Source organism: Mycobacterium kyorinense (assembly GCF_002101735.1).
GTDB lineage: Bacteria > Actinomycetota > Actinomycetes > Mycobacteriales > Mycobacteriaceae > Mycobacterium > Mycobacterium kyorinense.
Map to the genome: position 1 here is coordinate 1 of NZ_LQPE01000153.1, position 105310 is coordinate 105310.

General features: G+C 67.4%; 108 protein-coding genes, 2 tRNA genes, 1 other RNA gene and 2 pseudogenes. 52 read left to right on the forward strand and 61 right to left on the reverse strand.

Features of this window, described 5'->3' with window-relative positions; all coding sequences use genetic code 11:
• From AWC14_RS21055 to AWC14_RS21090, 8 genes are all read right to left on the reverse strand, one after another.
• The coding region (locus tag AWC14_RS21055; RefSeq protein ID WP_085241446.1) for a 13E12 repeat family protein at positions 1-1300 on the reverse strand (1300 nt) is incomplete at its 3' end.
• 182 nt (positions 1301-1482) lie between these two features.
• The gene (locus AWC14_RS21060) at positions 1483-2343 is read right to left on the reverse strand and encodes a TIGR03619 family F420-dependent LLM class oxidoreductase (RefSeq protein WP_045378131.1); all 861 of its coding nucleotides are present in this window, start codon (positions 2341-2343) and stop codon (positions 1483-1485) included.
• The gene (locus AWC14_RS21065; RefSeq protein WP_045378134.1) at positions 2340-2945 is read right to left on the reverse strand and encodes a PaaI family thioesterase; all 606 of its coding nucleotides are present in this window, start codon (positions 2943-2945) and stop codon (positions 2340-2342) included. The genes AWC14_RS21060 and AWC14_RS21065 overlap by 4 nt, the downstream gene beginning before the upstream one ends.
• Positions 2946-2979: 34 nt before the next feature.
• On the reverse strand, positions 2980-5946 hold the full coding sequence (locus AWC14_RS21070) for a bifunctional [glutamine synthetase] adenylyltransferase/[glutamine synthetase]-adenylyl-L-tyrosine phosphorylase (protein ID WP_045378138.1): 2967 nt from the start codon (positions 5944-5946) through the stop codon (positions 2980-2982).
• A 69-nt stretch (positions 5947-6015) separates the two neighbouring features.
• Positions 6016-7356, reverse strand: a complete 1341-nt coding sequence (gene glnA / locus AWC14_RS21075; protein ID WP_045378141.1) for a type I glutamate--ammonia ligase — start codon at positions 7354-7356, stop codon at positions 6016-6018.
• A gap of 20 nt (positions 7357-7376) precedes the next feature.
• On the reverse strand, positions 7377-8915 hold the full coding sequence (locus tag AWC14_RS21080) for an alpha/beta hydrolase (protein WP_235215889.1): 1539 nt from the start codon (positions 8913-8915) through the stop codon (positions 7377-7379).
• A 62-nt stretch (positions 8916-8977) separates the two neighbouring features.
• Positions 8978-10543: an alpha/beta hydrolase gene (locus tag AWC14_RS21085; protein ID WP_142281785.1), complete on the reverse strand. Its 1566-nt coding sequence runs from the start codon at positions 10541-10543 to the stop codon at positions 8978-8980.
• 32 nt (positions 10544-10575) lie between these two features.
• Positions 10576-11967 (reverse strand): WS/DGAT/MGAT family O-acyltransferase, encoded by a 1392-nt coding sequence (locus AWC14_RS21090; RefSeq protein ID WP_045378149.1) that lies wholly within the window; start codon positions 11965-11967, stop codon positions 10576-10578.
• A gap of 182 nt (positions 11968-12149) precedes the next feature.
• On the opposite strand from AWC14_RS21090, the gene panB reads away from it, so the two are divergent.
• Together panB and AWC14_RS21100 are read left to right on the forward strand one after the other, a co-directional pair.
• Positions 12150-12989 carry a 3-methyl-2-oxobutanoate hydroxymethyltransferase gene (panB, locus tag AWC14_RS21095; RefSeq protein WP_045378152.1) on the forward strand — a complete coding sequence of 280 codons (840 nt, stop codon included), beginning with the start codon at positions 12150-12152 and terminating at the stop codon, positions 12987-12989.
• Between the two features lie 31 nt (positions 12990-13020).
• Positions 13021-14490 carry a CYTH and CHAD domain-containing protein gene (locus tag AWC14_RS21100; RefSeq protein WP_045378155.1) on the forward strand — a complete coding sequence of 490 codons (1470 nt, stop codon included), beginning with the start codon at positions 13021-13023 and terminating at the stop codon, positions 14488-14490.
• Positions 14491-14496: 6 nt separating this feature from the next.
• Here AWC14_RS21100 and rnpB read toward each other — a convergent pair.
• Together rnpB and AWC14_RS21110 are read right to left on the reverse strand one after the other, a co-directional pair.
• Positions 14497-14895: RNase P RNA component class A (gene rnpB / locus AWC14_RS21105), an RNA gene on the reverse strand.
• Between the two features lie 48 nt (positions 14896-14943).
• Positions 14944-16229: pseudogene (locus AWC14_RS21110) on the reverse strand (HNH endonuclease).
• A gap of 47 nt (positions 16230-16276) precedes the next feature.
• Here AWC14_RS21110 and AWC14_RS21115 point away from each other — a divergent pair.
• A complete protein-coding gene (locus AWC14_RS21115) occupies positions 16277-16996 on the forward strand; it encodes a 2OG-Fe(II) oxygenase (protein WP_045378158.1) in 720 nt (239 codons plus the stop codon).
• Positions 16997-17002: 6 nt separating this feature from the next.
• On the opposite strand, the gene AWC14_RS21120 is transcribed toward AWC14_RS21115, so the two are convergent.
• From AWC14_RS21120 to cobC, 4 genes are read right to left on the reverse strand one after another with little or no spacing between them, the layout of a single operon-like run.
• Positions 17003-18085 carry a bifunctional RNase H/acid phosphatase gene (locus AWC14_RS21120; protein WP_045378161.1) on the reverse strand — a complete coding sequence of 361 codons (1083 nt, stop codon included), beginning with the start codon at positions 18083-18085 and terminating at the stop codon, positions 17003-17005.
• Positions 18082-18816, reverse strand: coding sequence for a zinc ribbon domain-containing protein (locus tag AWC14_RS21125; protein WP_045378166.1), 735 nt, complete (start codon positions 18814-18816; stop codon positions 18082-18084). Before AWC14_RS21125 ends, AWC14_RS21120 begins: the two co-directional genes overlap by 4 nt.
• Entirely contained in the window at positions 18813-19952 is a 1140-nt protein-coding gene (locus AWC14_RS21130; protein ID WP_045378169.1) for a Nif3-like dinuclear metal center hexameric protein, read from the reverse strand. Before AWC14_RS21130 ends, AWC14_RS21125 begins: the two co-directional genes overlap by 4 nt.
• Positions 19949-20980, reverse strand: coding sequence for an Rv2231c family histidinol phosphate aminotransferase CobC (gene cobC, locus AWC14_RS21135; RefSeq protein ID WP_045378172.1), 1032 nt, complete (start codon positions 20978-20980; stop codon positions 19949-19951). The genes AWC14_RS21130 and cobC overlap by 4 nt, the downstream gene beginning before the upstream one ends.
• Before the next feature lie 81 nt (positions 20981-21061).
• Between cobC and AWC14_RS21140 the strand changes: the two genes are divergently transcribed.
• The 3 genes from AWC14_RS21140 to AWC14_RS21150 are packed head-to-tail and all read left to right on the forward strand — an operon-like array spanning position 21062 to position 22984.
• Positions 21062-21688, forward strand: coding sequence for an HAD-IA family hydrolase (locus tag AWC14_RS21140; RefSeq protein ID WP_045378175.1), 627 nt, complete (start codon positions 21062-21064; stop codon positions 21686-21688).
• Positions 21681-22175 carry a low molecular weight protein-tyrosine-phosphatase gene (locus tag AWC14_RS21145; RefSeq protein WP_045378178.1) on the forward strand — a complete coding sequence of 165 codons (495 nt, stop codon included), beginning with the start codon at positions 21681-21683 and terminating at the stop codon, positions 22173-22175. The genes AWC14_RS21140 and AWC14_RS21145 overlap by 8 nt, the downstream gene beginning before the upstream one ends.
• A complete protein-coding gene (locus AWC14_RS21150; protein WP_045378181.1) occupies positions 22175-22984 on the forward strand; it encodes an SURF1 family cytochrome oxidase biogenesis protein in 810 nt (269 codons plus the stop codon). The genes AWC14_RS21145 and AWC14_RS21150 overlap by 1 nt, the downstream gene beginning before the upstream one ends.
• Here the strand turns inward: AWC14_RS21150 and AWC14_RS21155 are convergent.
• Positions 22956-23894 carry a cobalamin biosynthesis protein gene (locus tag AWC14_RS21155; RefSeq protein ID WP_045378183.1) on the reverse strand — a complete coding sequence of 313 codons (939 nt, stop codon included), beginning with the start codon at positions 23892-23894 and terminating at the stop codon, positions 22956-22958. The two genes, AWC14_RS21150 and AWC14_RS21155, sit on opposite strands and share 29 nt — an antisense overlap.
• A gap of 35 nt (positions 23895-23929) precedes the next feature.
• Here AWC14_RS21155 and AWC14_RS21160 point away from each other — a divergent pair, with 35 nt between their 5' ends.
• On the forward strand, positions 23930-24736 hold the full coding sequence (locus tag AWC14_RS21160; protein WP_045378185.1) for an oxygenase MpaB family protein: 807 nt from the start codon (positions 23930-23932) through the stop codon (positions 24734-24736).
• 3 nt (positions 24737-24739) lie between these two features.
• Here AWC14_RS21160 and AWC14_RS28800 read toward each other — a convergent pair whose 3' ends face one another.
• Positions 24740-24883, reverse strand: coding sequence for a hypothetical protein (locus AWC14_RS28800; protein WP_156419168.1), 144 nt, complete (start codon positions 24881-24883; stop codon positions 24740-24742).
• 104 nt (positions 24884-24987) lie between these two features.
• On the opposite strand from AWC14_RS28800, the gene AWC14_RS21165 reads away from it, so the two are divergent.
• Positions 24988-25383, forward strand: a complete 396-nt coding sequence (locus tag AWC14_RS21165) for a VOC family protein (protein WP_045378403.1) — start codon at positions 24988-24990, stop codon at positions 25381-25383.
• A 10-nt stretch (positions 25384-25393) separates the two neighbouring features.
• Here AWC14_RS21165 and AWC14_RS21170 read toward each other — a convergent pair.
• The 4 genes from AWC14_RS21170 to AWC14_RS21185 all read right to left on the reverse strand — a co-directional run bounded on the left by AWC14_RS21170 (position 25394) and on the right by AWC14_RS21185 (position 27133).
• Positions 25394-25465: transfer RNA gene (locus AWC14_RS21170), tRNA-Val, on the reverse strand.
• Between the two features lie 127 nt (positions 25466-25592).
• A complete protein-coding gene (locus tag AWC14_RS21175; protein WP_045378188.1) occupies positions 25593-26054 on the reverse strand; it encodes a peroxiredoxin in 462 nt (153 codons plus the stop codon).
• On the reverse strand, positions 26054-26476 hold the full coding sequence (locus AWC14_RS21180) for a DUF3052 domain-containing protein (RefSeq protein WP_045378191.1): 423 nt from the start codon (positions 26474-26476) through the stop codon (positions 26054-26056). The genes AWC14_RS21175 and AWC14_RS21180 overlap by 1 nt, the downstream gene beginning before the upstream one ends.
• Positions 26477-26545: 69 nt before the next feature.
• Entirely contained in the window at positions 26546-27133 is a 588-nt protein-coding gene (locus AWC14_RS21185) for a hypothetical protein (protein ID WP_045378194.1), read from the reverse strand.
• 135 nt (positions 27134-27268) lie between these two features.
• Here AWC14_RS21185 and aceE point away from each other — a divergent pair, with 135 nt between their 5' ends.
• The 7 genes from aceE to AWC14_RS21220 all read left to right on the forward strand — a co-directional run bounded on the left by aceE (position 27269) and on the right by AWC14_RS21220 (position 36936).
• Positions 27269-30058, forward strand: a complete 2790-nt coding sequence (gene aceE / locus AWC14_RS21190) for a pyruvate dehydrogenase (acetyl-transferring), homodimeric type (protein ID WP_045378406.1) — start codon at positions 27269-27271, stop codon at positions 30056-30058.
• Positions 30059-30121: 63 nt separating this feature from the next.
• Positions 30122-31429 (forward strand): PucR family transcriptional regulator, encoded by a 1308-nt coding sequence (locus AWC14_RS21195; RefSeq protein ID WP_045378197.1) that lies wholly within the window; start codon positions 30122-30124, stop codon positions 31427-31429.
• A 129-nt stretch (positions 31430-31558) separates the two neighbouring features.
• Positions 31559-32467, forward strand: coding sequence for an ACP S-malonyltransferase (locus AWC14_RS21200; protein ID WP_045378200.1), 909 nt, complete (start codon positions 31559-31561; stop codon positions 32465-32467).
• A 78-nt stretch (positions 32468-32545) separates the two neighbouring features.
• Positions 32546-32893: a meromycolate extension acyl carrier protein AcpM gene (gene acpM / locus AWC14_RS21205; protein ID WP_045378203.1), complete on the forward strand. Its 348-nt coding sequence runs from the start codon at positions 32546-32548 to the stop codon at positions 32891-32893.
• Positions 32890-34140 carry a 3-oxoacyl-ACP synthase KasA gene (gene kasA, locus AWC14_RS21210; RefSeq protein WP_045378206.1) on the forward strand — a complete coding sequence of 417 codons (1251 nt, stop codon included), beginning with the start codon at positions 32890-32892 and terminating at the stop codon, positions 34138-34140. The genes acpM and kasA overlap by 4 nt, the downstream gene beginning before the upstream one ends.
• An 81-nt stretch (positions 34141-34221) precedes the next feature.
• Positions 34222-35481 carry a 3-oxoacyl-ACP synthase KasB gene (kasB, locus tag AWC14_RS21215; RefSeq protein ID WP_045378209.1) on the forward strand — a complete coding sequence of 420 codons (1260 nt, stop codon included), beginning with the start codon at positions 34222-34224 and terminating at the stop codon, positions 35479-35481.
• Between the two features lie 33 nt (positions 35482-35514).
• Positions 35515-36936: an acyl-CoA carboxylase subunit beta gene (locus AWC14_RS21220; RefSeq protein ID WP_045378212.1), complete on the forward strand. Its 1422-nt coding sequence runs from the start codon at positions 35515-35517 to the stop codon at positions 36934-36936.
• A gap of 85 nt (positions 36937-37021) precedes the next feature.
• On the opposite strand, the gene AWC14_RS21225 is transcribed toward AWC14_RS21220, so the two are convergent.
• Positions 37022-37771 carry an SDR family oxidoreductase gene (locus AWC14_RS21225; RefSeq protein WP_045378409.1) on the reverse strand — a complete coding sequence of 250 codons (750 nt, stop codon included), beginning with the start codon at positions 37769-37771 and terminating at the stop codon, positions 37022-37024.
• An 87-nt stretch (positions 37772-37858) separates the two neighbouring features.
• On the opposite strand from AWC14_RS21225, the gene AWC14_RS21230 reads away from it, so the two are divergent.
• On the forward strand, positions 37859-38743 hold the full coding sequence (locus tag AWC14_RS21230) for a LysR family transcriptional regulator (RefSeq protein ID WP_045378215.1): 885 nt from the start codon (positions 37859-37861) through the stop codon (positions 38741-38743).
• Here the strand turns inward: AWC14_RS21230 and AWC14_RS21235 are convergent.
• From AWC14_RS21235 to AWC14_RS21260, 6 genes are all read right to left on the reverse strand, one after another.
• Complete coding sequence (locus tag AWC14_RS21235) at positions 38736-39509, reverse strand: class I SAM-dependent methyltransferase (RefSeq protein WP_045378411.1); 774 nt, start codon at positions 39507-39509, stop codon at positions 38736-38738. The genes AWC14_RS21230 and AWC14_RS21235 overlap by 8 nt on opposite strands.
• Positions 39502-40218, reverse strand: coding sequence for a TetR/AcrR family transcriptional regulator (locus AWC14_RS21240; protein ID WP_045378218.1), 717 nt, complete (start codon positions 40216-40218; stop codon positions 39502-39504). The genes AWC14_RS21235 and AWC14_RS21240 overlap by 8 nt, the downstream gene beginning before the upstream one ends.
• A 39-nt stretch (positions 40219-40257) precedes the next feature.
• Positions 40258-41862 (reverse strand): FAD-dependent monooxygenase, encoded by a 1605-nt coding sequence (locus AWC14_RS21245; RefSeq protein ID WP_045378221.1) that lies wholly within the window; start codon positions 41860-41862, stop codon positions 40258-40260.
• 78 nt (positions 41863-41940) lie between these two features.
• A complete protein-coding gene (locus AWC14_RS21250) occupies positions 41941-42540 on the reverse strand; it encodes a TetR/AcrR family transcriptional regulator (RefSeq protein WP_045378224.1) in 600 nt (199 codons plus the stop codon).
• 46 nt (positions 42541-42586) lie between these two features.
• Positions 42587-44122, reverse strand: coding sequence for a glycerol-3-phosphate dehydrogenase/oxidase (locus tag AWC14_RS21255; RefSeq protein WP_045378226.1), 1536 nt, complete (start codon positions 44120-44122; stop codon positions 42587-42589).
• Positions 44119-44682: a TetR/AcrR family transcriptional regulator gene (locus AWC14_RS21260; RefSeq protein WP_045378229.1), complete on the reverse strand. Its 564-nt coding sequence runs from the start codon at positions 44680-44682 to the stop codon at positions 44119-44121. The genes AWC14_RS21255 and AWC14_RS21260 overlap by 4 nt, the downstream gene beginning before the upstream one ends.
• Before the next feature lie 41 nt (positions 44683-44723).
• Between AWC14_RS21260 and AWC14_RS21265 the strand changes: the two genes are divergently transcribed.
• Together AWC14_RS21265 and AWC14_RS21270 are read left to right on the forward strand one after the other, a co-directional pair.
• Positions 44724-46304 carry an FAD-binding oxidoreductase gene (locus AWC14_RS21265; protein WP_193393851.1) on the forward strand — a complete coding sequence of 527 codons (1581 nt, stop codon included), beginning with the start codon at positions 44724-44726 and terminating at the stop codon, positions 46302-46304.
• Entirely contained in the window at positions 46301-47212 is a 912-nt protein-coding gene (locus AWC14_RS21270; protein WP_045378234.1) for a diacylglycerol kinase, read from the forward strand. Before AWC14_RS21265 ends, AWC14_RS21270 begins: the two co-directional genes overlap by 4 nt.
• Here AWC14_RS21270 and AWC14_RS21275 read toward each other — a convergent pair.
• Together AWC14_RS21275 and AWC14_RS21280 are read right to left on the reverse strand one after the other, a co-directional pair.
• Positions 47193-47705, reverse strand: coding sequence for a DUF3145 domain-containing protein (locus AWC14_RS21275; protein WP_045378414.1), 513 nt, complete (start codon positions 47703-47705; stop codon positions 47193-47195). The genes AWC14_RS21270 and AWC14_RS21275 overlap by 20 nt on opposite strands.
• Before the next feature lie 112 nt (positions 47706-47817).
• Positions 47818-48642, reverse strand: a complete 825-nt coding sequence (locus tag AWC14_RS21280; protein ID WP_045378237.1) for a serine hydrolase domain-containing protein — start codon at positions 48640-48642, stop codon at positions 47818-47820.
• 92 nt (positions 48643-48734) lie between these two features.
• Between AWC14_RS21280 and AWC14_RS21285 the strand changes: the two genes are divergently transcribed.
• Positions 48735-49820 (forward strand): S-(hydroxymethyl)mycothiol dehydrogenase, encoded by a 1086-nt coding sequence (locus tag AWC14_RS21285; protein WP_045378240.1) that lies wholly within the window; start codon positions 48735-48737, stop codon positions 49818-49820.
• Positions 49769-50434 (forward strand): MBL fold metallo-hydrolase, encoded by a 666-nt coding sequence (locus AWC14_RS21290; RefSeq protein ID WP_428838993.1) that lies wholly within the window; start codon positions 49769-49771, stop codon positions 50432-50434. The genes AWC14_RS21285 and AWC14_RS21290 overlap by 52 nt, the downstream gene beginning before the upstream one ends.
• Here AWC14_RS21290 and AWC14_RS21295 read toward each other — a convergent pair.
• Positions 50431-51144: an SHOCT domain-containing protein gene (locus AWC14_RS21295; RefSeq protein ID WP_045378417.1), complete on the reverse strand. Its 714-nt coding sequence runs from the start codon at positions 51142-51144 to the stop codon at positions 50431-50433. The two genes, AWC14_RS21290 and AWC14_RS21295, sit on opposite strands and share 4 nt — an antisense overlap.
• A 173-nt stretch (positions 51145-51317) precedes the next feature.
• Between AWC14_RS21295 and AWC14_RS21300 the strand changes: the two genes are divergently transcribed.
• The 3 genes from AWC14_RS21300 to AWC14_RS21310 are packed head-to-tail and all read left to right on the forward strand — an operon-like array spanning position 51318 to position 53670.
• Positions 51318-52268 carry an SDR family oxidoreductase gene (locus AWC14_RS21300; protein ID WP_045378246.1) on the forward strand — a complete coding sequence of 317 codons (951 nt, stop codon included), beginning with the start codon at positions 51318-51320 and terminating at the stop codon, positions 52266-52268.
• Positions 52261-53349, forward strand: coding sequence for a class I SAM-dependent methyltransferase (locus AWC14_RS21305; protein ID WP_045378248.1), 1089 nt, complete (start codon positions 52261-52263; stop codon positions 53347-53349). The genes AWC14_RS21300 and AWC14_RS21305 overlap by 8 nt, the downstream gene beginning before the upstream one ends.
• Positions 53350-53394: 45 nt before the next feature.
• The gene (locus AWC14_RS21310) at positions 53395-53670 is read left to right on the forward strand and encodes a hypothetical protein (RefSeq protein WP_045378251.1); all 276 of its coding nucleotides are present in this window, start codon (positions 53395-53397) and stop codon (positions 53668-53670) included.
• On the opposite strand, the gene AWC14_RS21315 is transcribed toward AWC14_RS21310, so the two are convergent.
• On the reverse strand, positions 53667-55415 hold the full coding sequence (locus tag AWC14_RS21315; protein ID WP_045378253.1) for an Hsp70 family protein: 1749 nt from the start codon (positions 55413-55415) through the stop codon (positions 53667-53669). The two genes, AWC14_RS21310 and AWC14_RS21315, sit on opposite strands and share 4 nt — an antisense overlap.
• Positions 55416-55473: 58 nt before the next feature.
• On the reverse strand, positions 55474-56547 hold the full coding sequence (locus tag AWC14_RS21320; RefSeq protein ID WP_045378256.1) for an NAD(P)H-dependent amine dehydrogenase family protein: 1074 nt from the start codon (positions 56545-56547) through the stop codon (positions 55474-55476).
• 303 nt (positions 56548-56850) lie between these two features.
• Here AWC14_RS21320 and AWC14_RS21325 point away from each other — a divergent pair, with 303 nt between their 5' ends.
• From AWC14_RS21325 to AWC14_RS21335, 3 genes are all read left to right on the forward strand, one after another.
• Positions 56851-57174, forward strand: a complete 324-nt coding sequence (locus AWC14_RS21325; protein WP_045378259.1) for an MmpS family transport accessory protein — start codon at positions 56851-56853, stop codon at positions 57172-57174.
• A gap of 28 nt (positions 57175-57202) precedes the next feature.
• Entirely contained in the window at positions 57203-57424 is a 222-nt protein-coding gene (locus tag AWC14_RS21330; RefSeq protein ID WP_045378262.1) for a hypothetical protein, read from the forward strand.
• A gap of 109 nt (positions 57425-57533) precedes the next feature.
• Entirely contained in the window at positions 57534-57884 is a 351-nt protein-coding gene (locus AWC14_RS21335; RefSeq protein ID WP_045378419.1) for a hypothetical protein, read from the forward strand.
• On the opposite strand, the gene AWC14_RS21340 is transcribed toward AWC14_RS21335, so the two are convergent.
• Both AWC14_RS21340 and AWC14_RS21345 read right to left on the reverse strand, forming a co-directional pair.
• Complete coding sequence (locus AWC14_RS21340) at positions 57857-58198, reverse strand: hypothetical protein (RefSeq protein ID WP_045378265.1); 342 nt, start codon at positions 58196-58198, stop codon at positions 57857-57859. The genes AWC14_RS21335 and AWC14_RS21340 overlap by 28 nt on opposite strands.
• Before the next feature lie 49 nt (positions 58199-58247).
• Positions 58248-58973 carry a hypothetical protein gene (locus AWC14_RS21345; RefSeq protein WP_045378268.1) on the reverse strand — a complete coding sequence of 242 codons (726 nt, stop codon included), beginning with the start codon at positions 58971-58973 and terminating at the stop codon, positions 58248-58250.
• Positions 58974-59179: 206 nt separating this feature from the next.
• Here AWC14_RS21345 and AWC14_RS21350 point away from each other — a divergent pair, with 206 nt between their 5' ends.
• From AWC14_RS21350 to AWC14_RS21370, 6 genes are all read left to right on the forward strand, one after another.
• The gene (locus AWC14_RS21350; RefSeq protein ID WP_045378270.1) at positions 59180-59788 is read left to right on the forward strand and encodes a TetR/AcrR family transcriptional regulator; all 609 of its coding nucleotides are present in this window, start codon (positions 59180-59182) and stop codon (positions 59786-59788) included.
• A 126-nt stretch (positions 59789-59914) separates the two neighbouring features.
• A complete protein-coding gene (locus tag AWC14_RS21355; RefSeq protein WP_045378273.1) occupies positions 59915-61432 on the forward strand; it encodes a nitric oxide reductase activation protein NorD in 1518 nt (505 codons plus the stop codon).
• Positions 61429-62211 carry a CbbQ/NirQ/NorQ/GpvN family protein gene (locus AWC14_RS21360; protein WP_045378275.1) on the forward strand — a complete coding sequence of 261 codons (783 nt, stop codon included), beginning with the start codon at positions 61429-61431 and terminating at the stop codon, positions 62209-62211. Before AWC14_RS21355 ends, AWC14_RS21360 begins: the two co-directional genes overlap by 4 nt.
• Before the next feature lie 17 nt (positions 62212-62228).
• On the forward strand, positions 62229-62357 hold the full coding sequence (locus AWC14_RS30010; protein WP_045378278.1) for a hypothetical protein: 129 nt from the start codon (positions 62229-62231) through the stop codon (positions 62355-62357).
• On the forward strand, positions 62354-63052 hold the full coding sequence (locus AWC14_RS21365) for a hypothetical protein (protein ID WP_085241451.1): 699 nt from the start codon (positions 62354-62356) through the stop codon (positions 63050-63052). The genes AWC14_RS30010 and AWC14_RS21365 overlap by 4 nt, the downstream gene beginning before the upstream one ends.
• 67 nt (positions 63053-63119) lie before the next feature.
• Positions 63120-63464, forward strand: a complete 345-nt coding sequence (locus tag AWC14_RS21370) for a hypothetical protein (protein ID WP_045378281.1) — start codon at positions 63120-63122, stop codon at positions 63462-63464.
• Here the strand turns inward: AWC14_RS21370 and AWC14_RS21375 are convergent.
• The 5 genes from AWC14_RS21375 to AWC14_RS21395 are packed head-to-tail and all read right to left on the reverse strand — an operon-like array spanning position 63461 to position 66813.
• Positions 63461-64345: a formate/nitrite transporter family protein gene (locus tag AWC14_RS21375; RefSeq protein ID WP_081968111.1), complete on the reverse strand. Its 885-nt coding sequence runs from the start codon at positions 64343-64345 to the stop codon at positions 63461-63463. The two genes, AWC14_RS21370 and AWC14_RS21375, sit on opposite strands and share 4 nt — an antisense overlap.
• Positions 64345-64611 (reverse strand): anti-sigma factor, encoded by a 267-nt coding sequence (locus AWC14_RS21380; RefSeq protein ID WP_045378284.1) that lies wholly within the window; start codon positions 64609-64611, stop codon positions 64345-64347. Before AWC14_RS21380 ends, AWC14_RS21375 begins: the two co-directional genes overlap by 1 nt.
• A complete protein-coding gene (locus AWC14_RS21385) occupies positions 64602-65219 on the reverse strand; it encodes an RNA polymerase sigma factor (RefSeq protein ID WP_045378287.1) in 618 nt (205 codons plus the stop codon). Before AWC14_RS21385 ends, AWC14_RS21380 begins: the two co-directional genes overlap by 10 nt.
• The gene (locus AWC14_RS21390; RefSeq protein ID WP_045378290.1) at positions 65216-66283 is read right to left on the reverse strand and encodes an acyl-CoA dehydrogenase family protein; all 1068 of its coding nucleotides are present in this window, start codon (positions 66281-66283) and stop codon (positions 65216-65218) included. Before AWC14_RS21390 ends, AWC14_RS21385 begins: the two co-directional genes overlap by 4 nt.
• A gap of 5 nt (positions 66284-66288) precedes the next feature.
• Entirely contained in the window at positions 66289-66813 is a 525-nt protein-coding gene (locus AWC14_RS21395; protein WP_045378293.1) for an OsmC family protein, read from the reverse strand.
• Between the two features lie 283 nt (positions 66814-67096).
• Between AWC14_RS21395 and AWC14_RS21400 the strand changes: the two genes are divergently transcribed.
• The 4 genes from AWC14_RS21400 (at position 67097) to AWC14_RS21415 (ending at position 72032) form a co-directional block, all read left to right on the forward strand.
• The gene (locus AWC14_RS21400; RefSeq protein ID WP_045378423.1) at positions 67097-67861 is read left to right on the forward strand and encodes a cutinase family protein; all 765 of its coding nucleotides are present in this window, start codon (positions 67097-67099) and stop codon (positions 67859-67861) included.
• 137 nt (positions 67862-67998) lie between these two features.
• Positions 67999-69768, forward strand: coding sequence for a serine/threonine-protein kinase PknD (locus AWC14_RS21405; RefSeq protein WP_045378296.1), 1770 nt, complete (start codon positions 67999-68001; stop codon positions 69766-69768).
• 43 nt (positions 69769-69811) lie between these two features.
• Entirely contained in the window at positions 69812-71398 is a 1587-nt protein-coding gene (locus AWC14_RS21410) for a Na+/H+ antiporter (protein WP_045378299.1), read from the forward strand.
• A gap of 40 nt (positions 71399-71438) precedes the next feature.
• Positions 71439-72032, forward strand: a complete 594-nt coding sequence (locus tag AWC14_RS21415; RefSeq protein WP_045378302.1) for a hypothetical protein — start codon at positions 71439-71441, stop codon at positions 72030-72032.
• Positions 72033-72037: 5 nt separating this feature from the next.
• Here AWC14_RS21415 and AWC14_RS21420 read toward each other — a convergent pair whose 3' ends face one another.
• From AWC14_RS21420 to AWC14_RS21440, 5 genes are all read right to left on the reverse strand, one after another.
• Positions 72038-72727 (reverse strand): sensor domain-containing protein, encoded by a 690-nt coding sequence (locus AWC14_RS21420; RefSeq protein WP_045378305.1) that lies wholly within the window; start codon positions 72725-72727, stop codon positions 72038-72040.
• 168 nt (positions 72728-72895) lie between these two features.
• Entirely contained in the window at positions 72896-74683 is a 1788-nt protein-coding gene (gene ngg / locus AWC14_RS21425) for an N-acetylglutaminylglutamine synthetase (RefSeq protein ID WP_045378309.1), read from the reverse strand.
• A 22-nt stretch (positions 74684-74705) separates the two neighbouring features.
• Positions 74706-75257: an acyl-CoA dehydrogenase family protein gene (locus AWC14_RS21430; protein WP_045378312.1), complete on the reverse strand. Its 552-nt coding sequence runs from the start codon at positions 75255-75257 to the stop codon at positions 74706-74708.
• Positions 75258-75265: 8 nt separating this feature from the next.
• Positions 75266-75718 carry an SRPBCC family protein gene (locus AWC14_RS21435; protein WP_428838994.1) on the reverse strand — a complete coding sequence of 151 codons (453 nt, stop codon included), beginning with the start codon at positions 75716-75718 and terminating at the stop codon, positions 75266-75268.
• Between the two features lie 35 nt (positions 75719-75753).
• Complete coding sequence (locus AWC14_RS21440; RefSeq protein WP_081968112.1) at positions 75754-76506, reverse strand: SDR family oxidoreductase; 753 nt, start codon at positions 76504-76506, stop codon at positions 75754-75756.
• An 85-nt stretch (positions 76507-76591) separates the two neighbouring features.
• On the opposite strand from AWC14_RS21440, the gene AWC14_RS21445 reads away from it, so the two are divergent.
• From AWC14_RS21445 to AWC14_RS21460, 4 genes are all read left to right on the forward strand, one after another.
• The gene (locus tag AWC14_RS21445) at positions 76592-77563 is read left to right on the forward strand and encodes an aldo/keto reductase (protein WP_045378318.1); all 972 of its coding nucleotides are present in this window, start codon (positions 76592-76594) and stop codon (positions 77561-77563) included.
• Between the two features lie 2 nt (positions 77564-77565).
• On the forward strand, positions 77566-77952 hold the full coding sequence (locus tag AWC14_RS21450; RefSeq protein WP_045378321.1) for a DUF2237 family protein: 387 nt from the start codon (positions 77566-77568) through the stop codon (positions 77950-77952).
• Positions 77953-78329: 377 nt separating this feature from the next.
• Positions 78330-79019 (forward strand): Type 1 glutamine amidotransferase-like domain-containing protein, encoded by a 690-nt coding sequence (locus AWC14_RS21455; protein WP_045378324.1) that lies wholly within the window; start codon positions 78330-78332, stop codon positions 79017-79019.
• Between the two features lie 64 nt (positions 79020-79083).
• Entirely contained in the window at positions 79084-80559 is a 1476-nt protein-coding gene (locus AWC14_RS21460) for a biotin carboxylase (RefSeq protein ID WP_045378327.1), read from the forward strand.
• A 31-nt stretch (positions 80560-80590) separates the two neighbouring features.
• Here the strand turns inward: AWC14_RS21460 and AWC14_RS21465 are convergent, their stop codons facing one another.
• On the reverse strand, positions 80591-81553 hold the full coding sequence (locus AWC14_RS21465; RefSeq protein WP_081968116.1) for a DMT family transporter: 963 nt from the start codon (positions 81551-81553) through the stop codon (positions 80591-80593).
• 169 nt (positions 81554-81722) lie between these two features.
• Here AWC14_RS21465 and AWC14_RS21470 point away from each other — a divergent pair, with 169 nt between their 5' ends.
• Positions 81723-82574 carry a LysR family transcriptional regulator gene (locus AWC14_RS21470; protein ID WP_045378330.1) on the forward strand — a complete coding sequence of 284 codons (852 nt, stop codon included), beginning with the start codon at positions 81723-81725 and terminating at the stop codon, positions 82572-82574.
• 67 nt (positions 82575-82641) lie between these two features.
• Here the strand turns inward: AWC14_RS21470 and vapC are convergent, their stop codons facing one another.
• From vapC to AWC14_RS21500, 6 genes are read right to left on the reverse strand one after another with little or no spacing between them, the layout of a single operon-like run.
• Positions 82642-83052 (reverse strand): type II toxin-antitoxin system VapC family toxin, encoded by a 411-nt coding sequence (gene vapC / locus AWC14_RS21475; RefSeq protein WP_045378333.1) that lies wholly within the window; start codon positions 83050-83052, stop codon positions 82642-82644.
• A complete protein-coding gene (locus AWC14_RS21480) occupies positions 83049-83261 on the reverse strand; it encodes a type II toxin-antitoxin system VapB family antitoxin (protein ID WP_052425573.1) in 213 nt (70 codons plus the stop codon). Before AWC14_RS21480 ends, vapC begins: the two co-directional genes overlap by 4 nt.
• 47 nt (positions 83262-83308) lie before the next feature.
• Positions 83309-84577 carry an amidohydrolase family protein gene (locus AWC14_RS21485; RefSeq protein ID WP_045378339.1) on the reverse strand — a complete coding sequence of 423 codons (1269 nt, stop codon included), beginning with the start codon at positions 84575-84577 and terminating at the stop codon, positions 83309-83311.
• A gap of 13 nt (positions 84578-84590) precedes the next feature.
• On the reverse strand, positions 84591-85805 hold the full coding sequence (locus AWC14_RS21490) for an amidohydrolase family protein (RefSeq protein WP_045378342.1): 1215 nt from the start codon (positions 85803-85805) through the stop codon (positions 84591-84593).
• Between the two features lie 2 nt (positions 85806-85807).
• The gene (locus tag AWC14_RS21495) at positions 85808-86611 is read right to left on the reverse strand and encodes an acetoacetate decarboxylase family protein (RefSeq protein WP_045378345.1); all 804 of its coding nucleotides are present in this window, start codon (positions 86609-86611) and stop codon (positions 85808-85810) included.
• The gene (locus AWC14_RS21500; protein ID WP_045378428.1) at positions 86608-87531 is read right to left on the reverse strand and encodes an SDR family NAD(P)-dependent oxidoreductase; all 924 of its coding nucleotides are present in this window, start codon (positions 87529-87531) and stop codon (positions 86608-86610) included. Before AWC14_RS21500 ends, AWC14_RS21495 begins: the two co-directional genes overlap by 4 nt.
• Positions 87532-87595: 64 nt before the next feature.
• Between AWC14_RS21500 and AWC14_RS21505 the strand changes: the two genes are divergently transcribed.
• Positions 87596-88486 (forward strand): IclR family transcriptional regulator, encoded by an 891-nt coding sequence (locus AWC14_RS21505; protein WP_045378348.1) that lies wholly within the window; start codon positions 87596-87598, stop codon positions 88484-88486.
• A gap of 11 nt (positions 88487-88497) precedes the next feature.
• Here the strand turns inward: AWC14_RS21505 and AWC14_RS21510 are convergent, their stop codons facing one another.
• Entirely contained in the window at positions 88498-89274 is a 777-nt protein-coding gene (locus AWC14_RS21510; protein WP_045378350.1) for an RsiV family protein, read from the reverse strand.
• 148 nt (positions 89275-89422) lie between these two features.
• Between AWC14_RS21510 and AWC14_RS21515 the strand changes: the two genes are divergently transcribed.
• The 4 genes from AWC14_RS21515 to AWC14_RS21530 all read left to right on the forward strand — a co-directional run bounded on the left by AWC14_RS21515 (position 89423) and on the right by AWC14_RS21530 (position 90868).
• Positions 89423-89680, forward strand: coding sequence for a ribbon-helix-helix domain-containing protein (locus AWC14_RS21515; RefSeq protein WP_045378431.1), 258 nt, complete (start codon positions 89423-89425; stop codon positions 89678-89680).
• The gene (locus tag AWC14_RS21520) at positions 89677-90054 is read left to right on the forward strand and encodes a type II toxin-antitoxin system VapC family toxin (RefSeq protein ID WP_045378354.1); all 378 of its coding nucleotides are present in this window, start codon (positions 89677-89679) and stop codon (positions 90052-90054) included. Before AWC14_RS21515 ends, AWC14_RS21520 begins: the two co-directional genes overlap by 4 nt.
• A gap of 127 nt (positions 90055-90181) precedes the next feature.
• Positions 90182-90598, forward strand: a complete 417-nt coding sequence (locus AWC14_RS21525; RefSeq protein ID WP_045378357.1) for a ferritin-like domain-containing protein — start codon at positions 90182-90184, stop codon at positions 90596-90598.
• Between the two features lie 15 nt (positions 90599-90613).
• Positions 90614-90868 carry a hypothetical protein gene (locus AWC14_RS21530; RefSeq protein WP_045378360.1) on the forward strand — a complete coding sequence of 85 codons (255 nt, stop codon included), beginning with the start codon at positions 90614-90616 and terminating at the stop codon, positions 90866-90868.
• A 47-nt stretch (positions 90869-90915) separates the two neighbouring features.
• Here AWC14_RS21530 and AWC14_RS21535 read toward each other — a convergent pair whose 3' ends face one another.
• Positions 90916-91551, reverse strand: coding sequence for an ATPase (locus tag AWC14_RS21535; protein ID WP_045378364.1), 636 nt, complete (start codon positions 91549-91551; stop codon positions 90916-90918).
• 13 nt (positions 91552-91564) lie between these two features.
• Complete coding sequence (locus tag AWC14_RS21540) at positions 91565-91921, reverse strand: type II toxin-antitoxin system prevent-host-death family antitoxin (protein WP_045378366.1); 357 nt, start codon at positions 91919-91921, stop codon at positions 91565-91567.
• Positions 91922-92233: 312 nt separating this feature from the next.
• Between AWC14_RS21540 and AWC14_RS21545 the strand changes: the two genes are divergently transcribed.
• On the forward strand, positions 92234-92527 hold the full coding sequence (locus AWC14_RS21545; protein ID WP_081968118.1) for an excalibur calcium-binding domain-containing protein: 294 nt from the start codon (positions 92234-92236) through the stop codon (positions 92525-92527).
• 130 nt (positions 92528-92657) lie between these two features.
• Here AWC14_RS21545 and AWC14_RS21550 read toward each other — a convergent pair.
• The 5 genes and pseudogenes from AWC14_RS21550 to AWC14_RS21570 form a co-directional block, all read right to left on the reverse strand.
• Positions 92658-93692 (reverse strand): annotated as a pseudogene (locus AWC14_RS21550) (IS481 family transposase); the annotation flags it as partial.
• A gap of 113 nt (positions 93693-93805) precedes the next feature.
• A tRNA-Ile gene (locus tag AWC14_RS21555) sits at positions 93806-93882 on the reverse strand.
• Positions 93883-94340: 458 nt separating this feature from the next.
• Positions 94341-95150: a carboxymuconolactone decarboxylase family protein gene (locus tag AWC14_RS21560; protein WP_045378369.1), complete on the reverse strand. Its 810-nt coding sequence runs from the start codon at positions 95148-95150 to the stop codon at positions 94341-94343.
• 7 nt (positions 95151-95157) lie between these two features.
• Complete coding sequence (locus AWC14_RS21565; protein ID WP_045378372.1) at positions 95158-96522, reverse strand: TldD/PmbA family protein; 1365 nt, start codon at positions 96520-96522, stop codon at positions 95158-95160.
• Positions 96519-98036, reverse strand: coding sequence for a TldD/PmbA family protein (locus AWC14_RS21570; protein ID WP_045378375.1), 1518 nt, complete (start codon positions 98034-98036; stop codon positions 96519-96521). The genes AWC14_RS21565 and AWC14_RS21570 overlap by 4 nt, the downstream gene beginning before the upstream one ends.
• A 33-nt stretch (positions 98037-98069) precedes the next feature.
• Here AWC14_RS21570 and AWC14_RS21575 point away from each other — a divergent pair, with 33 nt between their 5' ends.
• From AWC14_RS21575 to AWC14_RS21585, 3 genes are all read left to right on the forward strand, one after another.
• Complete coding sequence (locus AWC14_RS21575; protein ID WP_045378378.1) at positions 98070-98933, forward strand: carbohydrate ABC transporter permease; 864 nt, start codon at positions 98070-98072, stop codon at positions 98931-98933.
• Positions 98920-99735, forward strand: a complete 816-nt coding sequence (locus tag AWC14_RS21580) for a carbohydrate ABC transporter permease (protein ID WP_045378381.1) — start codon at positions 98920-98922, stop codon at positions 99733-99735. Before AWC14_RS21575 ends, AWC14_RS21580 begins: the two co-directional genes overlap by 14 nt.
• Positions 99736-99796: 61 nt before the next feature.
• Positions 99797-101116, forward strand: coding sequence for an ABC transporter substrate-binding protein (locus AWC14_RS21585; protein ID WP_045378384.1), 1320 nt, complete (start codon positions 99797-99799; stop codon positions 101114-101116).
• Here the strand turns inward: AWC14_RS21585 and AWC14_RS21590 are convergent.
• Both AWC14_RS21590 and AWC14_RS21595 read right to left on the reverse strand, forming a co-directional pair.
• Positions 101113-101943: a CbiQ family ECF transporter T component gene (locus tag AWC14_RS21590; RefSeq protein WP_057003386.1), complete on the reverse strand. Its 831-nt coding sequence runs from the start codon at positions 101941-101943 to the stop codon at positions 101113-101115. The genes AWC14_RS21585 and AWC14_RS21590 overlap by 4 nt on opposite strands.
• Positions 101940-103976 (reverse strand): ABC transporter ATP-binding protein, encoded by a 2037-nt coding sequence (locus AWC14_RS21595; RefSeq protein ID WP_045385858.1) that lies wholly within the window; start codon positions 103974-103976, stop codon positions 101940-101942. Before AWC14_RS21595 ends, AWC14_RS21590 begins: the two co-directional genes overlap by 4 nt.
• A gap of 126 nt (positions 103977-104102) precedes the next feature.
• Here AWC14_RS21595 and AWC14_RS21600 point away from each other — a divergent pair, with 126 nt between their 5' ends.
• Positions 104103-104591 (forward strand): MarR family winged helix-turn-helix transcriptional regulator, encoded by a 489-nt coding sequence (locus AWC14_RS21600; protein ID WP_045385856.1) that lies wholly within the window; start codon positions 104103-104105, stop codon positions 104589-104591.
• A gap of 88 nt (positions 104592-104679) precedes the next feature.
• Positions 104680-105310, forward strand: a 631-nt coding sequence (locus tag AWC14_RS28805) for an FHA domain-containing protein (protein ID WP_158089922.1), incomplete at its 3' end; no start/stop codon positions are given.

A 105310-nucleotide genomic window follows, 5' to 3' on the forward strand; every position in this document is an offset into this window, starting at 1 on the left:
GGGGGTGGCCGTGGTCGAGGTGGGGTGGGGGTATCCATTCGGTCTGGCCCTTGGAGTTTTTGCGGGTGGTCCAGCCTTCTTCGGCGAGCGGGTGATGCCCGCCGCAGCCGAAGGTGAGGTCGTTGACGTCGGTGGTGCGGCAGGTGGCGTAGGGGGTGCAGTGGTGGGCTTCGCAGTGGTAGCCGGGCACCGGGCAATTGGGGAAGCTGCAGCCGCGGTCCTTGGCGTACAACACAATCCGCTGCGCGGGCGAGGCGAGGCGTTTGGTGTGGTAGAGCGCCAGCGCTTTGCCGTGGTCGAAAATGGCCAAGTAGTGGTGCGCGTGGGAGGCCAGCCGGATCACATCCGACATGGGCAGCAGCGTGCCGCCGCCGGTGAGCCCGTGTCCGGTGCCGGCTTCGAGCTCGGCCAGGGTGGTGGTGACGATGATGCTGGCCGGCAACCCGTTGTGCTGACCCAGCTTTCCCGACGCCAGCAGTGCGCGCAGCCCGGCCAGCAGCCCGTCGTGCTGGCGCTGATGGGTTCCACGAGAGTCCTGCTGGGCCGCCTCCTCGGGGGCCGGCCCGTCGAGGACCGCGGCCACATCCTCGGGGTTGCACATGCCCGGGGCAGCGAGTTTGGCCCACACCGCCTCGATGGTGGCGCGCAGCTCCGGGGTCACCCAGCCGCTCAGTGGTGACATGCCGTCGTGTTGCTGGCGGCCCAGCGTTAGCCCGCGCCGGCGGGCCCGCTCGTCGTCGGTGAAATCGCCGTCGGGGTTCAGGCAGTCAGTGAGCCGGGCGGCCAGCTTGGCCAGGTCGTCGGGGCGATGCTCGCCGGCCAGCCCGGCCAGATGCGCCTCGGCGTGCTCGCGGGTCTCGGCGTCAACAAAGCCCGGCAGGTGCGCAAAGAAGCTGCGGATCACCGCCACGTGACCCGCGCCGATCTGGCCGGCGCGTTGGGCGGCGGCGGTGGCGGGCAATACCGGCTCCAACGGTTCGCCGGTGATGGCGCGGCGTGGCCCGAGGTCTTCGGCGTCGTGGATGCGCCGGGAGGCCTCGGCCGGGGTGATGCGCAGCCGCTCGGCCAGCGCAAAGCGCAGCGTGCCGCCCAACTCGGCCTCGTCGGCTTGTTCAGTGAGCTGGTTGACCAGCGGATGCTCCACGGCCGGCAGCTGGCGGCGCAGCATCTCACAGCACTCCAACATGGCCAGGCATTCCGGCGTGGTCAACACATCGAACGACAGATCCAGAGCGTGCTTCATGGCAGCCATGAGCGCGTCGAACGCCTCGACGATCTCCTCCCGGCAACTCGACCACATGTTCGAATGTTATCACGTTTGTCGGACAAGCACCACCATTACCCACAAGCAAAACTAAAGTGACGCAGGTGATCACAGTGGCTGAAGGTGACGCAACGCCGCCCTCTGCTTGGCCCCGCTACAGTTCCATCTTGAGAGTCAGCAAACAGAACGTCGCCCGGCGCGACGCCAGCGCCACGCTGTCACCCGTCGAGCGCCAGGTCCTTGCGGAAGCGTCGCATGCCGTCGACCTTCTCGGCCAGAGTCGCGTCCGGGCCGGCGTAGAACATCCACGGCATCGTGAGGATGCCGGTGATGCCGGCATCCTCGGCCCGCTGATAATCGGCGACAGTAAGGGCATCCGTCAAAGGTGTCAGAATGGTGAAATCGTCCATGTCCAAACCCTTTTCGGCCCGCAGCGCACGGAGCCGACCGGCCACCTCGATCGCGCGGTCGGTGCGGATCAGGTCGCCGATCCAGCCGTCGTGGCGAGCGGCGCGGCGCAACGCCGTGTCGCTGAGCCCGCCGACGTAAACCGGTATCCGCGGCGGCGTCGGCTCCATCTCCAATCGCGGGGTCCGGTAGAACCGGCCGTCGAACTCGGTCCAGCCCGGGCGCCACAACGCAGCGAGAAGCTGGAGCATCTCGTCGGTGCGTTTACCCCGGTCCTCGAACCGTTGCTCCATCAGCGCGAATTCGTCGGCGCACCAGCCCACCCCCACACCGAGCTCCACCCGGCCATCGGCCAGGCAGGCCGCGGTTCCGATGGCCTTGGCCGCCGAATACGGATTGCGCATCGCCGGGACGTAGACGGTGGTGACGAACCGCAGCCGGGTGGTGACTTGAGTGAGCGCACCGACCAGCACCCATGGGTCCGGCCAGTCGGTGAACGGCGGCCAGCGCCGCTGCCCGTCCTTGGTGTACGGGTAGGGCGTGCTCAGCGTCTCCAGGTTGACGACGTGATCGGGAATCCCAATCCCGTCGTAGCCCAGTTCGTCGGCGGCCCTGGCGATTTCGACGATCTCGCGGGTCTTCAAAAACCCGCTGCTGATGTAGAACTTCATCCGGCATCACGCGCCCATGCCGGCTGCACGAAGATCCCCTCCGCCTCGGCGGTAATTCCCTCAGCATCCGAAATATAGCCGCGCACAAACGTTTTAACGCTTTCGGAGCGCTCGATCGCGGCTTCGGCGCGCAGCTGGCCCAGCGGAGTGCCGCGCAGGTACTTCACGGTGATGGTCCCGGTGAACAGCGGCTTGGTCAGGCCCTCGCTGGCCGCCTCCCCCAGGACATGGTCGAGCACCAGCGCGCAGACTCCGCCGTGCACCAGCCCCGGCGGACCCTCGTAGGCCGCGCCCAGGCTGAATTCGCTCCAGCAGCGCCCGCCCTCGTGGTGAATGCTCAGCGGCGGGGAGATCGGGTTGCGCAGACCGACCACGGCGTTACCCCACGCCAGCGGGCGCCCGTCCACGGCGTAGCGCACAGCGGGCGGCTCGTCGACCCGGCGGCTGCGCAGCTGCTCGGTCACCGCCCGGATCGCGGCATGCGCGGAACGGATGGTGTCCTCGTCGGCGTCGGTCCGGATGGTGGCGTCGATGAGCTCGCGCACGGCGTCGGTCAGCGGGCCGTACAGCGCGGCCAGCCGGTCATGCTCGTCGGCGCCCATGACCTCGTACGTGATATTCAACCGCGCCTGCTCCTCAATCTCCGAAAACCTTGCGCACCACTGCTTTTGCGCGACGCGTCACCCGCAGATAGTTGTCCAGGAACTCGCCGCCGTCGCCTTTGTCCCAACCAGCGGCGACCGCGACCGCGTTGAGCTGACGGCCTGGCCCCGGCAGCTGGTCGGTCGGCTTGCCGCGCACCAGCACCAGCGCGTTGCGGGCCCGGGTCGCGGTCAGCCAGGCCTGCCGGAGCAGCTCCACTTCGTCGGCAGGGATCAGTTCGGCCGCGGCGATCGCGTCCAAGCTTTCCAGCGTCGAGGTGTTGTGCAGCGCGGGAATCGCGTGGGCATGCCGCAGCTGCAGCAGCTGCACGGTCCATTCGATGTCGGCCAATCCGCCGCGTCCCAGCTTGGTGTGGGTGTTGGGATCGGCGCCGCGCGGCAGCCGCTCCGCGTCGACGCGGGCCTTCATCCGCCGGATTTCGCGCACCGCCTCGGCCGACACTCCCCCTTCCGGGTAACGGGTTTTGTCGGCCATCAGCAGGAAACGCTGGCCCAGTTCGGCGTCGCCGGCCACCGCGTGCGCACGCAGCAGCGCCTGCACCTCCCACGGCTGCGCCCACTGCTCGTAATAGGCGGCATACGACGCCAGCGTGCGGACCAGCGGGCCGTTGCGTCCTTCCGGGCGCAGATTGGCGTCGACCTCCAGCGGCGGGTCGGCGCTCGGGGTGCCCAGCAGCGCCCGGACCCCTTCGGCGACCGATACGGACCAGCGCACCGCGGTGGAGTCCTCGACGCCCGGGGCCGGATCGCAGACGAACATCACGTCGGCGTCGGAGCCGTAGCCCAGTTCGCGGCCGCCGAGCCGACCCATCCCGATCACCGCGATGATGGCCGGGGGCCGGCCATCCCCCGGAGTGTTCGCGCGGATCACCGCGTCCAGCGCGGCCTGCAGCACCGCCACCCACACCGAGGTGAGCGCAGCGCACACGTCGGTCACCTCGAGCATGCCGAGCAGGTCCGCGGAGGCGACGCGGGCCAGCTCACGCCGGCGCAGGCTGCGTGCGGCGGCGATGGCCCGGATCGGGTCGGCGTGCCGGCCCGCCGAGGCCACCAGCGCGCCGGCGACCGCGTCGGGATCGGTTTCCAGCAGTTTCGGTCCCGCCGGTCCGTCGCCGTAGGACTGAATGACCTCCGGCGCGCGCATCAGCAGATCCGGCACATAGGCGGACGTGCCCAGCACACGCATCAGCCGCTTGGCCACCGCGCTGCTATCCCGCAGCGTGGACAGATACCAGCGCTGCGGGGCCATCGCCTCCGACAGCCGGCGGTAGGACAGCAGCCCCCCGTCGGGGTCCGGTGCGTCCGACAGCCAGTCCAGCAACTTGGGCAGCAGCACCGACTGCACCCGGCCGCGACGCCCGCTCTGGTTGATCAACGCGGACAAATGGGTCAGCGCGTTCTGCGGCGCGTCATAGCCGAGCGCGGCCAGCTGACGTTCGGCGGCTTCGGGTGTCATGCCGTGGGCGAACTCCAGGCCCGCCGGGCTGACCGATTCCAGTAGCGGCTGATAGAACAGCTTGGCGTGCAGCCGTGACACTCGCACGTTGTGGCGCTTGAGTTCTTCGCGCAGCACGCCCAGCGCGTCGCGGCGCCCGTCGGGCAGGATGTGGGCCGCGCGGGCCAGCCAGCGCAGCGCCTCGTCGTCGTCGAGGGCCGGCAGCATGTGGGTGCGCTTGAGCCGCTGCAGCTGCAGCCGGTGTTCCAGCAGCCGAAGAAACTCGTACGAGGCGGTCAGATTCGCCGCGTCGTCGCGACCGACATAACCGCCCCGTCCCAGCGCGGCCAGCGCATCCACCGTCGAGGCAACGTGCAGCGACTCGTCGTTGCGGCCGTGCACCAGCTGCAGCAGCTGCACGGCGAACTCCACGTCGCGCAGGCCGCCGCTGCCGAGTTTGATCTCGCGGCTGCGCACGTCGGCCGGTACCAGCTGCTCGACCCGCCGCCGCATCGCCTGCACCTCGTCGACGAAATCCTCACGCTCGCAAGCGGTCCACACCATCGGCGTCAACGCGGCGACGTAGCGCTGCCCCAATTCCGGGTCACCGGCGGCGGGCCGGGCCTTGAGCAGGGCCTGGAACTCCCACGTCTTGGCCCAACGCTGGTAGTAGGCGACGTGCGAGTCGAGCGTGCGGACCAGCTCGCCGTGCCGGCCCTCCGGGCGCAGGTTGGCGTCCACCTCGAAGAAGGCCTCCGACGCCACCCGCATCATCTCGCCGGCAACCCGGGTGCTCACCGCCTCGGCGCGCTCGGCAACAAAGATCACGTCGACGTCGCTTACGTAGTTCAGTTCGCGCGCACCGCATTTGCCCATCGCGATGACCGCCAGCCGCGGCGGCGTGTCGTCGCCGCAGACCGTCCGCTCGGCGACGGACAGCGCCGCAGCCAACGCAGCGTCGGCTAGGTCGGCCAAATGGGCGCCGACGGCGGTGAACGGCAACACCGGCTCGTCCTCGACGGCCGACGCCAGGTCGAGGGCGGCCAGCACCAGCAGCCGGTCGCGGTACAGCGTGCGCAGCTGGTCGATCGTTGCGCCGCTTGACGTTTCGAGGAAGGTTTGGCGTAGCTCCTCCGCTGACGGCAGCGTGACGTCGCCCTGCAGCAGACGCCAGGACTGCGGGTGGGCCACCAGGTGGTCCCCCAACGCCAGCGACGAACCCAGCACACCCAGCAGCCGGCCCCGCAACCCGCGATCGGTCAGCAGCGCGGTGTTGAGTTCATCCCATCCGTCGCCGAGCGCCTCGGCCAGCCGGATGATCGCGCCCAGGGCGGCGTCGGCATCCGGTGCGCGCGACAGCGACCACAGCAAGTCGATGTGGTCTTGATCCTCTTCGAGGTCCCAGCCCAGTTGCGCCAGGTTGGCGCTCGCGCGCGGGTCGACCAACCCGAGCCGGCCGACGCTGGGCAATTTCGGGCGCTGCGTGGCGGGTTGGCTCACGACCACGACGGTATCGCACGGCGCTGAGCCGACCGGCGCGAGCGGTTCGCGGCGATCGCCAGTCGCCGCCTGGGACTACAGCGAGAGATACGTCCTGAGCTCGAACGGTGTGACGTGGCTGCGGTAGTTGGCCCACTCTCGCCGCTTGTTGCGCAGGAAGAAGTCGAATACGTGCTCCCCCAACGCTTCCGCGACCAGCTCGGAGCTCTCCATGGCACGCAGCGCGCTGTCCAGGCTGGACGGCAGCTCGCGGTAGCCCATCGCGCGGCGCTCCTCGGCCGTGAGGTCCCAGACGTTGTCCTCGGCCTGCGGGCCCAGTGCGTAACCCTTTTCCACGCCGCGCAGCCCGGCGGCCAGCAGCACCGCAAAGGTCAGGTAGGGGTTGCACGCCGAGTCGGGGCTGCGCACCTCGATGCGCCGCGACGACGTCTTGTGCGGGCTGTACATCGGAATCCGCACCAGCGCCGAGCGGTTGGCCGCTCCCCAGGACGCGGCGGTGGGTGCCTCGCCGCCGTGCACCAGCCGTTTGTAGGAGTTGACCCATTGGTTGGTGACGGCGCTGATCTCGCTGGCGTGCTCGAGGATTCCGGCAATGAACGACTTCGCGACATCCGACAGCTGCAGCGGGTCGTCGGGGCTGTGGAAGGCGTTCACTTCACCTTCGAACAGGCTCATGTGGGTGTGCATCGCCGAGCCGGGGTACTGCCCGAACGGCTTGGGCATGAACGACGCCCGCACGCCCTCCTCCAGCGCGACTTCCTTGATCAGGTAGCGGAACGTCATCACGTTGTCGGCCATCGACAGCGCGTCGGCGAAGCGAAGGTCGATCTCCTGCTGACCCGGCGCGCCTTCGTGGTGGGTGAACTCCACCGAGATGCCCATGGATTCGAGCGCTTCGACGACGCGGCGACGGAAGTTCGACGCGGAGTCGTGGATGGCTTGGTCGAAGTAGCCGGCGTCGTCGGCCGGGACGGGCGGCCGCCCGTCGTCGGGGCCGGGTTGCAGCAGGAAGAACTCGATCTCGGGGTGCACGTAGCAGGAAAAGCCGAGCTCGTTGGCTTTGCCGAGCTGACGGCGCAGCACGTGGCGCGGGTCCGCCCACGACGGCGAGCCGTCGGGCATGGTGATGTCGCAGAACATCCGGGCCGAGTGGTGATGTCCGGTGCTGGTCGTCCAGGGCAACACCTGGAAGGTCGACGGGTCGGGATGAGCCACCATGTCGGCTTCCGAAACCCGGGCGAAGCCCTCGATCGAGGAACCGTCGAAGCCGATGCCCTCCTCGAAGGCGCCCTCGAGTTCGGCCGGAGCGATCGCGACCGACTTGAGGAAACCGAGCACGTCGGTGAACCACAGCCGGACGAATCGGATATCCCGTTCCTCCAGCGTGCGGAGCACAAATTCCTTCTGTCGATCCATGATGCGAAGCGTATCGCGTCTTAGCACTGCAGGCTGCCCGGAGACACCCCGTCGACGAAATAACGCGCGACTGCGGTGTCCACGCAGCGGTTGCCGTTGAACACGGCGGTGTGCTGCGTGCCGTTATAGCTGATCAGCGGGATGCCGAGCTGGCGGGCCAGGTTGACCCCGGCCTGATACGGCGTCGCCGGGTCGTGGGTGGTGGACACGACGACGACCTTGCCCGGCGCGACGGGTGCGGCCGGATGCGGCGACGACGTCGCCGGCGCCGGCCACAGCGCGCACAGGTCCCGCGGCGCATACCCGGTGAACTGCCCGTACGACAGGAACGGCGCAACCTGGCGGATCCGGCGGTCGGCGTCCACCCAGGCGGCCGCGTCGGTCGGCGACGGCGCGTCGACGCAGCGAACAGCGTTGAACGCGTCCTGGGAGTTGTCGTAGTGGCCGTCGTCGTCGCGGCCGTTGTAGTCGTCGGCCAGCATCAACAGGTCACCGGGGTCGGTGCCGTGCTCCAGACCCAGCAACCCGCTGGTCAGGTATTTCCAGTGCTGCGGGACGTAGAGCGCGTTGATGGTGCCCGTGGTCGCGTCGGCGTAGCTCAGGCCACGCGGATCGGACGTCTTGGCCGGCTTGCTGACCAGCGGGTCGACCAGCTGGTGGTAGCGGGCGACCCACTTGGCCGGGTCGGTGCCCAGCGGGCAGCCCGGCGAGCGGGCGCAGTCGGCCGCGTAGTCGTTGAACGCGGTTTGGAAGCCGGCTTCCTGGTTGACGTTCTCGTCGATCGGGCCGACGGCGGGGTCGATGGCGCCGTCGAGCACCATCGAACGCACATGGTTGCCGAACCGTTCGACGTAGGTGGTGCCCAGCTCGGTGCCGTAGCTGAAGCCCAGGTAGCTGATCTGTTCCTCGCCCAGCGCCTGCCGGACCATATCCATGTCGCGCGCCACGGACTCGGTTCCGACGTTCCGCAGAAACGTCGCACCCATCCGGTCGGCGCAGTGCTGGGCCAACTGCCGGTAGATCTGCTCGATGTGGGCCACCCCGGCCGGGCTGTAGTCGACCATGGGTTCGCGGCGGTAGGCGTCGAATTCGGCGTCGGTGCGGCAGCGCAGCGGCGGGGTGGAATGGCCGACGCCGCGCGGGTCGAATCCCACCAGGTCGAAGCGGCGGGCGATCTCGCTGTCCGCCAGTGCCGCGCCCATGCCGGCCACGGTGTCGACCGCCGACGCTCCCGGACCGCCCGGATTGACCAACAGCGACCCGATCCGGGGGCCGCTTGCCGGGATCCGAATCACGGCGAGCTGAACCTGCGCGCCGCCTGGCGCGCTGTAGTCGACCGGAACCGCGACGGTGGTGCAACGCGCGGTGGGGATGTCGCTGTTGTCGTCGACGAATTGGCTGCAGCTGCCCCAGGTCGCCGCCGCGGGCCGGGGCGCCGGTCCGGTGTCGGGTTCGGGAGTGGCGTGCACCGGCGCGACCGCCACCGTCTGCAGCAAGGCGAACGAAAACAGCGCAGAGCTCAGCCGTCTCATGCGCCACATGGCCAGCCATCGTCGCATGCCCCGGTCACGCGCAGTGCGGCGGTAAGGTCACGCCTTGGTCTCGTTAGTCGCACGCTCCCTTAGCATTTGGCGCCCTGGGGCGGCGTCGTGCCCTTGATCAGATATGCCGTCGCGTAGTCGTCGATGCAGCTGTTGCCCTGGAACACCACCGTGTGCTGGGTTCCGTCGAAGGTGAGCAGGGCGCCGTGCAGCTGCTTGGCAAGGTCGACACCGGCCTTGTATGGGGTCGCCGGGTCGTGGGTGGTCGACACCACCACGGTCGGGGGCAGGCCCGGCGCGGAGATGCTGTGCGGCTTGCTCGTCGGCGGCACCGGCCAGAACGCGCAGGTGCCCAGCGGCGCGTCGCCGGTGAACTTCCCGTAGCTCATGAACGGCGCGATCTCACGGGAGCGGCGATCCTCGTCGATGACCTTGGCGCGATCCTTGACCGGCGGCTGGTCGACGCAGTTGATCGCCACCCGCGCATCGCTGGCGTTGGTGTAGTGGCCGTGGGAATCACGGCGCATGTACATGTCGGCCAATGCCAACAGGGTGTCGCCTCGATCGCTTTTCAGCTCGGTCAGGCCAGTGGTCAGGTGGTGCCACAGCGTCGGCGAATACAACGCCATGATGGTGCCGACGATGGCGTCGCTGTAGCTGAGCCCGCGCGGGTCTTTGGTGTGCGCCGGCCTGCCCTTCATCGGATTGGCCGGATCGACAAGCGGATTCACCAGGCTGTGGTAGACGTCGACCGCCTTGGCCGGGTCGGTGCCCAGCGGGCAGTTCGGTTCCTTGGCGCATTCGGCGGCGTAATCGTTGAATGCGTCCTGAAATCCCTTGGCCTGCCGCAAATCTGCCTCGATCGGGTCCGCATTCGGGTCGACGGCCCCGTCCAGGATCATCGCCCGCACGTTCTGCGGGTAGGCCTCGGCGTAGGCCGACCCGATCCGCGTGCCATACGAGTAGCCCAGATAGGTCAGCTTGTCGTCGCCCAGCGCATCGCGGATCGCGTCCAAATCGCGCGCGACGTTGACGGTTCCGACGTTCTGCAGGAACTTCTTGCCCATCTTGTCGAAGCAGCGCTGGACAAACTGCTTGGTCTCGTCTTCGATGTGCGCCACGCCCGCCGGGCTGTAATCCACCTGAGGTTCGGTGCGCAACCGGTCGTTGTCGGCGTCGGAGTTGCACCAGATCGCCGGGCGCGACGACGCCACCCCGCGCGGGTCGAAGCCGACCAGGTCGAAGCGCTCGCGGACCTGGGACGGCAGCGACTGCAGGAGCCCGACGGCCGCCTCGATCCCGGATTCACCCGGGCCGCCGGGATTGATGACCAGCGAGCCGATCTTGTCGCCGGTTGCCGGGAAGCGCATCATCGCCAGCGTCGTGGCGTCGCCGTCGAGGTGGTTGTAGTCGACCGGCACGGCGATCTTTCCGCATTGTGCGCCGGCCGGTAGTTTGACCGCGGTGCCACCGGAGACCCGGCACTGTCCCCACTCCAGCGGCTGGCCGATCTTCGGCCCGGCCATCCGCGGGCGACCGCCGACAACGTGTGTGCAGCTCGCCACAGTGAGCACGATCGCGGCCATTGCGGTCCAGATCAACGTCGTGCGCGCGATCGCGTCGCGGCGAGGCAGGCCCATGTCCACCTATGCTGCCATGTGCCCAGAGCAGCTCTCGGTTACTGGGTGGCCAGCAGCAGTTCTTCCATTCCGACGGCGAAGTCGTCGGCCAGTTCCCACAAGTCCGGCACCAGCTCCGGGCAGGCGATCAATCCCACGTCCAGCTTGCCGTTGAGCGACATGACCGTGATGTTCAGCCCCGAGCCGTGGAAGATCGGGCCCAGCGGATACATCGCCTTGACCTCGCAACCCAGTAGATACAGCGGCATCTGCGGGCCGGGGACATTGGACACCACCAGGTTGTGCACCGGCCGGCTGCGGGTCAGTCGGGTCTTGGCGTAGGCCCGCATCGCCAGGCCGAACACCGCCGGCGCGGCGAACTGCGACCAGTCCTGCAGCAGCGTGGCGCTGATCGCCGAACTGTGTTGTTTGGCAACCGAATTCGCCTCGGCGATGGCCTTGATGCGTTCGACCGGATCGGCGATGTGGGTTTGCAGGCTGGAGAACATCCCGGACACCTGGTTGCGGCCGGGCCGGTCGGATTTGCCGTGCACCGACACCGGCACCATCGCCACCAATGACGACTCGGGCAATTCGCCTCGGTCAAGCAGGAATTGGCGCAGCACCCCGGACACCAACGCCATCACCACGTCGTTGACTTTGACGTTGAAGTGGTCCTTGACTTTCTTGATGTCCCCGAAATCCAGCTGCGCATAGGCGATGTTGCGGTGCGCGGTGATGCTGGCGTTGAACGTGGTTCGCGGCGCGGCGAACGGGCGTGCCATCGCCTGACCGCTGCGCGCCCGCGCCACGGTCTTCACCACCGAGGCCGCCGTGTTGGGCAACGCGTTGGCCAAGTGCAGCGGTCGCGTCGCGAAGTTCGCCAACCCGCTGACGGCGATCTGCACCGTGTTGGCGCCGCCGACGCCGTCCACCGGTTCCGGTGGCGGGGCGTCGGCTTCGGTGCTGCAGAGCTGCGACATCAGGTTCGCGCCGGTCACCCCGTCCACGCAGGCGTGGTGGACCTTGGTCATCAGGGCCAGCCGGCCGTTCTGCTGGGCGTCGGTGCCGGCGACACCTTCGATGACCCACATCTCCCACAACGGCCGGCTGCGGTCCAGCGGCAGGGCCGCGATGTGACCGCAGATCTCGGACAGTTCCATCCGGCCGCCCGGCGGCGGCAGCCCGATGCGATGCAGATGCCGGCTGATGTCGAACGTGTCGTCGTCGACCCAGACGGGGTGGTCGAGGTTGAACGCGCTGTCGGCCAGCTTCTCCCGAAACTGGGGCATCGCCTTGATCCGGACCGCCAATTCTTCGCGCAGCCGGTCGAAGCTGTAGCCGCCCGGCATCGTCGAGGTGTCGAGCTCCAGGATCGAGCACACATGCAGCGGCTGGGAGGGTGTTTCCAGGTACAGAAAACTGGCGTCGAGTCCGCTGAGCCGCTGCATGCGCAGATGGTATGCCGAGGGCAGCCCGACGGCTGAGGAATCGCCAATGGACCCGATGTGAGCAACTCAACTGATCTTGGTATGTATCCGCGGTGCCATAGATGGCAGACTGGCAAGGTCAGACGAACCCGGGGACCCGGCAGGGCCACGAGGATCGACCCGACTGATTACTAGGGACAACGATGTCTGAGCAGCCTGTTTACGGTGGCGCTTCCGGTACCGCACCGCGAACCAAGACCCGCGTCCACCACCTGCAGAAGATGAAGGCCGAAGGCCACAAGTGGGCGATGCTCACGGCCTACGACTACTCCACGGCACGGATTTTCGACGACGCCGGCATACCGGTACTGCTCGTCGGCGACTCCGCCGCCAATGTCGTCTACGGCTACGACACCACGGTGCCCATCAGCATCGACGAGCTGATCCCGCTGGTCCGTGGCGTGGTCCGGGGCGCCCCGCACGCTCTGGTGGTCGCGGACCTGCCGTTCGGCAGCTACGAGGCCGGGCCCTCCGCGGCGCTGGCCAGCGCCACCCGGTTCATGAAGGAAGCCGGCGCGCACGCGGTCAAACTCGAAGGCGGCGAGCGGGTGGCCGAGCAGGTCGCCGCGCTCACCGCGGCCGGCATCCCGGTGATGGCGCACATCGGCTTCACTCCGCAAAGCGTCAACAGCCTCGGGGGTTTTCGGGTGCAGGGTCGCGGCGACGCCGCCGAGCAGACCATTGCCGACGCGATCGCGGTCGCCGAAGCCGGTGCGTTCGCGGTGGTGATGGAGATGGTGCCGGCCGAGCTGGCCACTCAGATCACCGGTAAGTTGACCATTCCGACCGTCGGCATCGGGGCCGGGCCCAACTGTGACGCGCAGGTGCTGGTCTGGCAGGACATGGCCGGGCTCACCAGCGGCAAGACGGCTCGCTTCGTCAAGCGCTTCGGCGACGTCGGAGGCGAATTGCAACGTGCTGCAACGCAATACGCTCACGAGGTGGCCGGCGGCGTTTTTCCCGCCGACGAGCACAGTTTCTGACCGGTCCGCCGAGCGCATAGGCTAGCGCGACATGGCGGTGAAGGGCTCCAGCACGTCGCGTCAGGTGGAAGTGGAGCGCAAGTTCGACGTCGCCGAGTCGACGTTGCCACCGTCGTTCGGGGGCATCCCGGCGATCAGCCGGATCGAAAAGCGACCGCCGCAGAGGCTGGACGCTCAATATTTCGATACGCCCGACCAAGATCTGGCGTCCCATCGAATCACGTTGCGCCGCCGCACCGGCGGCACCGACGCCGGATGGCATCTGAAGTTGCCGGCCGGCCCCGACGCGCGCACCGAGGTTCGGGCGCCGCTGAGCGACACGGTGCCCGACGACGTGCGCGACGTGGTGCTCGCCATCGTGCGGGATCGCCCGCTGCAGCCGATTGCGCGGATCAGCACGATCCGCGAGGTCCAGCTGCTGTCCGGCGCCGACGGCGAGCCGCTGGCCGAGTTCTGCGACGACCGCGTCACCGCATCGTCGGCGGACCCCAGCACCGAACAGTGTTGGCGCGAATGGGAACTCGAACTCGCCGGCCCCGACGCGGACGCAAATACCGTACTGCTGGACCTGCTGAGCAACCGGCTGCTCGACGCCGGCGCCACGCGGGCGCCGCTTGCCTCGAAGTTGGCGCGGGTGCTCGACCGGCACGATGCGCAGCGGCTACCGGACGATCCCCTGCGCCGCGCGGTGGCCGAGCAGGTCGACCAGTTGCTTTTGTGGGATCGCGCTGTGCGCGCCGACGTCGACGACGCCGTGCACCAGATGCGGGTGGCCACCCGCAAGATTCGCAGCCTGCTGCGGGCCTCGCCGGAATCGTTCGGGGTGTCCGAGGACACCCGGGTGCTCGACCAATTGCGGGAGTTGGCCGCAGTGCTGGGTGAAGCCCGCGACGCCGAGGTGTTGGCGGATCGCTACCGGGAGGCGCTCGACCGGCTGCCGCCCGAGTTGGTGCGCGGACGCGTCCGGGAACGTCTGGTTGACGACGCTTCGGACCGCTACCGGGCGGGCTTGCGGCGCTCGCTGGATGCGATGCGCTCGCCGCAATACTTCCGGCTGCTCGACGCGCTGGAGGCGTTGGTGGCCGAACCCGCGGCGACCGGCGCCGGCCAGCGACCGAAGCCGGCCGTTGGCGCCAGCTACAAACGAGTGCGTAAGGCCGCCAAGACCGCGGCGAAGACACCGGAAGACGGCCGCGATGCGGCGCTGCACCGGATCCGCAAGCGCGCCAAGCGACTTCGGTACACCGCGGCCGCCGTCGGCGTGACGAAGGTGGCGCGACGGGCGGAGGCGATTCAATCCTTGCTCGGCGAGCACCAGGACAGCGTGGTCAGCGGAATACATTTGCAGCAACAGGCCGACGCCGCGAGCGCGGCCGGCGAGGACACCTTCACCTACGGCCTGCTGTATCAGCAGGAGGCCGACCTGGCCGCCAGTTGTCGTCGGCAATTGCCCAAGGCGCTGCGCAAACTCGACCGGGCGGTGCGCAAGAAACTGCGCTAATCGGGACGGACGAGTTGGCCTGTAAGCCGGATTCTGTACCGCGCCACCATCGCTGGCGGCACGGCGGCGACCATCCATCTGGACACACCGTCACCGGGTGCCTCAAGCGGCCTACCCGCAGGCTCGGGCGAGCAACCCTCGGACGCCTGCGCGACCGCACCGCAGTGCGGTCTTCTTGGCCTTGCTTCGGGTGGGGTTTGCCGAGCCATCCCGGTCACCCGGAATGCTGGTGCGCTCTTACCGCACCGTTTCACCCTTACCACCGCGAAGGTGGCGGTCTGTTTTCTGTGGCACTTTCCCGCGGGTCGCCCCGGGTTGCCGTTAGCAACCACCCTGCTCTGTGAAGTCCGGACTTTCCTCGACTCGACTGGCGAACCAACGAGCCGCGGTCGCCCGGCCAACTCGTCCGCATGATCACCGTACTCGCTGCTGGATGCCCAGGCCAGCAGGCGTCTACGCCGCGTGCAAATCCGTGAGTGTCATTGCGACGGCGACTTCCATCTCACTAACCTCGACCCGCGACGGACCGCGCGGCAGCGGCAGGGTTCTGGAGCTGTAACGCGCGCCGGTCGGCGTAGTGAAGTCCGCTGTGTGTCTGTGGCTTTCATCGATAGATGTTTCGACCTGCCAACCGTCAACTTCTTTGACGTAGTTGCATCGCTCGCATGACCCGAGCCCGTTCTCGGCGGAAGTCTTGCCATCACGGTGCCACGGAGTCGCGTGGTCGCGGTGGCGGATCGGCGCATCGCAGTACGGAGTGCGGCATCGTTGGTCGCGTAACCCGATGAATGTCGTCAACCCGCGCGGGAACAACCGGGCGCGTGACTCCATCGCAACCAGAGCGCCGGAGCGGGGGTGGGCGTACAGTCGGCGCAGCGTGGCCCGCGACCGTGGATCGGTGACGGCGCCGGAGACTAGTCCGCGGGCGACCGCCGCCGGAATGGGGCCGTAGCCGCAGATATCGGCTGGCGCCGTCGAATCCCCCAGCAGGGTTTCATCCGAGAGCACGAGGTTGACCGCGATCGGCGTCGCTGCCGCCGCGCACCGGCCGGTGACCCGCTCGATCAGAGTGTCAGCCATGACCTGTCCACGTGAGCGTCCGTCGAAGGTGGTCTCGGCGGTACGGCGCAGCGCCGCATATACGGAGACACCCTGGGCAACAGGCAACAGCGCAGTCAGATAGGTCATGGTGTCCGGTGCGGGCCGGATGGTCACCGTGCGCTCGGTTTCGGCTTTGGCGGCTCGGTCGACGACGGTGTGCGGATCGAGTCGGTAGGCAATCGCCTTGGCCGCCGCGGCCACCCGGGCATCGCCCATTCGCTCCAGGCCCGCCGGATCGCCACATAACTCGGCGTCGAGCACTTGGCGGTCCTCGACGTCCAGACATGCGCTTTCCCGGACGATCAACGTGGCGCGCCACTCCGAGAGCAGGCCGGACTCCAGCGCGGCCAGAGTATGCGGCATCTCGTGGACGAGTGCTTTAGCGAACCCAAGATGCCGGCTGCCGCGAGCCGGGGAATCCCGGCGGCCAGCGCGACCTCGCTGGCTACGCCGCGCCCACGCCGCGCCGCCGGCATCCCCGCCGCGGCCTCCGCGGCCCGTCGCCGCGCATCCAACGCGGCCGCGGCCCGAGCCTGGCCGGCGGCCGCCGCCGACTTCAGTCGCTCGAGGTCGGCAATACGCTGGACCAGCGCCGATTCATCAGCGGTCGGGTCAACCATCGCCACTACTTCGAACATATATTCGATAATACCCGGCCCGGGCGACACTGCCTATCGTGAGAACGGTGACGCAGGTCAATAGGTGGCGCAAGCGCGTCGCGGCCGCTGACTGGGACGCAGTAGCCGCCGCGGTCGACGACTACGGCGGTGCGCTGCTGCCCCGGCTCCTCACTCGCACCGAGGCGGTAAAGCTGCGCAAGCTCTACGCCCGCGACGACTTGTTCCGCAAGACCATCGACATGCAGCGGCACCGCTACGGCGCGGGCGAGTATCGATACTTCCACGCGCCGTATCCCGAGCCGATCGAAGAGCTGAAGCAGGCCCTGTATCCGCGGCTGCTGACGATCGCGCGGGACTGGTACACCAAGCTCGGCCGTGACGCCCCGTGGCCAGACACGCTCGACGAATGGCTGCGAATGTGTCATGCCGCGGGGCAGTCCAGGTCGACGGCGCTGATGCTGAAATACGGGGCCGACGACTGGAACGCCCTGCATCGAGACCTATACGGCGACTTGGTCTTTCCGCTGCAGGTGGTGATCAACCTGTCCGAGCCGGAAACCGACTACACCGGCGGCGAATTCCTGTTGGTCGAGCAACGGCCGCGGGTACAGTCTCGCGGCACCGCAATCCAGCTGCCGCAGGGCCACGGCTTTGTATTCACCACCCGCGATCGTCCGGTACGCTCCACCCGCGGCTGGTCGGCATCACCTGTGCGCCATGGTCTTTCGGTGGTCCGCTCCGGTGAGCGCTATGCGCTCGGCCTGATCTTTCACGACGCCGCCTGACTCGCGCTAGAGGTACGCCGTCTGGTTCACCAGCCGCACCGACGACGCGCCGTCGGGGTAGAACTCGGCGATGGAGAGCGACGCCAGATCCAGATGCAGCCGGTAGAGAATGCCGGGCCCGGCGTCGAGCGCGATGCGCAGCAGCATCTTGATCGGCGTCACATGCGACACCACCAGTACCGTTGTGCCGCCGTGCTCCTCGACGATCCGGTCGCGCGCCCGCACGACTCGCCGGTGCACCGCGTCGAAGCTTTCCCCGCCCGGCGGTGTCGTGCTGGTGTCGCGCAGCCAGCGCCGGTGCAGCTCCGGGTCGCGTTCGGCCGCTTCGGAAAACGTCAACCCTTCCCAGCCGCCGAAGTCGGTTTCGACCAGGTCGTCGTCGACGGTCACGTCCAGGCCCAGCGCCTTGGCCGCCGTCGTCGCCGTGTCGTAGCAGCGCTGCAGCGGCGAGCTGAGGACCGCGGCGATCCCGCCGCGCTGAGCCAGATACCGCGCCGCCGCGTCGGCCTGGCGCCAGCCCAGGTCGGTGAGCGCTGGATTGCCGCGGCCCGAATAGCGCCGCTCAACAGACAGTTCGGTCTGACCGTGCCGCAACAGCAGCAGCCGGGTAGCGGCACCGCGCGCACCGGTCCACCCCGGCGCCGTCGCAGGCGCGGTTTCGGTTGCGGCCGTGCCGGATTCGACCTCCGCCGCGGCGTCCATCGCCTCATTGGCCAGCCGGTCGGCGTAGGAGTTCTGCGCGCGCGGCACCCAGGAATAGCTGATCGCCTCGAACCGCGACGCGAGTGCGCGCGCCTGGGCATGCAGTGCCGCCAGGTCGGGGTTCTTGACCTGCCAGCGTCCGGACATCTGCTCGACCACCAGCTTGGAGTCCATCGAGACGGCGACGTCGGTGGCGCCCAGTTTCGCGGCCTCCTCCAAACCGGCGATCAGCCCGCGGTATTCGGCGACGTTGTTGGTGGCCCGGCCGATCGCCTGCTTGCTTTCGGCCAGGACGGCCGAACGGTCCGCCGACCACACCACCGATCCGTATCCGGCCGGACCGGGGTTGCCGCGCGACCCGCCGTCGGCCTCGACGATGACTCTCACTGGCCGAACCCCTTGACCCGCAGCAGAATTGCTCCGCATTCCGGGCAGCGCAGCACGTCGTCGTCGGCGGCCGTCGCGATCCGGGAAAGCTCGCCGCGGTCGATCTCGAGCCGGCAGGCGCCGCAGCGGCGGCCCTGCAGCGGCCCGGCCCCCGGGCCCCCGCGAGCGCGCTGCCGTTCGTACAGCGCGACCAGCTCGGGGTCCAGGGCCGCGGTCAGTTCGTCGCGCCGCGTCGAGCGCTGCTGGCGGGTCTGGTCGATTTCGGCGAGCGCGTTGTCGAGAGCCTGCTGCGCGGCACTCAATTCGGCCTGCAAGCCGTCGATCGCCGCCAGTTCAGCATCCTGTCGGGCCTGCAACTCCTCGCGGCGCTCCATGACCTCCAGCAACGAATCCTCCAGGCTGGACTGGCGCCGCTGCAGCGTTTCCAGCTCGTGCTGCAGTTCGGACAGTTGCTTGGCATCGGCCACCGACTGCAGCAGCGCGCGGTCGCGGTCTTCGCGCTGGCGCACGGCGTCGATCTCGGATTCGAATCGCGCGACTTGGGCGTCCAAGTCCTCCAGCGCGATTCGCAGCGCCACCAGCCGGTCGTTGGCCGCGCCGTAGTCGGCCTGTATCCGCTCGTAGTCCTGCTGTTCGGGCAGATGGCCGGCCCGATGTGTCAGACGAGCCAGCTCGGCGTCCAGCTCGGCCAACTCGAGCAGCGAACGCTGTTGGGCTACTGCGGCTTTCACGTGTGTTGGCCTCCGGCGATGTTGTCGACGTTCCAGGGATCGGTACGGACGGGGCACACCCACACCGGTAGCGCGTTGTCGAAAGCGGACCGCAATACCTCGGCGGCCTGGTCGCACCACGGGTATTCGCTGGCCCAGTGTGCGACGTCGATCAGTGCCACCTCGGACACGCGGCGGTGTTCGTCGGCCGGGTGGTGGCGCAGGTCGGCGGTGACATAGGCCTGCACCCCGGCCGCCGCCACGGCGTCCAGCAACGAGTCGCCGGCACCGCCGCAGACCGCGACCCGCGACACCGGCATATCGGGATCACCGGCGGCGCGCACTCCCCACGACGTCTTCGCCAGGCCCGCATTCACGCGGGAGACGAAGGCGCGCAACGGTTCCGGCGCAGGCAGCGTGCCGATGCGGCCCAACCCGACGTCGGTGGGTGTCGCGGCCAGCGCCACGATGTCGAACGCCGGTTCCTCGTAGGGATGGGCGGCGCGCATCGCGGCCAGCACCTCGCGGCGTGCCCGGGCCGGTGCGACGACCTCCACCCGGTCCTCGACCACCCGCTCGACGGCGCCCACGCTGCCGATGGCGGGCGTTGCCGCGTCGCCCGGCAAGAATTGGCCGGTGCCGGTGACGCTCCAACTGCATTGCGAATACTCGCCGATGACGCCGGCGCCCGCCGCAAAGACCGCGCCCCGGACCGCGTCCGCGTTTTCCGGCGGCACGAAGATCACCCACTTGTCCAGGTCGGTGGCCGCGGGCAGCGGTTCCAACACCGCCTCGACGGTCAACCCGAGCGCCTGCGCCAGCGCGTCGGACACCCCCGGCGACGCCGAGTCGGCATTGGTGTGCGCGGTGAACAGCGAACGGCCTGACCGGATCAGCCGGTGGATCAGCGCGCCCTTGGCGGTGCTGGCCGCGACGGTGTCCACGCCGCGCAGCAGCAGCGGATGATGGGCCAGCAGCAGGCCGCCGTCGGGAACTTCGTCGACCACATCGGCAGTGGCGTCGACCGCTACCGTCACCGACTCCACGGGATCGTCGGGATCGCCGCACACCAGCCCGACCGAATCCCACGACTGCGCAAGCCGCGGCGGATAGGCCTCGTCGAGCACGCCGATGACGTCGCCAAGTCGAACGCTCACGGCAACACCTCGGCAAGAGCCTCGACCAGCACCGGCCACTCCGGGCGCACCGCTGCCCGCAGGTAGCGCCCGTCCAGCCCGACGAACGTGTCGCAGCGGCGAACAGCAATCCCCTTGGCGTGCAACTGCTTTCGCAGCAGCTCGGCGTCCGGCACGGTGAACAGCACAAAAGGCGCGCGGCCGTCGACCACTTCGAGCCCCAGCGACGCCAGCCCCGCCACCATCTCTGCGCGCAACGCCCCCAGCCGCTCGGCGCCCGCCACCGACTCGGCCACCGCGTCGGGCGCGCAACAGGCCGCGATCGCCGCCAACTGGAGGGTGCCCAGCGGCCAGTGCGGCCGCGAAGAGCCCAGCCGCGCAAGCACATCGGGCGCTCCCAGCACGTAGCCCACCCGCAGCCCGGCCAGCGACCAGTTCTTGGTCAGGCTGCGCAGCACCAGCACGTCGGGCAGCGAGTCACCGGCCAGCGACTCCGGTTCGCCGGGAACCGAATCGGCGAACGCCTCGTCGACGACCACGATCCGGCCTCGCCGGCGCAGCGCAAGGACCTGCTCCCGCGCGTGCAACACCGCGGTCGGGTTCGTCGGGTTGCCCACCACGACCAGATCGGCCTCGTCGGGCACCTGGATCCCGGCCAGCCCGAACGGCGGGTCGAGCACGACGTGCCGCACCGGGACACCAGCGGCGGCCAGAGTCACCTGCGGTTCGGTGAACGACGGCGCGATGATCGCGGCCAGTCTCGGGCGCAGGTTGGGCAGCAGCGCGAATCCCTCCGCCGCGCCGGCCAGCAACATCACCTCGTCGGCGGCCCGATGGTGGCGCGCGGCGACGGCCTCAACCGCGGCGCGCTCGTCGGCAACCGCCGGGTAGCGGGCCAGGTCGGGCAGCCGGACGGCCAGCCGATCGACCAGCCATGCCGGCGGCCGGCTGTCGCGGACGTTGACGGCGAAATCGAGCATCCCGGGTTCGGCGGCCTGATCGCCGTGGTAGCGCGCCGCCGCAAGCGGGGTTGGGTCCGGACTCGCCACGCTTGAAACACTAACGGTCCTGCCGACGGTGCAGGTGAGCGCGTCGGAGACAATGGGACTGTGCCAGCCAGTCCTCCGCACATGGTGATCTTCGACCTCGACGGGACGCTCACCGATTCCGCAGCCGGGATCGTGTCCAGCTTCCGCCACGCGCTGCGCCATGTCGGCGCGGCCGTGCCCGACGGCGATCTGGCCGGCCATATTGTCGGCCCGCCGATGCACCACACCCTGGCCGCGATGGGGCTCGGCGAGCACACCGACGCTGCGATCGCGGCCTACCGCGCCGACTACACCGCCCGCGGCTGGGCGATGAACAGCGTGTTCGACGGCATGGTGCCGCTGCTGGCGGACCTGCGCGCCGCCGGTGTGCGGCTGGCGGTGGCCACTTCCAAGGCCGAGCCGACAGCGCGGCGCATCCTGGCCCACTTCGGGCTCGACGGGCATTTCGAGGTCGTTGCCGGCGCCAGCGTCGACGGCTCACGCAGCAGCAAGGCCGACGTGCTGGCTCATGCGCTGGCTCAGCTGGCGCCGCTCCCCGAGCGGGTGCTGATGGTCGGCGACCGGGTGCACGACGTCGACGGCGCCGCCGCGCACGGCATCGACGCCGTGGTGGTCGGCTGGGGCTACGGCCAGGCCGACTTCGCCGACGACGCCGACGTGCAACGCGTCGCGACCGTCGCCGAATTGCGGAGGGCGCTGGGTGTCTGACCGGCGGCTGCACATCACGTTCGTCTGCACCGGCAACATCTGCCGGTCGCCGATGGCGGAAAAGATGTTCGCCCACCAGATCACCCAGCGCGGCCTCGACGACGTCGTGCGGGTCACCAGTGCGGGTACCGCCGGCTGGCACATCGGCAAGGCCGCCGACGAGCGGACCAACCGCGTGTTGCGCGCCCACGGCTATCCCACCGACCACTGCGCCGCCCAGGTCGACCTCGACCACCTGAGCGCCGACCTGGTGGTGGCGCTGGCCCGCAACCACGTGTGGCTGTTGCGGCAACTGGGCGTCGACGCGGGCCGGATCCGCATGCTGCGGTCGTTCGACCCGCGCTCGGGTGCCTATGCCCTCGACGTCGACGACCCCTACTACGGCGACCACGACGACTTCGAGGCGGCGTTCGTCGCCATCGAGGCGGCTCTGCCCGGCCTGCACAAATGGGTTGACGAGCAACTGGCGCAGAACGGGCAGCGCTGATGCGACGGCTGGCGTTCCTTGTGCGACCGGGATGGCTGGCGCTGGCGGTGGTGGTGATCGCGTTCACCTATCTGTGTTTTTCCGTGCTCGCGCCGTGGCAGCTGGGCAAGAACACCAAGACGTCGCGGGAGAACAAACAGATCGAGCAGTCGCTGAGCACGGACCCGGTTCCGGTGAAAAGCCTCTTGCCGCAGCAGGATTCGTCGGCGCCGCAGGCGCAGTGGCGACGGGTGACGGCCAGCGGGCATTACCTGCCGCACGTGCAGGTGCTGGCCCGGCTGCGGGTGGTCGGCGGCGAGCCGGCGTTCGAGGTGCTGGTGCCGTTCGTCGTCGACGGCGGCCCCACCGTGCTGGTCGACCGCGGCTACGTTCGGCCCGAGCAGGGTTCACGGGTGCCGCCGATTCCACCGCCGCCCGCCGAGACGGTGAGCATCACCGCGCGGCTGCGCGACTCCGAGCAGCCGGTGCAAGACAAAGAGCCATTCACCAAAGACGGTGTGCAGCAAGTCTATTCGATCGACATCGGGCAGATCGCACAGTTGACGGGAGTGCCGCTGGCCGGGTCGTATCTGCAGCTGGTGGACAACCAGCCCGGCGGGCTCGGTGTGCTCGGGGTGCCGCATCTGGACGCCGGGCCGTTCTTGTCGTATGGCATCCAATGGATCTCGTTCGGCATCGCCGCGCCCATCCTGTTGGGCTACTTCGTCTACGCCGAGGTCCGCGCCCGTCGCGCCGAGAAAGCGGCAGCGAAGTCGGCGCCGAAGACCGTCGAGGAGAAGCTCAGCGACCGCTACGGGCGGCGGCGCTAACCACCGCCGCGGCCGCCAGTTGCACGGCCATGGATAGTCGTACCGCGCGGCGCAGGTCGGCCACCGTCGGGGCCGGCCCGTCGCCGAGGGTGGGCCGGATCTGCAGCCCGTACTGGTAGTGCGTCGGCCCCCCGAGCCGCACACCCAGCGCTCCGGCGAACGCCGCCTCGACGACCCCGGCGTTCGGGCTGGGATGCCGGGCCGCGTCGCGGCGCCACACGCTCAGCGCGGCCGAGGGCGAGCCGCCGACGATCGGCGCACACACCGCGACCAGCGTCGCGGTCACCCGCGCTGCCACATAGTTGGCCACGTCGTCCAATCGTGCGGCGGCCCAGCCGAATCGGGCGTGGCGCGGCGAACGGTGGCCGATCATCGAGTCCAGCGTGTTGATGCCGCGGTACACCAGCACCCCGGGCACCCCGCTGATGGCGGCCCACAACAGCGGCGCCACCTGTGCGTCGGAGGTGTTCTCGGCGACCGACTCCACCGCCGCGCGGGCCAGCCCGTCGGCGTCGAGCAGGTCAGGGTCACGGCCGCACAGCGACGGCAGCAACTCCCGGGCCCCGTCAATGTCGCCACGACCCAACAGCTCCGACATCGCCGATCCGGTGCGCGCAAGCGACGTGCCGCCCAGCGCGATCCAGGTAGCCGCCCCGGTCACCCCCACGGACCACACCGAACCCCGCCGCGCGGCGAAATGCTGCGCCGTCGCACCAAAAAGGCCCAGCGCGCCGATCAGCACGCCGACATGCAGCGCGCCCGCAAGCCGAGAATCGCGGTAGGTGAACCGCTCCACCGCCGCGGCTACTGCGCCGAAGCCCGCGACCGGATGACCGTGCCGCGGGTCGCCGAGCACCAAATCGGCCAGAGAGCCGACCAGCACACCGGTGAGCCGGGTCCGCCCAAACACCCCGGCAGCCTCTCACACGTGGTCTACTCGGGTTTATGAAGCGATCCGGTGTCGCCGACCTGCTGAACTCCGCCGCCATGCTGCTGCCCGCCGCGAACGTGATCATGCAGCTGTCCTTGCCCGGCGTCGGCTACGGCGTCCTGGAAAGCCCCGTCGACAGCGGCAACGTCTACAAGCATCCGTTCAAGCGGGCCCGCACCACCGGCACGTATCTGGCCGTCGCCACCATAGGCACAGAACAAGACCGCGAGCTGATCCGCACCGCGGTCGACACCGCGCATCGGCAGGTGCGCTCCCGGCCGTCAAGCCCGGTGTCCTACAACGCCTTTGACCCGCGACTGCAGCTGTGGGTGGCCGCGTGCCTGTACCGCTACTTCGTCGACCAGCACGAGTTCTTGCACGGCCCGCTCGACGACGCCAGCGCCGACGCCGTCTATCAAGACGCCAAGCGGCTGGGCACCACGCTGCAGGTGCGGGAGGGCATGTGGCCCCCGGACCGCGTCGCGTTCGACGAGTACTGGAAACGCACTCTCGACGAGCTACGCATCGATCCCCCAATGCGCGAGCATCTTCGCGGGGTGGCGTCGATGGCGTTCCTGCCGTGGCCGATGCGGGTGCTGGGGCGGTTCAACCTGTTCGCGACGACGGGTTTTCTGGCTCCTGAGTTCCGGGCGATGATGCAGCTGGACTGGTCGCAATCCCAGCAGCGCCGCTTCGAGTGGCTGCTCTTTGCGTTGCGGCTGGCCGACCGGCTGATCCCGCACCGGGTCTGGATATTCGGCTATCGACTTTATCTGTGGGACATGCGATTCCGTGCGTGGCGCGGCTGGCGAATCGTGTAGTGGCTAGCCGAACATCACGAGCAGCACCATGGCGATCATGCACAGCACCGCCGTCCAAAACCACGGCTGCAGCAGAATGCGCTCGTTGGTTTCCTCGGTCTGGCGGGGACGGGACGTTGTACGTTCGGGCGTCAACTGTGAAGTCATACTAACTATCGTGACCGATTAGCCGACCTTAGTAAATGTGTTGCTGGCCTCACCCATCTGTGTTTGCGACCCAGATCACACTGTCTGAAAGAGAGGCGAAGTTCATGGCATTCCCGGCGCTCAACCACGTCGCGGTCACCGTGCGCGACATCGAGGTCAGCGGCCCCTGGTACCGCCAGCTATTCGGCGCCGATCCGGTGCTCGACGAGCACACCGACGGCGGCTTCCGGCATCTGGTGTGGATGCTCGACGGAGGCACGCTGTTCGGCGTCCATCAGCATGAGCGGTCGGCTCCTGACGAGCGATTCAGCGAGTTCCGCGTCGGCCTCGACCATGTCGGCTTCGGCTGCGCCAACCGCGCCGAGCTGGAGACGTGGCTGACGCGGCTGAACGAACTCGGCGTCCACCACGGCGGGATCGTGGATGCCGGCTACGGCTCGGGCCTGAGCTTTCGTGACCCCGACGGGATCGCGCTGGAGTTCTTCGCCGGACCGGAATGAGCCAGAGGGGTGGGCGCGGACGGGATCGAACCGCCGACCGCTGGTGTGTAAAACCAGAGCTCTACCACTGAGCTACGCGCCCGTGCCGCGACAGGCTACACGGCTGTGCGAGCCGCGCCCAAACGCCGGCGATACTGCCGAACGTGCGCAGAATCGGGATTGGACGCGGCGTGTCGACCGGGGACACGCACGCTCGGCGAGGAGGCGACTCACGCTTTCAGTGCTGCGAGTGCGTCGGTCCACAGCCGCTGATCGCGGGTCTCGCCCGGCTGTTTCATCTCCGCGAACCGGATGACCCCCGACCGGTCGATGACGAAGGTGCCCCGGTTGGAATAGCCGGCGTTCTGGTTGAACACGCCGTAGGCCTGGCTGACCGCGCCGTGCGGCCAGAAGTCCGACAACACCGGGAACAAGAAACCGCTTCCGGCGGCCCACACCTTGTGGGTGGGCGGCGGGCCCACCGAGATCGCCAGCGCCACGCTGTCGTCGTTTTCGAAGTCAGGCAAGTGATCCCGCAACTGGTCGAGCTCGCCCTGGCAGATGCCGGTGAACGCCAGCGGGAAGAACACCAGCAACACGTTTTTCTCGCCGCGGTAGTCGGACAGGGTGACCGGCTGCTGGTTCTGGTCGCGCAGGGTGAAATCGGGTGCCTCGGTTCCGACGCTGAGCATCAGCGCCGCCCCGCCCGGGACTTGGGCTGCACCAACCGGCTCGCGCTCCAGTCACCCAGGCTCACCGACGATGTCGGCATCAGGCCGGCGGTGGGCGCCGACTCCGCGATCTCGGCGGGCAGCACGTGGCCGGGCCGACCGGTTTTGGGAGTCAGCACCCAGATCACACCGTCGTCGGCCAGCGGGGTGATTGCGTCCATCAAGGTGTCGACCAGATCTCCGTCGCCGTCCCGCCACCACAACAGCACGACGTCGACCACCTCGTCGGTGTCTTCGTCGAGCAGTTCGCTGCCGCAGGCTTCCTCGACGTCGGCGCGGATGTCGTCGTCGGTGTCCTCATCCCAGCCCCACTCCTGGACAACCTGGCCCTTCTGGATGCCCAGTTTGCGGGCGTAGCTCGGGGCGTCGTCCGCCGCGACCACCGTGCGCCTCCTTAGTCTTGTGCATCAACACGCCGTGCGATGCGCACTATCGTCGCACAGCAATCGGCGTCACGAGTACGCAAGGCACGCCTTGACCGTTCTGGACTTGGTGTCGTTGAGCTGATCGACGCGCTGGTTGAACTCCGATGTCGGCGCGTGGGCGCGAATGGCCTTCGCCACGTCCCGGGATGCGTCGACGTAGGCGTTGAGAGCCTCACGCAGCTCCTGCGACAACGGCTCGCTGATGCTTCCGGCGACGACGTCGGCGCTGTTGTTGAGCGCGTCGATGGCCGGGCCTTCGGCGGCGGCGGTGTCACCGCCCTGATTGAACGCCCCCACAAAGGCATTCACCTTTTCGATGGCTTCCTTGCTGCTGCTCGCAAACGACTCACACGCCTTGACCACCGCCCGCGTTGTCAACGACTGCTGGCGCTGCGTCTCGCGGATCCGTGAGGTCGCCGACGACGCCGACACCGACGCGGACACCGAGGCCCGGTACGCCGGGGCAACCGCGGTGTCGACGGTCGCGGTGCCCTCGGTGACGCTGGTACATCCGACGATCGCCATCAGCATCGCCGCGACACTGCCGAGCACCAGCAGGCCAAGGCGCAATCGGCGTCCACTCAGCCGCATCGCGGCCTGCCATCGGACCAGCACACCGACTGACGTTACCGGTTCAGACGGCCCCTACGCGGCGGGGGCTGGCGTGCGGCACGATAGGGGGATACAACCGAAAACGACACGGCGGGGATGGGCCACAAGCAGCTGAACCGCCACGCAAGGAGTAGCGAGTTGACTACCGAGTTCGTACGCCACGATCTGGCGAAAAACTCAAGTACCGCAAGCGATCACGACCGGGTGCGGGTGATCCGTGAAGGGGTGGCGTCGTATCTGCCCGACATCGACCCGGAAGAGACGTCGGAGTGGCTGGAGTCCTTCGACGAGCTGCTGGAGCGCTCCGGGCCGTCGCGGGCCCGCTATCTGATGCTGCGGCTGCTGGAACGGGCCGGCGAGCAGCGGGTCGCCATTCCGGCGCTGACGTCCACCGACTACGTCAACACGATTCCGACCGAGCTGGAGCCGTGGTTCCCCGGCGACGAGGACGTCGAACGCCGCTACCGGACCTGGATCCGGTGGAACGCGGCGATCATGGTGCACCGCGCCCAGCGGCCGGGAGTCAGTGTGGGCGGCCACATTTCGACCTATGCCTCCTCGGCCGCGCTGTACGAGGTCGGCTTCAACCACTTCTTCCGCGGCAAGTCGCACCCCGGCGGCGGGGACCAGGTCTTCATCCAGGGCCACGCCTCCCCCGGCATCTACGCGCGCGCGTTCCTGGAGGGCCGGTTGACCGCCGAGCAGCTCGACGGCTTCCGCCAGGAACACAGTCACCCCGGCGGCGGGCTGCCGTCCTACCCGCATCCGCGGCTGATGCCCGACTTCTGGGAATTCCCCACCGTGTCGATGGGCCTGGGCCCGATGAACGCCATCTACCAGGCACGGTTCAACCACTACCTGCACGACCGGGGCATCAAGGACACCTCCGATCAGCACGTGTGGTGTTTCTTGGGCGACGGCGAGATGGACGAACCGGAAAGCCGCGGCCTGGCTCACGTCGGCGCGCTGGAGGGACTGGACAACCTGACCTTCGTGATCAACTGCAACCTGCAGCGCCTCGACGGCCCGGTGCGCGGCAACGGCAAGATCATCCAGGAGCTGGAGTCGTTCTTCCGCGGCGCGGGCTGGAACGTGATCAAGGTGATCTGGGGCCGCGAGTGGGACGCGCTGCTGCAGGCCGACCGCGACGGCGCCCTCGTCAACCTGATGAACACGACGCCCGACGGTGATTACCAGACGTACAAGGCCAACGACGGCGCCTACGTGCGCGACCACTTCTTCGGCCGCGACCCCCGCACCAAGGCGCTGGTGGAAAACATGACCGACGCCGAGATCTGGAACCTCAAGCGCGGCGGCCACGACTACCGCAAGGTCTACGCCGCCTACCGCGCCGCCGTCGACCACAAGGGTCAGCCGACGGTGATCCTGGCCAAGACCATCAAGGGCTATTCGCTGGGCGCGCACTTCCAGGGGCGCAACGCCACCCACCAGATGAAAAAGCTTGCGCTGGAAGACCTTAAGGCTTTCCGCGATTCCATGCGGATCCCGATCAGCGACGCTCAGCTGGAGGAAGACCCCTACCTGCCGCCGTACTACCACCCCGGCTCCGAAGCGCCCGAGATCCGTTACCTGCTCGACCGCCGTCGCACCCTCGGCGGCTTCGTGCCCGAGCGCCGGACCAAGTCCAAGGCGCTGACGCTGCCCGGCCGCGACACCTACAAGTCGCTGAAAAAGGGCTCCGGCCAACAGGAAGTCGCCACCACCATGGCGACGGTGCGCACCTTCAAGGAAGTGTTGCGGGACAAGGAGGTTGGCCCGCGGATCGTCCCGATCATTCCCGACGAGGCCCGCACGTTCGGCATGGACTCGTGGTTCCCGAGCCTGAAGATCTACAACCGCAACGGCCAGCTCTACACCGCCGTCGACGCCGAGCTGATGCTGGCCTACAAGGAAAGCGAAGTCGGCCAGATCCTGCACGAGGGCATCAACGAAGCCGGCTCGGTGGCGTGCTTCACCGCGGCGGGCACCTCGTATGCGACGCACAACGAGCCGATGATCCCGATCTACATCTTCTATTCGATGTTCGGGTTCCAGCGCACCGGCGACGGGCTCTGGGCCGCCGGCGACCAGATGGCCCGCGGATTTTTGCTCGGCGCCACCGCCGGGCGCACCACGCTGACCGGCGAGGGATTGCAGCACGCCGACGGTCACTCGCTGCTGCTGGCGGCCACCAATCCCGCGGTGGTCTCCTATGACCCTGCGTTCGCCTACGAGATCGCCTACATCGTCGAAAGCGGGCTGGCCCGCATGTACGGCGAGAACCCGGAGAACATCTTCTTCTACATCACCGTCTACAACGAGCCGTACGTGCAGCCGCCCGAGCCGGAGAACTTCGACCCGGAGGGCCTGCTGCGGGGCATCTACCGGTACCGGAAGGCGACGGAATCCCGGTCCAATACCGCGCACATCCTGGCCTCCGGAGTGGCGATGCCGTCGGCGCTCCAAGCCGCCGACATGCTGGCCGCTGAGTGGGATGTCGCTGCCGACGTGTGGTCGGTGACCAGTTGGAGCGAACTCAACCGCGACGGGGTGGCGATCGAGCGGGAGAAGCTGCGCCACCCGGACCGGCCGGCCGGCGAGGCCTATGTCAGCAAGGCGCTGTCGCAGGCCAGCGGCCCCATCGTCGCAGTGTCGGACTGGATGCGCGCGGTGCCCGAGCAGATCCGGCCGTGGGTGCCGGGCACCTACGTGACGCTGGGCACCGACGGGTTCGGCTTTTCCGACACCCGGCCCGCCGCCCGTCGGTACTTCAATACCGATGCGGAGTCGCAGGTCGTCGCGGTGCTCGAGGCGCTGGCCCGCGAGGGCGAGATCGACCCGTCGGTGCCGACGGCGGCGGCGCGCCAGTACAAGATCGACGACGTGCAGGCCGCGCCGGGCCAGACGTCCGACCCGGGGGTGGCGTAACCGCTCGCCGACCCTAGGCACGTTTTGGCGGAAACATCCAGAAAAGCGGCGTAGCTTTTAGGAGTGGCCGACAAGAATATTGGGCAGTTTGTCCTGCCGCGTACCACGCTCGAGCTGTTGGACGTGGCCCCCGAGTCGCTGCTGCGGCGGCTCAAGCAGCTGTCGGGCCGGATAGCCACCGAGGCCGTCTCGGCGATGCAGGACCGGTTGCCGTTCTTCGCCGACCTGGAAGCCTCCCAGCGCGCCAGCGTGGCGCTGGTGGTGCAGACCGCGGTGGTGAACTTCGTCGAATGGATGCGCGACCCGCGCAGCAACATCAGCTACACCGCGCAGGCCTTCGAGCTGGTGCCGCAGGAGCTGCGCAACCGAATCGCGTTGCGCCACACCGTCGACATGGTCCGGATCACGATGGAGTTCTTCGAAGAAGTCGTCCCGATGGTGGCCCGCTCCGAAGAAGAGGTCACCGCGCTCACCGTCGGCATCCTCAAGTACAGCCGCGACCTGGCGTTCACCGCCGCCACCGCCTATGCCGACGCCGCCGAAGCCCGCGGCACCTGGGACAGCCGGATGGAGGCCAGCGTGGTGGACGCGGTGGTGCGCGGCGACACCGGCCCCGAGCTGTTGTCCCGGGCGGCCGCCCTGAACTGGGACACCACCGCGCCGGCGACCGTGGTCGTGGGCACCCCCGCGCCGGGCCGGGAAGCGCACGCCAGCCAGGACGTCCGGGATATCGCCACCCGTCACGGCCGGGCGGCGCTCACCGACGTGCACGGCACCTGGCTGGTGGCGATCGTCTCCGGCCAGCTCACGCCCACCGAGAAGTTCTTCGGCGATCTGATGGCCGCCTTCTCCGACGGTCCGGTGGTGATCGGACCGACGGCGCCGATGCTGACCGCCGCCTACCACAGCGCCAGCGAGGCGATCTCGGGGATGAACGCCGTCGCCGGGTGGAGTGGCGCACCGCGGCCGGTGCTGGCCCGCGAGCTGCTGCCGGAGCGGGCGCTGATGGGCGACGCCTCGGCGATCGCGGCGTTACACACGGACGTGATGCGGCCGCTGGCCGACGCCGGACCCACGCTCACCGAGACCCTGGACGCCTATCTGGACTGCGGCGGCGCGATCGAGGCGTGCGCCCGCAAGTTGTTCGTTCATCCAAACACCGTGCGCTACCGGCTGCGGCGGATCGCCGACTTCACCGGGCGCGACCCCACCCAGCCGCGCGATGCCTACGTGCTCCGGGTGGCAGCTACCGTGGGTCACCTCGCCTACCAGGCGCAGCACACCAGCAGCACAACGAACACTGTGACGCCCGTCACCACGCCGGTGGCGAAGGACCTGGTCGAGCCGTCGGCCGGGCACCGCGTCGAGTGAGCAAGTTGCGGCACGATATCAAACAGATCGCATCCAAAGCCGTTTTGTGGGGTCTCCACAAAAACCTAAGACAAGGTTCATAATCTGTTACACCCCGCAAAACCGTCTTCACAGTGTTCTCTTAAACACGTGATTGCGTTGCTTGCGCCCGGACAGGGATCGCAGACTCCCGGAATGCTGTCGCCGTGGCTGGAGTTGCCCGGCGCGCCGGACCAGCTTGCCGCGTGGTCGACGGCCAGTGGTCTGGACCTTGCCCGGTTGGGCACCACCGCTTCGGCCGAGGAGATTACCGACACCGCGATCACCCAGCCGCTGGTCGTGGCTGCCACCCTGCTGGCCCACCAGGAGCTCACCCGGCGAGGGCTGTTCAGCGACGCCGCCACCGTCGTGGCCGGCCACTCCGTCGGCGAGATCGCGGCCTACGCGATCGCCGGCGTCATCTCGGCCGACGAAGCCGTCTCGCTGGCCGCCACCCGCGGCGCGGAGATGGCCAAGGCCTGCGCCAACGAGCCGACGGGCATGTCGGCGGTGCTGGGCGGCGACGAAGCCGAGGTGTTGGCGCGTCTCGAGCAGCTCGACCTGGTGCCCGCCAACCGCAACGCCGCGGGCCAGATCGTCGCCGCCGGCCGCCTGGACGCGCTGCAAAAGCTGGCCGAAGACCCGCCGGCCAAGGCCCGGGTGCGCGCGCTGGCCACCGCCGGCGCCTTCCACACCGAGTTCATGGCCTCGGCGCTCGACGGCTATGCCGCCGCGGCGGCGAAGGTCACGCCGGCCGAGCCCACCACGACGTTGCTGTCGAACCGCGACGGGCAGCCGGTATCGTCGGCAGCCGACGCGATGGAAAAGCTCGTCGCGCAGCTGACCCGTCCGGTGCGCTGGGACCTGTGCACCGAGACCATGCGTCAGCGCAATGTCACGGCGATCGTCGAGTTCCCACCTGCGGGCGCTCTCGCGGGCATCGCCAAGCGTGAACTTCGCGGGGTTCCGACGCATGCCGTCAAGTCCCCCGCAGACCTGGACGGGTTAACGGAGCTCTAACGCCGGTCTCGCCGCCAGTACAACCGCATATCGCACGTTTCATCCAGTAACACAACACATTACGAAGGGAAGCTCACCGTGCCCGTCACTCAGGAAGAAATCATCGCCGGTCTCGCCGAGATCATCGAAGAGGTCACCGGCATCGAGCCGTCCGAGATCACACCGGAGAAGTCGTTCGTCGACGACCTGGACATCGACTCGCTGTCGATGGTCGAGATCGCGGTGCAGACCGAGGACAAGTACGGCGTCAAGATCCCCGACGAGGACCTCGCAGGGCTCCGCACCGTCGGTGACGTCGTCAACTACATCCAGAAGCTCGAGGAAGAGAACCCCGAGGCTGCCGCTGCCATCCGCGAAAAGATCGAGGCGGAGAACCCCGACAAGGTCGAGGCCGTCCGCGCCAGGCTGGAAGCAGAGAGCAAGTGACCAAACCTTCCACTGCTAACGGCGGTTACCCCAGCGTTGTGGTAACCGCCGTCACGGCGACGACGTCGATCGCGCCGGACATCGAGAGCACGTGGAAGGGTTTGTTGGCCGGCGAGAGCGGCATCCACGTCCTCGAGGACGAGTTCGTCTCCAAGTGGGATCTGCCGGTCAAGATCGGCGGACACCTCAAGGAGCCCGTCGACGACCACATGGGCCGGCTGGAGTTGCGGCGGATGTCGTATGTCCAGCGGATGGCCAAGCTGCTCAGCGGCCAGCTGTGGGAGACCGCAGGCAGCCCCGATGTCGACCCTGACCGGTTCGCCGTCGTGGTCGGCACCGGGCTGGGCGGCGCCGAGCGGATCGTCGAAAGCTACGACCTGATGAACGAGGGCGGCCCCCGCAAGGTGTCGCCGCTGGCGGTGCAGATGATCATGCCCAACGGCGCCGCGGCGACGGTGGGTCTGCAGCTGGGCGCCCGCGCCGGGGTGATGACCCCGGTGTCGGCGTGTTCGTCGGGTTCGGAGGCCATCGCACACGCGTGGCGGCAAATCGTCATGGGTGACGCGGACATCGCCGTGTGCGGCGGTGTCGAGGGCGGCATCGAGGCGCTGCCGATCGCGGCGTTCTCGATGATGCGGGCGATGTCGACGCGCAACGACGATCCCGAAGGGGCGTCGCGCCCGTTCGACAAGGACCGCGACGGCTTCGTGTTCGGCGAGGCGGGCGCGCTCATGGTCATCGAGACCGAGGAGCACGCCAAGGCCCGCGGCGCCACGCCGCTGGCCCGGTTGATGGGTGCCGGCATCACGTCGGACGCCTTCCACATGGTGGCGCCGGCTCCGGACGGTGTGCGTGCCGGTAAGGCGATGCAGAGGGCGATGGAGCTGGCGGGCTTGTCCGCCAAGGACATTGACCACATCAACGCGCACGCCACGGCCACGCCGATCGGTGATACGGCCGAGGCCAACGCCATTCGGGTCGCCGGGTGTGAAAGCGCCGCGGTGTACGCGCCGAAGGGAGCGCTGGGCCACTCCATCGGTGCGGTCGGGGCGCTGGAGTCGGTGTTGACCGTGCTGACGCTGCGCGACGGTGTCATCCCGCCCACGCTGAACTACCACACCCCGGACCCGGAAATCGATCTCGACGTGGTAGCCGGCGAACCCCGTTATGGCGACTACAAGTACGCCATCAACAACTCGTTCGGGTTCGGCGGACACAACGTCGCGATCGCCTTCGGGCGCTACTGAGCACGACGTCCGGCGACGACACGGGCTGCGAGCGGTCCGCAGCGGAGCCGGGCAAGTACGGAAGGAATTTTCGGAAGACCAATGGCATCGTTGGCCACGGGGAAAGGTTTCCCCAATGTCGTCGTCACCGGCATTGCGATGACGACTGCCCTTGCATCCGATGCGGAGACCACCTGGAAGCTGTTGCTGGACGGGCAAAGCGGGATCCGCACTCTCGACGACCCGTTCGTCAAAGAGTTCGACCTGCCGGTCCGGATCGGTGGTCACCTGGTCGAGGAGTTCGACAGCCAGCTGAACCGCATCGAGAACCGCCGGATGGGCTACCTGCAGAAGATGGCCACCGTGCTGGGCCGTCGAGTGTGGGACAACGCCGGCGCACCGGAGGTCGACACCAACCGGTTGGCCGTGTCCATCGGCACCGGGATGGGGTCGACGGAGGAGCTGGTCTTCGGCTACGACGACATGCGGGCGCGCGGCATGAGGGCGGTGTCGCCGCTGGCGGTGCAGATGTACATGCCCAACGGCGCGTCCGCGGCCGTCGGGCTGGAGCGGCACGCCAAGGCCGGGGTGATGACCCCGGTGTCGGCGTGTGCCTCCGGGTCGGAGGGTATCGCGCGCGCTTGGCAGCAGATTGTGTTGGGAGAGGCCGACATTGCGATCTGCGGTGGCGTCGAGACCAAGATCGAGGCGGTGCCGATCGCCGGGTTCGCCCAGATGCGCATCGTGATGTCGACCAACAACGACGACCCGCCGGGCGCCTGCCGTCCCTTCGACAAGGACCGCGACGGCTTCGTGTTCGGTGAGGCCGGCGCGCTGATGGTCATCGAGACCGAGGAGCACGCCAAGGCTCGCGGCGCCAACATCCTGGCGCGGCTGATGGGCGCCAGCATCACCTCCGACGGCTTCCACATGGTCGCCCCGGACCCCAACGGCGAGCGCGCCGGGCACGCGATGACGCGGGCGATCCAGCTGGCCGACCTCACGCCGGCCGACATCACCCACGTCAACGCGCATGCCACCGGAACCTCGGTGGGCGACCTGGCCGAGGGCAAGGCGATCAACAACGCGCTCGGCCCTGGTGGCGGGAACGCGGCGGTGTATGCGCCCAAGTCCGCGCTCGGTCACTCGGTCGGCGCGGTCGGTGCGGTGGAGTCGATCTTGACCGTGCTGGCGCTGCGGGACCAGGTCATCCCGCCGACGCTGAACCTGGTCAATCTCGACCCCGAGATCGACCTGGACGTGGTGGCGGGCAAGCCGCGACCCGGTGACTACCAGTACGCGATCAACAATTCGTTCGGATTCGGTGGACACAACGTAGCCCTGGCATTTGGCCGGTACTGATACCGAGGCGCCGCCTCGAGGAGGAGACCCGCGATGACGATCATGGCCCCGGAGGCGGTTGGCGAGTCGCTCGATCCCCGCGATCCGCTACTGCGACTGACCACGTTCTTCGACGACGACAGCGTCGAGCTGTTGCACGAGCGTGACCGCTCCGGGGTGCTGGCCGCCGCGGGCACCGTCAACGGCGTGCGCACGATCGCCTTCTGCACCGACGGCACGGTGATGGGCGGTGCGATGGGCATCGAGGGGTGCACCCACATCGTCAACGCCTACGACACCGCCATCGAGGAGCAGAGCCCGATCGTCGGTATCTGGCACTCCGGCGGTGCCCGGCTGGCCGAGGGTGTGCGGGCACTGCACGCGGTCGGCCTGGTGTTCGAGGCGATGATCCGGGCATCCGGGTACATCCCGCAGATCTCGGTCGTGGTCGGCTTCGCCGCCGGTGGCGCCGCCTACGGGCCGGCGCTGACCGACGTGATCGTGATGGCACCGGACAGCCGGGTTTTCGTGACCGGTCCCGACGTGGTGCGCAGCGTGACCGGCGAGGACGTCGACATGGCGTCGCTGGGTGGGCCCAACACCCACCACAAGAAGTCCGGGGTGTGCCACATCGTCGCCGACGACGAGCTCGACGCCTACGAGCGTGGCCGCCGGCTGGTCGGATTGTTCTGCCAGCAAGGGCATTTCGACCGCGCCAAGGCCGAGGCCCAGGACACCGACCTGCATGCGTTGCTGCCGGAGTCGGCGCGGCGCGCCTATGACGTGCACCCGATCGTGACCGCGCTGCTCGACGACGACGTGCCGTTCGACGAGTTCCAAGCCAAGTGGGCGCCGTCGATGGTGGTCGGGCTGGGCCGGCTGTCGGGCCGCACGGTCGGTGTGCTGGCCAATAACCCGCTGCGGCTGGGCGGCTGCCTGAACTCCGAAAGCGCCGAGAAGGCGGCACGTTTCGTGCGGCTGTGCGACGCGTTCGGCATTCCGCTGGTGGTGATCGTCGACGTGCCGGGTTATCTGCCGGGCGTGGACCAGGAGTGGGGCGGCGTGGTTCGCCGCGGCGCCAAGCTGCTGCACGCGTTCGGCGAGGCGACGGTGCCGCGAGTGACCCTGGTGACCCGAAAGATCTACGGCGGGGCCTACATTGCGATGAACTCGCGGTCGCTGGGCGCCACCAAGGTGTTCGCGTGGCCGGACGCCGAGGTCGCGGTGATGGGCGCCAAAGCCGCTGTCGGCATCCTGCACAAGAAGAAGCTGGCGGCCGCGCCCGAGCACGAGCGGGAAGAGCTGCACAACAAGCTGGCCGAGGAGCACGAGCGGATCACCGGCGGTGTCGATTCCGCGATCGACATCGGCGTGGTCGACGAGAAGATCGACCCGGCGCACACCCGCAGCAAGTTGACCCAGGCGCTGGCCGAGGCGCCCGCCCGCCGCGGCCGCCACAAGAACATCCCGCTGTAGTTCGCTTTGCCCGCGAGCGTGCGCAAATGTACGCAAAAACCCCGCGGGGACCGTACATTTGCGCACCCTCGCGGGTCCGCACGGGCTACCGCGTCGTGTACCCGCCGTTGGCGAAGATGGTCTGGCCGGTCACCCAGTGGCCCTCGTCGGCCAGGAACACCACGAGTGGCGCGATGTCCTCGATGCGCGTGAGCCGGTTGCCCATCGCCTGCGATTTGTGGAACTCCACGCGCTCCGGCGTCTCCTGCGGGTAGAAGAACGGCGTGTCCATCGGCCCGGGCGCAACGTTGTTCACCGAAATGCCTCGTGGCGCAAACTCTTTCGCCGCAGCGCGGGTGAAGTGCTCGACCGGGCTCTTGGCGCCGGCGTAAGTGGAGTAGCCGTCGGTGAACGCGGCCAGCAGCGCCGTCACAATCGTGATCACCGAGCCGCCGTCGTTCAGCCGCTTGCCCGCCTGCTGCAAAAAGAAGTACGCCGCCTTTGCGTTGATGTCGAACATCGAGTCGTACTCGGCCTCGGTGGTCTCGATGATGGGTTTGCGCAACACCTTCCCCACGGTGTTGATCGCGATGTCCACCCCGCCGAACGCGTCCACGGCCGCGTCGAACAGCGTCGCCACGTTGGCCGGCTCGGTGAGGTCGCCCTGCACCTTGATCGCTTTCACTCCGGCGGCTTGCGCGGCTGCCACCGTCTTGTCGGCATCCGGCTCGGACGATGCGCTGTTGTAGTGCACCGCGACGTTGACACCCCTCTCCGCCAACGTCGTCGAGATCAGGCCGCCTAAGTTCTTGGCGCCGGCGGCCACCACTGCGGATTTTCCTGTCAGGTTGCTCATGATCACGAACCTAGGCCGATCTACCACAAATGAGAAACAGTGATTGACAGTCTTTCAACAAGCAACGCTTGTAGCTAGGCTGGTCGGATGCCGGCCGTCCCCGACCTTCGCCGCCTCAGCCATTTCGTCGCGGTGGTGGAAGCTGCCGGATTCACTCGGGCGGCGCAGAACCTGCACCTGTCCCAGCAGGCACTGAGTAGCTCGGTGCAACAACTGGAAAAGGAACTCGGCGCCTCGCTGCTGGTGCGGGCCGGCCGGCGGATCTCGCTGACACCGGCCGGTCAAACACTGCTCGACGAGGGGCGCGCGCTGCTGGCCGCGGCACACACCGTCGCCCGACATACCCGGGCGGCAGCCAGCGCCCAACCCGACGAGTTCGTCGTCGGCCATTCCCCCGCGATCAGTAACGGCGAGGTGTATCGGCTACTGGAACCGGCGATCGCGGCGTCGCCGATGACGTCGTTCACCGTGGTGCAGCTCTTTCCCGACCGGCTGGTGAGCGGCGTGCAAGACGGCACGGTCCATCTCGGATTGCGCCGCGGCGTGGTCCCCCAGGAGCGATTGGCCAGCGCGGTCGCCCGGTACGACACGCTTCGTGTCGCCGTGCGCAGCGATCATCCGCTCGCCGCCGGGATGCGTATTCCGATCGCCGATTTGGCGAACGAGACCGTTGTGCTGTGGGCGCCGCCAGGAACATCGTACTACAGCGATTTCCTCGTAAACGTCTGTCGCCGAGCGGGTTTCGAACCGCACTACCGGGTCAGCCGGGTGCAGGGCTGCCCGCCGGAGGTGGCGCCGTTGACCGACGACGCCGTCGCGTTCGTGACCTCTCCCCCCGGCCCGGCGATCGGCGGTGCCGTCACCGTCGTCGACATCGACGGCCCGGTGCTGGTGCCATTGCAGGCCTTGTGGCAGCCACACACCAGTTCGGCAGTGCGAGATCTGATCCTCGACACAACCGCGACTACGTGACCGGTTTGGTGGCGGAGACGGCATGGGTGCGAATGAGCGGCAGACCCCACCAGGCCCGCCAACCGAGATCGCGGCGCTTGACGTCTGCCATGCCGAGTTCGCGCAGCCGCCTGGCGTACAGCCGGGTAAACCCGATGTCGGCGATGACAATCCGCCCGCCGGGTTGTAGCACGCGAACGGCTTCGTCGATCGCGGACAGCCGCGCCGGGTTGCCGGGCAGATTGTGGATCGCAAGGCTGCTCACGACGAGATCGAAGGATCCGTCCGGGAATTGGAGGTCGGTCATGTCCCGGGCGTGCAATTCGATACGGTCGGCGACACCCTCGGCCTCGGCGTTCGCCAGTGTCGCATCCATCGAGTTACCGGTCTGGTCGGCTCGCCAGATATCCACTCCGACAGCACGTCCGCGTGGGATCAGCTTGGCAGCTGCCAGCAAGACCGCGCCACGACCACAACCCAGATCGAGAACGCGCTCGTCGCCGCGCAGTCCAACGTCGGTGAGCAGGCGCGCCCAGACTTCGAACTTTCCGCGTCGGCTGAATCGCGCGACGCCAAGACCTTGGGCGATCAGTGCAAGGGCAACCACAGCCGCCGTCAGTCCCGCAGCAGTATGTCCGCTCGCCAGCCAGCCGGCCGCCAAACCACCCGCGGTCAGGCACAACAGCGCATAACAGGCGAAGACCACGGCGGCCGGAATCAGCCGGTAATCGCCGTCGACACCGTACCGCCCTTGCGGGCGGGCAAGATCAGGCGCCACGTCAGCCATCATCGCCTCCATACGTTGCGGCCCGGTACTCTCGGGCGAGTCGTGCGAGAATCGGAAGAGCTTTCGCTGCAGCGCGTTTCACGGTGTCGCGGCTCGGCGCAGCAGTTGGCTCGAATGCCCGCCGCACGGTGCCGGCGAGCTGGTCGGCCTTCTCTTGCAAAGTCAACCTGATCGACGGCGGGTGAAACGGTTCTGCCGCAAAGAAACCGAACACGATCGTGGGCAACGTGTAATCGAGATCTTCCACATTCAGGTCGGACCGCAGCATGCCCTCCTCCGCGAGCACACCCAGATAGTCGCGGTTCACACCAAGCTTGCTTTCCTCGAGCCGTTGATGGCGCGCCGTGGAGAGGAAGGTGCCGAGGGTGTCGGAGTCGCGGGTATAGAGCGCACGCAGCACTGGACGGTTCATCGCTTCGACGAACAGCCGGCGCAGGTAGCGATGCAACGCAACCTCTGCCGGATCGTGGCGGACCGCATCCACAATCGCGTCCGCCATCGCCGCCGCCTCGCGGGCGCTGACCGCGTGGAACACTTCCTCGCGGGAACGCCAGTGCAGATAGATCGTGCCCTTACCGACACCGGCACGGCGGGCCAGCTCATCGATCGTGACTCGCCGATAACCCCACGACAACAGCAGGTCGCGGCCGGTATCGAGAATCCGGTCGGCCCGCTCTCGCCGATCGGCACCCGCCCCTTGTGTCGTCACGCTGCCAGATTATGACCAAAATACGATTTTGGTCAACAGTCATCTCCTGACCCGGCCGAGAACCTGGCACATCACCTCGCGGAGGCTGTTTTCCGGCGACGGCGCCAGCGCCTCGACGCGCCAGGCGACGAAGTCGTCGGGGCGCACCAACAACGCCCCGTCCGACGCAAGGCCGGTGACGGCAGCCCACGCGCCGTCGACGTCGACCCCAGTTCCGATGCACCGCACGCTGATTGGCACACCCAAGGCTTTCGATACGGAGGTTGCGGCATCGGACCACGGGCCACCATCATCGCCGGTGAGGAGCGTGAATCCCGGACCGAGCAGATCGAGGGTCGACACACGCTTCCCGTCGTCGACCACCCATGCGTGCGGAACGCGGGTGCCGGGCTGTCCATGCAGTTCGTCCACCAAGGCGATGCCGGAATGAGCCGGTTCGTCGGAAACCACAGCCGCCGAGCGGTATTGGTAGCCGATCAGCAGGGCCAGCATCGGCGCTTCCTCGTCAGGCGATATCGTCGGCCGGTTGTCGTCCAGCCGGAGCATCGCCAGCCCGGGGCCGGTGAGCGACTGGCGCGCATTGAAGCGCCCCACGGGGTGCCGTTCGACGTGGTACGTGGACAGCAATGCCGGATCGGCCTTGCCCTCGAGGATGGCGGCCAGCTTCCAGACCAGGTTGTGCGCACTTTGGATTGCGGTGTTGGCTCCGCCGGCCTTGAACGGTGGCATGGTGTGTGCTGAGTCGCCGACGAGAAAGATTCGGCCGCTTTGGAATTGGCCGGCCACCCGCTCATAGGGCTGCCACGACGCCACGTCGACGACCTCGATGTCGATCGGCTCACCTATTGCCTTGGTCAGCATCTCGCGGCAACGGTCCGCGGTGAATTGTGCTGCCGTCTCCCCTTTGTCGGGAAGGTAGGTGGTGATGAACATGCCGAAGTCCTCACGTACCACCAGGAAGATGCCGTCTACGTCGTCATTTTTGACTTGCACGACGTCGCCGTCGTCGATGTCCGGCACGAATCGGCGCCACGGCGCCCGGAAGTAGATGAACACGACGTAGATCGGCAGTGCTCCGTATCCGGAGGTGGTCACGCCAAGGGCGTCGCGGATCGGGCTGTGCACGCCGTCGGCGGCCACAAGAAAGGCGGCGCGCACAGTCTGCGATGTTCCCGAATCCCGGTCGCGCACAACAGCAGTGACACCCGACTCGTCCTGTTCGAACGAGCACAACTCGGTGCCGTAATGCGCTTGGCTGCCGGTCCGCCGGACATACTCGAGCAGCATCGGTTCGAGTTCGCTCTGCGGACAGTATTGCGCGGCGGGTTCGGGGCTGAGCTCTTGGAAAGGTGCGAAGATCGCGTCGACATCCATGGCTTGCCACTGCTCGGCGCTGTTCAGCGTCGGCTTGCCGAACCCGCCCGACACACCGTCGGCGATCGCGTGCACTTCGTCGGAAAGACCCAGCCCGCGCAGGATTTCCAGACTGCGAAAGCTCAGGTTACGTGCCTTCGGGTAGATGAACACCTCTCGACGCTTCTCGACCAGCAAGGACGGCACTCCATGCTTGGCGAGCAGGGCCGCCGTGGTCAGCCCGGCAGCGCCGGCACCGACGATCAGAACCGGAACACGCGTGACGGCCATGGCCCACTCCCTTCTAGACGGAACTGATTAGTTCCGCCTAGCGACCAGAGTGGCACGGTCAACCCCAACGCGCAACTGTTACGCCCTCGGCGCGCCGGCGAGCGGCAGGATCACGTCTTCGAGCACGCGGCGGATATAGACCCGGTCGATCGGCCGTCCCGTGATCACCCTCAGGACATTGAGACCCAGGGCGACGTCAGGTATCAGACTCAGGTCGCGGCCGGCCGGGATTTCCCCACGCGCTACCGCACGGTCGAGCAGCGTCCGCACCGCATGCCGTGGCGGCGACAGCACGAGGTCGTCCATGGCGGCCGCCAGGACGGGATTGTGCATCGCTGCCGTCGCCACCCCGACAACGACTTGAATTGTGCTGGAATTAGCGGTATCCAGCTCCGGCATGACCGCAATCACTGCCTCGATGTCGCCGCGCAGGCTGCCGGTGTCGGGTGGCTCGACGGGTCCCAGTCGTCGTCTCCAGTGGGCGATCGCTTCGGCCACCACCACGGCCTTCGAGGGCCAGCGACGATAGATCGCGGCCTTGCCGACCCCGGCGCGGGTCGCGATGTCGTCCATGCTCAACCGGTCGTATCCGAGTTCGGCCACCCCGGCCAGCGCGGCGTCGAGGATGGCCGCGTCAAGCGACCGGTCGAGCCGCGCAGGACGCCTGCTACGTGTCACCTCGCCGCCCTGTCCTTGCCGATACGGATCAGTTCCGTTCAGAGTATCAGGCGAAGCGGGTCAGAAACTCCTCGGCCACACCGACAACGCGCTCGCGGTCGGCGGCCACCAGGCCGATTCGGGTGCGGCGGTCCAGGATGTCGCCGACACCCAACGCGCCCTCATGCGTGATCGCGTATTCGAATTCCGCGCGGGTCACGTCGATGCCGTCGACAACAGGGTCGGTGGGCCGTTCGCACCGGGCGGTCGCGACGACATTGCCCGCTTCGGCGCCGTAACGGGCGATCAGCGACTCCGGCAGGTCGGTGGTCAACGCGACGTCCGAGCCTGGGTTGGTCAGGGCCCCGACCAGCGGCAGGTCATGGGTCCGGCACGCGCCCGCCGTCAGTCCGCGCTGCGCGACGGCGTGATCGAGGACATCCTGGGCCATGCGCCTGTATTCGGTGAGTTTGCCGCCGATCACACTGATCACGCCGGAGTCCGAGTCGACGATCGCGTGGTCGCGCGAGACGTCGGCTGTCCGGCCTTCGCCGGTGTCGATCAGCGGCCGCAAACCGGCGTAGGCGCCGATGACGTCAGAGTCGTCGAGCGTGATTTCCAGCGCGGTGTTGACGGTTTGCAGCAGAAAGCCGATCTCGTCGGGACTCGGTTGTGGCACATCGGGAATCGCGCCGGGGGCGTCTTCGTCGGTCAGGCCGAGGTAGACCCGGCCCAGCTGCTCGGGCATGGCGAAGATGAAGCGATTGATCTCGCCGGGTATCGGAATGGTCAGCGCCGCAGTCGGATTGCCGAACGTTTCGGCGTCGAAGACCAGATGTGTTCCGCGGCTGGGCCGCAACTTCAACGCGGGGTCGATCTCGCCGGCCCACACCCCGGTCGCGTTGATGACGGCGCGGGCCGACACGTCGAACGATTCGCCGCTGCGCTGATCGGTCAGCCGCGCCGACGTGCCGGTGGCCTCGGACGCGGCCACGTAGGTCAGGATGCGGGCGCCGCGCTGGGCGGCGGTGCGCGCGACGGCGATTACCAGTCGGGCGTCGTCGATCAGCTGGCCGTCGAAGGCAAGCAGACCGCCATCGAGCCCGTCGCGCCGCACGGTCGCGGCCATTTCGATGACGCGCTGCGCCGAGATGCGCCGCGACCGCGGCAACACCGATGACGGCGTGCCCGCCGTCTTGCGTAACACATCGCCGGCCAGAAATCCGGCGCGCACCAAGGCTCGCTCGGCGTGGCCCATCGACGGCAGCAACGGAACCAGCTGCGGCATCGCGCGCACAAGATGAGGCGCGTTGCGGGTCATCAGGATTCCGCGCTCGACGGCGCTGCGCCGGGCAATGCCGACGTTGCCGGTGGCAAGGTAGCGCAGGCCGCCGTGTACCAGCTTGGAACTCCACCGGCTGGTGCCGAACGCCAGATCGTGCTTTTCCACCAGTGCTACCGACAGCCCGCGGGAGGCGGCGTCCAGCGCAACGCCGGCTCCGGTGATGCCGCCGCCGATCACCAGGACATCCAGCGGCGCGCCGTCGGCCAGGGCGGTCACATCCGCGGTGCGCCGCGCCGCGTTCAGGGCAACCGGCGTCACGACAGGTACCCGTTCAGCGCGTGCGAAAGCTCGGCGGCCAGCGCGTCGGCGTCCAGGATCGGTTCCACAATTTGGGCGGACTGGATCGAGGACTGGGTGATCAGCAGCACCATCGCGGCCAGCCGGCGCGGATCGCCGGGCCGCACGCTGCCGTCACGTTGAGCGTCGCGCAAGTTGTCGGCGAGGCCGTCGATCAGCAGCCGCTGGCTGGTGCCGAGCCGCTGGGTGATGTAGACCATCGCCAGCTCCGACCGCAGCACGGCCATCACCAGCTCGTCACGGCGCAGCCGTTCGGCCACCGCCACCACCCGCTGCACCAGCGCTTCGCGGCCCTCACCGCGGGCCGGCACGTCGCGCGCCGCGCCGGTGATGTGCCTGGTCAGCAGGTCAGCCAGGATCGAGCGGGTGTCGGGCCAGCGGCGGTACACAGTCGGTCGGCTGACGCCGGCCCGCCGCGCAATCTCGGCCAGCGCCACCCGCTCCACGCCGAAATCGCGCACACAGCTCGCGGCGGCGGCCAGGATCCGGTCATCCACCGCGGCGTTACTGATTGACAGCATGTGTAATACTGTAACGCATGCCTGACGAGCTGCTACCACCGATGAAGTGGAATGCCTGGGGCGACGCCGCCGCGGCCAAGCCCCTCTCCGAGGGAATCCGGTCGCTGCTCGCGCAGGCCCTCGGCGTCACTGAATCGCCCGCGCCCGAACTCGACCCCGGGCAGGTGCAACTGCGCCGGTCGGCGCTTTCCGAATCTGACCGCGACGCGCTGGCCGCCATCACCGGCGCCGACTGTTGCCGCGTCGACGACAGCGACCGGCTGCTGCATGCCGGTGGCAAGTCGACGTTGGATCTGTTGCGCCGCAGGGATTCTGGTGTGCAGGATGCTCCCGACGCGGTGCTGTTGCCCGGGTCCGAGGACGACGTCGCGGCAATTCTGCGGTACTGCTCCGAGCATCACATCGCCGTCGTTCCATTCGGCGGTGGCACCAGCGTGGTCGGCGGACTCGACCCGATTCGCGGCTCGTTCAAAGCCGTTGTCTGTATGGATCTGCGGCGCTTCGACCAACTGCTGACGTTCGACGAGGTCTCCGGGGAGGCCGAGTTCGGCGCCGGCGTCACCGGCCCGCAAGCCGAGCGTCTGCTCGCCGAACACGGCTTCTCGCTCGGGCATTTTCCGCAAAGCTTCGAGTTCGCCAGCCTCGGCGGGTTCGCCGCCACCCGGTCGTCGGGCCAGGATTCGGCGGGATACGGCCGGTTCGACGACATGATTCGCGGCCTGCGAGCGATCACCCCGGCGGGCGTGTGGGATCTGGGCCGGGCCCCGGCGTCGGCGGCCGGCCCCGACCTGCGCCAGCTGCTGATCGGGTCGGAGGGTGTCTTCGGCGTCATCACCCGGGTGCGGGTGCGGGTCCACCCGCTGCCCGAGGCCACCCGCTACGAGGCCTGGTCGTTTCCCGACTTCGCCACTGGCACCGCCGCATTGCGCGCAGTCACCCAGACCGGCACCGGCCCGACTGTGATCCGGCTTTCCGACGAGGCCGAGACCGGCGTGAACCTCGCCACCACCGATGCGATCGGCGAGCAACAAATCACCGGCGGTTGCCTGGCGATCACCGTGTTCGAGGGCACCGCGGCACACGCCGACAGCCGGCACGCCGAAACCCGGGCGCTGCTGCAGGCGAACGGCGGCACGTCACTCGGTGAAGGTCCGGCGCGCGCCTGGGAAAAGGGCCGGTTTTCCGCGCCGTACCTACGGGATTCGCTGCTGGCCGCCGGCGCGCTGTGCGAGACGCTCGAGACGGCGACCACGTGGTCGAACATCACGGCGCTCAAGGCGGCGGTCACCGATGCCTTGACCGCCGAGCTGGCCGAATCCGGCACGCCCGCCTTGGTGTTGTGCCACATTTCGCATGTGTATGCCACCGGCGCGTCGCTGTACTTCACCGTCGTCGCCGGGCAACGCGGCAACCCGATCGAGCAGTGGCGCAAGGCCAAGGCCGCGGCGTCGGACGCGATAATGGCCACCGGCGGAACCATCACCCATCACCACGCCGTCGGCGCCGATCACCGGCCGTGGATGCGCGACGAGGTCGGCGAGCTGGGCGTGCAGGTATTGCGCGCGGTCAAGTCGATATTGGATCCCGCCGGAATCCTCAACCCGGGCAAGCTCATTCCGTGAAGCGCGAACTCACGCAGGTGACGCTGCTCACCAATCCGAAGTCGGGCCACGGCAACGCGCCGCACGCCGCCGAACAGGCGATCGCCCGCCTACAGCAGCGCGGCGTCGACGTCGTCGAAATCGTGGGCACCGACGCCGCACACGCGCGCCGACTGCTGCGCGAAGCGGTGGAGCGCGGCACCGATGCGGTGGTCGTCGCCGGCGGCGACGGGGTGATCGCCGACGCGCTGCAAGTCTTGGCATGCACCGACATTCCGCTGGGAATCATTCCGGCCGGCACCGGAAACGACCATGCCCGCGAATTCCGGCTTCCCACCAAGGATCCCGCTGCGGCCGCGGACGTCGTCGTCGACGGTTGGACGGAAACCGTTGACCTGGGCCAGATTCGAGACCGCAGCGGCGCAACGAAGTGGTTCGGCACCGTCGCCGCCGCCGGATTCGATTCACTGGTCACCGATCGCGCCAACCGCATGCATTGGCCGCGGGGACCGATGCGCTACAACCTGGCCATGCTCGCCGAGCTGTCACAGTTGCGGCTCTTGCCTTTTCGGCTGGTGCTCGACGGACGCGAGGAGATCGTCACCGACCTCACCCTGGCCGCCTTCGGCAACACCCGCAGCTACGGCGGCGGAATGCGGATCTGTCCCAACGCCGATCACGCCGACGGCCAACTCGACATCACCATGGTGCATTCCGCGTCACGTCTGCGGCTGATCCGGTTGTTCCCCACTGTGTACAAGGGCACGCATGTCGAACTCGACGCGGTGACCACGGCACGCGCGACAACCGTCGAGGTGGAGTCGTCGGGCATCAACGCCTATGCCGACGGGGAATTCGCCTGTGCGCTGCCCGCCGAAATCTCCGCGGTGGCCGGAGCGCTGAAAATCCTTATCCCACGCCCCGGCTGAGCCAGGACACTTCGGCGCCGTCGCCGCCGTCGCGGTAGATCTCGAGCGCCTCGTCCCACGCGGTGCCCAGCGCCGAATCCAGCTCGGCGGCCAGCGCGTCGGCGCCGTCGGCCATCATCGCCCGCAGCCGCATCTCCCCGACCATGATGTCGCCGTTGGCGCTCATCGTCCCGCTCCACAGTCCCAGCTGCGGAGTGTGGCTGAACCGCTGGCCGTCGACGCCGGGGCTGGGGTCCTCGGTGACCTCGAAGCGCAGCACCGACCAGGAGCGCAGCGCATTGGCCAACCGAGCGCCGGTGCCGACCGGTCCGACCCAGTTGGTGACCGCGCGCAGCTGCCCGGGCATCGCCGGCTGCGGGGTCCACTTCAGGTTCGCCTTAGCGTTGAGGGTCGACGACAACGCCCACTCGACATGCGGGCACACCGCGGCGGGCGAGGCGTGGATGTAGACCACGCCAGTCGTCGCGTCGGCGAACTGGTTCGACGCACGCATCTGCTGCTCCTTCGGCTCCACGAGGGACGTCTTCCCCAACGACCTGGTGAACCCGACGAGCAGTATTCGTGTGTCTTGCGTGTCTATTGTGCCTTGTGAGACCCCTGTTGCGCTAGTCTGCGCGGTCTTCTGATATCACGGCGTCGGACAGCGCCGGCCATACCGGCAGCGCCCACTCCCCGAAATCGCGGTCGGTGAGCACCACGAGCACCAGCTCGGCCTCCGGATCAGCCCAGATGAACGTGCCCGACTGCCCGAAATGGCCGTAGGTCCGCGACGAGTTGTGCGCCCCCGTCCAGTGCGGCGACTTGGACCCCCTGATCTCGAAACCCAGCCCCCAGTCGTTGGGCCGCTGCACGCCGTATCCCGGCAGCACGCCGTCCAGACCGGGAAACTGGACGGCGGTCGCCTCGGCGTGCATCGGCGCCGACACGGTCGTCGGGCGCAGCAGGTCGGCGGCGAATGCCGCCAGGTCGGTCACCGTCGACGTCGCGCCGAAGCCGGCGGCCTCTGCGCCGCCGTCGAGGCGAGTGGCGGCCATCCCCAGCGGCTCGAAGATCGCTTCGCTCAGGTACTGGGTGAACTGGAAGCCGGAGGCCTGCTCGACGGTCTCGGCCAGCACCGTGAACCCTTGGTTGGAGTACATCCGGCGGGTGCCCGGCTTGGCCAGAATGTGATCGGAATGCATCGCCAACCCGGACGCGTGTGCCAGCAGGTGGCGGACGGTGGATCCGGGCGGGCCGGCCGGGGTGTCGAGTTCGACGACGCCCTCTTCGATCGCGACCTGCACGGCCCGCGCGACCAACAGCTTGGTCACCGATGCCAACACGAAGGGGCGGTCGGTGTCGCCGTGCGTGGCCAGAACGCCGGACGGCCCAACGACCGCGGCGGCAGCATCGGTAACGGGCCAGTCGTCGAGCGCGTCGAGTGCAGCCATCGCGCAGCAGCCTATCCACCCGACGGTCTACGGCGGCGACCCGCCGCGCCCGGCTTCGCCGCGCTTGCGATCGCCGCATTAGGTTGGTGCCCATGAGTCAGACAGTGCGCGGCGTGGTTTCCCGAAAGAAGGGCGATCCGGTCGAGGTGGTCGATATCGTCATCCCCGACCCCGGTCCCGGCGAGGTGGTCGTCGACGTCACCGCGTGCGGGGTCTGCCACACCGACCTGACGTACCGCGAAGGCGGCATCACCGACGACTACCCGTTCCTGCTCGGTCACGAAGCCGCCGGCACAGTCGAATCCGTCGGACCGGACGTGACCGCCGTAGCGCCCGGCGACTTCGTAATCCTCAACTGGCGCGCGGTGTGCGGCCAGTGCCGCGCCTGCAAGCGCGGTCGGCCGCACCTGTGCTTCGACACTTTCAATGCCGAACAGAAGATGACGCTGACCGACGGCACCGAGCTGACGCCAGCGCTGGGCATCGGGGCCTTCGCCGACAAAACGTTGGTGCACCAGGGACAGTGCACCAAGGTCAATCCGGCCGCCGACCCGGCGGTGGCCGGTCTGCTGGGCTGCGGGGTGATGGCCGGCCTGGGCGCGGCGATCAACACCGGCGCCGTCACTCGCGATGACACGGTCGCGGTAATCGGTTGCGGCGGTGTGGGTGACGCTGCGATCGCCGGGGCCGCGCTGGTTGGCGCGCGGCGCATCATCGCCGTCGACACCGACGACACCAAGCTGCACTGGGCGCGCACGTTCGGCGCCACCCACACCGTCAACGCCCGCAACGAAGACGTCGTCAAGGCCATCCAGGATCTGACCGACGGGTTCGGCGCCAACGTGGTGATCGACGCCGTGGGCCGGCCGGAAACCTGGAAGCAGGCGTTCTACGCCCGCGATCTCGCGGGAACCGTTGTGCTGGTGGGTGTTCCGACACCAGACATGCAACTCGAGATGCCGCTGCTGGACTTCTTCTCCCACGGCGGAGCGCTGAAGTCGTCGTGGTACGGCGACTGCCTGCCCGAGCGCGACTTCCCCACCCTGATCGACCTGTATCTGCAGGGCCGGTTGCCGCTGGAGAAGTTCGTCTCCGAACGGATCGGCCTCGGCGACATCGAGGCGGCATTCCACAAGATGCACGACGGCAAGGTGCTGCGCTCGGTGGTGATGCTGTGATACAGCGGGTGGTCACCCACGGCACCTTCGAACTCGACGGCGGCAGTTGGGAAGTCGACAACAACATCTGGATCGTCGGCGACGACTCCGACGTCGTGGTGTTCGACGCTGCCCACACTGCGGAACCGATCATCGAGGCCGTCGGCGGGCGCAATGTGGTGGCGGTGGTGTGCACGCACGGCCACAACGACCACGTGACGGTGGCGCCCGAACTGGGTAAGACGCTGGACGCGCCGGTGCTGCTGCATCCCGGCGACGACGTGCTGTGGCGAATGACTCACCCGGACAAGGACTTTCGTACCGTCGCCGACGGTGACACGTTAAACGTCGCCGGCACGGAGCTGCGCGCACTCCACACTCCCGGCCACTCCCCCGGGTCGGTGTGCTGGTATGCCCCCGAACTGGGCGCGGTGTTCAGCGGCGACACGTTATTCCAGGGCGGGCCCGGCGCGACGGGGCGCTCGTTCTCCGACTTCCCGACGATCCTGCAGTCGATCTCGGGCCGGCTCGGCACGCTGCCCGGCGAGACCGTGGTGTACACCGGCCACGGCGATACCACCACCGTCGGCGACGAGATCGTGCACTACGACGAGTGGGTGGCTCGGGGCCACTAACGCCCGTCGAGGATGCGGCGTTTCTCGGCCTGGAACTCCGCTTGGGTCAGCGCGCCCGAATCCCTCAACTCCGACAGCGTCTTGAGTTGCTGCAGTTTGACGGCCTCGTCGCTGGCTGCATACGACGACGCCGGCGCGAGCCTCGGCGCGCTGAGGTCGCTTGGCGTGTACGACGCAATGGGCTCGATTCCTTGTCGCGACGATCGCGTGCGCCCCGACCACCACACCGTGCAGACCAGGCTCACCAGGGCGATTCCGAACAACACGACGAATGCCCAGACCAGCCAGCCGTAGGAACTCTTGTGTCCGAATGCCAGCCGCGGACTGATGTATCCGTTGACCTGACCGTCGGTCGTGACGTTGTACGTGCCCGCGGCCGGAACCTGAACCACCCATACCTGAATATGGGCATCGTTGTTGACTGTCCTTGTGTTGCCGTAACTTTCCGTCACCGCCGGATCCGGAACACCGTCGGGCGGGTCGATTCGCATCCCCAGCCGCGGTACCGGCAGGCCCCCGCCGGACGGGCTGCTGATCACCTCGGTGTGGAAGCTGACCGTGACCTGACCGGCCGGCAGCTGCACCGATCCCGAACCGGGGATCGGCACCTCGCCGTACGCGTTGTACTCGTCCAGCACGAAGAGGTTGAGGATGAGCGTGATCGCGAAGCCGATGACCGCCACCACCAGCGTCAGAACCGACGCGACCATCGAGATCCGGATCGCACCCCGTGTGCCACTCACGGGCGCAGTCTCCCACGATTGGGGTGATTCGGTCGTTAATCGTCCAAACCCGTTGGCGTAGCGATGGTTTGGCGATAACGGGTGGCAATCGCGCCCTTGTTCTACGATGGTGCCCAGCCGATCACACAGGAGTAGCGCTCATGGCCGCCCAACTTGTCGCCAACGTGCCCGACCTTTCCGGAAAACTGGCCGTCGTCACCGGATCCAACAGCGGCCTGGGCTTCGGGCTTGCCCGCCGGCTCTCGGCGGCCGGCGCCGACGTCGTCATGGCGATCCGCAACCGCGCCAAGGGCGAGGCCGCCATCGACCAGATCCGCGCCACCGTGCCCGACGCCAAGCTGACCATCAAGCCCCTCGACCTGTCGTCGCTGGCCAGCGTCGCCGCCCTGGGCGAGCAGCTGAACTCCGAAGGCCGCCCGATCGACATCTTGATCAACAACGCCGGCGTGATGACCCCGCCGAACCGCGACACCACCGCCGACGGATTCGAATTGCAGTTCGGCAGCAACCATCTCGGCCACTTCGCGCTCACCGCGCACCTCCTCCCCTTGCTGCGCGCCGCCGGCAACGCACGGGTCGTCTCGCTGAGCAGCATCGCCGCACGCCAGGGCCGCATCCACTTCGACGACCTGCAATTCGAGAAGTCCTACGCGCCGATGCAGGCCTACGGCCAATCGAAGCTGGCGGTGCTGATGTTCGCCCTCGAGCTGGACCGCCGCAGCCGCAACGCCGGCTGGGGCGTCGTGTCGAACGCCGCGCACCCCGGCCTCACCAAGACCAACCTGCAGACCAGCGGCCCGTCGCACGGCCGGGCCACACCGTCGATCATGGAACGGCTCTACAAGATCTCCTGGCGGGTGACGCCGTTTTTGTGGCAGGAGATCGACGAGGGCATCCTGCCCGCGCTGTACGCAGCGACCAGTCCGCAGGCCGAGGGCGGCGCGTTCTACGGGCCGCGCGGAATCTACGAGGCCGCCGGCGGCGGCGTGACCACGGCCAAGGTGCCCGCCCGTGCCCGCAACGACGCCGACTGCCGGCGACTGTGGGAGATCTCCGAGCAGCTCACCGGAGTCAGCTACCCCGATGCGTGAGTCGAGCATCGTCGTCCGGCCCGAGCCGCAGGAAAGCGCGTCCTACACCCCGTCGTCGCGCCTGCAGGCCGCCGGGCTGGCACCGGCCGTCGCGCTGTTCGAGCAGGCCGCCGCCGAGGTGCCGCTGCCCAAGCCGCCGCAACCCATCGTCATCGCCGACTACGGTGCGGCAACCGGCCACAATTCGCTGCTGCCGGTGTGCGCCGCGATCGCGGTGATCCGCCGTCGCACCCGCCCCGAGCACGCCATCCTGGTCACCCACACCGACCTACCCGGCAACGATTTCACCGCGCTGTTTCGCACCCTGTCCGAGGATCCGGACAGCTATGTGCACAAGGACTCGGCGAGCTTCTCCTCCGCGATCGGCCGGTCCTACTACGCGCAGATTTTGCCGTCCGGCAGCGTCAACCTGGGCTGGACGTCGTGGGCGACCATGTGGCTGAGCCGGACACCGACCGAGCTGCCGGACCACGTCCAGGTCGCCTACAGCAGCGACGAGGATGCCCGCGCGGCCTACGCCCACCAGGCCGCGCAGGACTGGCAGGCGTTCCTCGCGTTCCGCGGCCGCGAGCTGTGCCTCGGCGGGCGGCTTGTGGTGCTGACGATGGCCGTAGGCGACGACGGCGAATTCGGCTACCGGCCGCTGCTGGACGCGATCGTGGCCGCGCTGGAGGATCACCACCGCGACGGGGTGTTGAGCGCGGATGAGTTGCGGCGCATGACGATTCCGACCTTCGCCCGCGCGGAGAAGGACTTTCGCGCCCCGTTCGCGCCCAAGGGCCGCTTCGAGGGCCTGTCAATCGAGCACCTGGAGGTGTTCAACGCCGAGGACCGGTTCTGGGCCCGATACCTGCTCGACCATGACGCCACCGCGTTCGGCGAGCAGTGGGCGGCGTTCGCACGGGCCGCGGTGTTCCCGACGCTGGCCGCCTCGCTCGAGGGCGGGCCCACCGACCCACGCGCCACCGGGTTGGTCGAGCACCTCGAGATCGCCGTCGCCGAGCGGCTGTCGAGCGCCCCGGCGCCGATGCAGATTCCGCTGGCCTCGGTGGTGCTGGTCAAACACGGCCGCTCACACTGACCGACGCGTTTCGAAGCGGCCGCGCAGCGGGTAATCGACGCGGTTATGAACGCTCAGGATGAGGAACAAACGGGTGGGGCCGACCAGCAGCAGACCGAGGCACCCGAGATCACCGAAGAACACAAGCAACAGGCCGCCGAGATGCGGAAGTCCTACGACGACCAGCGCCCGACGGCCGTGATGCCCGGAACCGACCGGACGATCACGGGGACCGCGGTCAACGAGTGGCTCGACGACGAGGGCAATCCGAAATTCGGCGACCCCGACGAAAAACCACACGCCGACGACAACCCGCCGGAAACCCAGGAACCACCGGACTAACCGCCCGGCGGCGCGGGCTGCGGCTGGAACTGCGGGATACCCGGAATCCGCGGAATCTGCGGGATTGTCGGCACCACCGGCGCCTGCGTGGTGGTGGGCGCCTGGGTGGTGGTGGGCGCCTGCGTGGTGGTGGTGGGCGCTTGAGTAGTTGTCGTGGTGGTCGTGGTCGTCGGCGCTTCCGTGGTGGTCGATGACGACGGCGGCGTGGTCGCCGACTCGGTCGACGACGGGGATTCGCTGCTTGGCGACTGGGTGTCCGTCGCCGACGACGGGGCCTGGCTTTCGCTGCCGGGTGCCGAGGTTCCCGGCGCCGGTGTGGTGCTCGTGCCCGGCGCCGGAGCGATCGGTCCGCCGCCGGAGGTGTGACGCATGGCGATCATCACCGCGGCGATGAGCGCCAGCACCACCAGCGCGGTGCCGATCACGACCACTGCAGGCCGGCGATACCACGGGACGGCAGGGGCGCGGGTGTCGATGTGCTGCTGGTCGCGGTCGAAGGTCAGCTGCGGGCGGGCGGATGTCGTTCCGGAGGTGGCCGCCGGGTATTCGCCGGTGCGCAGCGGCATGATGCCGGAGTCGTCGTCGGCCTCGGACCAGGCCAGCGCCGGTTCGGGGCTGGCCTCAGGCGCGATGTCGGCCATCGTGGTGGCGTCGACGATCGGTCCGGCCTGGGTGGCGACCGGCGCCAGCGCGGTCGCGCTGTTGTCGGCCGGCCCGCGAGCGGCCTGCAGCGCCGCGCCGATGGCCGCCGTCATGTATGGCCGCGGGGTCGTGATGACCGGTACCCGCAGGTGTTCGGACAGCGTGGTGGTGATCACCGGGACGCCGGCCCCACCGCCCACCGACGCGACCGCGGCCAATTCACGAATGCCGTTGCGCTGCAACGCTTCCTGAATAAGCGCGATGAAGCCGGCCAACGGCTGGCGGATTGCCTCGTCGAGTTCGGTTCGGGTGAGGCGAACATCGCCGCGATACCCGGGCAGCTCGGCGGTCAGCCTGGTCGCCGTGGTCGACGACAGTTCCTCTTTGGCCCGCCGGCACGCGCCGCGCAACCGGGTGAGCGAGCCGATCGCCGACGTGGCGGAGGTGTCCACCGACCCGGCCGCGGACAGATCCGCCATCACACGGGCCAACAGCGCCTGGTCGATCAGGTCGCCGGAGAAATCAGTGTGCCGCAGCGTGGGTGCGACGGGCTGATAGCCGGCGGCGTCGACCAGAGTGAGGCTGGTCCCAGTGCCGCCGAAATCGCACAGCGCGATGACTCCCCGGGTCGGCAGCCCGGGGTTGGACTGCAGGGCAGTCAACGCAGCAGTGGAATCAGGCAGCAGTGCCACTCCGTCCCCGGACCATTCAGGCACCCGGCTCAGCGCAGCGTTCAGTGCGCCCACCGCCGCGGGCCCCCAGTGCGCCGGATGGGTGACCGCAGCCGCTTCCGGCAGCGCCTGCCCGTCGGTCGCGGCATAGGCCAGCGCCCGCAACGCGTCGGCGAGCAGCGTCTCGCTGCGATGCGTCGAGCCGTCGGACGCGACGATGCCGACCGGGTCGCCCACCCGGTCGACGAAGTCGGTGATCACCAGCCCGGGCTCGGTCAGCTTCGGGTTCTCCGACGGCAGACCGACTTCGGGTGGGCGCTGCCGGTACAGGGTCAGCACCGGCTTGCGTGTCACCGCCCGATTTGCGGTGACGGCGGCGAGGTTGGTCGCCCCCACCGACAACCCGACCGCCGCTCGCTCTGCGTCTGCCATGTCGTCCTCCAACGGCGTACGCCCGTACGCCGGGCACCAATGTATAGGCAGCCCCCAATCAACGAATCGTGCCGACCCCCGGAATCAGCGGCAGGTCCAACGCGGTCACCCAGCCCGGGGACAGCTCGTTGACGGCGGGCACCGCGTTGAGTGCGCGCATCCCGGTGGCCAAACATCCGGCGGCGGCCGCGTCGCGCCCGGAACCGTCGGTGAACCGAAATGCCGTCTCCTGGAAGATGCTTGGCGTTCCTTCGATGTCGACGCGGTAGACGTCGTCCTGGGTGCCCGACGGCCAGTCGGGAGCGGCGTCGTGGCCGATCCGGTTGACGTGCTCAAGTTGGATGCGCGTCTTGCCTTGGTAGATGCCGTTGATGGTGAACCGCACCGCAGCAACGTGTCCGGGTTGGATGACGCCCTTGGCGGTCTTGCGTTCGGTGGGCGTCACCCACTTGTCCCAGGTAGTGGTGATCTCATCGAGCATGATGCCGGCGGCGTGCGCGATCATCGGCACGGTGGCGCCCCACGCGAAGATCAGGACGTCGCGGTTCTCCAGCACGGGCCGGAACTCGGGTTCGCGGCCTATGCCCATTTCGTTTTCGTAGTCGCCGGTGTAGTTGGTGTAGTCCAGCAGCTCGGAGGCCCGGACCGTGCGGACTTCCGAGCAGACGCCCATCAGCGTCATCGGGAACAGGTCGTTGGCGAATCCAGGGTCGATGCCGGTGGTGAAGCACGACGACTCGCCCAGCTCACACGCCTCGGTGATCGGCTGGATCCAGTTGGGCGGGTTCAGGTGCATGGTCGGCCACACCCAGGGCGTCATCGCGGTGGAGCAGACGTCGATGCCGGCACGCAGGAACCGCGTCATCAGCGCGATGTTGTCCTCGGCGTGCGCGGCGGTCGGCCCGTAGTGGACCAGCGCGTCGGGTCGCAGCGCGATGAGCGCGTCGACGTCGTCGGTGGCGGTGATGCCGACCGGCTCGGCCAGCCCGCAGACGTCGCCGACATCGCGGCCCACCTTCGCCGGGTTGCTGACGCCGACACCGACCAACTCGAACAGCGGATGCTTGACGATCTCCGCGATCACCATCTTGCCGACGAAGCCGGTACCCCAGACCACGACGCGTTTGGACATCACGCCACCCTATCGCTCGCTGCGAAGCCCGTGCGCTGGGTCGGCAAAGGCGGTCTGCTGCAAGGTTTTTAGAACCGTCCCAGGAAATTTCACACGCGTTCAATAGCACACGACGATCACGGGGTCATAACGAAAAGCTCGCGTTTCTATCACGATCGCTGGTTCCCGGCCCGCCGCCTTTCGCCGTCAATACGCTCCCGGTATCTGCGGTCCTTGCCGGTGTTTCGTCGCGAAAGGGGCCTGAAGATGCCGAGCACACATAGCGTTCTCCTGCACCGCAGCCGGATCTTTGTGGCTGTCCTCATGACGGTCGCCGCCACCGCCGGAATCTCCGGCGTCGGCGCGGCCAAGGCAAGCCCGCAGCTCCCAACGCTGCCAAAGGTCCGCTACCAGATCAGCGGTCCGCCAGTGGCCGAATACATCTCGTACCAGACGGACACCGGTCAGCACCAAGAGGCCAACGTGAAGTTGCCGTGGTCGACGCAGTTCACCGCGTTCGGAACCGAAGTGTACGTGCTCAGCGCCCAGGGACCGGGCGCAATCACCTGCACGATTTCACTCGACAGCAAGGTGGTCAGCAGCGCGACAGCGCACGGGCAGCCCGCGCGAACCGTCTGTTCGCAGTAGGGCGATCGAGCGGGCCATACTCTCGGTTATGGCTTTCACAGTGTGGCTCGGTGACGACCGGGGCGCTGCCGAGTGCGGCGACGGCGACATGTATGAGTTCCTGATCGGCGGCGTCCTCGGCGTGCACTATGTGAAGCCGGGCCAATGGTCGGACTATTACCCGCCTGGCGCCTGGACGCGCGTGGCGGCCGAGCCCAACCATCGCCCCGGGGAGCCGCAGGATCGGTCGATCGGGCCGGACTTCGAATAGGCGCCGCCGGCGCCCGAAGGCGGTTAATATCCTGCGCGTGAAGACATTGGCTCTCGGCGTGGTGCTCACGTCTGTCGCCTTGGCCCTCGCACCGGTCTCGCAGGCCGAGATGCAGATCGGAAACTACGCGGTGCAGACGCCGAGGGATCCGGGCCACGCATGGATCTGGGCGATCCGCCCCTGTAATGCGCCCGGGTGTGTGCACATCCAGGCGATACCGCAGCCGAACGGGCAGGCCGCCCCCTACGACGGGGATGCCCATCTTGCCAACGGCCGGTACACGATGAGCGTCGACGTGCCCGACGGTGTGCGCTGCGTGGTGTACTTCCTTCCTTCACACGACACCTACTCGTGGGATGCGGCAACGCTGAGTGGCTCGGTGGAATCCAGCTACGACTCGAGCTGCGGTGGCGGCCCGGGTGGGACGGACAGCTACCCATTCAGCCTGGTGCGCTGGTAGGTGCGCCGCGCCGGCGGCTGATTGCAGACCCATAGCGTCGGGTTGAATTCGCCTAAGTCGGCCGCCGGGTAGTCACCGTAGACGCCGGCCGGATTGCCGCGCAGGACTTGAGCGTGTTGGCGATCGGCCCTGGCGCACAGCGCATCCCGGGCAGCATCACGGGCGGCGATCACCGTGTTGTGGTGTTCGACGACACGCTTACCGATCTTGACGGCCACGTACGCGACGAGGCCCACCACGATGAATGGCCACATCACCCGAAGGACAGCAACGACGAGCGCCACCACCAACAGCCAGCCGATGAGTTGTGCCATGGCCGTCCTCCTCTCCTCTACTGCGAGAGTAGGACCGGGCACCGACACGTCAGTCGGAGAAGATTTCGCGGTTGACCGTATGTAGGTAGGGGATGGCCAGGAACGGCGTGATGTAGAAGATGTCGTAGAGCCACCAGCCGACGACCGGGAGCACCACTCCGGCATAGCGCACGTCGGCGTACATGGTCATGTTGAACACGTAGCCGATCCAGATCACCACGCCCATCCAGCACGTGATGATCATCCACTGGTGGCCCCAGCGCTTCATCTGCAAAAAGCCGATCGCGGCAGCGATACGCATGGTGAACACCGTCAGGATCAGCCCTACCTCCCAGCCCTTTTCACCGGGCCCGGCCGCACCGCCGATCCACAACTCGTTGTAGTGCCAGAAGTAGCCCGCGTCGAAGAAGTTGCCCCAGGCGGTCAGAATCACCCGGGTCAACAGCGCATGGTTGGCGATCAAGTCGATCGACCAACCCAGCGTATTGAGCCCGGCATCCAGGATGATCAGGTAGCCCAGCACCGTCACCATCACCGGCCGGACGGACAGACCGGATTGCTGAGCCCGACGCTGCAGCCACACCCCCCGCAGAAACAGCGGTAGACCGACGAAGCCGATGATCATCGTGCCCATCAGCAGCGTGCCCGCAATCAGCCACCGGTCGGCCTGCCGCTGTGCCAGCCGGGACTCTTCCAACTGCTCGTCGTAGCCGAGTCCGTCGCGCGGCGAGGCGGCTCCGCCGCGAAGCCGCAGGTTCAACGTGGGCAGATTCACCGTGCCTCCGATCGGCCGCAGATCACGTGTCTTTCTAGCGCCCCCACAGTTCCATGTCAATGACTTGAATCAATGACTCGTTAACTGCATAGCACTCAACGATCGCTTTATCTCATTGGAGTACAGAGTTATTGCACATGCACGCGATATCGCTGACTGATCCTCTTATTGACTTCAATCAGTCAATACGCTAGAAAGATCGCACCATGACCCGAGTGCAGGACAAGCCGTCCGCGCGCGAAGCGCAGCGGCTGCAGACCCGGCAGCGCATCCTGGGCGCCGCGGTTGCCGAATTCAAGCGGTCCGGTCTCGCGGGCGCGGACGTCGGCGCAATCGTGTCGGCGGCCGGCGTGGCACACGGCACCTTCTTCTTCCACTTCCCCACCAAAGAACACGTGCTGCTCGAGGTGGAGGGCCGCGAAGAAGCCCGGATGGCAACCGAATTGGCCCGCTTCCTCGCCAAGCCACACGACCTCGCCGCCACGCTGACCGAAGTGGTGCGGTTGGTCGCGGGCCTGGAGAAACGACTCGGCGATCTGCTGTTCAAAGACTTTCTGGCGCTGCACTTCTCGTCGACCCGACCACCCAACGAAGAGTGGAGCGACCACCCGCTGATCGTGCTGGTGGTGGCCGAGATCGAGCGTGCTCGCGACCGCGGCGAGACCTATCCCGAGGTGGATGCGTTCAGCAGCGCGGTGTTCTTCCTGCTCGGCCTCTACGCGGTGCTGACCACGACTCACCACATGACCTCAATTCGCGACGACCTGCTCGAAAAGTTCGTCGCCAGCACTTTTCGCGGGCTTGAAGCGCGATAACCCATCGGATACGGAGGTCTCGTCGTGTGGCAAGACATCGTGCGTTACATCGCCGCCTGGGGCGGCACCGGCGCGGTGATCGCGTTCTGGTACTGGATGTTCGCCAACATCGGCACCTTCTGAGCCATGCCTGATGCGGGGGCGTTGTCCCTGGAGCGCAGTTGCGCGGTGACGGCTGTGGTGCTTTCCGAGCGGCGTCGCGACGACGCCCGGCTGGTCACCGGTGAGCACCGCAGCTTCGGATTGAACCCGAGCCGGCGCATCGTCCACGTGCCATACCCGACGCCGCCCAACTGGACGCGGCGAATCCTGACATGCGGTTTGGCGCTGCAGTGTTCACCCTCGAAGGACCGGATCGCAACCTACCGGCTGGACGAACTTTCGCCCCGCGAACGCGGCGCGCTGACCCTCGTCGAAGCCGGCGTGGCCCTCGGATGGATCGCCACCAAATGGCCCGGTCTGCTGCCCGAATTGCGGCGCACCCTGCCTGATATCGAGATCGCGCCGCACGACCTCGACGCGCCCGCGATACTCGATCGCGCTCGTGCGCTGGCACGGTCGCGACAACCGCTGGCCTGCCATCCGCTGCTGGGCGCGCTGCCCCTCGCCACTCCGGTGCGCAACGGATTGCTGTCTGCCGCGCGACGCCGGTTCGGCCGGATGCCCTGGAGCAGCACGCGAAAGCACACCCCGCGTGCCTATTCGGTACCCGTCGGCGGCGACGGCGGTGTGCGCAATCCCAACCTGCCGCCACCGAGCCGGCCCGAGGACGACGACATCGAAATCCGCCCAGACCAACGCCCGGGCATCCCCTACCCGGAGTGGAATACTTGGCGGAAAAGCTTTCTCGCCGACCACGTTGCGATCCTCGAACGCAAGTACACCGCGCAGCGGCAGGCCAAACCGGTCACTGCCGATCTGCGACGCTGGTTCGAGGAACACACCCACCGCGCGATGACCAACCGACTAGAGGACGGCGGCGATCTCGACGTCGACTCCTACGTCGCCCACTACATCGACACCATCACCGGACAGGCATCGCAACCCCGGGTGTTCCGCGACCTGTTGCCCGCCCGCCGCGACGTCACCACGGCTGTGCTGCTGGACGGAAGCTCGTCGCTGGGCGTGCACGGCGGACGGCTCTTCCAACTGGAACTCGCGTGCGCCGACGCGCTGTCGCAGGCGATGACACTCGCCCGCGAGCGACACGGCATCTTCGTATTCAGCGGCAACACCCGCCACCACGTTGACGTCCGCTGCCTCAAGGACTTTGACGACAATCACTTCGTCGCACCGAGCGGCATGGGTCTGGTCACCGGCGGCTACACCCGGCTCGGCGCCCCGCTTCGCCACCTGACCAGCCGGCTGCTCGCGCAGCCATCCGAACGGCGACTGCTGATCGTCATCGGCGACGGGCTGATGTCCGACGAAGGCTACGAGGGCCGCTATGCCTGGGCCGACGTCGCCCACGCCGCCGAGGAAGCACGGCAAGCCGGGGTCGCCGTGTACTACCTCGGCGTCGGCCCCGCCCGCGTCGACCCGCTCCCCGAGGTGTTCGGACCCCGTCGCTCCCAACGGATCCGGCGCGTCGAAGAACTGCCCCGTGTGCTGGCGCACGTCCATCGAGAGTTGGTGGCCGCATGAACTACTCCGCCAGTGGCAACGAGGTCGCGCTGTTCGAGCGGGCCTTCGAGCGACGGCTGCCCGTAATGCTCACCGGTCCAACGGGTTGCGGCAAAACCAGGCTCGTCGAACACATGGGCGGGATGCTGAAGCGCCCGGTCGTCACGATCAGCTGCCACGACGACCTGACCAGTTCCGACCTGGTCGGCCGGTTCCTGGTCACCGGCGGCGACGTGGTCTGGACCGACGGTCCACTGACCAGAGCGGTCAAGGACGGCGCGATCTGTTATCTCGACGAGGTGGTCGAAGCGCGCCACGACTCACTGGCCATCCTGCATTCGCTGACCGATCACCGCCGCTCCTTGTATCTGGACCGCGCCGGCACGGTGGTCCACGCGCCCGACTCGTTCATGCTGGTCTGCTCCTACAACCCGGCCTACCGCAGCTCACTCAAGGAGCTCAAACCGTCGTTCCGGCAACGGTTTGTCACGATCGCGATGAACTACCTGCCACCCGAGAGGGAAGCCGAGGTGCTGGTCACCGAATCAGGCATCGACCTGGCCGTCGCGCACCGACTGGTCGGCTGCGCAACCAGCATCCGCACCGCCGACGACGTCTTCCACTTCGAACCGCCGTCGACGAGAGTCCTGGTCACCGCGGCGCAACTGATCGCCGCCGGCGCAACCGAAATGGAAGCCGCCGAGGCCTGCATCCTCGCGCCGCTGAGCACCGACGGGGCGATCACCGACGGTCTGCGCGAGGTTGCGGCCGCCAGCCTCCTTGCCACGCAACCACTTTGAGAAGGGAGCGCCACCCGATGAACGAACAAGACCAGCGACGCAAGCGGGCCATGATCGTCTTCCAGGTCTTCATCTACGGCTATCTGCTGCTGATGTTCGCCATCCAGCTGTACATGTCATTCGCTCGAGGCTGGTGGCACCTGTGAACGCGGCTGTGCTGCACGGTAGTTCGGAGAGCAGCTACGACCAGCACCACGAGGAAAGCCGCGCCGCCCAACGCCGGGCCGACAAGTGGCTGATCGCCGGAACCGTCCTGATGGGCACCTGGGCCCTCGGCCTGGTCGGATTGCCGATCTTCCTGCGCGGCGTGTGGCTGCAACGCCAGGCCCAACGCGCCGGGCTGTCAGTTCGGCCGATGATCGTCACACTGATCGGCTATCTGGTCCTCATCGACAGTGCCCTCAACAGCCTGGGCTGGTCGCTGGACCTCGTTGCCAACCACACGCTGATCGACCGGGTGCTGATGACCGGGTGGGGCAACATGTTCGACGCCGGCTACTTCTGGCACTACAACGAGTTGTGGATCGGCGGTGCGGCCGGGCCCGGTGAAAAGGGCTGGGAGGTAGGGCTGATCCTGACGGTCTTCAGCATGCGAATGGCCGCCGCGATCGGCTTTTTGCAGATGAAGCGGTGGGGCCACCAATGGTTGATCATCACCTGCTGGATGGGCGTGGTGATCTGGATCGGCTACGTGTTCAACATGACCATGTACGCCGACGTGCGCTATGCCGGAGTGGTGTTCCCGGTGGTCGGCTGGTGGCTCTACGACATCTTCTACATCACGCCGTTCCTGGCCATCCCCTACCTACACACCGTCAACCGAGAAATCTTCTCCGACTAGAAGGAGCAGTGTCGTGACTACGTCCTCAGAAGACCTTCCGCTGGGCACCACACCGACCTTTGCGCGCATGCACAAGTGGCTCAAACGCGGTGTGTTCGTGTGTTTGGTCGCTCTGGTCATCGAAGGCGCCTTCACCCTGCCGTTCATGGCGGTCTACTACGGGTGGCCGACGCTGCCGCTGCGCGACATCTGCAGCGAGCTGATGAAAGTCCGCTACTCCGACGACTCTCTGGAGTGCAAGTACCCCTACCCGCTGTCCGGCGCACCGTTCGGCGGCGCGCCCGAAGCCGCCGGACAGCACACCGCGCGGGACAAGTGGGGAGTGCAGCCGGTTCCCCAGTATCACCGGATCGGGTTCCGCGAACTGGTCAAGATCCACGACCAGCGCCTCGCCCGCCAGGGCGGCTCCTAACGTGCTCGCTGCTGCAGCCAGGCAACGAGCTGAAAGGGCACGGCAACAAAGACCGTGCCGCCGATGAGGTTGCCCACCGTCGTGACGCACAGGTTGGTGGCCAGACCATGACTGCCGAAACCCCAACTGATCACGGTGTGCGGCGCCGTGGCGTGGAAAGCCGATAACAGCAACGGCAATCCGATGAAGCCGACGTTGGCGATGACGTGTTGGGTACCGCCCATCACGAACGCGAACGGACCGTAGAACGCGAAGCCCATTCGCGCGACGTCGCTTCGCGCCTCGAAAAACAGGCACATCGAGGTTTGCAGGAACCACGTGCACAACACGGCCAGCAGAAGCGCGGTCCACAAGGGCTGGCCGGACTTCAGCACGCCGACGGCTGCTGCCCGTTCGGCAAAGCCGCCCAGGTACGGCCCACCCGCCGCCGCACAGATGGTCACGAACACCAGCGCGCCAATGGTGTTGCCCGCCAAGCCAACCAGGATGATCCGGCCGTATGCGGCGACGCTCAAGCGCCGCTGCAGCACGGCCAGCAGCCCGGCGGACATGTCGGCGGTGATCAGCGACATGCCGGACACCAGGATCAGCGCGAACGACATGCCGAATGCCAGACCCATCAGCAGGCTCGCTACCCCAGGCGTCTTGACTCCGGTGCTCACGGCAAGCGACAGCAGCACCCCGAAGGCAACCATCGCGCCGCCGACCAGCGAACGAATCAGGAACGCCCACGGGTGAGATGCCTTGTCGACCGCCATGTCGGCAACTCGGCGCACCATGGCGCCGACACTCAACAGCTCGAACGGATCGTCCGTCAGGCCGAGGCTTGGCGCCTCCGCAGGCGCGCGGAAGTCTTGTGGCAGCGAAACGATTTGAGACATCAGTGCACCTCTCGGAACCCGGTGAGCGCGTGGAGGACTCCGCCGATGTGCTCATCGCTGAGCTTTTCACCGTCGAAGACGTGGTTGAGCAGAATCCGCAGATCACGCATTTGCTGCAGGTAGATCAGGCAGGGCGGGCAGTCCCGAAGATGCTTGGTCACCACTGCTGCCCACCGATCGGGCTCTGAGTCGAGAAGGTCCTCGACGAGCAGGACGAAGTCGGTGCAGTCGATCGCCGGCACCAGGTGGTCGTGATTCACGGGCATTCCAGATAGCGCCTCTCCAGTTCGTTACGCAGATTTCCGCGGGCGCGATACAGCAGCGCGCGCTGGGCCTGCCCGGACACACCCAGAATCTCGGCCGCCTCCTCGGGGGTCATCCCGACGAGATCGCGAAGAATCACGAGTTGGCGTTGCCGCGCGGGCAACGCCGTCACAGCAGCTCGAACCTGGCCCACCAGCTCTCGGGTCACGGTCTCGTCCTCCGGCAAGAACCGCCTCGACGGCGGGACGCTCCAGTGGCCGGCATCGGGATGTCCCGGCGGGTGCATCCGCCCGCTCAGCGGATCGGCGGCTTCCTGAGCCAGCAACTCGTGCTTGCGGATCCGTGATTCATGGCGACGGTGCCGCGACGCGGTGTTTTTCACGATGGCGAACAACCACGTCGTCACCGACGAGCGGCCCTCGAACGACTGCGCCGACAACAGGATTTGCAGCCATGCCTCTTGCACGGCCTCCTCGGCAGCCGCGGGTGAATCCACCATGGTGCGAGCGAAATTCACCATCTGCTGGTGAAAATCACGCACCAGGTCGGCCAGCGCAATACCGCCCACGTGCGGGTCGGTGCTGTCGAGGGGCACGGACACCGACGTCATGCGCATCGACCGAGTTCCCATCTGAGCTGTGCCTCGGACGGGGACTGGACCGGAATGAAGGCCGCTTCCCGGTAGCGCCGGCTTGCCGAGGTACTACTGGCATATCCCTTGCCACCGGCGGTCCTGATCTCCAATGCCGCACTGGCGCCGGCGATTTCAGCTGCGTCCAGCCGAAGCGAAAGCAGATCCTTCTTCGTCGGCTGATCTGGGGTGCCCACCGCCGCGGCAAAACTCGCCAGCGTCGTCTCCGCCAGCGCGAGCCTACCGACGAGTGAGTCAACCTCGGCCACGAACACCGAGTTGACCCCGGTCAACCCGAGCCGGCCCTGCTCCAGGCTGGTGGAGGCCAGGCCCAAGCACATCGCGGACTGCAGGACCAAAAAGGTAGGGCGGACTGCGCTGAGGAATCCCGCGAAGTCGGTCGACAGCACCTGCTCGGTGGTGATTCGGACGCCCTTCAGCTTGAGATACGACGAGGCGGTGCTGCCGAGCCCCAACAGATCGAACTGGTCGCCCACAGTGATGCCGGGCGTGTCGAGCGGCAGTGCGGCGACGAGCTTTTCACCGGTCTCGCTGCGCGCCGCGGTCACCAGCAGGGAGTCGGGGTAAAGGTTGCTGGCCCACCTGATGGGGCCATACAGTTCGTATCCCCCGTCGACACGTGCTGCCCTGAGTTCAAGGGCTCCGCAACCTGCCGCATCCTTGAACGCGGACGCCATGGCCGTCACACCGAGAGCCTTCCCTTGCAGCAGCGGCTCGACTACCGTTGTGCTGTAAGCGGTTTCGGCCGCAAGCAGGTATTCCACCACCATCCGGTTGGCCCACACCGAGAACGCCGTGCTCATGCACTCCGCGGCGATCTCGCCGATGACCGCTGCCATGGCAGGCAGCCGACGATCGGTGTTGCCCGGGGCGCCCAGACCGAGCAACCCCGCTTCGCCGAGGGCCGCGAAACTGCGCCGCGAGCTCTCCTCTCCGAGATCCAGGGCCGCGGCGTGCGCAGCGATGTCGGAAAGCAACGCGTTGTCGAGGCCGCCTGCCGCTGTGCCGGCCGTCGCTGTCAAGGCTCTCATGAGGTGACGAGCGTCGACTCGACGATCACAGGGCGTTGAAATGTGTTGACGACGGGCGACCAGGTGATGGCGTTGTCGTGAATCCGCTGAAGCGTTTTCTCGTCGGTGTCGCCGGCGAGGGTGACTTTGCAGCGGACCTCGGTGAAGCCGGGGATTTTGTCGTCCGGCGTATCACCGACGCCCCACACCGCGGAGATGTCGATGTCGCCTTCCATCTCGACTTCGATCTTCGTCAGGGTGACGCCGTGGTGAGTCGCGTTGGCCAGCATGCCGACCGAGATGCAGGAACCCAGCGCGGCCAGCGCGGTCTCCGACGGATTGGGGGCCGAGTCGTCACCCAGCAGGGCGGGTGGTTCGCCGACCAGCACCGGCGACAGGTCGCGGACGTACGTCAGGTTGCGGAAACCGGCCTCACACACGGTCGTGGCTTTCAGCGTTTTCTTGCCCGCGCCGGGCTCAGCCTTGGCGCTGCACGACAGCCGGTCAAGGCCCTCGGCGTCGATGACAAGACCATCGGTCATGAACGTCCTCCCAGTGACAAAGATTTCTGCCTTCGGGGTTTAGTGCTCGCCAAGCGCCGTTGCGTGATGGCGGCTGCGAATCATTAACCGCCGCGACACGAATCGTCATGCCGGCGAAACGCGCCGGCCGCGGGCCGTCTACGTGCACCTTCGGCGCGGTCGACGCAGATCCTGCGCTCGGCCGGCAGCGTCGTCGAGCTTTTGAATCGCGGTGAAGAAATGCCGGGCCTGCAACGGTGATTCGATGCAGGGTGCTGCGGCGCGATATGGCACCATAAAAGCCATGCGCGCACGTCTGATCGCCCGATTCCTTTGTGTTGCAGCCGTATCGACTTGGGCGCTGACGGGGCTCGGCGTTCCGTCCGCACCCGCCCAACCGTGCCCGGACGTGCAGGTAGTGTTCGCCCGCGGTACCGGTGAGCCACCTGGCGTCGGGCCGACGGGCCAGGCTTTCGTCGATAACCTGCATAACCGTATCGGCGCAAGGTCGTTCGACGTCTATCCGGTCAACTACCCCGCCAGCGACGAGTGGGCGACCGGCCTCGACGGTATTCGCGACGCGGGCGCTCACGTCGTTTCAATGGCGAACACCTGCCCCAACACCAAGATGGTGCTCGGCGGCTATTCGCAGGGCGCGGCCGTGACGGGCTTCGTCACCTCGGCCGCGGTCCCGGACGGCGTCGACCCCGCGACGGTGCCGAAACCGCTGGACCCCAAGATCGCTGACCACGTTGCCGCCGTCGTGCTTTTCGCCATGCCCAATGTGCGGGCCATGAACTTCCTCGGTCAGCCGCCGGTTGTCATCGGCCCGGCCTATCAGGCGAAGACCATCAAATTGTGCGCACCCGAGGACCCGGTTTGCTCCGACGGAATGAATTTCGCCGCGCACGACAGCTATGCAGGCGACGGGGCGATGATCGACCGCGGGGCGGCGTTCGCCGCCAATCACTTGGGCCCGCCACCTCCTCCCGGCCAAAGCCCGCCGCCCGCGCCGGCACCGCCGCCACCACCACCACCGCCCGTCGACGACCAGGGACCAGGTGCCTGAATCCGGTTGTGCGGGCACGCCGCAGCGGCATCGCTGAGCGCTGACCCGGTCCGCCCGCCGGTGAAAAGCCTGCGACCGGTATTCGCAGCGCGCTATGGTGCTGGCACGTTGCTGGCAGGTTGCTGTGGAGGGCTTCGTTGCAGGGAACTTCGTTCGGAAAGTACCGGCTCATCGAATTGCTGGGCCGAGGCGGCATGGGCGAGGTGTGGCGGGCCTACGACACGTCGATCGACCGGATCGTCGCACTCAAGATCCTGCCCGCCGAGATGTCCAAAGACGGCGTGTTCCAACAGCGGTTTCGGCGGGAAGCTCATGCGGCCGCGCGACTGAACAGCCCACACGTCATCCCGATCCACACCCACGGCGAGATCGACGGACGGCTCTTCGTGGACATGCGGCTGATCGAGGGCCGCGACCTACACTCCATCCTCGCGCGCGGTCCACTGCCGCCAGAGCGGGCGGTACGCATCGTCGAACAAGTCGCCAAGGCTTTGCACGACGCACACAAGGTCGGGCTGTTGCACCGGGATGTCAAGCCCTCCAACATTTTGCTCGACCACGACGACTTCGCCTATCTGATCGATTTCGGAATCGCCCGCGCCACGGGCGAACTGGGCTTGACGGCGGCCGGCGACGTGGTCGGCACCTACCATTACATGGCCCCGGAACGATTCAACGCCGGACAGGTCGACGCCCGCTCGGACATCTACTCGCTGGCCTGCGTGCTCTACGAATGCCTCACCGCGCGGCACCCGTTCCCCGGTGACAGCCTCGAGCAACAGATCACCAACCACCTCACGACTCCCCCGCCGCTGCCGTCGATCACCAAGCCCGGGCTGCCCGGAGGTTTCGACTCGGTCATCACCCGCGGCATGGCCAAAGACCCCGCGGCGCGTTACCGCACCGCCGTCGAGCTGGCGCGCGCCGCCCGGGAGGCCATCACCACGCCGGTCGTTTCGCCACACCCGTCGGCTCCGACACAGCCGAGGATTCCCAGCCGCGAACAGGCGCGGACCCCGCCACCGCAGGCGCCGTCGCCACCCTGGTGGCGCCGCAAACCCGTCGTCATCTCGACCGCCGCCGTGCTCGTCGTCGCAGCCGTCCTCGCCGGCGTGGCCCTGGCCATCGGCCATCGCAGTGCGGGAGGCGGCGATTTCCACCAGGTGACGCTGCCGTTCACCGGCCTGCGGGAACCGCAAGGCGTGTCGGTGGATATCGGCGGCACGGTGTACGTCGCCGACACACCCCACAACCGGGTGCTGGCCTTGGCCGCCGGCTCGACCAGCCCCGCCGTGCTGCCCTTCGACGGCCTGAACTACCCGACCGGTGTGACCGCGGACAACACCGGCACGGTCTACGTCACCGACGCCGGCAATAAACGCGTGGTGGTGCTGCCGGCCGGCTCGAGCAGCCAAATCCAACTGCCCTTCAGCGATCTCGGCAACCCGACCGGCATCACGGTGGACAGCAGCCGCACCGTCTACGTCACCGACACCGCAAAGAACCGGGTGGTCGCCCTGCCGGCCGGCTCGAACCGGCAGACCGAGCTACCGTTCGCGGGCCTCAGCGCGCCCACCGGTGTGGTCGTGAACAGCAGCGGAACCATCTACGTCGCCGACGGCGGCAACAACCGGGTGCTGGCATTGCCCGCAGGCTCCAATACCCAAGCGGCACTGCCCCTTACCGGCCTCAAAGAACCCGGCGGTGTGACGGTGGACACCGAGGGCGCCGTGTACGTCACCGACAGCCAGAACAATCGCACGCTGAAACTTCCCGTCGGGTCGACGACGCAGATCGAACTTCCCTTCACCGGGCTGGACAATCCGTGGGGCCTGGCGGTCGACAGCAACGGCACCGTGTACGTCGCGGGCCACAGCAACCAAGTGGTGGCCCTGCGGCAAAACTGACCGCCGCGCAGCACCAAGTGCGCCCATACAGGAAGATGTCCTGGTGTTCGGGCTCGTCGTCGTCGTCACGCTGTTCGCCACCGTCGTCGTGGGGACGGTGCTCGGCAAGCGCTATCGGGTCGGTCCCCCGGTCCTGCTCATCTTCTTGGGCGCGCTGCTGGGGCTGATCCCCCGCTTCGGCGGGATTCGGCTCGACGGCGAAATCGTGCTGCTGCTGTTCCTGCCGGCGATCCTCTACTGGGAGAGCATGAACACCAGCTTCCGCGAGATTCGGGCGAACCTGCGCGTGATCGTGTTGATCAGCGTCGGCCTGGTGATCGCCACCGCGGTTGCGGTGTCGTGGACGGCGCGAGCGCTCGGCATGGAGTCACACGCCGCGGCCGTCCTCGGCGCGGTGCTTTCGCCGACCGACGCCGCGGCGGTGGCCGGGTTGGCCAAACAGTTGCCGCGCCGACCCCTCACCGTGCTGCGCGCCGAGAGCATCATCAACGACGGCACCGCGCTTGTGCTGTTCGCCGTCACTGTGGCCGTCGCGACCGGCAGCCCGGCGATCGGCCCCGCCGCATTGGTCGGCCGGTTCGTCGGCTCCTACCTCGGCGGTATCGCCGCCGGACTGCTGGTCGGCCTGGCGGTGACGATGCTGCGCCGCCGACTCGACGCGCCGCTGGAGGAGGCAGCCCTGAGCGTGCTGACGCCGTTCGCGGCATTCCTGCTCGCCCAGTCGATTCACTGCAGCGGTGTCGTCGCGGTGTTGGTTGCGGCTCTCGTGCTCACCTACGTCGGGCCGCGGGTGATCCGGGCCCGATCCCGCCTGCAGTCGTTCGCGTTCTGGGACATTGCGACGTTCCTGATCAACGGCTCGCTGTGGGTGTTCGTCGGAGTCCAGCTGCCGAGCGCGGTGCGGGGCATCGCCAACCTCGGCGGCGGACTGCGCCACGCGGTGTTACTGGCACTTGCTGTCACCGGGGTCGTCGTCGCGACCCGGATTGCCTGGACCGAAATCACTACCGTGCTACTCCGGACTCTGGACCGGCGCGAGGTGCAGCGCGCCCGTCGCGTCGACTGGCGTCAACGCGCGGTGTCCAGCTGGGCCGGATTCCGCGGCGCGGTGTCGCTTGCCGCCGCGCTTGCCGTCCCGCTGACCACGCGCAGCGGCGCGCCGTTCCCGGACCGCAACCTGATCATCTTCGTAGTCTCGGTCGTGATCCTGGTGACCGTCCTGGTCCAAGGAAGCACACTGCCCCTCGTGGTTCGCTGGGCGCGGCTGCCCGAAGACGCCGCGCACGCCGACGAATTGCAACTGGCCCGCACTCGCAGCGCCGAAGCCGCGCTCGAGGCATTGCCACAGGTGGCCAACGAACTCGGTGTCGGCGAGGAGCTATTGAGCCGCCTGCGAAAGGAATACGAAGAACACGCCGCGCTGGTCATGGCCGACACCTCGGCGCCGAACCACGCGGCCGAGCAGAACGATCTGGTGCGACGGGTGCGGCTCGGTGTGCTCGAACACAAGCGCCGGGCCGTTACCGAGCTGCGAGACACAAATCGCATCGACGACATCGTTTTGCGCGAGCTGCAGACCGCGATGGACCTCGAAGAGGTGCGACTGCTCGACCCGGCCGACACCGAATAACGTCCAAAACCCGGCACTGTGCTCCGGATATAGTTCGGCGATGAGGATTCCACTGATAGCGGCCACCGGAGTCGCTGTGGCGGCCGCGCTGGTGGCCGGGTGCCACACCAATTCGAAGTCGTCGACCGCCACCTCGGGCTCAGCCAAGCCGACCGCAACCAGCCACGCCTCGGCGCCGGCATCACCCACCGACTACACCAAGTTGCTGATCGGGCCGAAAGACATCAACGCACCCGACACCTTCACCGCCGGCCCGCCGACCCGGGACCCGAATGGCCGACAGGGCGCGGCGATCACGTTCACCGACGATGACGGCAGTCACGTCATCCGCGACACCATCGTGATCCTGCCGGATCCCGCCGCGGCGGCCAACGCGCTCGATGCGGCCAAAGCGGCGCCGCCCGGGGCGATTAGCGGAACACCTGTCGCGACGGACGTCGGCGCCGGCGGAACCACAATCTCAGGGGATGCACCCGACAAGTCCAAGGGAATCACGGTGCTGCTGTTCACCGAGGGCAGGGCGTTCGTCACACTCGAATTCGACGGCCCCAGCGGCATGTCCGCGCCGCCGGATTTCGTCAGCGATGTCGGCAAAAAGCAAGACGCCGCCATCAAGCAGGGGCTGCACGCCTAACGGCGTTACCGCAGCGGCACTTTCGCGGCGATCTGCTTAGCCAGGTCGACAGCCGAGTTTTTCGGCTCGGGGCTGCAGGTGTTGACGTCGACGATGACGTTGTTTTTCAGCGCCAGCGCGCGTCCGCAGGCCCAACCACCCGCACGGGCATTTTGTTGCGTCGCAACCACGCTCAGTATGCCGTCGGCGTTCGATATCGGTCCGGCGGTCCACTCCGTCCCGGACTGAATGTGACGGTATTGGTGGCACGCCGGCCACTGTTTGGCCGAGTTGTTGAAGAACGCGCCGGCTTGTTTGGCGGTGGGAAACAACACCACCGCCTCCTCGGCGTAATGGGTGAAGTTGTCGCCGTCGTTGAACGCCTGATCCCGCATTGCGGTGAAGCCACTGTCCGCGTACACCTGGGCCTGCACCGAGCCGTCGATGGCCAGGCATTCCCGGGGTTCCATCGTGGCGCTGTCGTCGGACATCTGGTCGTGTTTCCTGGTGAGTTTCAGTTCGGTCGCGCCCATCAGGGGATTGATCTGCTCGGGAGGAAGCAACAAAGTGTCCAGCTCCCGCTCCACGACGGGACGCGGAATGAGGGTCGTGGTGGTGGTGGTCGTCGACTTGGCGTTTTGGCTTTCGCCGCTGCCACATGCGGCGGCGAGAATACAGATGGCTGCGGTGGCGAAAACGGTCGCCAAATAGCGCATCTGCGCACCCCCATTCCTGCCGTTGCAAAAACAGATTTCTGCTGCGCCGACCAGAACTTGCGTGTCGTCGAGCCTACCGCGACCGGTGGGGGCAAACGCCAGCGAATCGCCGAATTTCGCGTTCTGCCAGGTGCTCTCGACGGCGTGGAATTAGGTGCGGGAAACGCCTTAATTCCGGTCGTCGGATTGCGATTCGTCAGGAGTCCACGCCGTCGGCGGGGCGGGCTGACCAGGGAACAAGAAGTCGATGAACGCCGCGGCGGTGGGTTGCGGCTCGTGGTTGGCCAGCCCCGGACGCTCGTTAGCTTCGATGAAGACGTAGTCCTCGCCGGTGACGTCGGGAATCACCAGGTCGATGCCCGTCACCGGGATACCGATCGCGTCGGCCGCTGCCACCGCGACCCGGCACAATTCGGGGTTCACCTGGGCGGTGACGTCGCGAATCGTGCCGCCTTGGTGCACGTTGGCGGTGCGACGCACCCGAAGCCGGGTGCCCTCGGGCAGCACGTCGTCCATGGCCCAGCCGGCCTCGACGACCGTCGCGTCGGTGATCTCGTCGAGCGGAATGCTGGATTCGCCGCCGGTGGCCTCCGAGCGTCGCCGGCGCTCGGCCGCGATCAGCTCCCGCACGGTGCGGTCGCCGGTGCCGATGACCTCGGGCGGCAGGCGCAGCGCGGCGGCCACCACCTTGCCGTCGATCACCACCAGGCGAAGGTCGTCACCGGCCACCCGCTGCTCGATCAGCACTTCGGGGTGTTGTTCCCGGGCCCGGGCCAGGGCTTCCGCGAGCTTGTCGGGCCCGTCGCCGGCCGTGACGCCGACCGTGATGCCCTTGCCCTGCTCGCCGCGAGTCGGTTTGACGACGACCTCGCCGACGTCGGCCACAAACGCGGAGTCGTCCTCGTCGAAGGTGGCCAGGCGGGCGCGAGGCACGGTGATGCCGGCCTCTTTGACGAGTCGGCGCGTCAGCCGCTTGTCGTCGCACCGGCACATCGCGATCGCCGAGGTGTACTCCGACAGCGACTCTCGGGTGATCACACTGCGGCCGCCGTGGGTCAGTCGCATCTCACCGGTCTCCGCGTCGAGGACCTCCACCCGGATTCCGCGACGTAGCGCCTCGTCGGCGATGATCCGGGCATAGGGGTTGAGGTCGTCGATCGTCTCCGGGCGCGGGGTGAACAGCGGCTCGTTGATCGCGTTCTTGCGCTTGATCGCCATCACCGGGATGCGGCGGAAACCCAGCTTCTCGTACAGGGCGATGGCCGCGGCGTTGTCGTGCGCGACCGACAGGTCCAGATAGGCGCGGCCCTTGCGCCGGAAGTGCTCGGCCATCGCGCGGGCCAGGGCTTCACCGATCCCGGGCAGCGCCGCGGCCGGGTCGACGGCCAGGGTCCACATGCTCGAGCCCCGCTCCGGATCGCAGAACAGCAGCTCGTGGTCGACGCCGGTGGCGGTGCCCACCACGGCGTCGTCGTCGCGCACCGCAACCAGGTATGTCACCGCGTCGGCGTTGAGGTGGTTGTCCCAGGTCACGTCGACCGGTGCCGGGACCATTCCGCAGCGCACGTACACGCGGTTCATCGCGTCGGCGTCTGACCGGTCGTTGAGCGTGCGCACCGTGACGCCGGGCGGCGACGTGCCTTCCGGGTCAGAGTCGGTGAAGCGCAACCGGTACGTGTGGCTGGGGTCGATGAAGAATTCGCTGGGTGATTCGGCGACGACGACGTGAGGCTCGCGCGGGTAGATGCAGATGTCGCGGCGCCCGGGCTCTTCCCGGCGCAGCGCCGCGGCCAAACTCTCGGAGTCGGCGAAGGTCTGACCGAAAATGAGTCGGCCCCAACCTAATTCGAGCTCGACATCCTTGGCCATCGCATCCGTAAGGTGAGCCGGCGCGGTGTCGTGCAGGCCGAGAGTGATCGCCTCCGGATGGTCGTCCGAGGGATCGACGGTGCTCATGTCGCCTGGTTACCCACTTCGCTCAGAGGCCGAACTGGTCGTCGATGATGCCGAGCCAGATCCGCGCAGCGTCGATGGCGACTTTTTCGCTGATGAAGGCATGCTGGGTTCCGGTGTACATGTCGCGGAATGCCCGTTCGAAGCGGCTGCCTTCGCGGATCGCGGTGGTACCGGCCGCCAAATGCGCCCACTCCGCGCAGCTTCGGGCGGTGTCGGTGGCGTGCACGGCGGCCACCCGCATGTCGGCCCGCAAGGTCGGCGTCAGCTCCGCACCGGAGGCGACGGCGGCCGCGGCGAACGTCGACGGCAGGTTCGCGATGCCCACCCAGCCGAATGATCCGTCCTGCCAGGCCATTTCGATCCAGGTCTCGATCATCTCGGCGAACGACGGCTCGACACCGCCGGCCGCGACGGGATTGAACGCCGACAGCAGCCCGGTGGCCCACATCTGGTCGACAATCGCGGCGGTGAGCGTGCGCCGGCGCTCAGATTCGGCGGCCTCGGCGCGCACCTGTTCCCGCATGCCCCGGGCCGATGCGACGAGTTGGCCACTCTTTTCGGCCGTCGACGTCATTGGGGTCGTTAGCCTTCCAGCGCTTTGGCGGCGCCGGCCAGGATCGCGTTGAAGCTCGAGCGGAGCAGCCGGGAGCTGACCGGCTCCATCAGCCTGCCGCCGAAGTACGCCGGGTGGGTGTAGCGGGTGACCCAGGCGACGTGCGTGCCGTCGTCGCGCGGGGTGAACGTCAGTGTGCCGCCCTCGTGCTCGAATGGCGGAAACGATCGGAGGATGAGGTAGGAGTAGCTGCGCGGCCGGTCGTACGCGGTGATCTCTTCGCGAAACCAGGTGCCCAGCCCGATCACCCGCCGCACCGCGCCTACGGCGGGGCCCGCCGCGCCCTTCTCCCAAAAGGCCCGAAATATCGGCGGAGCGGCGGTCAGGCTGGCCGGGTCAGCCAGCCAGTCGAAGACCCGTTCAGGAGATCGGCGATCGTCCGTTCGACCCGAAGCTCGACCATGAGGCCTCCTATCTGGCAGTAGCCGTGTCGGCTATGACATTACGACCGGCCGGATTAGGCAAACGCTGGTGAGCCGGCGGGCCCGCCCCGGGCGACCACAAGCGGCATCGACGTGGCCGCATCCGTGCGCAGGATGGTGTGCACCACTTCGATGAGGTCTTCGACGAGCATCAATTTGCCGGGCATGCAGCCGCGCGACAGCCACAGCGGCGCAGCCTGTTTGGCGAGTTCGGGATCCCAGCCCACGCTCATTCCGGTTTGCCCGTCGCCTTCACCGCCCGGGCACTCGCCCACGATCAGGCAGGTAAAGCCGATGTCGGGGTGTTCGGCGCGCCAAGCTTCCACGAGTCGTTCCAGCGCCGCCTTGCTGACGCCGTACGCGCCCAGACCCGGCCACGGTGGCCCGAAGGTGCCGGCATCGGAAGAGAGGTAGACCGCCTTGCCGACGGAGGCCGTCAGATGCGGCAGCGCCGCCGCCGTCGCCAGCGCCGCGCCGATGACGTTGGTGTCGAACACGCGCCGCCAGGTGGCAGCGTCGGTGTCGACCATGCGGACCAGCGGCCCGACGGCGGGCGTGTACACCAGGTGGTCGATGCCGCCGAGCGCGTCGGCGGCTTGGTTGATCGCCGCCCGGCACGACGCCTCGTCGGTGACGTCGCACTCGATCGGGATCGCGCCCGACCCCGCCTCCTTGGCCGCGGCCTCGATGCGCTCACGACGCCGGGCGAGAAGCGCGACCTTAGCACCCCGCTGCGCAAGACCGACGCCGATGCAGCGCCCGAGTCCGCTCGAGGCGCCGATCACCACTGTCCTTGACATATTCGCCCTCTCTTGTAACGCCTGCTGCAGGCACAGCGTACAGATCGCGGTGGGTGTCAGTACGGTGAGCGATATGAAATATCTGGACGTCGAGGGAATCGGAAAGGTCAGCCGAATCGGGCTGGGCACCTGGCAGTTCGGTTCGCGGGAGTGGGGCTACGGGGATCAGTACGCCTCGGGTGCTGCGCGCGAGATCGTGCAGCGTGCGCTTTCCTTGGGAGTCACGCTGTTCGACACCGCTGAGGTGTACGGATTCGGCAAGAGCGAACGGATTCTCGGCGAGGCGCTGGGCGACAAGCGGGCCGAGGTGGCGGTGGCCAGCAAGATCATGCCGGTCGCGCCGCTGCCCGCGGTGGTCAAGCAGCGCGAGCGTGCCAGCGCGCGCCGGCTGCAGCTGGACCGCATCCCGCTCTACCAGGTTCACCAACCGAACCCGGTGGTCCCCGATTCGGTGATCATGCCGGGGATGCGGGATCTGCTCGACAGCGGCGCGATCGGCGCGGCCGGCGTGTCGAACTACTCGCTGGCGCGATGGCAGAAGGCCGACGCCGCGCTCGGGCGGCCGGTGATCAGCAACCAGGTGCATTTCTCGCTCGCATACCCCCGCGCGCTGGACAACTTGGTGCCGTTCGCCGAGCGCGAGAACCGCCTCGTGATCGCGTACAGCCCTCTGGCGCAAGGGCTTCTGGGTGGCAAGTACGGCGTCGACAACCGGCCCGGCGGCGTCCGGGCGATCAACCCGTTCTTCGGCACCGAGAACCTGCGCCGGATCGAGCCGCTGCTGCAGACACTGCGCGCCGTCGCCGCCGACGTCGACGCCAAGCCGGCGCAGGTGGCGCTGGCCTGGCTGGTCAGCTTGCCGGGCGTGGTTGCCATTCCCGGGGCATCCAGCGTCGAGCAGCTCGAGTTCAACGTCGCCGCCGCCGACATCGAGCTGCCCGCGGATTCCCGCGACGCGCTCACCGACGCCGCCCGCGCGTTCCGGCCGGTCTCGATGGGGCGCTTCGTCACCGACACCGTCCGCGAGAAGCTTCTGCGTCGCTGACGATGCTCGATCGCAATGTGCTGGGCGGGCCGCTGGAACAGTGCGGGACCGAGCCGCTCACCGGGTTCTACCGCGACGGCTGCTGCGCGACGGGGCCCGAGGACATCGGCCTGCACACCATTTGCGCGGTGGTGACCGCGGAGTTCCTGGAGCACCAGCGCTCGATCGGCAACGACCTCGTGACGCCGCGACCCGAATACCGCTTCCCCGGCCTCACGCCCGGCGACCGGTGGTGCGTCACAGCGCTGAACTGGCTTCGCGCCCACCACGACGGCTACGCCGCGCCCGTCGTGCTGGCCTCCACCCACGAACGCACCTTGGAGGCGGTGCCGCTGGAGGTGCTGCGGGAGTACGCCGTCGACGTGCCCGACGACCTGGGCGAGTTGTAAGGACGGCGTCCCGGCACGCGCTGCGGCCGGTAAACTGGCGCTCTCGATTCCACACGAGCAACTGACGGAATGGCCTCGGTACCGACGCCGAGTTATGGAGGATCATGAAGCATCTTGTATCCACCGCGATGCGCGCGGCGGTATTCGCAATCCCGGTTGCGGTGATGATTTCGGGTGCGCCACTTGCCGGCGCAGTCACGGACGTTGAAGACAGCTGTCGTGGCGCCGGCGGCGACTACACGTCGCAGGAGGTGCAACCGCATTGGGGCGCTGCGCCGGTTCTCATCGAGACGTGTTGCACCGCAGGGCAATGCGTCACGTACCGCGATGGCGTAAAGGGACCCACCTACGGCGGGGGTTAGGCGGCTGCGCCGCCGGTGACTGCAACGTTGCCGCAACTCCAGCCGCTCTATCTGCTGGCGGACAGCCAGCTGCTGTTCTGGGAGCGGCATAACCGGCTGCTCCTTGATGCAGCCCTCGACGGATTGGCTTGGGACACACCGTTTAGCGCGGCCTACATCGGCGCCTCCAACGGGGACCGCCCGGAGTTCTACGAGATCTTCGAGGCGGCGGTCGAGGCGGTTGGAATCACCGACCACCGGATGATCGCTTCGTCGTTCGATACCGATGACCGCGGCTTCCTGGAGCGTGCCGAGCTGATCGTGCTCGCGGGCGGCGATGTGCGCAGGGGCTGGGACACCTTCGAGAAAACCGGCATGAAGGATGTGATCCTGGACCGCTACACCCAAGGGGCGATCCTGGTCGGCATTTCGGCCGGCGCGGTCCAACTCGGCCGGTACGGAATCGTCGGGGAATCCGAGCTGCTCGACGTGTTCAAGCTTGCCCCGGTCGTCATCGACACGCACGACGAGCGATCCGAGTGGGCGCGGCTGTCACGCACGATAGAGTCGCTGCAGGGCGGGGCCACCGGGCTCGGACTGCCCTCCGGCGGCGGCGTCGTCGTGCACCCGGATCTCACCATCGAGCCGCTACGGCGGCCGGCGCACGAATTCCGTTTCGACGGCACCGGCGTCACACATTCGCTGTTGTACGCCGAAGAGGCGTAACCGACTGGTTCGGCGTGCACACTTGTGGCATGGAGACAGGTGAACTCACCGTGGCAGCCTCGACGTGAGCCCACGCACCGGCGAGCCCGGGCCGCGCCGCGCGCTGAACGGCATCTCAGATGTCCGTGCGTTCTTTCACACCAACAGCGTGCCGCTGTATTTCATCTCGCCCACCCCGTTCAACCTGCTCGGCATCGACCGCTGGATACGAAACTTCTTCTACCTCACCTACTTTGACTCTTTCGAGGGCGAACACCCCCGCGTGTTCGTGCCGCGGCGGCGTAACCGCATGGATTTCGACTCCATGGAGGACGTGTGCAATTACCTGCTGCGCGATCCCGAGACGCTCGATTTCATTGCGCATCGAGGGCCGGGCGGCAAGGCCTGCTTCGTGATGCTCGACGAGGCAACCCATGCCCTGGCCCGCGAGGTGGGGCTCGAGGTCATGCAGCCGTCGGCGGAGCTGCGCCACCGGCTGGGTTCCAAGATCGTCATGACGAGGCTGGCGGAGAAGGCCGGTGTGGCCAGCGTGCCTCACGTGATCGGGCGGGCCGGGTCGTACGACGAGCTGTCAGCGCTAGCGCACAATGCGGGGCTGGGCGACAACCTCGTCGTCCAGGCTGCGTACGGCGACGCCGGCACCACGACGTTTTTTGTGCGCGGCCAGCGCGACTGGGACCGCCATGCCGATGTCCTGGTGGGTCAGGACCTCAAGGTGATGAAGCGCATCCGCAATGTCGAGGTCTGCCTTGAGGGTGTCGTGACCCGGCACGGCACCATGGTCGGTCCCGCGATGACGAGCCTCGTCGGCTACCCGGAGCTGACCCCGTACAAGGGTGGCTGGTGCGGCAACGACGTGTGGCGGGGTGCGCTGACGGCCGAACAGACCCACACCGCACGAGAAATGGTGCGAAAGCTGGGTAACCGGCTTTCGCGCGAGGGGTACCGCGGCTACTTCGAGGTGGACCTCCTGCACGACTTGGACTCCGACGAGCTGTATCTCGGCGAGGTGAATCCGCGGCTAAGCGGCGTGAGCCCGATGACGAATCTGACAACTGAGGCCTACGCCGACATGCCGCTGTTTCTGTTTCATCTCCTCGAGTACATGGACGTGGACTACGAACTGGATATCGACGAGATCAACGCCCGCTGGGAGCGGGGTTACGGCGGCGACGACGTCTGGGGTCAGCTGATGATTTGGGAGACCTCGCCGCACGTCGAGTTGATGACCGCGACCCCGCGCACCGGTATATGGCGTCTGCACGACGACGGGCGGGTCTCCTTCGCGCGCTCCGCCAACGACTGGGCATCACTGAGCGACGAGTCGGAGGCCTTCTACATGCGGATCGCGGCGCCGGGCGACGTGCGCTGCAAGGGCGCCGAACTCGGCGTGCTCGTCACCCGCGGGCATTTGCAGACCAAGGACTACAAGCTCACCGAGCGCTGCCGGCGCTGGGTCGAGGGCATCAAGGGGCAGTTCGCTTCGACACGTCTGACGCCGGGTGAGCCGATCGTGCCGCGGCTCGTCGCGCGAGCGTAAGGGTCGCAGCATGTTTGGGCATCATTTCTGCTCACCCGCCACCGGCCGCCGCTTCGACCATCGGCCTCGCTTGGCATTGCGTGAACGCTGGATTGTGAGCAGGTGCAGTCGCCGCCTCGGGACTGCCCTCTACCACTCGCCGCCGGCTGGACGCTCTACCGTTGAGCCAGCAGGCGAGCCCTCCGACGAGCAGGCCGACCGCGACACCGGCGTCCGGGCGCTGGCCCAGCATCAGCCATGACAGCGCGCCTGCGACGGCGGGAATAACGGCGAACAGCATCGCAACCGCCGCAGCGCCATGGTTATTGATGGCGCGCACGTAGAGGCTTACCGCCAGCGTGGCATTCAACAGCACCACGCCACCCACCGCGATAGCGGCCTTGACGCCGTCGTGCACGGCGAGTGGTGTCGCTATCGCAAGTCCTGCCGCCGGAATCAGCGCGACCGCATTCTGCATCGCGCTCATCGCGCGGAAGTCAACACCAGTGCAGAACCGCTGCTGGTATACGCCGCCGGCCGAAAGACCAAGCAACGCAACCAGAAGCAGCACGATGACGGGATCCACGCCGTGGATGCTCACCAGCCTCTTGGCGCACGCGGCGAGCACCGCGACAACACCGAGGACCAGCGCAGCCACCCGCTGCCAACCGAGCGGCTCCCGCAAAAACGCCGTCGCCAGGATCGCCGTAGACACCGGATTCATCGCAACCACCACGGCGCAGAGCACTGCCGGCGCTCCGAGCTCGATAGCTTCGTAGAGGCAACAGAACTGCACGGCTTGGATCAGCAAACCGGCCACCATGACGTGACCGAACTGCGCCCCTCGCGGCCACGGCGCCTTGGCGAGCATGGTCCAGATCGTGAGAATCGATGCGGCCAAACTGAACCGCAGCACCAAGGTGGCCATTGGTGACATCGCGGTCACCGCCAGCGTCCCGATGGGATAACTGACCGCGTAGAAGAACGTCACCGCCGCGGCAGTGGTCGGTGGCATACGGCGCAGCTCCATGGCAGCCATGCTTGTCGGCTCAACTCATGCAGTCCAACGATTATTGGCAATCGACACCGATCACAGATACTTATCTATGTTCCTGTAGATAGCGGAAATTGAGGGTAATGAGACAGCAATTGATTGTTAGCTCTGATCGAACTATGGTCCTCGTATGGCCCAGGTGCTCGATATTGCGCCGCTGCGCAGCCTCGTCGCCGTGGCCGACTGCGGCGGGTTCCACCGCGCGGCTGCCGCGCTACACCTAAGCCAGTCCGCGGTAAGCCAGCACCTACGCAGGATCGAAGCGGTGGTGGGCGAGCCGGTGGTACAACGCTCGGGCCGCGGCGTCGTGTTCACCGAAATGGGCCAGAAGGTACTGCGTCACGCCCGCACGATATTGGCCGCGCACGACACAGCGCTCAACGATCTCGGTGCATCCGAAGCCACGCTGTTGACGATCGGCGCCACCGAACACGGTGCCGACGTGATGCTGGCCGGCCTGACCAGCGCACTGCGTGACCGCCTTCCCGATCAGCCGGTGCGCTTCCGGCTCGACCGCAATGTGTCACTGGCCGACGCGATCGAACGGGGGCTGGTGGACGTGGCGATCATGCTCGACGGCGCGGGCTTGGACCGCATCAACGCCTCAGGACTGGTTCGCCTGCAATGGATTTCAGCGCGCACATTCGCTGCGCCGACGCGGGATCCGCTGCCGCTCGTCATTTTTTCCGAGCCCTGCACATTGCGCGAGCCGGCCTTTTCCATTCTCGAAAAGCGCGACATCTCCTACGAGATCGCTGCCGAATGCGGCGACTTGTCCGGACTCTACGCGGCGGTGCGCTCCGGGCTCGGGGTGGCGCTGCTGCCGATAATCGGCAAGCTTCCCGATGGTCTCTGTCCGGCCGAGGGGCTGCCGCCCGCCAATTGCGCGTCGGTATTGGTTCGCGGCCGTGTCGGCCTTGACCCCGAGTTGCTGAGCACCGTCGACGCGGCGGTGCGTGATGTGTTGGCCGCCCAAAACTGAACCCGCGGTGGAGCACTCATGACGCGCCACCCTTCGCGCCCAGGGGCCAGATTCCAAAGGCATGCCACTAGCAACTGAGCGACGCGGGATCCATGCCGATGCCCACAACTCTTGCGACGCGGTCCAAGTCGCGGTCGTGTGCGAGAAGGGCGGCATCCTCGCGTCTGGCTACCGACGCAATCATGCAGTCGATCAGTCCACGGGGAGTGATGCCAGCCCGGCGACAGTTGCGGTAGATGCGGACTGCCGCGTCGAAGTCCGCGGCGGTGTCGAATCGGAGCAGTTTGAAGCGCAGCAGCAGGCGACGAAGATCTGCCTCGCGCTCGTCACTTCGTGCGCCGGCCGTGACCTCCATGATCACGGGTTCTGTCACCGCCAGCGGTCCGTCCTGGCTAATGAGGTCGGTGAGGCGCCGATCGACGGGACTGCCGGTTGCGCGGTCGTATTCGACCCACGCCGACGTGTCGGCGAGGATCACGATGTCCGCGGGGGCGTTGTGTCGGCGGGGATTTCGTCGATGGCGCGCGCGCCGCGCATCGCGAGGGCCTCATCGCGCGTCATCGGTTGGCCGGCGAGATGGCGCAGCGCGAGGTCGACCGCGTCAGTCTTGGTCCGGACGCCATAGCGATCCATGATCGTCTGGACGTAGGTGTCTTCGATCTCGATATTCGTACGCACCTTGCTCATACACGTAGCGTACACGTTACGTGTACGCAACGTGTATGAGCCGAGTCTCACTTTTCCACCAGGTCGGGAATGGGCTCTGCATCCGTAAGCCAATGTCGCCCTACCCGGCGGGCGGTCTCCCACTTGGGGATGCTCACCGCATCGTCTTGGCCGAGGTCCTCGGGCGTCGGGCCGATGCGCTCAGCCAGAGGAGCCAGCGCGTCGAGATCGAAGTTGTACACCTCGGCTGCTGCCAGGCCCAGCATTTGCCGGGTCTCCTCGATGGGGACGTCCCAGAACGAACGACGCAGCCAGTCGCGGGTATGCGGCCAGGTCCCCTCGGGATGGGGAAAGTCGTTGCCCCACAAGATGTTCGGCACGCCGATCTCGTAACGCCGCGCCAGCTCCCTGCGCTCCGTCGTGGTGGCCCCGATAAAGCAGTTCCGGTCGAAGTAGGCCGAGGGCGGCATCGTCAGATCGCCCTCCATCTGATGGCTCATCTTCTTGGCCGAGTGCTCACGCAGATACCGCGTGTCCATCAGCCAGAGCAAGTCGTTGGCCCAGAACGCCCCGCACTCGGTGACGCCCCATCGCAGCCGGGGGAAGCGCTCGAACACGCCCGACCACAACGCGAACCACAGCGGCCGGGCCCCCCACCAGCGCACCTCGGTGACGTAGATGCCCAGATGCCCGCCGTACTCCTCCTGCGGCGCGGGACCGGAGTGGGTGTGGATTGGCATCTGCAGGTCCTGGCAGGCGGCCCACACCTTGTCGTAGCGACGGTCGTGGTAGGGCGGGTAGCCGACCCAGCGCGCCGGGATCAGGATCCCGCCGCGCAGCCCGGATTCCGCCGCGCGGGTGATCTCGGCGACCGCCGCGTCGACGTCGGCCAGGATCGGCACGACCGCCACCCCGGCCCGCCGTTCGGGGCTGTGGCTGCACAGTTCAGCCAACCAGCGGTTGTGGGCCCGCGCCCCGGCCATGGCGCGCCCCGGGTCGAGATCACCCGACTGGCCCAGTCCGGCGCCGAACGGGGCACCGGCCACCCCGGTCACGGCGTCGGCATCGGGAAAGATCACCTCGCCGACCACGCCGTCGCCGTCGAGTTCCTTGTCCCGCAGCGCCACATCCCATCCCCCGGCGATGCCGTCGCCATGCTCGGAGAACCACTGCTCGGCGAACTCCTCGTCGATGAACCCGCCCGCCTGCGCCGCTGCGGTCTTCTCTGCCAGGTAGGCCTCGAAGTCCTCCCGGTATTCGGGGTCGACGTACTCGCGATACCGCTCGGTGGGGAGTTCGGCGTGGGTGTCCGCCGAGATGATGAGGTAGGGGTTCACGGGAGGTCCTTCCTTACCAGGCGCGGATCGGGTCGGGTTCGAACACGGTGCTGCGCGCGTCGGCGGGTACGGCGGGCAGCGGCTCGGCGACCCCGGCCACGGTCGGGCCGATTCGGTCGACGAGCGGCGCGAGGGCCTCGAGGTCGAAACCGTAGACGGCCGCGGCATTTCCGCCCACCATGGCCGCCACCTCGTCGGCCGGGACACCGCTGAAGGTGTGGCGCAACGCTTCCCGCGTGTAGGGCGCAGTGCCCTCGAAGTGTGGGTAGTCGCTTCCCCACATGATCTTCTCGACGCCGATGCGGTGGCGCTCGGCACATTCGACGGGCCGCATGAAGCTGGCACCGACGTAACACTGGCGGGCCCAGTACTGGCTGGGCCTAAGGGAAAGCGAGCCGGCGGTGGGCCCGGCGAAACGAGCGATCGCCGAGCTTGCCCGGGCGTAACGGGCCGCCGCCACGTCCAGCGAGTCCAGCGTCGCCGGTATCCACCCGGCGCCCTGCTCGGTGAAGACCACGGTCAGGTCCGGATGACGATCCAGTGCGCCACTGAAGATCAAGTGCCACAACGCCCGATGCGCCCACCAGTGCGTCTCGTAGACCCACACCGCGAACGAGCTGCCCCACCCGTCGGTCGGGCTCGGCCCGGCGCTGCCGCCGTGATGGTTGACCACCACCCCCGCCTCCGCGCACGCCGCCCACAGCGGCTCCCAGTGCTCGGCGTAGAGCGGCGGAATGCCGGTACCGGGGACGACGCCCGGCAGCAGCACACCGCCGCGCAGTCCCAGCTTCGCGATCTGGGCTATCTCGGCGACGGCCTCGTCGAGATCTCCGAGCAGGATCTGGCCGACCCCGGCGCGCCGCTCGGGTGAGGCGGAGCAGAAGTCGGCCAGCCAGCGATTGTGCGCGCGCAGGCCGGCCCAGCGCAGCTCGAGTTCCCGGGCGGTCTCCGGTGGCGGCGCCGCCAGGCTGGCCTGCGGAAAGAACGGCGGCACGGTATTGGGGTAAATGACCTCGCCCGCAATGCCTTCGGAATCCAGGTCAGAGTTGCGCCGATCGCTGTTCCAGTTGCGTTCGGCGTCGGGCTCGGTCAGATCGCCGAACGGGTTGACGTATGTCTTTGCCCAGCTGTCGAATTCGTCCCTGTACTGCGGATCGAGGTACTCGCGGTAGTCGAGCAGATCCGCACCGGCGTGACAGTCGGCCGAAATGACCGTGTATTGATCCATGGCTACACCCGCGCCGGTTCGGGCCCGGGAGCGGCGAGCAGTGCGACGTCGTCGTAGCGCTGGTGCACATACGGAAGCAGCCACTCCTGGGGCACCCGCTCCGCGATCCGGCCGACCTGGACGGTGCGCCTGCGGCACCAGGTGATCGACCTGATCTGCCGAATCACGATGTCGGCCACCGGATCCAGCGGGGAGTCTCCCAATTCGAGTGTGCCGTCGATGTCTTCCAGCAGCTCGTAGTGGCGGTGGTATTCGCCGTAGACGAGGTGGGGGTCGGTGATGCCGTTGCCGTCGGGGGCACGCAGGAACTTGAAGTAGAACTCGGTGTTCACCTGGTCGGGCGGTGGGGCCGCCGAGCCGGTGACCTGACCGTTCACTCTGATGAGCCGATAGCCCAGCCGGTCAACAGTGGCGGCGACGCGGTCGCCGTCACGCTCCACTTCGATGTGGGCCAATTTCTTTGGCTCACCGAATGTTTCGCGTCCGCCCGTGACAGACTGCTCGGTGGACTGGGGCATGAAGAGGGGGTAGTCGCCGTGGCGCTCGCCGTGCCGGGCGGTCACCGAGAAAACCGCCGAGCCGAATGGCGGCCGGCCCTCTATCGCCACCCGCTGGAGCTGAACACGCACCACTGGCTCGGCCGTCGGCTCCAGCGGCTTGGGCAGTACGGCCGCGACGATCTCGGGGTCGGTGAGGTACGTGACCGTCACCGCTTCGGTGGCGATAGGCGCCTTGGTGGCGTCGATCTCGTGGTCGACTTGGGTTTCGGGTGGGCGAGGACCGTAGCGAATCACGTTGGGGCTCAACGCTTACCTCCTTCAGTAGCCGTCTTGTCGAGAACGTCGACCAGGTAGTCGGGGTTGCTGCGATTAACGATCGATGCCGCCTTGCGGCTGACCACATCCTCGGCGGGTGTGGGTGGGCCGAGCATCCAGAAGCGATCTGCCCGAATCCCTTCCACCACTTGGTCGGCGACCGTCTCGAGCGGGGTGAACTCGACACGTGCGCCGGCGGCTTCGAAGCGGGCCACAACGTCTGCCAGAGTGTGCTCGGGTGTGCGACGTTGTTGGGTCGCGGCGTAGCGCTGCGGCCGGTGCCGCCACGACTCCCAGATGCCGGTGTTCAGAAAGCCGCTGGGGAAAAGGACGTGGGCCCGCACCCGCGTCCCTGCCATCTCCAGGTGGGTGTAGAGGCTTTCGGTCAGGCATAGCACGGCGGCCTTGGTCATCGGGTAGACCGCATTGGCCGGTCCGCCCATGGCGCCCCGGGCAATCGGCGCGAATCCGCCGTTGCCCGAACAGGTGTTGACCACATGTCCTTCGCCCTGTTCGAGCAGGATGGGCACGAAGGCCTTGATGCCGTGGATGACGCCCAGCACGTTGACGTCGAGGCCCCAGCGCCAATCGGCCAGGTCGTGTTCCCACATGTAGCCCTCGGAGACTGCGCCGGTGCCGGCGTTGTTGCATACCACGTGCACTGCGCCGAAGCGATCGAGCGTCTCCTTGGCCAGCGACTCGACGGATGAATAGTCGGTGACGTCGGTGACCACGCCGGCCGCCTCGATGCCGTCGTCGGCGAGCGCCCGGGTTGCCTGCTGCAGCGGTTCGGCGAGGACATCGGCCAGCACCACCGTCATGCCCTCGCGGCCGAAACGCCTGCCCAGCGCCCGGCCGATGCCACCGGCTCCGCCGGTTACGACCGCCACTCTGCCCTGAAGGTCAGCCATTGTGGCAATGGTCACATGGTCGCGCATATCACCGCAAGCAGTCGCATTATGCGACTATTGCTGTATGGCTCCGCGTCCCTCCCCTCAGACCGAGCGGGTGGTCAACCTGTTCGAGCATCTGGCGGGTGACGGGAACGGCGGGATGACCTTGGCCGAGGTGTCGCGGCACTTGAACGTCCACAAGGCCAGCTGTCACTCGATGCTGTCCGAACTGCTCAAGGCCGGCTGGCTGCTCCGCGACCCGGTTCGCAAGACCTACCACCTCGGTCCCGCTCTGGTGCGACTCGGCCGAGAGGCGGAAAACCGCTATCCCGCACTGGTTTTAGCCCGCTCGGTGATGGCCGAGCTGTCGGCGGCGACGGGTGCGCACTGCATCGCCTTCTCGGTCAGCGATGAGTACTCCACCGTCGTCGATCAGGTCCGAAGTCCTCACGGCGGCGGTCACCCGATGCCCATCGGCACCCAGTTCCCTCACCGCCCGCCGTATGGGGCGTCGATTGTTGCCTGGGCCGGGCCAGATGCTGAGGAGCGCTGGCTGGCCGCCCTGCCTGAGGACGTGCGCGATCGCTATCGCCAGGCTCTGGCAGCCGCAAAGCAGCGTGGCTATGCCGTGGGTCTGCACATCCTGCCCGACCTGCGCCTGCAAGAGCTGGCGCAGATCGTACGTAGCGCCGAGGTACGTTCCACGAGGCTGAGCCAGCTGGCGCAGGCGTTGACCGACGAACTCATCCATCAGGAGGAGTGGTTTCCGGTGAGCTTGGACCCGGACCGAACCTACGACGTAAGCCACATAGACTCCCCGATCCTGGAGGGGTCGCGCGTCGCGCTGATGCTCAGCCTGGTGCCAAGCGCCGAGCCGGTGAGCGGCGCGGCGGTCACTCGTCTGGGTGCGCAGCTCTCTTCTGCGACTCGCCGACTAAGCGCTGCTTTGAGCGGAGAATCGCACGCGACCTGAGTGCGAGAGTTTTATGCGAGCATCGGGTCGATCGCTGATCGGGGCACAAGCACCTGCAACGGCCCGGCCGAGTCGGGCAGCAGCACGCCTTGGTCGAAGAAGAAGTACACCCCGTCGTTGACCACCGCGAAATTCTGGTAGTTGTCCGGGTTGTACAGCGCGGCCGTCGCGATCGGCAAGGGCGGTGGTGTCGGCGCAGTAGTCGGCGTCGCCGCTGCGGGCTGACCCGGTTGCGCCGGCGGCGGTGGCGGTGCCTGCTGCTTCTGCAGTTCAGCCTGGACGATCGGCGCGACGGTCTTTAGCGGATCGTCCACCCGCCACAACGGCGTGTGTTCTTTGTCGTCCGCTGCGGCCGTGTAGGTGATCGCCTTGCGGTAGGTCTGGTCCCAGTTGAACGCCTTGTACATCTGCGGATGCGGGGCGCCGACGCTTTGGGAGACCTTGAACACGACGGCCTGGGTGCCGCGCGGGGGAATCGCCGAGTTGTATTCCGTCGGCTTCATCTTCAGCTCAGACGGTGTGTCGCGCGGCGCGCCCGACTTGGCCGCGTTGAGGAATCCGTCGCGCGTCTGGGAGACGTATTCGGCGACCGACTTCTGGTCGGGGTAGTCCAGCGGGATGCTGATGTCGACGCTGTACCCGGGGTCGGACAGCTGGATCTCACAAGTCCTGCCGGTATTGGCACCCTTGAGGTCGGCGCAGTAGTCCTTCGGGGCAGCCGCGGCAATGCCGGCAGAGCCGACGATGGCGGTGGCCGCGACGAGCACGGCGATGCTAACGAAGCGCATGGGTTGAATCCCTCCTAGCAAACGCGGCACCGCCGCGGACGAGAGGCGGAGTTACCGCTGCATACCGTAGTCCAAGCCCGAGCTTCGGGTGGTATCGCGCCGTGTCACACCCGAGGCGGTTATACATCACTAGATGTATGATGATGTCATGCGCACGCAAATCACCCTTACGGATGAGGAGATCGAGCTTCTCGATCGCGTCGCCAGGGCAAGCGGTGCATCCCGATCCGAGCTCATCCGTAGGGCGATCCGCGCGACGTACAGCAGCGGAAGCAAAGAAGACCGGTTGGCCGCGCTGAAGCGAAGTGCCGGCAGCTGGCGTCGACGTGACTTCACCGGCGCCCAGTACGTCGACGCGGTTCGCGGCGACCTGAACGAACGCCTAAGCCGTCTCGGCCTGGCGTGAAGCTGCTCGACACCACGGTCGCTGTCGACCACTTGCGCGGCGAGCCGGCCGCTGTCGACTTTCTCGCGACGGTCGTCGAGGCCGGCGAAGACTTAGTGGCAAGCGAATTGGTCCGATTCGAGCTCCATGCAGGCGTACGCCACAAAGAGCTCGATGCGGTCGAACAGTTCTGCTCCGCCCTGCGTTGGGCCCCAGTAACCGAGGAAATCGCCCGCGTCGCCGGACGGCTCGCCCGTCGTTACCGACGAAGCCACAGCGGTATCGGTGCCGTTGATTACCTGATCGCGGCCACCGCAATCGTCTTTGACGCCGAACTGCTAACGACCAATGTGCGCCATTTTCCGATGTTCACCACGTTGGAGCCGCCGTACTGACCTCGTTTTGGGCCCTCCTGGGCGCGCCGAGCGTGGGGGGAAGTACACAATCCGACCACTTTTCGTCGATATCCCCCACGTTCGACGAACCGGTTTGGGCGCGCGGTCGTCGGTGAAACCTAGCCACATGGACACCAGCACTTTTCTCGAACGGCTCAACGAGGACCTGGCTACTGAGTATCAGTCGATCGTTCAGTACACCCAGCACATTGCGACGATCAAAGGACCCGAATACCACTCGATCACCGAGGAACTGGATAAGCACCTCGCCCAAGAGCTGCAGCACGCGAAGATCCTCGCTCAGCAGATCGATTTTCTCGGCGGTACGCCGACCGTGTCAGTGCCCGACGTGCCGGACGCTACCGACGGCGCGTCGGCGTTGAAGGCTGATGTGGAGCTGGAACGTCGTCAGTTGGACCGCTACCGGCAGCGCGTGATGGAGGCAACGGACTTGGGATTGCCGGATGTCGCTGAGGCGTTACGGCCGTTGCTTCAGCAAACGCAGGACCATGTGCGGGAGCTCGAAGACGCGCTTGGCGGCTGAATCCCCCATCGACTTATGCCTGAAGTATTTGGCGACGACAGCATCGACAACGTCACACCCGGCGACATGATCGCTGTCGACCGCGGTTCTGGCGAACAGCTCTACAAAGTGGTCTTCAAGGACTCGGGCGACGCCGGCTACGTCGTGACGCTCGAGGACGACGACGGTGAAACCTTCCAGCTCGAACTAGCGGCGGGCACCGTGGTGCGTCGGTATTTGGAATCGAAGTGGGAATCACCGCAAAGTCCTACACCGCACACCGAGGATTAGCCCTAGGCCGAAAGCAAAGCGGGCCGGAAGGCCGCCTGGTGTGTGAGCTATAGCGCGGCACCCACGATGGGCTTAGCCCAAGCCGGTGTGGCGGTCAGATCGGCCGGCCCGACGATGCGACCGCGCTTAGTGTGCAGTACCAAGACCGGCTTTGGTGCCTGCCCGGTCGCAGGATCCGCGGTCGCCGAATTGTCATACACCCGTAGCTCGGTGAGCATAGGCAGCAATGTCACGAGATTAATCACGCTGTGGCGCCAGCGACGACGGATGTCGGCTTCCGCGATGTCGTGTCCGCCAGCTCGGACCCTTTGTCGCACCCGCTGGATATGGGCATCGGCGCTGTCGAGCCCGACATAGATGACGTGGACCTCGATGCCACGCTTGGCGGCTTCGGCCAGCAGTCCCGGAATCGTGTTGCCGCCCAACGTGGTCTCAAAGGTGAAGTCGAGGCCTTGATCAATCGCTCGCTCCAGCAGCTTTCGCCCCTGTTCCCATGCCGCCGCGTTAGCCTCGGTCTGGGCAAGTCCTGGGTTAACCGCCATGATCTCGCGCGCGGCCTCATCGGGGTTGTAGTACTCACCGCCCTTATCGCGGATCGTCGCGCCGATGATGCTGCTCTTGCCGGCTCCGTTGACGCCCGCCAACACGTGTATTTGGGCCCGCGTCATGGTTTTGGGAACCATGGGCCACCCAGGATCACCGCGAGCGCGCGGAGCGCGCCGCTTTCACTGCGGCGGCACCCAATTCCTCCGGTGTGGCGTCGAAGGCTGCAGCGACTCCGGCCTTGGCTTTCGGCGTCTGCATTGTGGCCAGCAGCTTGTCGAAGCGCTCAGTCAGATCGTCGAGCGCTGGTGTGGCCGATGCGGTCAGCGCCTCGAACTCGGCATACGACAACAGCACCGCCTTGGGTACGTCGTGCTTGGTGATCACCACGGCGCCATCCACTGCGGCCTGCTCGAAGACTGTGCCGAACTCGTTTTTGAGACGGGTGGCGGCGACTAGGGGTACATCGACGAGCTTCCCGTCGCGGTTGCGGTACGAGACCGTGGACATGGGCTCTCCCTCCGATGGTGTCTGCACGGCGCGTCCATTTTAGCTGATCCGTCTATTTTGTCTATTTTGTCCGTAGCGCCGCGCTATAACGGACGAGACTGCTGCGGGCTGGCAGCACCCGCAGCGGGACCAATCAGCACCCGACGGTCAGCGGCCCCTGGGCTGGCCCCTGGAAAGCCACTTTTCCGGGAACTGAGGTCCGGTTGGTGAAAACTTGTCCGACTTGTTGGACGCTGGGAGCACACTAACGGCGTGTCCGACATCAAGCCCGCAATGGCGAAAATCCGTAGCCGGATCACTGTGGACAGGGTAATGACAGTGCTTGCGGCACTGCTGATTGCGGTGATCTTGATATGTGCGGTGATCATCGTTGTAACCCTGTTGCGCCAGTACCCGTCCCGCTCGTGGCCCAGCTACCCGACTACTCACTTTTCCGCCCCGCCGGCCCCCCGGCCCAGTCCGTACTACAAAAATTGCGGCGAGGCGCACGCAGACGGGCGTTGGGATATTCCCCTGGGCGACCCGGCCTACCGACCCGCACTAGACAAAGATCGCAATGGTATAGCGTGCGAGTCTCCCAAGCAACGTCGCGGTTGGGTGCGATGAAATTTATTGCGGCGCTTGGTAATACTCAACAATCTTGCTGTGTGCGGGCTGGTGCATCTCAGCTAGCCTATTAGCTCGCCTAGATACATTCCCTGAACTGTGGTTTGTTGGTAGGGTTTGATGTCGACCCACAGACCTGCTGCCAGGACACGCACACGATCCCGTTGGAGCCGACCCGGCGACTGACCCAATCCCCGCCGGTGTGATCGCGGCCAGCCTGTACAGGCTTGTAAGACGCTGCCCGCGCCGCGCGCGCAGGGCTGAACCGTTGCGCCGGGGTGGCCATATTCAGCGACTGATGCGGGCGCTCGGTGTTGTAGTAATCGACCCACTCGTCAAGGGCCTGCTGAGCGGTCTTGAGGTTGGTGAAAGGCTTTTGATTGCTCAGGAATTCAGCACGCAAGGTGCGGTGAAACCGCTCGATCTTGCCCGTCGTGGTCGGGCTGCGCGGCTGGGTCAACAGATGCTCGATGCCATGCTCGCGGCAGATCGCATCAAAGAGCACCTCCACCGGCGGATGGTTGAACCGGCCGGTGAACACCCGCGCGTTATCGGTCAGCGCCTGATCGGGCACCCCATAGGTGGCCAACGCCAGCCGGAACCCCTCGCACACCGCGCGGGTGCGCTCGGCAAGCATCAAATTCCCTGATACGCACAATCGAGAATGGTCATCAAGGCCGGTCAACGCCTTGGCCGAGGTCCCATCGGCGATCGGGAATCCGCCCACCACGTCGAGTTGCCACAGCTCCATCGGCGCGCCACGCTCCCAGCGTTTCCACTTCCGCGAGCGCCGATCACGATCAGCCGGATCGATCATGTCCGCGCGAACCAACGCCCGATAAGCCGCCGATTCCGAGGGCACCGGCGCCACACCGCGTTTAGCCAATTCGTGCACCAACCGCCGCGGACCCCAGTACGGACGAGACCGGCGCAACTCCACCAGCGCCGCCTCCACCTCGGCGGGCATTTGATGCGGACAATGCAGCGGACGATGCGAACGATCGTTGAGCCCTTCTAGGCCCTCGACCTCATAACGCCCCAACCAGGTGTGCAGCGTTTGGCGCGACACACCCACTTTGTCGGCGACCAACGACACCGCCAACCCGTCGCCGATCACCGCCATCACGGCCTGATACCTCTGCTCAGCCACGCTTAACTCCCTCATCCGAAGGAGTGTCAAGGATCAGCCGAAGTAACTGTCAACAATCAGCCGAAACACTGTCAGGCATCACCCGAAGCCGAAATGTCAACCATCACCCGAGGTCATACAGTTTTTGTTGGTAGGGCGGGCGGGGCTCGAACCCGCGACCAACGGATTATGAGTCCGCGGCTCTAACCAACTGAGCTACCGCCCCCTGCATCAGCTAGGAGCAGAGTAACCGGCAGGCCAGAACCGGAAGCCGAGGGATAGCGCTGGGCGCGGCCAAGGCCCCCGGGGCTACCCCAAGCGTCCCTGCTCGGGGACGCTCGTCGACACCGCCGCGTACGCAGAGGCCAGTGCCTCAAGAACCGTCTCGGTCAGCGTGTGTTCGTGTTCGTGTTTGTCGAGCGTTCCGACAATGGCCCTGAACAAAGCTTCGGCCGCGTCGTGCTGTGCTTGTTTTGCTGACATAGTTTCTGTTGAACCAACTTTCAGTCATGCGTTTCAACGCCTCACAGGATTGCAACTCGCACCGCAGTGTTTCATATCCCCAAAGTCAACGCATACCAATACATGTAGGCCCGCTAGAGGCGAACAGCTGTGATACCGCGACCGCAGGTGAACCGCCCACCAACGCGACGTTGCTATTGCGTATCACAGGCCATCCAGCCGTCAGTTGAACACCGTCTGCCCGTCGGCACCGATCAGATACTCCTCGGTGCCCTGCGCCACCCGCGGCGCGTCGGCGCCCAAGGATACGGCCACCTTGTTGCTGGCGTTGCGCATCACGTCGAAGGTCAGCTCGACGGCTTCGGGCTCCGAGAAGTGTGCGCGCACCGCGGCCGCAACGCTGCGGTCGATATGTGCCGGCGACCAGATCAGCGCGTCGACAAACCGCAATGCCGCCTTCTGCCGATCGGTCAGCAAGGCCGACGCCTCAAAGTGCTCGATGTCGCCGTACAGCGACTCCGACCCGCCGGCCTTCAGCGCCGTCGTCTCCCGCAACGACTTGCACAACCGGCAGTTGTGCTGCGCTGCCCCGCGCAACCGGACCAGCTCCGAGGTCAGCGCATCGAGCTCGCGCAGCCGCGCCACCGCCGGCAGAAACCTGTTGAACACCGCGTCGGCCGGGTCGCCGGAGCGATCCCACGCAATCGGCTCGGATACCCACCGCAGATGCTCCTGCCCTACTCCGAGCACCTCCAGTCCGGCCCGCACCCGAGGGACGAAGTCGGCGATATACATATGCACCACGGCGCCAAACGTCTTGTCCCCCAACGTGGATGACAATCGCGACCGCTGCTCGTCGGTGATCATCGACACGTCGATGCTGAATTGTTCGGCGAACTCGGCAACCGCCGGCTCGGCGTCTGACACGTCCGTCTCGGCCGGCAGCGGCGGCAACGACAACGCCCGCGCGCACACTCCTCGGACCACAGCTCCACCGGACAGCGCCACCAACGGCGCCAACAATCCGCTCATCGCAGAATTATTGCGCCTGGCTGACCGACGACATGTGAAAGTCCGGGATCCGCAGCGACGGCATCGCCGCGCGGGTGGCCCAATCGCCCCACTCCCGCGGCAGCGTCACCTCGCTGGCGCCAGCCTGGGTGGCCCGTCGCAGCAGATCCAGCGGGCTTTCGTTGAACCGAAAGTTGTTGACCGCCGCGACCACTTCGCCGTCGGCGACGAGGTAAACCCCGTCGCGGGTGAGCCCGGTCAGCAGCAGGGTGGTGGGGTCGACCTCGCGGATGTACCAAAAAGTGGTCAGCAGCAGCCCACGCTCGGTCTCGGCGACCATGTCCGCAAGCGTCGAGTGGCCGCCGGTCATCAGCAGGTTGTCCGCGGCCACCGCGACCGGCGCGCCGAATTCCGCCGCCGTCGCCCGCGGGTAGGCCAGCGCGTTGATCACGCCGTCGCGCAGCCAGTCCACCCGCCCGATGTCCATGCCATTGTCGAAAATCGAAACCGTCTCCGACGAACTGGTGGCGGCGACGAACGGTCCGCTTTCCAGCCCGGGCGCAAAAGGGTCGGAGTACAGCGTCAACGGCATGTCGGTGAGCCGCTCCCCCACCCGGGTTCTGCCGCCGGGCTTAGAAAATGCGGTGCGGCCCTCCTGCGCGCCGCGGCCGCTCATCGTCCAGCCCAGGTAGATCATCATGTCCGCCACGGTCGACGGCGGCATGATCGTTTCGTAGCGGCCCGCAGGCAGCTCCAGAGTCCGCTCGGCCCAGCCCAACCGGGTGGACAGCTGCTCCAAAAGCAAATCCGTTGGCACATCGGCAAAGTCAGGCGTACCGACACCGGCCCAGGCGCTGGCTCCGCCGCGCTTGGCGTTGATCTCCACCGAGCCGGTGGGCTGCGTGTACCGCCGGCGCAGCCCCGTGGACGTCGCCACGAACGTCGTCTGCAGCTCGTGGCGGGCGAAGCCGTACAACTGATCCGCGCCGCGAAAGCCCTCGCGTAACACACCGGCGACGTCGGCGAACACCTCGGCCCCGGTGGCGGGCACCGGGGCATCCCAATCGTCGGGCACGCCGGTGCCGGGCAGCAGCGGCGCGGCGTCCCGAGCCTCCGGTGCCGAGCGGGCGGCCTCCGCCGACTCTTCGACCAGCCCCGAAATCAGGGACGGATCTACCTCGGCTGTGCTGAGCGAGCCGACACGCGCGCTGTTGCCGTGGCGCGCAATCGAAATCACCGTGGTTTTGCGGCTGGTCGACACCCCGTTGGTGGTCATCGAGTTGTTCGCCCACCGCAGCGACGCCTCACTGCGGTCGCTGACGATCACGATCGTCTCGTCGGCACGCCGCGACGCACCCAACGCCGCCTCGACAACCTGTTGCGCCCCGATCATCGGCCCGCCTCCGCGCGAGTGTTGAGCACGTTAATCCCCCGGAACAACGCCGACGGACAGCCGTGGCTGACCGCCGCCACCTGACCGGGCTGGGCCTTGCCGCAGTTGAACGCACCGCCCAGCCGCCACGTCGATGGCCCGCCGACGGCTTCCATCGCATTCCAGAAGTCGGTGGTGGTGGCCTGGTAGGCAACATCGCGCAGCTGACCGTCCAGTCGCCCGTTGCGAATCCGGAAGAACCGCTGCCCGGTGAACTGAAAGTTGTACCGCTGCATGTCGATTGACCATGATTTGTCGCCGACGATGTAGATTCCGTCGTCGACCCGGCCGATCAGGTCGGCGGTGCTCAAATCGTCGGCGCCGGGCTGTAGCGACACGTTGGCCATCCGCTGGATCGGCACGTGGTGCGGCGAGTCGGCATACGAGCAGCCGTTGGACCGCGACTGCCCCAACCGCGGCGCGAACACCCGGTCCAGCTGGTAGCCGACGAAGATCCCGTCGCGCACCAGGTCCCAGCTTTGCGCGGCCACTCCCTCGTCGTCGTATCCGATGCTGGCCAAACCGAATTCGGCGGTGCGATCGGCGGTCACGTTCATCACCGGTGAACCGTAGCGCAGGCTGCCGAGCTTGTCGGGAGTGGCGAAAGACGTTCCCGCATAAGCGGCTTCGTAACCGATCGCGCGATCGTACTCGGTGGCGTGCCCGATGGACTCGTGGATGGTCAGCCACAGGTTGGTCGGATCGATCACCAGGTCGGTGGGGCCGGGAGTCACGCTGGGCGCCTTGACCTTCTCGGCCAGCAGCGACGGGATCTGGGCCAGCTCGTCGCTCCAGTTCCACACGTCGTCACCGGCCACCACCTCCCAGCCGCGGGCCGTCGGCGGCGCCAGTGTGCGCATGGTGTCGAAGCCGCCTGCCGCGGCGTCGACGCTGACCGCCTCCAACCCCGGCATCAGCCGCACCCGCTGCTGGGTGATCGTCGAGCCGAACGTGTCGGCGTAGAAGGTCTGCTCCTTGACCGCGGTCAGCCCGGCCGTGACGTGGTCGACCCCGTCGGCCGCCAACAGCCGACCGGAATACTCGGCCAGCACCGCGACCTTGGCGGCCGTGGACACCGTGAACGGATCGATCTCGTAGCTCGACACCCAGCTGGCGTCGCGGTACACCGGCTCGGGCGCCAGCTCGATGCGTTCGGCGTTGAGCGGCGCCAGCGCGGTGGCCACCGCGACCGCCCTGTGCGCGGTCTCGGCGGCGACGGGCGCGGACAGCTCGGCATGCGAGGCGAAACCCCAGGTGCCGTCGACGATCACCCGCACCGCCAGGCCGAGCTCGCGGCTGACGACCGCCGTCTCCAGCTCGCCGTCGCGCAGCCGGACGACCTCGCTGGTGATGCGATGAATCCGCAGGTCGGCGTGGCTGGCCCCGGCCGCGGTGGCCGCCGACAGCGCGGCATCGGTCAACTCGTGGCGGGGCAGGTCGAGAAAGTCTTCGTCGATTCCCCGGTTCGGCGTCACGACTCCACCGTAGCGAGCGGCTTTAATACATCCATGGCGCGACGGTCGACTGCGCTGGGGTATGCGCTGCTGGCACCAAGCCTGTTCGGCGTGGTCACGTTTCTGCTGCTGCCGATCCTGGTCGTGGTCTGGCTGAGCCTGCACCGCTGGGATCTGCTGGGGCCCATCGAGTATGTCGGGCTGGACAATTGGCGCTCGGTGCTCAGCGACTCGACGTTCGGCAACTCGCTGCTGGTGACACTGATCTTCGTGGCGATCGTGGTGCCCGCGCAGACGGTGCTGGGGCTGGCGGCCGCGGCGCTGCTGGCGCGCGGGCTGCCCGGCACCGGCGTGTTCCGCACTCTGTATGTGTTGCCGTGGATCTGCGCGCCGCTGGCGATCGCGGTGTTGTGGCGCTGGATCCTGGCGCCGACCGATGGCGCGGTCAGCACGGTGTTGGGGCATCGCATCGAATGGCTCACCGATCCGGGTCTGGCGTTGCCGGTGGTGTCCGCGGTGATCGTGTGGACCAACGTCGGCTACGTCGCGCTGTTCTTTGTGGCCGGCATCCTGGCGATTCCGGCCGAGATCCACGCCGCGGCGCGCACCGACGGCGCGACGGCCTGGCAGCGGTTTTGGCGGATCACGTTGCCGATGCTGCGGCCCACGATGTTCTTTGTGTTGGTCACCGGAATCGTCAGCGCAGCACAGGTTTTCGACACAGTGTATGCGCTGACCGGCGGCGGTCCGGCCGGGCACACCGACCTGGTTGCGCACCGCATCTACGTCGAGGCGTTCGGGGCGGCGGCAATCGGGCGGGCTGCGGTGATGGCGGTGGTGTTGTTCGTGATCCTGGTCGGCGTCACCGTTGTCCAGCATCTGTACTTCCGGCGGCGGATCAGCTATGAGCTCGTCTAGGGCGGCGGCCGTCTACGCCGGGCTGGGGCTCGGCGCGCTGATCACGTTGGCGCCGTTCGCGCTTGGATTGCTGACGTCGTTCACCTCCGCTCGGCAGTTCGCGACCGGCACACCGCTGTCCTGGCCGCGGCCGCCCACGCTGGCCAACTACACCGACCTGGGCGGCGCCGGTTTCGGCCGGGCGCTTGCGGTCACCGCGTTGATGACGGCAGTGATCCTGCTTGGCCAGCTGAGCTTTTCGGTGCTGGCCGCCTACGCCTTCGCCCGGCTGCGGTTCCCGGGCCGTGACGCGCTGTTCTGGGTCTACATCGCGACGTTGATGGTGCCTGCCACCGTGACGGTCGTGCCGCTGTATCTGATGATGGCCCAAGTGGGTCTGCGGAACACCTTCTGGGCGCTGGTATTGCCGTTCGTGTTCGGCTCGCCGTACGCGATCTTCTTGTTGCGCGAGCACTTTCGCGCAATTCCCGACGACCTGGTCAACGCCGCACGCCTCGACGGCGCCAACACGCTCGACGTGATCGTGCACGTGATTGTGCCGGCGAGTCGGCCCATCCTGGTCACCCTGATGCTGATCACCGTTGTGTCGCAGTGGAACAACTTTATGTGGCCGCTGGTGATCACCAGTGGCGGCAAGTGGCGAGTGCTGACAGTCGCGACGGCCGCGCTGCAGTCCCGCTACAACGCGCAGTGGACGCTGGTGATGGCGGCGACGACAGTGGCGATCGTGCCGCTGATCGTACTGTTCGTGGTGTTCCAGCGTCACATCGTGCGCTCGATCGTGGTCACGGGGCTGAAGTGAGCGTCGAGATTGCGCGTAGGGCTGTTGTTTTCGCCGATTCACGACCCAGGACGCAATCTCGATGACCCGCCCCAGGCGTTCCACACTGGTTGCCGCGGCAGTAGTGGTAATGGCCATGCTCCTGGCCGCGACGGCGGTGCTGCTCGACATCTCGTCCACCCCGCGCGGCGGCCACACCGTCGTGACCGTGCGGCTGTGGGACGAGCAGGTCGCCGCGGCTTACCGGCAGTCGTTCGCGGCGTTCACCCGCACTCACCCCGACATCGAGGTGCGCACCAACGTGGTGGCCTACGCCACCTACTTCGACATGCTGCGCACCGATGTGGCCGGCGGCAGCGCCGACGACATCTTCTGGCTGTCCAACGCCTATCTCGCCGCCTACGCCGACAACGGACGGCTGACGAAGATCGACCCGAAGCCGGACTGGGAACCGTCGGTCGTCGACCAGTTCACCCGCGGCGGAACACTGTGGGGTGTGCCGCAACTGACCGACGCCGGTATCGGCGTGTACTACAACGCGGACCTGCTCGCCAAGGCCGGCGTCGATCCCGCTGACTTGGCGACCCTGCGGTGGAGCCCCGGCAACGGCGACACGCTGCGCCCGCTGCTGGCCCGGCTCACCGTCGACGCCGAGGGACGTACAGCGGGCACAGCGGGTTTCGATCCGCGACGGGTACGGCAGTGGGGCTACAACGCGGCCAACGACCCTCAGGGCATCTACCTGAACTACATCGGGTCCGCGGGCGGCGTGTTCCAGACCGGCGACCGGTTCGCGTTCGACAATCCCGGCGCCCGCACCGCGTTCACCTACCTGGTCGCGCTGATCAACGACGACCACGTCGCGCCGCCGGCCTCGGACACCAACGTCAACAACGACTTTTCCCGCAACCAGTTCCTCGCCGGCAGGATGGCGCTGTTCCAGTCCGGCACCTACAATCTGGCGGCGGTGGCCGGCCAGGCGGGCTTCCGTTGGGGAATCGCGCTGCTGCCCGCCGGCCCGAAGGGCCGCGTCAGCGTCACCAATGGCATTGCCGCGGCAGGTAATTCGGCTTCCAAGAATCCCGACGCGGTTCGCCAGGTGCTGGCTTGGATGGGCAGCAAACAGGGCAACCAATACCTGGGCCGACAAGGCAGCGCCATCCCGGCGGTGCGGTCGGCGCAGCGGGTGTACTTCGACTACTGGGCTGGCAAGGGCGTCGACGTCACACCGTTTTTCGCGGTGCTGAACGGACCGCGGATCGCGGCGCCGGGCGGGGCAGGCTTCCCCGCCGGCTACCAGGCCCTCACACCGTACTTCCACGAGATGTTCCTCGGCCGCGGCGACGTGGCGACACTCTTGCACGAAGCACAGGACGCGGCCAACGCCGCGGCACGCCGCTAGGCGCCAAGCAGTAATTCCGCCGCCAGCGCGGCTCCGCACACCACAGCGGTGATCGAAAGCGCCACCCAGTCAGCGAACTTCGGCCGCGACGGGGCAGCCGAGATCTGGCCGGTGCCGCCGCGGGCGGTGATCGCATCGCCCATCTCGTCGGCACGCCGCAGGGTCACGGTGATAGCCGTCGCGAGCAGGTCGACCAACTCCGCCCAGCGGCGCCGGCGACGCCCGCGCCGCGACGTCGGTATCTGCCTGGGCCGCAACCTGCGTGCGGAATAGAGGACACGGAACTCGTCGATCAGCATCGGGAACGCCCGCAACGCCAGCGCCAGCGCGACGGCCCATTCGTCGATGGGAATCCGCAAGAACCGCAGCGGTCGGCCCAATGTCGCGACGGCAGGGGCGATTTCGGCGACATTGGTAGTCCAGGACACCATCGCACCCAAGCCGAGCAGCACGATCGACAGCGCGGTGATGCGCAGGAAGTTCAGTAACCCGCCGAGCCCCAGGGAAAGAGCGCCCAGGTGAATCATCGGGTCGCCGCCGGCCAGCGCCGCGGTGATCCCACCGAACGCCAACAGAATCCACAGCCAGGGCGGCACCGACGGCAGCGCTCCGCGCGGAATGCGGGCGGCCCGGCCCGCCGCCAGCACCAGCGCGGCCACCAGCGCGATCGACGCCCACCCCGGGTAGAACGTCATCAACACCGAAATGCCGAAGACGACGATCAGTTTGGTGCCGGCCCACAGGTCGTGGACGGGCGAGCCGTGCGGCACCGGCCGCAACAACACGACCGGCCGCGATGGCCGGCGCGTGGGCGCGGTGGTCGTCATGACACACCTCCGGCCGTCGCCGACGCCGCTTCGAGCATGCCGTTACGCAGATGCAGTGTGCGCGGGCACAACTCCTCCATGCCGGCAAAGTCGTGGGAAATCACCACCACGGTCAGCCCTTGCTCGCGGCGCAGATCCTCCATCAGGCGCAGCAGGCCACGCTGGCTGACAGCGTCCAGCCCGGCGAGCGGCTCGTCGAGGATCAACGCCCGCGGCGAACGCGCCAACAGACCGGCCAGCACCACCCGGCGCATCTGGCCGCCGCTGAGTTGGTCGATACGCCGTTGTGCCAGCCCAGCATCCAATCCGACTACGGCCAGCGCGTTCGCGATCCGGTCGTGGTCGTCGGGCGAAAAGCCGGCCGCCGAGGCCACTTCCCGATCCACCCGGCTGCGCATCAACTGCAGCCTGGCCGCTTGGAACGACAGCGCCACCGCGCCGACCTGCTCGTGGGTGGGACGCCCGTCGAGCAGGCACGTTCCGGTGGTGGGCACCGTTAGTCCGGCCATGATCCAGGCGAGCGTGGACTTACCGGATCCGTTGCCGCCGTGGATCAGAACCCCGTCACCGGGATATACCGAGAAGCTGACGTCGCGCAGCGCGGTGGTCTCCCACGGTGTGCCACTGCAGTATTCGTGGCCGACGCCGATCAACTCGAGCACCGGCGTGGCGTCCGAGTGGTCGACGGGGACGGTAGCCGACGGCGCGGCCGTCGTCTCGACCATCTCCGTGTTGTCCGGTGAATCGCTGAGATTGATTGTGCGGTTGGCAGATTGGGCCTCGTCGTTGTAATGCGTGATGTGAATCAGCGCGGTGCGGTGCCGCTCGGTCAACCCCGACATGATGCCCAGCAGCGCTTCGCGGCCCCGCTGGTCGACCATGCTGGTGACCTCGTCGGCAATCAGCAGCGCGGGCTCGCGCGCCAGCGCCGCCGCCATGGCCAGCCGCTGCAGTTCGCCGCCGGAGAGGCTCCCGGTGTCCCGTTCCGCGAGCCCATCGAGCCCGACCTCGCTGAGCAGCCGGTCCACGTCGGTGGTGGTGCCCGGCGGCAGTCCCCACACCACGTCGTCGCCGACGCGCGTGCCCAGCACCTGGCTTTCCGGGTGCTGCATGATGACCGCGGTTCCGCCGAGCCGGCCCAGCCCGACAGCACCGGGGCGTTCGACGCTGCCCGACGTGGGTTCCCGCCCGGCCAGGACCAGCATCAGCGTGGTCTTGCCCGAACCGTTGGCGCCGGTGACCGCGACGTGTTCGCCGACGTCGATCTCCAGGCTCACCGGCCGCAGCGCGTCCTGGTGGGTGCCCGGGTAGCGGTAGCGCACCTGATCCAGCCGCGCCGGAACCGGTGCGATCGGCCCGGTTTCGGCCAGCGCGTCGAGTTTGTGTACGTCGGGGATGCCGCGCATCCGGTCCAGCACTCGCGACAGCGCCCACCACCCGAGCAACGACACGATCATGATCGAGACGACGAAGTTGGCCAAGAGCAGCCACGGCCAGTAATGCGCCGCGGCGGCGAAGAAGCGCTTGAGGTCGGCGGCGGACTGCTCCAGGCCGGACCGCGCCATGACTGCCGCGATCCCGTCGACGTTGGCGGCGATCGCGGCGAAGATCAGGTGCCGAAGCCGGGCCAGCACCGCCAGCGCGGCCACTACCGCCGCGCCGAACACCGCGCCGGCGACCAGCGACGCGGCGATCACGGTCGGGGTGCCGCGGCGGCGGCGCTTGACGATCCCGGTCAGCCCGCCGATGTATGCGCTGTGGACCACAGTCATGAAGCCGCCCATGCCCGCGATCAGGAAGGCGATGATCCCGGCGGCCACGGTCGCCGCGACCAGGACGCGCAGCCGGTAGCGGTAGGCCAGCAGGCCCATCGGCACGGTGCCCAGCAGCGCCAGACCTGCCGCGAACGGGACGACCACCGCGATGATCGCGGTCGCCGCGCACAAAGCGGCCATCACCGACGCCTGCGCGAGCTCGTGCGGGCGCAGCGCTCGCGCCCGTCGCGCAGAACTCGCTGTGCCGGCGGCGGTCATTTCACTGATTCTGCCAGTTGTCGGCGGGTGCGCGGCGCTCGCACGCCGTGGCGCCCGTCCGGTGTTTGCCGCCGCGAACTCGCCCGACAAGTGGTGTAGATAGCCAAGCTATGCAATTATGAAGGCATGACATCATCCGCGACCGCCCGGCCCGGTCCGGTCCGCGACACCGTCGAGGCCGTCCCAGGCCTGGGCGCGGATTTGCTGGCGGTGGTCGCCAGGCTGAACCGCTACGCGACCCAGCGGATCCAGATGCCGTTGCCGGCGGCACAAGCGCGGCTGCTGGCCACCATCGAAGCCCAGGGCGAGGCACGGATCTGCGATTTGGCCACGGTGGATCACTGCTCGCAGCCCACGATGACCACCCAGGTACGGCGGCTGGAAGACGCCGGCCTGGTCACCCGGGCCGTCGACCCCGGCGACGCGCGGGCGGTACGCATCCGCATCACCCCGGAGGGGCTGCGCACCCTCAACCGGGTTCGAGCTGACCGGGCCGCCGCGATCGAGCCGCAACTCGGCCGACTCGACCCCGCCGACCGCAAGACGCTGGCCGAGGCCGTCGCCGTGCTGCATCGGCTCCTCGACGACGCAGCGCCCCCGACTCGCCCGCGCTGACCGCCCGGCCGCCGCGATTGTCGGCGCATGATGGCGGGTAGACAAACCGTTGATCGGCCCACGACCATGGGTGCGAAAGGTGGTGACCATGCGGCCGGAGGCGCAGGCTTCCCCGTTGACCGTCTGGGTCGGATCGAAGCGCTACACCTTCCCCGCCGGCCGCGACGTGACCGTCGGCCGCGACAGCCGCTCGGATATCCACCTCGACGGCACGGAGCACACCACCTCGCCCACGCACTTGGTGCTGCACCACGACGGCCGGCAGTGGGTGGCGTTGGACCGCAGCCAACACGGCATCTACGTCGACGGCGTGCGCATGTCGACTGTGTTCATCCGCGACGGCCGTGCCATCACCCTGGGTGATCCTCGACACGGCCCGCGGCTGGTGTTCCAACTGGGCGCGCCCGCCCCGCCGCCACCCAGAAGCGCTCCACCGCCGCCGCGCGGTCGGCCAGTGCCACCACCTCCCCCGCCGCGGACACGGCCCGCCCCGCCACGGATGCCCTCACCACCGGGGCCGCCGCGGGTCCAGCCACCACCAGCAGATCAGGCGAAAAACCCGCCCTCCCAAGCACCTACGCAGCGATTCCGCTTGCCGCGGCCACGGCAAGAGCCGGCCCGCCCGCCGGCCCCCGAGCCACGACCGGCTGGGCCGACACCGCCGTCTCAATTGCCGACCACACGTTTTCAGGCGCCACCGCCGCAGCCGCCTCCTCACA

What these genes read in the sequence shown, in the direction of transcription:
- AWC14_RS21060 (WP_045378131.1), bottom strand. Translation starts at nt 2,343, where the DNA reads ATGAAGTTCTACATCAGCAGCGGGTTTTTGAAGACCCGCGAGATCGTC.
- AWC14_RS21065 (WP_045378134.1), bottom strand. Translation starts at nt 2,945, where the DNA reads ATGGGCGCCGACGAGCATGACCGGCTGGCCGCGCTGTACGGCCCGCTG.
- glnA (WP_045378141.1), bottom strand. Translation starts at nt 7,356, where the DNA reads ATGGATCGACAGAAGGAATTTGTGCTCCGCACGCTGGAGGAACGGGAT.
- AWC14_RS21080 (WP_235215889.1), bottom strand. Translation starts at nt 8,915, where the DNA reads ATGCGACGATGGCTGGCCATGTGGCGCATGAGACGGCTGAGCTCTGCG.
- AWC14_RS21090 (WP_045378149.1), bottom strand. Translation starts at nt 11,967, where the DNA reads ATGCAGCGGCTCAGCGGACTCGACGCCAGTTTTCTGTACCTGGAAACA.
- panB (WP_045378152.1), top strand. Translation starts at nt 12,150, where the DNA reads ATGTCTGAGCAGCCTGTTTACGGTGGCGCTTCCGGTACCGCACCGCGA.
- AWC14_RS21100 (WP_045378155.1), top strand. Translation starts at nt 13,021, where the DNA reads ATGGCGGTGAAGGGCTCCAGCACGTCGCGTCAGGTGGAAGTGGAGCGC.
- AWC14_RS21140 (WP_045378175.1), top strand. Translation starts at nt 21,062, where the DNA reads ATGGTGATCTTCGACCTCGACGGGACGCTCACCGATTCCGCAGCCGGG.
- AWC14_RS21150 (WP_045378181.1), top strand. Translation starts at nt 22,175, where the DNA reads ATGCGACGGCTGGCGTTCCTTGTGCGACCGGGATGGCTGGCGCTGGCG.
- AWC14_RS21160 (WP_045378185.1), top strand. Translation starts at nt 23,930, where the DNA reads ATGAAGCGATCCGGTGTCGCCGACCTGCTGAACTCCGCCGCCATGCTG.
- AWC14_RS28800 (WP_156419168.1), bottom strand. Translation starts at nt 24,883, where the DNA reads ATGACTTCACAGTTGACGCCCGAACGTACAACGTCCCGTCCCCGCCAG.
- AWC14_RS21165 (WP_045378403.1), top strand. Translation starts at nt 24,988, where the DNA reads ATGGCATTCCCGGCGCTCAACCACGTCGCGGTCACCGTGCGCGACATC.
- AWC14_RS21175 (WP_045378188.1), bottom strand. Translation starts at nt 26,054, where the DNA reads ATGCTCAGCGTCGGAACCGAGGCACCCGATTTCACCCTGCGCGACCAG.
- kasB (WP_045378209.1), top strand. Translation starts at nt 34,222, where the DNA reads ATGGCATCGTTGGCCACGGGGAAAGGTTTCCCCAATGTCGTCGTCACC.
- AWC14_RS21220 (WP_045378212.1), top strand. Translation starts at nt 35,515, where the DNA reads ATGACGATCATGGCCCCGGAGGCGGTTGGCGAGTCGCTCGATCCCCGC.
- AWC14_RS21225 (WP_045378409.1), bottom strand. Translation starts at nt 37,771, where the DNA reads ATGAGCAACCTGACAGGAAAATCCGCAGTGGTGGCCGCCGGCGCCAAG.
- AWC14_RS21230 (WP_045378215.1), top strand. Translation starts at nt 37,859, where the DNA reads ATGCCGGCCGTCCCCGACCTTCGCCGCCTCAGCCATTTCGTCGCGGTG.
- AWC14_RS21235 (WP_045378411.1), bottom strand. Translation starts at nt 39,509, where the DNA reads ATGGCTGACGTGGCGCCTGATCTTGCCCGCCCGCAAGGGCGGTACGGT.
- AWC14_RS21245 (WP_045378221.1), bottom strand. Translation starts at nt 41,862, where the DNA reads ATGGCCGTCACGCGTGTTCCGGTTCTGATCGTCGGTGCCGGCGCTGCC.
- AWC14_RS21260 (WP_045378229.1), bottom strand. Translation starts at nt 44,682, where the DNA reads ATGCTGTCAATCAGTAACGCCGCGGTGGATGACCGGATCCTGGCCGCC.
- AWC14_RS21265 (WP_193393851.1), top strand. Translation starts at nt 44,724, where the DNA reads ATGAAGTGGAATGCCTGGGGCGACGCCGCCGCGGCCAAGCCCCTCTCC.
- AWC14_RS21275 (WP_045378414.1), bottom strand. Translation starts at nt 47,705, where the DNA reads ATGCGTGCGTCGAACCAGTTCGCCGACGCGACGACTGGCGTGGTCTAC.
- AWC14_RS21280 (WP_045378237.1), bottom strand. Translation starts at nt 48,642, where the DNA reads ATGGCTGCACTCGACGCGCTCGACGACTGGCCCGTTACCGATGCTGCC.
- AWC14_RS21285 (WP_045378240.1), top strand. Translation starts at nt 48,735, where the DNA reads ATGAGTCAGACAGTGCGCGGCGTGGTTTCCCGAAAGAAGGGCGATCCG.
- AWC14_RS21295 (WP_045378417.1), bottom strand. Translation starts at nt 51,144, where the DNA reads ATGGTCGCGTCGGTTCTGACGCTGGTGGTGGCGGTCATCGGCTTCGCG.
- AWC14_RS21300 (WP_045378246.1), top strand. Translation starts at nt 51,318, where the DNA reads ATGGCCGCCCAACTTGTCGCCAACGTGCCCGACCTTTCCGGAAAACTG.
- AWC14_RS21305 (WP_045378248.1), top strand. Translation starts at nt 52,261, where the DNA reads ATGCGTGAGTCGAGCATCGTCGTCCGGCCCGAGCCGCAGGAAAGCGCG.
- AWC14_RS21310 (WP_045378251.1), top strand. Translation starts at nt 53,395, where the DNA reads ATGAACGCTCAGGATGAGGAACAAACGGGTGGGGCCGACCAGCAGCAG.
- AWC14_RS21315 (WP_045378253.1), bottom strand. Translation starts at nt 55,415, where the DNA reads ATGGCAGACGCAGAGCGAGCGGCGGTCGGGTTGTCGGTGGGGGCGACC.
- AWC14_RS21320 (WP_045378256.1), bottom strand. Translation starts at nt 56,547, where the DNA reads ATGTCCAAACGCGTCGTGGTCTGGGGTACCGGCTTCGTCGGCAAGATG.
- AWC14_RS21325 (WP_045378259.1), top strand. Translation starts at nt 56,851, where the DNA reads ATGACGGTCGCCGCCACCGCCGGAATCTCCGGCGTCGGCGCGGCCAAG.
- AWC14_RS21330 (WP_045378262.1), top strand. Translation starts at nt 57,203, where the DNA reads ATGGCTTTCACAGTGTGGCTCGGTGACGACCGGGGCGCTGCCGAGTGC.
- AWC14_RS21335 (WP_045378419.1), top strand. Translation starts at nt 57,534, where the DNA reads ATGCAGATCGGAAACTACGCGGTGCAGACGCCGAGGGATCCGGGCCAC.
- AWC14_RS21340 (WP_045378265.1), bottom strand. Translation starts at nt 58,198, where the DNA reads ATGGCACAACTCATCGGCTGGCTGTTGGTGGTGGCGCTCGTCGTTGCT.
- AWC14_RS21350 (WP_045378270.1), top strand. Translation starts at nt 59,180, where the DNA reads ATGACCCGAGTGCAGGACAAGCCGTCCGCGCGCGAAGCGCAGCGGCTG.
- AWC14_RS21355 (WP_045378273.1), top strand. Translation starts at nt 59,915, where the DNA reads ATGCCTGATGCGGGGGCGTTGTCCCTGGAGCGCAGTTGCGCGGTGACG.
- AWC14_RS21360 (WP_045378275.1), top strand. Translation starts at nt 61,429, where the DNA reads ATGAACTACTCCGCCAGTGGCAACGAGGTCGCGCTGTTCGAGCGGGCC.
- AWC14_RS30010 (WP_045378278.1), top strand. Translation starts at nt 62,229, where the DNA reads ATGAACGAACAAGACCAGCGACGCAAGCGGGCCATGATCGTCTTCCAG.
- AWC14_RS21370 (WP_045378281.1), top strand. Translation starts at nt 63,120, where the DNA reads ATGCACAAGTGGCTCAAACGCGGTGTGTTCGTGTGTTTGGTCGCTCTG.
- AWC14_RS21375 (WP_081968111.1), bottom strand. Translation starts at nt 64,345, where the DNA reads ATGTCTCAAATCGTTTCGCTGCCACAAGACTTCCGCGCGCCTGCGGAG.
- AWC14_RS21380 (WP_045378284.1), bottom strand. Translation starts at nt 64,611, where the DNA reads ATGCCCGTGAATCACGACCACCTGGTGCCGGCGATCGACTGCACCGAC.
- AWC14_RS21385 (WP_045378287.1), bottom strand. Translation starts at nt 65,219, where the DNA reads ATGACGTCGGTGTCCGTGCCCCTCGACAGCACCGACCCGCACGTGGGC.
- AWC14_RS21395 (WP_045378293.1), bottom strand. Translation starts at nt 66,813, where the DNA reads ATGACCGATGGTCTTGTCATCGACGCCGAGGGCCTTGACCGGCTGTCG.
- AWC14_RS21400 (WP_045378423.1), top strand. Translation starts at nt 67,097, where the DNA reads ATGCGCGCACGTCTGATCGCCCGATTCCTTTGTGTTGCAGCCGTATCG.
- AWC14_RS21415 (WP_045378302.1), top strand. Translation starts at nt 71,439, where the DNA reads ATGAGGATTCCACTGATAGCGGCCACCGGAGTCGCTGTGGCGGCCGCG.
- AWC14_RS21420 (WP_045378305.1), bottom strand. Translation starts at nt 72,727, where the DNA reads ATGCGCTATTTGGCGACCGTTTTCGCCACCGCAGCCATCTGTATTCTC.
- ngg (WP_045378309.1), bottom strand. Translation starts at nt 74,683, where the DNA reads ATGAGCACCGTCGATCCCTCGGACGACCATCCGGAGGCGATCACTCTC.
- AWC14_RS21430 (WP_045378312.1), bottom strand. Translation starts at nt 75,257, where the DNA reads ATGACGTCGACGGCCGAAAAGAGTGGCCAACTCGTCGCATCGGCCCGG.
- AWC14_RS21445 (WP_045378318.1), top strand. Translation starts at nt 76,592, where the DNA reads ATGAAATATCTGGACGTCGAGGGAATCGGAAAGGTCAGCCGAATCGGG.
- AWC14_RS21450 (WP_045378321.1), top strand. Translation starts at nt 77,566, where the DNA reads ATGCTCGATCGCAATGTGCTGGGCGGGCCGCTGGAACAGTGCGGGACC.
- AWC14_RS21465 (WP_081968116.1), bottom strand. Translation starts at nt 81,553, where the DNA reads ATGCCACCGACCACTGCCGCGGCGGTGACGTTCTTCTACGCGGTCAGT.
- AWC14_RS21470 (WP_045378330.1), top strand. Translation starts at nt 81,723, where the DNA reads ATGGCCCAGGTGCTCGATATTGCGCCGCTGCGCAGCCTCGTCGCCGTG.
- AWC14_RS21480 (WP_052425573.1), bottom strand. Translation starts at nt 83,261, where the DNA reads ATGAGCAAGGTGCGTACGAATATCGAGATCGAAGACACCTACGTCCAG.
- AWC14_RS21490 (WP_045378342.1), bottom strand. Translation starts at nt 85,805, where the DNA reads ATGGATCAATACACGGTCATTTCGGCCGACTGTCACGCCGGTGCGGAT.
- AWC14_RS21500 (WP_045378428.1), bottom strand. Translation starts at nt 87,531, where the DNA reads ATGGCTGACCTTCAGGGCAGAGTGGCGGTCGTAACCGGCGGAGCCGGT.
- AWC14_RS21505 (WP_045378348.1), top strand. Translation starts at nt 87,596, where the DNA reads ATGGCTCCGCGTCCCTCCCCTCAGACCGAGCGGGTGGTCAACCTGTTC.
- AWC14_RS21510 (WP_045378350.1), bottom strand. Translation starts at nt 89,274, where the DNA reads ATGCGCTTCGTTAGCATCGCCGTGCTCGTCGCGGCCACCGCCATCGTC.
- AWC14_RS21515 (WP_045378431.1), top strand. Translation starts at nt 89,423, where the DNA reads ATGCGCACGCAAATCACCCTTACGGATGAGGAGATCGAGCTTCTCGAT.
- AWC14_RS21525 (WP_045378357.1), top strand. Translation starts at nt 90,182, where the DNA reads ATGGACACCAGCACTTTTCTCGAACGGCTCAACGAGGACCTGGCTACT.
- AWC14_RS21530 (WP_045378360.1), top strand. Translation starts at nt 90,614, where the DNA reads ATGCCTGAAGTATTTGGCGACGACAGCATCGACAACGTCACACCCGGC.
- AWC14_RS21535 (WP_045378364.1), bottom strand. Translation starts at nt 91,551, where the DNA reads ATGGTTCCCAAAACCATGACGCGGGCCCAAATACACGTGTTGGCGGGC.
- AWC14_RS21540 (WP_045378366.1), bottom strand. Translation starts at nt 91,921, where the DNA reads ATGTCCACGGTCTCGTACCGCAACCGCGACGGGAAGCTCGTCGATGTA.
- AWC14_RS21545 (WP_081968118.1), top strand. Translation starts at nt 92,234, where the DNA reads ATGACAGTGCTTGCGGCACTGCTGATTGCGGTGATCTTGATATGTGCG.
- AWC14_RS21560 (WP_045378369.1), bottom strand. Translation starts at nt 95,150, where the DNA reads ATGAGCGGATTGTTGGCGCCGTTGGTGGCGCTGTCCGGTGGAGCTGTG.
- AWC14_RS21565 (WP_045378372.1), bottom strand. Translation starts at nt 96,522, where the DNA reads ATGATCGGGGCGCAACAGGTTGTCGAGGCGGCGTTGGGTGCGTCGCGG.
- AWC14_RS21575 (WP_045378378.1), top strand. Translation starts at nt 98,070, where the DNA reads ATGGCGCGACGGTCGACTGCGCTGGGGTATGCGCTGCTGGCACCAAGC.
- AWC14_RS21580 (WP_045378381.1), top strand. Translation starts at nt 98,920, where the DNA reads ATGAGCTCGTCTAGGGCGGCGGCCGTCTACGCCGGGCTGGGGCTCGGC.
- AWC14_RS21585 (WP_045378384.1), top strand. Translation starts at nt 99,797, where the DNA reads ATGACCCGCCCCAGGCGTTCCACACTGGTTGCCGCGGCAGTAGTGGTA.
- AWC14_RS21590 (WP_057003386.1), bottom strand. Translation starts at nt 101,943, where the DNA reads ATGACGACCACCGCGCCCACGCGCCGGCCATCGCGGCCGGTCGTGTTG.
- AWC14_RS21595 (WP_045385858.1), bottom strand. Translation starts at nt 103,976, where the DNA reads ATGACCGCCGCCGGCACAGCGAGTTCTGCGCGACGGGCGCGAGCGCTG.
- AWC14_RS21600 (WP_045385856.1), top strand. Translation starts at nt 104,103, where the DNA reads ATGACATCATCCGCGACCGCCCGGCCCGGTCCGGTCCGCGACACCGTC.